The organism is Thermococcus aciditolerans (genome assembly GCF_008152015.1).
GTDB classification, from domain to species: Archaea; Methanobacteriota_B; Thermococci; order Thermococcales; family Thermococcaceae; genus Thermococcus; species Thermococcus celericrescens.
The window spans coordinates 986359-1097871 of the sequence record NZ_CP041932.1 but is presented as its reverse complement, the minus strand read 5'-3'; the positions used below and the strand labels follow the sequence as shown (position 1 = coordinate 1097871).

The 111513-nt window shown below is 54.9% G+C and carries 109 protein-coding genes, 5 tRNA genes, 1 rRNA gene and 1 pseudogene (2 of these 116 cut by a window edge); 58 read left to right on the top strand and 58 right to left on the bottom strand.

Annotated elements, in window-relative coordinates:
* The 4 genes from FPV09_RS06010 to FPV09_RS05995 all read left to right on the top strand — a co-directional run.
* On the top strand, nucleotides 1–1294 hold the 3' portion of the coding sequence (locus FPV09_RS06010) for a hypothetical protein (protein ID WP_148883727.1). The gene continues 8 nt to the left of window position 1, outside the view; the window shows 1294 of its 1302 coding nt (coding positions 9–1302); its start codon lies beyond the left edge, outside the window; it ends in the stop codon at nucleotides 1292–1294.
* Between the two features lie 40 nt (nucleotides 1295–1334).
* Nucleotides 1335–2138: an S-methyl-5'-thioadenosine phosphorylase gene (gene mtnP / locus FPV09_RS06005; protein ID WP_148882734.1), complete on the top strand. Its 804-nt coding sequence runs from the start codon at nucleotides 1335–1337 to the stop codon at nucleotides 2136–2138.
* A gap of 123 nt (nucleotides 2139–2261) precedes the next feature.
* Nucleotides 2262–3599: an NAD(P)/FAD-dependent oxidoreductase gene (locus tag FPV09_RS06000; protein WP_148882733.1), complete on the top strand. Its 1338-nt coding sequence runs from the start codon at nucleotides 2262–2264 to the stop codon at nucleotides 3597–3599.
* 172 nt (nucleotides 3600–3771) lie between these two features.
* Nucleotides 3772–4191, top strand: a complete 420-nt coding sequence (locus FPV09_RS05995) for a hypothetical protein (RefSeq protein WP_148882732.1) — start codon at nucleotides 3772–3774, stop codon at nucleotides 4189–4191.
* A gap of 159 nt (nucleotides 4192–4350) precedes the next feature.
* Here the strand turns inward: FPV09_RS05995 and FPV09_RS05990 are convergent.
* Nucleotides 4351–4428, bottom strand: a tRNA-Gly gene (locus FPV09_RS05990).
* A 106-nt stretch (nucleotides 4429–4534) separates the two neighbouring features.
* Here FPV09_RS05990 and FPV09_RS05985 point away from each other — a divergent pair.
* Nucleotides 4535–4612: transfer RNA gene (locus FPV09_RS05985), tRNA-Arg, on the top strand.
* Nucleotides 4613–4667: 55 nt separating this feature from the next.
* On the opposite strand, the gene FPV09_RS05980 is transcribed toward FPV09_RS05985, so the two are convergent.
* Nucleotides 4668–5750 carry a tetratricopeptide repeat protein gene (locus tag FPV09_RS05980; RefSeq protein ID WP_148882731.1) on the bottom strand — a complete coding sequence of 361 codons (1083 nt, stop codon included), beginning with the start codon at nucleotides 5748–5750 and terminating at the stop codon, nucleotides 4668–4670.
* Between the two features lies 1 nt (nucleotide 5751).
* Entirely contained in the window at nucleotides 5752–6585 is an 834-nt protein-coding gene (gene udp / locus FPV09_RS05975; RefSeq protein ID WP_148882730.1) for a uridine phosphorylase, read from the bottom strand.
* A 69-nt stretch (nucleotides 6586–6654) separates the two neighbouring features.
* Between udp and FPV09_RS05970 the strand changes: the two genes are divergently transcribed.
* From FPV09_RS05970 to FPV09_RS05920, 11 genes are all read left to right on the top strand, one after another.
* Nucleotides 6655–7719 (top strand): pyridoxal-phosphate dependent enzyme, encoded by a 1065-nt coding sequence (locus FPV09_RS05970; protein ID WP_148882729.1) that lies wholly within the window; start codon nucleotides 6655–6657, stop codon nucleotides 7717–7719.
* 34 nt (nucleotides 7720–7753) lie between these two features.
* The gene (locus FPV09_RS05965; protein ID WP_148882728.1) at nucleotides 7754–8635 is read left to right on the top strand and encodes an MEMO1 family protein; all 882 of its coding nucleotides are present in this window, start codon (nucleotides 7754–7756) and stop codon (nucleotides 8633–8635) included.
* A 51-nt stretch (nucleotides 8636–8686) separates the two neighbouring features.
* Nucleotides 8687–9691, top strand: a complete 1005-nt coding sequence (locus tag FPV09_RS05960) for a mevalonate kinase (RefSeq protein ID WP_148882727.1) — start codon at nucleotides 8687–8689, stop codon at nucleotides 9689–9691.
* Entirely contained in the window at nucleotides 9688–10479 is a 792-nt protein-coding gene (locus tag FPV09_RS05955; protein ID WP_148882726.1) for an isopentenyl phosphate kinase, read from the top strand. Before FPV09_RS05960 ends, FPV09_RS05955 begins: the two co-directional genes overlap by 4 nt.
* 57 nt (nucleotides 10480–10536) lie before the next feature.
* A complete protein-coding gene (locus FPV09_RS05950; protein WP_148882725.1) occupies nucleotides 10537–11274 on the top strand; it encodes a hypothetical protein in 738 nt (245 codons plus the stop codon).
* A gap of 231 nt (nucleotides 11275–11505) precedes the next feature.
* Nucleotides 11506–12624: a type 2 isopentenyl-diphosphate Delta-isomerase gene (gene fni / locus FPV09_RS05945; RefSeq protein ID WP_148883726.1), complete on the top strand. Its 1119-nt coding sequence runs from the start codon at nucleotides 11506–11508 to the stop codon at nucleotides 12622–12624.
* Between the two features lie 56 nt (nucleotides 12625–12680).
* Entirely contained in the window at nucleotides 12681–12983 is a 303-nt protein-coding gene (locus tag FPV09_RS05940; protein ID WP_148882724.1) for a hypothetical protein, read from the top strand.
* 91 nt (nucleotides 12984–13074) lie between these two features.
* Nucleotides 13075–14409 carry an RNase J family beta-CASP ribonuclease gene (locus tag FPV09_RS05935; RefSeq protein WP_148882723.1) on the top strand — a complete coding sequence of 445 codons (1335 nt, stop codon included), beginning with the start codon at nucleotides 13075–13077 and terminating at the stop codon, nucleotides 14407–14409.
* Between the two features lie 67 nt (nucleotides 14410–14476).
* The gene (locus tag FPV09_RS05930; RefSeq protein WP_148882722.1) at nucleotides 14477–15508 is read left to right on the top strand and encodes a polyprenyl synthetase family protein; all 1032 of its coding nucleotides are present in this window, start codon (nucleotides 14477–14479) and stop codon (nucleotides 15506–15508) included.
* Nucleotides 15508–16119: a DUF3267 domain-containing protein gene (locus tag FPV09_RS05925; protein ID WP_148882721.1), complete on the top strand. Its 612-nt coding sequence runs from the start codon at nucleotides 15508–15510 to the stop codon at nucleotides 16117–16119. Before FPV09_RS05930 ends, FPV09_RS05925 begins: the two co-directional genes overlap by 1 nt.
* 47 nt (nucleotides 16120–16166) lie before the next feature.
* Nucleotides 16167–17690, top strand: a complete 1524-nt coding sequence (locus FPV09_RS05920) for an MFS transporter (protein ID WP_148882720.1) — start codon at nucleotides 16167–16169, stop codon at nucleotides 17688–17690.
* A 6-nt stretch (nucleotides 17691–17696) separates the two neighbouring features.
* Here the strand turns inward: FPV09_RS05920 and FPV09_RS05915 are convergent, their stop codons facing one another.
* Nucleotides 17697–18497 carry a class I SAM-dependent methyltransferase gene (locus FPV09_RS05915; protein ID WP_148883725.1) on the bottom strand — a complete coding sequence of 267 codons (801 nt, stop codon included), beginning with the start codon at nucleotides 18495–18497 and terminating at the stop codon, nucleotides 17697–17699.
* A gap of 312 nt (nucleotides 18498–18809) precedes the next feature.
* On the opposite strand from FPV09_RS05915, the gene FPV09_RS05910 reads away from it, so the two are divergent.
* Entirely contained in the window at nucleotides 18810–19991 is a 1182-nt protein-coding gene (locus tag FPV09_RS05910; RefSeq protein ID WP_148882719.1) for a hypothetical protein, read from the top strand.
* Between the two features lie 100 nt (nucleotides 19992–20091).
* Here the strand turns inward: FPV09_RS05910 and leuS are convergent, their stop codons facing one another.
* Together leuS and FPV09_RS05900 are read right to left on the bottom strand one after the other, a co-directional pair.
* Nucleotides 20092–22992 carry a leucine--tRNA ligase gene (gene leuS / locus FPV09_RS05905; protein WP_148882718.1) on the bottom strand — a complete coding sequence of 967 codons (2901 nt, stop codon included), beginning with the start codon at nucleotides 22990–22992 and terminating at the stop codon, nucleotides 20092–20094.
* A 253-nt stretch (nucleotides 22993–23245) separates the two neighbouring features.
* Nucleotides 23246–24316: a M24 family metallopeptidase gene (locus FPV09_RS05900; protein ID WP_148882717.1), complete on the bottom strand. Its 1071-nt coding sequence runs from the start codon at nucleotides 24314–24316 to the stop codon at nucleotides 23246–23248.
* Between the two features lie 127 nt (nucleotides 24317–24443).
* On the opposite strand from FPV09_RS05900, the gene FPV09_RS05895 reads away from it, so the two are divergent.
* The 3 genes from FPV09_RS05895 (at nucleotide 24444) to FPV09_RS05885 (ending at nucleotide 26345) form a co-directional block, all read left to right on the top strand.
* Entirely contained in the window at nucleotides 24444–25028 is a 585-nt protein-coding gene (locus FPV09_RS05895; protein ID WP_148882716.1) for a 50S ribosomal protein L15e, read from the top strand.
* A gap of 178 nt (nucleotides 25029–25206) precedes the next feature.
* The gene (locus tag FPV09_RS05890) at nucleotides 25207–25662 is read left to right on the top strand and encodes an RNA-binding protein (RefSeq protein ID WP_148882715.1); all 456 of its coding nucleotides are present in this window, start codon (nucleotides 25207–25209) and stop codon (nucleotides 25660–25662) included.
* Nucleotides 25659–26345 carry a Ribonuclease P protein component 3 gene (locus FPV09_RS05885; protein ID WP_148882714.1) on the top strand — a complete coding sequence of 229 codons (687 nt, stop codon included), beginning with the start codon at nucleotides 25659–25661 and terminating at the stop codon, nucleotides 26343–26345. Before FPV09_RS05890 ends, FPV09_RS05885 begins: the two co-directional genes overlap by 4 nt.
* 5 nt (nucleotides 26346–26350) lie before the next feature.
* Here FPV09_RS05885 and FPV09_RS05880 read toward each other — a convergent pair whose 3' ends face one another.
* Nucleotides 26351–27676, bottom strand: a complete 1326-nt coding sequence (locus tag FPV09_RS05880) for a TrpB-like pyridoxal phosphate-dependent enzyme (protein ID WP_148882713.1) — start codon at nucleotides 27674–27676, stop codon at nucleotides 26351–26353.
* Between the two features lie 519 nt (nucleotides 27677–28195).
* Nucleotides 28196–28852 carry a hypothetical protein gene (locus tag FPV09_RS05875; protein ID WP_148882712.1) on the bottom strand — a complete coding sequence of 219 codons (657 nt, stop codon included), beginning with the start codon at nucleotides 28850–28852 and terminating at the stop codon, nucleotides 28196–28198.
* A 103-nt stretch (nucleotides 28853–28955) separates the two neighbouring features.
* Between FPV09_RS05875 and FPV09_RS05870 the strand changes: the two genes are divergently transcribed.
* Nucleotides 28956–29957, top strand: a complete 1002-nt coding sequence (locus FPV09_RS05870) for a TIGR00341 family protein (protein WP_148882711.1) — start codon at nucleotides 28956–28958, stop codon at nucleotides 29955–29957.
* On the opposite strand, the gene FPV09_RS05865 is transcribed toward FPV09_RS05870, so the two are convergent.
* Nucleotides 29954–30400 carry a hypothetical protein gene (locus tag FPV09_RS05865; RefSeq protein ID WP_058938166.1) on the bottom strand — a complete coding sequence of 149 codons (447 nt, stop codon included), beginning with the start codon at nucleotides 30398–30400 and terminating at the stop codon, nucleotides 29954–29956. The genes FPV09_RS05870 and FPV09_RS05865 overlap by 4 nt on opposite strands.
* A gap of 81 nt (nucleotides 30401–30481) precedes the next feature.
* Here FPV09_RS05865 and nikR point away from each other — a divergent pair, with 81 nt between their 5' ends.
* Together nikR and FPV09_RS05855 are read left to right on the top strand one after the other, a co-directional pair.
* Nucleotides 30482–30898 carry a nickel-responsive transcriptional regulator NikR gene (nikR, locus tag FPV09_RS05860; RefSeq protein WP_058938165.1) on the top strand — a complete coding sequence of 139 codons (417 nt, stop codon included), beginning with the start codon at nucleotides 30482–30484 and terminating at the stop codon, nucleotides 30896–30898.
* Between the two features lie 14 nt (nucleotides 30899–30912).
* Nucleotides 30913–31323, top strand: coding sequence for an amino acid permease (locus FPV09_RS05855; RefSeq protein ID WP_148882710.1), 411 nt, complete (start codon nucleotides 30913–30915; stop codon nucleotides 31321–31323).
* On the opposite strand, the gene rqcH is transcribed toward FPV09_RS05855, so the two are convergent.
* Nucleotides 31320–33272 carry a ribosome rescue protein RqcH gene (rqcH, locus tag FPV09_RS05850; RefSeq protein ID WP_148882709.1) on the bottom strand — a complete coding sequence of 651 codons (1953 nt, stop codon included), beginning with the start codon at nucleotides 33270–33272 and terminating at the stop codon, nucleotides 31320–31322. The genes FPV09_RS05855 and rqcH overlap by 4 nt on opposite strands.
* Before the next feature lie 129 nt (nucleotides 33273–33401).
* Between rqcH and FPV09_RS05845 the strand changes: the two genes are divergently transcribed.
* Nucleotides 33402–35393, top strand: coding sequence for a 1,4-alpha-glucan branching protein (locus tag FPV09_RS05845; protein WP_148882708.1), 1992 nt, complete (start codon nucleotides 33402–33404; stop codon nucleotides 35391–35393).
* 64 nt (nucleotides 35394–35457) lie between these two features.
* Nucleotides 35458–35775 (top strand): P-II family nitrogen regulator, encoded by a 318-nt coding sequence (locus FPV09_RS05840; protein ID WP_148883724.1) that lies wholly within the window; start codon nucleotides 35458–35460, stop codon nucleotides 35773–35775.
* A gap of 6 nt (nucleotides 35776–35781) precedes the next feature.
* Here the strand turns inward: FPV09_RS05840 and FPV09_RS05835 are convergent, their stop codons facing one another.
* Both FPV09_RS05835 and FPV09_RS05830 read right to left on the bottom strand, forming a co-directional pair.
* Nucleotides 35782–36516 (bottom strand): alpha-glucosidase, encoded by a 735-nt coding sequence (locus FPV09_RS05835; RefSeq protein WP_148882707.1) that lies wholly within the window; start codon nucleotides 36514–36516, stop codon nucleotides 35782–35784.
* Nucleotides 36517–36667: 151 nt separating this feature from the next.
* On the bottom strand, nucleotides 36668–38227 hold the full coding sequence (locus FPV09_RS05830; protein ID WP_148882706.1) for a sodium-dependent transporter: 1560 nt from the start codon (nucleotides 38225–38227) through the stop codon (nucleotides 36668–36670).
* 761 nt (nucleotides 38228–38988) lie between these two features.
* Between FPV09_RS05830 and gdhA the strand changes: the two genes are divergently transcribed.
* The gene (gdhA, locus tag FPV09_RS05825; protein ID WP_148882705.1) at nucleotides 38989–40248 is read left to right on the top strand and encodes a glutamate dehydrogenase; all 1260 of its coding nucleotides are present in this window, start codon (nucleotides 38989–38991) and stop codon (nucleotides 40246–40248) included.
* Between the two features lie 33 nt (nucleotides 40249–40281).
* Here the strand turns inward: gdhA and FPV09_RS05820 are convergent, their stop codons facing one another.
* A complete protein-coding gene (locus FPV09_RS05820) occupies nucleotides 40282–40647 on the bottom strand; it encodes a potassium channel family protein (RefSeq protein ID WP_148882704.1) in 366 nt (121 codons plus the stop codon).
* Nucleotides 40648–40651: 4 nt separating this feature from the next.
* The gene (locus tag FPV09_RS05815) at nucleotides 40652–41815 is read right to left on the bottom strand and encodes a hypothetical protein (RefSeq protein ID WP_148882703.1); all 1164 of its coding nucleotides are present in this window, start codon (nucleotides 41813–41815) and stop codon (nucleotides 40652–40654) included.
* Nucleotides 41816–41933: 118 nt separating this feature from the next.
* On the opposite strand from FPV09_RS05815, the gene psmB reads away from it, so the two are divergent.
* The 5 genes from psmB to rpiA are packed head-to-tail and all read left to right on the top strand — an operon-like array spanning nucleotide 41934 to nucleotide 46961.
* A complete protein-coding gene (gene psmB / locus FPV09_RS05810) occupies nucleotides 41934–42545 on the top strand; it encodes an archaeal proteasome endopeptidase complex subunit beta (RefSeq protein ID WP_148882702.1) in 612 nt (203 codons plus the stop codon).
* Nucleotides 42546–42555: 10 nt separating this feature from the next.
* A complete protein-coding gene (locus tag FPV09_RS05805) occupies nucleotides 42556–44502 on the top strand; it encodes a beta-CASP ribonuclease aCPSF1 (RefSeq protein WP_058938155.1) in 1947 nt (648 codons plus the stop codon).
* Between the two features lie 25 nt (nucleotides 44503–44527).
* Entirely contained in the window at nucleotides 44528–45859 is a 1332-nt protein-coding gene (locus tag FPV09_RS05800) for a pyridoxal-phosphate dependent enzyme (RefSeq protein WP_148883723.1), read from the top strand.
* Between the two features lie 36 nt (nucleotides 45860–45895).
* Entirely contained in the window at nucleotides 45896–46273 is a 378-nt protein-coding gene (locus FPV09_RS05795; RefSeq protein WP_342667057.1) for a hypothetical protein, read from the top strand.
* Between the two features lie 4 nt (nucleotides 46274–46277).
* Nucleotides 46278–46961, top strand: a complete 684-nt coding sequence (gene rpiA, locus FPV09_RS05790; RefSeq protein WP_148882701.1) for a ribose-5-phosphate isomerase RpiA — start codon at nucleotides 46278–46280, stop codon at nucleotides 46959–46961.
* 231 nt (nucleotides 46962–47192) lie between these two features.
* Here the strand turns inward: rpiA and FPV09_RS05785 are convergent.
* Nucleotides 47193–47270, bottom strand: a tRNA-Pro gene (locus FPV09_RS05785).
* 44 nt (nucleotides 47271–47314) lie between these two features.
* On the opposite strand from FPV09_RS05785, the gene FPV09_RS05780 reads away from it, so the two are divergent.
* The 4 genes from FPV09_RS05780 (at nucleotide 47315) to FPV09_RS05765 (ending at nucleotide 51339) form a co-directional block, all read left to right on the top strand.
* Nucleotides 47315–48403: a glycosyltransferase gene (locus FPV09_RS05780; protein ID WP_246112329.1), complete on the top strand. Its 1089-nt coding sequence runs from the start codon at nucleotides 47315–47317 to the stop codon at nucleotides 48401–48403.
* Between the two features lie 96 nt (nucleotides 48404–48499).
* Nucleotides 48500–49213, top strand: coding sequence for an RAD55 family ATPase (locus FPV09_RS05775; protein WP_148882700.1), 714 nt, complete (start codon nucleotides 48500–48502; stop codon nucleotides 49211–49213).
* 9 nt (nucleotides 49214–49222) lie between these two features.
* Nucleotides 49223–49654 (top strand): hypothetical protein, encoded by a 432-nt coding sequence (locus tag FPV09_RS05770; RefSeq protein ID WP_148882699.1) that lies wholly within the window; start codon nucleotides 49223–49225, stop codon nucleotides 49652–49654.
* Nucleotides 49651–51339, top strand: a complete 1689-nt coding sequence (locus tag FPV09_RS05765) for a DUF4910 domain-containing protein (RefSeq protein ID WP_148882698.1) — start codon at nucleotides 49651–49653, stop codon at nucleotides 51337–51339. The genes FPV09_RS05770 and FPV09_RS05765 overlap by 4 nt, the downstream gene beginning before the upstream one ends.
* Here FPV09_RS05765 and FPV09_RS05760 read toward each other — a convergent pair.
* Nucleotides 51336–51680 carry a transcriptional regulator gene (locus tag FPV09_RS05760; RefSeq protein ID WP_139681618.1) on the bottom strand — a complete coding sequence of 115 codons (345 nt, stop codon included), beginning with the start codon at nucleotides 51678–51680 and terminating at the stop codon, nucleotides 51336–51338. The two genes, FPV09_RS05765 and FPV09_RS05760, sit on opposite strands and share 4 nt — an antisense overlap.
* Nucleotides 51681–51767: 87 nt before the next feature.
* Complete coding sequence (locus FPV09_RS05755) at nucleotides 51768–52418, bottom strand: metallophosphoesterase (protein ID WP_148882697.1); 651 nt, start codon at nucleotides 52416–52418, stop codon at nucleotides 51768–51770.
* Nucleotides 52419–52922: 504 nt separating this feature from the next.
* Here FPV09_RS05755 and FPV09_RS05750 point away from each other — a divergent pair.
* A complete protein-coding gene (locus FPV09_RS05750; protein ID WP_148882696.1) occupies nucleotides 52923–53717 on the top strand; it encodes a nitrilase in 795 nt (264 codons plus the stop codon).
* Between the two features lie 228 nt (nucleotides 53718–53945).
* Nucleotides 53946–54335 carry a multidrug transporter gene (locus FPV09_RS05745; protein ID WP_246112328.1) on the top strand — a complete coding sequence of 130 codons (390 nt, stop codon included), beginning with the start codon at nucleotides 53946–53948 and terminating at the stop codon, nucleotides 54333–54335.
* On the opposite strand, the gene FPV09_RS05740 is transcribed toward FPV09_RS05745, so the two are convergent.
* The 7 genes from FPV09_RS05740 to FPV09_RS05710 form a co-directional block, all read right to left on the bottom strand.
* Entirely contained in the window at nucleotides 54319–55113 is a 795-nt protein-coding gene (locus FPV09_RS05740) for a methyltransferase domain-containing protein (protein ID WP_148882695.1), read from the bottom strand. The two genes, FPV09_RS05745 and FPV09_RS05740, sit on opposite strands and share 17 nt — an antisense overlap.
* 75 nt (nucleotides 55114–55188) lie before the next feature.
* A complete protein-coding gene (locus tag FPV09_RS05735; protein WP_148882694.1) occupies nucleotides 55189–55929 on the bottom strand; it encodes a hypothetical protein in 741 nt (246 codons plus the stop codon).
* Entirely contained in the window at nucleotides 55916–56353 is a 438-nt protein-coding gene (locus tag FPV09_RS05730; RefSeq protein WP_168194738.1) for a DUF1648 domain-containing protein, read from the bottom strand. The genes FPV09_RS05735 and FPV09_RS05730 overlap by 14 nt, the downstream gene beginning before the upstream one ends.
* A gap of 50 nt (nucleotides 56354–56403) precedes the next feature.
* Nucleotides 56404–56763 carry a PadR family transcriptional regulator gene (locus FPV09_RS05725; RefSeq protein WP_148883720.1) on the bottom strand — a complete coding sequence of 120 codons (360 nt, stop codon included), beginning with the start codon at nucleotides 56761–56763 and terminating at the stop codon, nucleotides 56404–56406.
* 5 nt (nucleotides 56764–56768) lie between these two features.
* Nucleotides 56769–57473 carry a YhfC family intramembrane metalloprotease gene (locus tag FPV09_RS05720; protein ID WP_148882692.1) on the bottom strand — a complete coding sequence of 235 codons (705 nt, stop codon included), beginning with the start codon at nucleotides 57471–57473 and terminating at the stop codon, nucleotides 56769–56771.
* Nucleotides 57474–57475: 2 nt separating this feature from the next.
* The gene (locus tag FPV09_RS05715) at nucleotides 57476–57814 is read right to left on the bottom strand and encodes a heavy metal-binding domain-containing protein (RefSeq protein WP_058939392.1); all 339 of its coding nucleotides are present in this window, start codon (nucleotides 57812–57814) and stop codon (nucleotides 57476–57478) included.
* Between the two features lie 52 nt (nucleotides 57815–57866).
* On the bottom strand, nucleotides 57867–58652 hold the full coding sequence (locus FPV09_RS05710; RefSeq protein WP_148882691.1) for a hypothetical protein: 786 nt from the start codon (nucleotides 58650–58652) through the stop codon (nucleotides 57867–57869).
* Nucleotides 58653–58749: 97 nt separating this feature from the next.
* Between FPV09_RS05710 and dph2 the strand changes: the two genes are divergently transcribed.
* Nucleotides 58750–59772: a diphthamide biosynthesis enzyme Dph2 gene (gene dph2, locus FPV09_RS05705; RefSeq protein WP_148883719.1), complete on the top strand. Its 1023-nt coding sequence runs from the start codon at nucleotides 58750–58752 to the stop codon at nucleotides 59770–59772.
* A gap of 4 nt (nucleotides 59773–59776) precedes the next feature.
* Here dph2 and FPV09_RS05700 read toward each other — a convergent pair whose 3' ends face one another.
* The 3 genes from FPV09_RS05700 to FPV09_RS05690 are packed head-to-tail and all read right to left on the bottom strand — an operon-like array spanning nucleotide 59777 to nucleotide 61675.
* Complete coding sequence (locus FPV09_RS05700; protein WP_058939395.1) at nucleotides 59777–60034, bottom strand: hypothetical protein; 258 nt, start codon at nucleotides 60032–60034, stop codon at nucleotides 59777–59779.
* Nucleotides 60019–60333, bottom strand: a complete 315-nt coding sequence (locus FPV09_RS05695; RefSeq protein WP_148882690.1) for a NitrOD5 domain-containing protein — start codon at nucleotides 60331–60333, stop codon at nucleotides 60019–60021. The genes FPV09_RS05700 and FPV09_RS05695 overlap by 16 nt, the downstream gene beginning before the upstream one ends.
* A complete protein-coding gene (locus FPV09_RS05690) occupies nucleotides 60326–61675 on the bottom strand; it encodes an ATPase domain-containing protein (RefSeq protein WP_148882689.1) in 1350 nt (449 codons plus the stop codon). Before FPV09_RS05690 ends, FPV09_RS05695 begins: the two co-directional genes overlap by 8 nt.
* 294 nt (nucleotides 61676–61969) lie before the next feature.
* Between FPV09_RS05690 and FPV09_RS05685 the strand changes: the two genes are divergently transcribed.
* From FPV09_RS05685 to FPV09_RS05670, 4 genes are all read left to right on the top strand, one after another.
* Nucleotides 61970–63754 (top strand): hypothetical protein, encoded by a 1785-nt coding sequence (locus FPV09_RS05685; RefSeq protein WP_148882688.1) that lies wholly within the window; start codon nucleotides 61970–61972, stop codon nucleotides 63752–63754.
* Nucleotides 63755–63831: 77 nt separating this feature from the next.
* Entirely contained in the window at nucleotides 63832–64443 is a 612-nt protein-coding gene (locus tag FPV09_RS05680) for an METTL5 family protein (RefSeq protein WP_148883718.1), read from the top strand.
* 61 nt (nucleotides 64444–64504) lie between these two features.
* Nucleotides 64505–65443: a hypothetical protein gene (locus FPV09_RS05675; RefSeq protein WP_148882687.1), complete on the top strand. Its 939-nt coding sequence runs from the start codon at nucleotides 64505–64507 to the stop codon at nucleotides 65441–65443.
* 24 nt (nucleotides 65444–65467) lie between these two features.
* Entirely contained in the window at nucleotides 65468–66796 is a 1329-nt protein-coding gene (locus FPV09_RS05670) for an RsmB/NOP family class I SAM-dependent RNA methyltransferase (RefSeq protein WP_148882686.1), read from the top strand.
* On the opposite strand, the gene FPV09_RS05665 is transcribed toward FPV09_RS05670, so the two are convergent.
* The 13 genes from FPV09_RS05665 to FPV09_RS05605 form a co-directional block, all read right to left on the bottom strand.
* Nucleotides 66793–67896, bottom strand: coding sequence for a mechanosensitive ion channel family protein (locus FPV09_RS05665; protein ID WP_148882685.1), 1104 nt, complete (start codon nucleotides 67894–67896; stop codon nucleotides 66793–66795). The two genes, FPV09_RS05670 and FPV09_RS05665, sit on opposite strands and share 4 nt — an antisense overlap.
* Nucleotides 67896–68537 carry a DUF432 domain-containing protein gene (locus FPV09_RS05660; RefSeq protein ID WP_148882684.1) on the bottom strand — a complete coding sequence of 214 codons (642 nt, stop codon included), beginning with the start codon at nucleotides 68535–68537 and terminating at the stop codon, nucleotides 67896–67898. The genes FPV09_RS05665 and FPV09_RS05660 overlap by 1 nt, the downstream gene beginning before the upstream one ends.
* Nucleotides 68538–68597: 60 nt before the next feature.
* The gene (locus tag FPV09_RS05655; protein WP_148882683.1) at nucleotides 68598–69728 is read right to left on the bottom strand and encodes a hypothetical protein; all 1131 of its coding nucleotides are present in this window, start codon (nucleotides 69726–69728) and stop codon (nucleotides 68598–68600) included.
* Nucleotides 69729–69905: 177 nt separating this feature from the next.
* Nucleotides 69906–70553, bottom strand: coding sequence for a DUF434 domain-containing protein (locus tag FPV09_RS05650; protein WP_148882682.1), 648 nt, complete (start codon nucleotides 70551–70553; stop codon nucleotides 69906–69908).
* Nucleotides 70554–70574: 21 nt separating this feature from the next.
* Entirely contained in the window at nucleotides 70575–71345 is a 771-nt protein-coding gene (locus FPV09_RS05645) for a metal-dependent phosphohydrolase (protein WP_148883717.1), read from the bottom strand.
* Between the two features lie 34 nt (nucleotides 71346–71379).
* Entirely contained in the window at nucleotides 71380–72090 is a 711-nt protein-coding gene (locus FPV09_RS05640) for a hypothetical protein (protein WP_148882681.1), read from the bottom strand.
* Nucleotides 72087–73736 (bottom strand): AAA family ATPase, encoded by a 1650-nt coding sequence (locus tag FPV09_RS05635; RefSeq protein ID WP_246112335.1) that lies wholly within the window; start codon nucleotides 73734–73736, stop codon nucleotides 72087–72089. The genes FPV09_RS05640 and FPV09_RS05635 overlap by 4 nt, the downstream gene beginning before the upstream one ends.
* Nucleotides 73737–73816: 80 nt before the next feature.
* Complete coding sequence (locus tag FPV09_RS05630) at nucleotides 73817–74233, bottom strand: PIN domain-containing protein (RefSeq protein ID WP_148882679.1); 417 nt, start codon at nucleotides 74231–74233, stop codon at nucleotides 73817–73819.
* Nucleotides 74234–74268: 35 nt separating this feature from the next.
* A complete protein-coding gene (eif2g, locus tag FPV09_RS05625; RefSeq protein ID WP_148882678.1) occupies nucleotides 74269–75501 on the bottom strand; it encodes a translation initiation factor IF-2 subunit gamma in 1233 nt (410 codons plus the stop codon).
* 380 nt (nucleotides 75502–75881) lie between these two features.
* Nucleotides 75882–76286, bottom strand: coding sequence for a hypothetical protein (locus tag FPV09_RS05620; protein ID WP_148882677.1), 405 nt, complete (start codon nucleotides 76284–76286; stop codon nucleotides 75882–75884).
* Entirely contained in the window at nucleotides 76273–77067 is a 795-nt protein-coding gene (locus FPV09_RS05615) for a hypothetical protein (protein WP_148882676.1), read from the bottom strand. Before FPV09_RS05615 ends, FPV09_RS05620 begins: the two co-directional genes overlap by 14 nt.
* 228 nt (nucleotides 77068–77295) lie before the next feature.
* The gene (locus FPV09_RS05610) at nucleotides 77296–77673 is read right to left on the bottom strand and encodes a 30S ribosomal protein S6e (protein ID WP_148882675.1); all 378 of its coding nucleotides are present in this window, start codon (nucleotides 77671–77673) and stop codon (nucleotides 77296–77298) included.
* 107 nt (nucleotides 77674–77780) lie between these two features.
* Nucleotides 77781–78095 (bottom strand): hypothetical protein, encoded by a 315-nt coding sequence (locus tag FPV09_RS05605; RefSeq protein ID WP_148882674.1) that lies wholly within the window; start codon nucleotides 78093–78095, stop codon nucleotides 77781–77783.
* A 275-nt stretch (nucleotides 78096–78370) separates the two neighbouring features.
* Between FPV09_RS05605 and FPV09_RS05600 the strand changes: the two genes are divergently transcribed.
* On the top strand, nucleotides 78371–78541 hold the full coding sequence (locus FPV09_RS05600; RefSeq protein WP_058939416.1) for a preprotein translocase subunit Sec61beta: 171 nt from the start codon (nucleotides 78371–78373) through the stop codon (nucleotides 78539–78541).
* Here the strand turns inward: FPV09_RS05600 and FPV09_RS05595 are convergent.
* The gene (locus tag FPV09_RS05595; RefSeq protein WP_148882673.1) at nucleotides 78538–79194 is read right to left on the bottom strand and encodes a hypothetical protein; all 657 of its coding nucleotides are present in this window, start codon (nucleotides 79192–79194) and stop codon (nucleotides 78538–78540) included. The two genes, FPV09_RS05600 and FPV09_RS05595, sit on opposite strands and share 4 nt — an antisense overlap.
* Before the next feature lie 92 nt (nucleotides 79195–79286).
* Between FPV09_RS05595 and engB the strand changes: the two genes are divergently transcribed.
* A complete protein-coding gene (engB, locus tag FPV09_RS05590; RefSeq protein WP_148883716.1) occupies nucleotides 79287–79916 on the top strand; it encodes a GTP-binding protein EngB in 630 nt (209 codons plus the stop codon).
* On the opposite strand, the gene FPV09_RS05585 is transcribed toward engB, so the two are convergent.
* The gene (locus FPV09_RS05585) at nucleotides 79863–80327 is read right to left on the bottom strand and encodes an Lrp/AsnC family transcriptional regulator (RefSeq protein WP_148882672.1); all 465 of its coding nucleotides are present in this window, start codon (nucleotides 80325–80327) and stop codon (nucleotides 79863–79865) included. The two genes, engB and FPV09_RS05585, sit on opposite strands and share 54 nt — an antisense overlap.
* A 256-nt stretch (nucleotides 80328–80583) precedes the next feature.
* Here FPV09_RS05585 and FPV09_RS05580 point away from each other — a divergent pair, with 256 nt between their 5' ends.
* From FPV09_RS05580 to FPV09_RS05570, 3 genes are read left to right on the top strand one after another with little or no spacing between them, the layout of a single operon-like run.
* Nucleotides 80584–81651 (top strand): Clp1/GlmU family protein, encoded by a 1068-nt coding sequence (locus tag FPV09_RS05580; protein WP_168194737.1) that lies wholly within the window; start codon nucleotides 80584–80586, stop codon nucleotides 81649–81651.
* A 44-nt stretch (nucleotides 81652–81695) separates the two neighbouring features.
* The gene (locus tag FPV09_RS05575) at nucleotides 81696–82526 is read left to right on the top strand and encodes a geranylgeranylglycerol-phosphate geranylgeranyltransferase (RefSeq protein WP_148883714.1); all 831 of its coding nucleotides are present in this window, start codon (nucleotides 81696–81698) and stop codon (nucleotides 82524–82526) included.
* 32 nt (nucleotides 82527–82558) lie between these two features.
* Nucleotides 82559–82939, top strand: a complete 381-nt coding sequence (locus FPV09_RS05570; protein WP_058939422.1) for a hypothetical protein — start codon at nucleotides 82559–82561, stop codon at nucleotides 82937–82939.
* Between the two features lie 48 nt (nucleotides 82940–82987).
* Here FPV09_RS05570 and FPV09_RS05565 read toward each other — a convergent pair whose 3' ends face one another.
* From FPV09_RS05565 to scpB, 4 genes are all read right to left on the bottom strand, one after another.
* On the bottom strand, nucleotides 82988–83797 hold the full coding sequence (locus tag FPV09_RS05565; protein WP_148882671.1) for an OB-fold nucleic acid binding domain-containing protein: 810 nt from the start codon (nucleotides 83795–83797) through the stop codon (nucleotides 82988–82990).
* Nucleotides 83794–84171 carry a replication protein RepA gene (locus tag FPV09_RS05560; protein WP_148883713.1) on the bottom strand — a complete coding sequence of 126 codons (378 nt, stop codon included), beginning with the start codon at nucleotides 84169–84171 and terminating at the stop codon, nucleotides 83794–83796. Before FPV09_RS05560 ends, FPV09_RS05565 begins: the two co-directional genes overlap by 4 nt.
* A gap of 1 nt (nucleotide 84172) precedes the next feature.
* A complete protein-coding gene (locus FPV09_RS05555) occupies nucleotides 84173–85246 on the bottom strand; it encodes an OB-fold nucleic acid binding domain-containing protein (protein WP_148883712.1) in 1074 nt (357 codons plus the stop codon).
* A 134-nt stretch (nucleotides 85247–85380) separates the two neighbouring features.
* Nucleotides 85381–86028 carry an SMC-Scp complex subunit ScpB gene (gene scpB / locus FPV09_RS05550; protein WP_148882670.1) on the bottom strand — a complete coding sequence of 216 codons (648 nt, stop codon included), beginning with the start codon at nucleotides 86026–86028 and terminating at the stop codon, nucleotides 85381–85383.
* A gap of 239 nt (nucleotides 86029–86267) precedes the next feature.
* On the opposite strand from scpB, the gene rrf reads away from it, so the two are divergent.
* The 3 genes from rrf to FPV09_RS05535 all read left to right on the top strand — a co-directional run bounded on the left by rrf (nucleotide 86268) and on the right by FPV09_RS05535 (nucleotide 86971).
* Nucleotides 86268–86389: ribosomal RNA gene (rrf, locus tag FPV09_RS05545) — 5S ribosomal RNA — on the top strand.
* 11 nt (nucleotides 86390–86400) lie between these two features.
* A tRNA-Asp gene (locus FPV09_RS05540) sits at nucleotides 86401–86478 on the top strand.
* A 415-nt stretch (nucleotides 86479–86893) separates the two neighbouring features.
* Nucleotides 86894–86971: transfer RNA gene (locus tag FPV09_RS05535), tRNA-Lys, on the top strand.
* 118 nt (nucleotides 86972–87089) lie between these two features.
* Here the strand turns inward: FPV09_RS05535 and upp are convergent.
* On the bottom strand, nucleotides 87090–87758 hold the full coding sequence (upp, locus tag FPV09_RS05530; protein WP_148882669.1) for a uracil phosphoribosyltransferase: 669 nt from the start codon (nucleotides 87756–87758) through the stop codon (nucleotides 87090–87092).
* A gap of 158 nt (nucleotides 87759–87916) precedes the next feature.
* Between upp and FPV09_RS05525 the strand changes: the two are divergent.
* A pseudogene (locus tag FPV09_RS05525) lies at nucleotides 87917–89167 on the top strand (RNA-guided endonuclease InsQ/TnpB family protein); the annotation flags it as partial.
* A gap of 40 nt (nucleotides 89168–89207) precedes the next feature.
* On the opposite strand, the gene FPV09_RS05520 reads toward FPV09_RS05525, so the two are convergent.
* The 8 genes from FPV09_RS05520 to FPV09_RS05485 all read right to left on the bottom strand — a co-directional run bounded on the left by FPV09_RS05520 (nucleotide 89208) and on the right by FPV09_RS05485 (nucleotide 99736).
* Nucleotides 89208–90671, bottom strand: coding sequence for an MATE family efflux transporter (locus tag FPV09_RS05520; protein ID WP_148883711.1), 1464 nt, complete (start codon nucleotides 90669–90671; stop codon nucleotides 89208–89210).
* 39 nt (nucleotides 90672–90710) lie between these two features.
* Entirely contained in the window at nucleotides 90711–91502 is a 792-nt protein-coding gene (locus FPV09_RS05515; RefSeq protein ID WP_246112327.1) for a DUF2334 domain-containing protein, read from the bottom strand.
* Nucleotides 91503–91535: 33 nt separating this feature from the next.
* On the bottom strand, nucleotides 91536–92939 hold the full coding sequence (locus FPV09_RS05510) for an MATE family efflux transporter (RefSeq protein WP_168194736.1): 1404 nt from the start codon (nucleotides 92937–92939) through the stop codon (nucleotides 91536–91538).
* 135 nt (nucleotides 92940–93074) lie between these two features.
* On the bottom strand, nucleotides 93075–95426 hold the full coding sequence (ppsA, locus tag FPV09_RS05505) for a phosphoenolpyruvate synthase (RefSeq protein WP_148882667.1): 2352 nt from the start codon (nucleotides 95424–95426) through the stop codon (nucleotides 93075–93077).
* Nucleotides 95427–95560: 134 nt separating this feature from the next.
* Nucleotides 95561–96970 carry an ArnT family glycosyltransferase gene (locus tag FPV09_RS05500; protein ID WP_148882666.1) on the bottom strand — a complete coding sequence of 470 codons (1410 nt, stop codon included), beginning with the start codon at nucleotides 96968–96970 and terminating at the stop codon, nucleotides 95561–95563.
* Nucleotides 96952–98073 (bottom strand): hypothetical protein, encoded by a 1122-nt coding sequence (locus FPV09_RS05495; RefSeq protein ID WP_148882665.1) that lies wholly within the window; start codon nucleotides 98071–98073, stop codon nucleotides 96952–96954. The genes FPV09_RS05500 and FPV09_RS05495 overlap by 19 nt, the downstream gene beginning before the upstream one ends.
* On the bottom strand, nucleotides 98070–99074 hold the full coding sequence (locus tag FPV09_RS05490) for a hypothetical protein (RefSeq protein WP_148882664.1): 1005 nt from the start codon (nucleotides 99072–99074) through the stop codon (nucleotides 98070–98072). Before FPV09_RS05490 ends, FPV09_RS05495 begins: the two co-directional genes overlap by 4 nt.
* Entirely contained in the window at nucleotides 99071–99736 is a 666-nt protein-coding gene (locus tag FPV09_RS05485) for a hypothetical protein (RefSeq protein ID WP_148882663.1), read from the bottom strand. Before FPV09_RS05485 ends, FPV09_RS05490 begins: the two co-directional genes overlap by 4 nt.
* Nucleotides 99737–100019: 283 nt before the next feature.
* Here FPV09_RS05485 and FPV09_RS05480 point away from each other — a divergent pair, with 283 nt between their 5' ends.
* The 4 genes from FPV09_RS05480 (at nucleotide 100020) to cdr (ending at nucleotide 107257) form a co-directional block, all read left to right on the top strand.
* On the top strand, nucleotides 100020–104273 hold the full coding sequence (locus tag FPV09_RS05480) for a S8 family serine peptidase (RefSeq protein ID WP_148882662.1): 4254 nt from the start codon (nucleotides 100020–100022) through the stop codon (nucleotides 104271–104273).
* An 86-nt stretch (nucleotides 104274–104359) separates the two neighbouring features.
* On the top strand, nucleotides 104360–104659 hold the full coding sequence (locus tag FPV09_RS05475; protein WP_058939134.1) for a DUF424 domain-containing protein: 300 nt from the start codon (nucleotides 104360–104362) through the stop codon (nucleotides 104657–104659).
* 45 nt (nucleotides 104660–104704) lie between these two features.
* Nucleotides 104705–105871, top strand: a complete 1167-nt coding sequence (locus tag FPV09_RS05470; protein ID WP_148883708.1) for a 60S ribosomal export protein NMD3 — start codon at nucleotides 104705–104707, stop codon at nucleotides 105869–105871.
* Between the two features lie 60 nt (nucleotides 105872–105931).
* Nucleotides 105932–107257, top strand: a complete 1326-nt coding sequence (cdr, locus tag FPV09_RS05465; protein ID WP_148883707.1) for a CoA-disulfide reductase — start codon at nucleotides 105932–105934, stop codon at nucleotides 107255–107257.
* A gap of 6 nt (nucleotides 107258–107263) precedes the next feature.
* Here the strand turns inward: cdr and FPV09_RS05460 are convergent, their stop codons facing one another.
* The 3 genes from FPV09_RS05460 to FPV09_RS05450 form a co-directional block, all read right to left on the bottom strand.
* On the bottom strand, nucleotides 107264–108508 hold the full coding sequence (locus FPV09_RS05460) for an MFS transporter (RefSeq protein WP_148883706.1): 1245 nt from the start codon (nucleotides 108506–108508) through the stop codon (nucleotides 107264–107266).
* Between the two features lie 123 nt (nucleotides 108509–108631).
* Entirely contained in the window at nucleotides 108632–109372 is a 741-nt protein-coding gene (locus FPV09_RS05455; protein WP_148882661.1) for a Rossmann-like domain-containing protein, read from the bottom strand.
* Between the two features lie 41 nt (nucleotides 109373–109413).
* The gene (locus tag FPV09_RS05450; protein WP_148882660.1) at nucleotides 109414–109701 is read right to left on the bottom strand and encodes a hypothetical protein; all 288 of its coding nucleotides are present in this window, start codon (nucleotides 109699–109701) and stop codon (nucleotides 109414–109416) included.
* A 193-nt stretch (nucleotides 109702–109894) separates the two neighbouring features.
* Between FPV09_RS05450 and FPV09_RS05445 the strand changes: the two genes are divergently transcribed.
* The 3 genes in view from FPV09_RS05445 to FPV09_RS05435 are tightly spaced (at most 45 nt apart) and all read left to right on the top strand, a layout consistent with a single transcriptional unit that may run on beyond the window.
* Entirely contained in the window at nucleotides 109895–110686 is a 792-nt protein-coding gene (locus FPV09_RS05445; protein ID WP_168194735.1) for a hypothetical protein, read from the top strand.
* On the top strand, nucleotides 110683–110931 hold the full coding sequence (locus FPV09_RS05440; RefSeq protein ID WP_246112326.1) for a DUF4405 domain-containing protein: 249 nt from the start codon (nucleotides 110683–110685) through the stop codon (nucleotides 110929–110931). The genes FPV09_RS05445 and FPV09_RS05440 overlap by 4 nt, the downstream gene beginning before the upstream one ends.
* A 45-nt stretch (nucleotides 110932–110976) precedes the next feature.
* Nucleotides 110977–111513: the 5' portion of a radical SAM protein gene (locus FPV09_RS05435; protein ID WP_148882659.1), read on the top strand. The gene runs 414 nt beyond the window's last position; the window shows 537 of its 951 coding nt (coding positions 1–537); the start codon lies at nucleotides 110977–110979; the stop codon falls past the right edge of the window.

Sequence of the window (111513 nt, the reverse complement as noted above, 5' to 3'; positions counted from 1 at the left end):
TGACGTTTATCGTGAGGCTCTGCGACTGGCCTCCGACATAAGGGATAAGTACCTGCGGGCGGTTACCTACGCTAAAATTGGGTACTACATGTATCGGGTTAAAGACCCCGAATACAAAAGCGCTTTTAAGTACGCCGTAAATGCCGCGTCCATAATAGAGAATCCCGTAGTGATGGCAAAGGCCCTCATAGAGATCGCATTCTATTTGAATTCGGTAAACCCCAAAACCGCGATGAAGGTGTTTCAGCAGGCACATGATGCGATTGTTGAGTTTCCCCAGCCTGTGAGGGATGACCTGCTTCTGGAACTTGTATCGAAACTTCTGAACCTCGAGCGGATTGACGATGCGTTCTTTTATGCCGTCGACATTAAGGATCAGGTAAAGCGGAACGACAGTTTGCTCAAAATACTCGGGGCGTACCTCCAACGTGGCAACATGCGCAGGGCCAGACTTGTCGTTGAGGGTATAGAGGGTGAACCATGGCACTCCATCGCCGCGGTTGAGACCATAAAAACCCACCTCAAAAGGGAGGAGTTTGGAAGCGCGATCAGGGTGCTCTCGGAGCTTAAGAGCGAGTACTGGCTTGGGGAAGCGATGAGGGAAGTTGCGGTTCATCTCAAACACTCCGACGTTCCGAAGGCCACCTATGAGAAGTTCGTTGATATAGCGCTGTCTCTCTCGGGCGAGACAGGTTTTGATGTGCTGAAATCCCTTCTTGTTGGGCTGGGCAACCAGGGGGAACTGGACTTTGTGATGAACATCGTGGAGAAGCTTCCCCCGGAACAGCGCTGGGCCGTCCTTGAGGGCATAGTGGAAACCTCGCTCGATAAGACAGACGTCCTCTCCGGACTCCTTGACCGTGTCGAGGGGGAAGAGTTTGAACAACTGGCCGGACGCATAATTGTGGGACTTCTCTCCGGGAACATCGATCGGAGGTATGTTGACCTGGTCAGGAGGATTGGAGACGCGACTAAAGACGACGCGGTCCGGGTCAAAGTTGCCACGTACCTCTCCAAGCTTGGGGACTTTGACGGTGCATGGGAATTCGCCTCCCGCGTTCGCGGCCACTACCTCCGCTCGTTGGCCTTTGGCAGCATAGCCGTGGCGAAGCTCAATGCAGGGGATATAGACGGCGCCATTGACGCCGCCCTTGAGGTGAAGGACGCCAAGTGGGGCTCCTGGCTCCTCAGCGAGATACTGACGAAGATACTGGAACTCCAGACTGAGGGGGAGGTCAGGGAGGACATCGAGGAGCGGGCGGAGTACCAGAGGGGGCTCTGGGAAAAGGGCTAACGTTTTAAGACCGCCGCCCTTTCATCTTCCAGGTGATGCCATGCCGAGGATAGCAATTATTGGAGGCTCCGGAGTATACGACCCCAAGCTGCTTCAGAACGTCAGGGAGGAGTTCGTGAGTACACCCTACGGAAAGGTTCGGGTGAAGGTTGGAGAGTACGACGGGGAGGAGATAGCCTTCCTCGCGAGGCACGGTGAGGGGCACAGCGTTCCACCGCACAAGATAAACTACCGCGCCAACATCTGGGCGCTCTACGAGCTCGGTGTGGAGAGGATTCTTTCCACGTCTGCCGTCGGTTCCCTCAACGAGGCCATGAAGCCCGGCGACTTCGTCGTTCTCGACCAGCTTCTGGACTTTACTAAGACAAGGCACTACACATTCTACGACGGTGACGAGAGCCCGCACGACAGGAAGTTCGTTGCCCACGTCGATTTCACGGACCCATACTGCCCCGAGCTCAGGAAGGCCCTGATAACTGCCGCCAAGGAGCTTGGCTTCGACTATCACCCAACGGGCACCTACGCCTGCATGGAGGGTCCGAGGTTCGAGACTAGGGCGGAGATACGGGCGCTCAAGATACTCGGCGCCGATCTGGTCGGCATGACCCAGTGCCCCGAGGCTGCCTTGGCTAGGGAGCTGGAGATGTGCTACGCCAGCGTCGCCATCGTCACCAACTTCGCCGCCGGCATAAGCACCCAGAAGCTCACCCACACCGAGGTCGTCGAACTTATGGCCAAGAAGAGCGAGGAGATAAAGTACCTCCTCATGAAGTCCATCAAGTACATCCCGAAGGAGAGGCACTGTGGGTGTAAGGACGCCCTGAAGGGTGCGACCGGGGAATGACTCCTCTGCTATTTTTTCTTCATCGCTGAAACCTTCAGTACCCGTGTTTTGAACCAGAGGTTAACGAAAGGTTAAAATCCTTTGGTGTGTAAATATAACCGAAAACCTTTAGGGGGGTCTAACATGAAGTACGATGTTGTTATCATAGGAGCGAGCGCCGGGGGCCTGACCACAGCGATCTCGGCCCGGAAGTTCTACCCCGACAAAAGCGTTTTGGTCATCAAGAGGGAAGATATCGCCATGATTCCCTGTGGCATCCCGTACATCTTTGGCACGCTGAATAGTGTTGACGATGACATTCTCCCGGTCGAGAAGTTCCTGGAGCCTCTTGGCGTGGACATATTGACGGATGAGGTTACTGAGATCGACCCGAGGGCAAAGCTCGTGAGGACTGCCTCCGGGAAGGAGATCGCCTGGGAGAAGCTCGTCCTTGCGACCGGTTCAAAACCCGTGAAGCCGGAGTTCCCGGGCTCGGAGCTGGAGGGAGTCTACACCGTCCCGAAAGATTACCGCTACCTGAAGGAGTTCCGCGAGAGGGTTAAAACCGCGGAGCGGGTCGTCATCGTCGGCGGCGGCTTCATAGCCCTCGAGGTCGGCGATGAGATAAGAAAGCTCGGAAAGGACGTGACGATTCTCGTGAGGAGCAGGCTCCTGAGAAGCTCCTTCGATAGGGAGTTCAGCGAGATGGTCGCGGAACGGCTTGAGGAGAGGGGCATAAAGGTCGTCTATGGGCAGGTTGAGCGAATCCTTGGTGGGGAAAGGGTCGAGCGGGTGAGGCTCATCGACGGAAGCGAGCTCCCTGCGGACCTCGTTATATTCTCCATCGGCTACCGCCCGAACGTTGAGCTGGCCGTTAAGGCGGGCCTCAAGATTACGCGCTACGGCATCTGGACGGACGAATACATGAGAACCTCTCACCCGGACATCTTTGCCGTCGGCGACTGCGTCGAGCACAGGGACTTCTTCACCGGCAGGCCCTACGGGCTGATGCTCGCCTCAACGGCCACCTTCGAAGCCAGAATAGCCGGTGCGAACCTCTTCAAGCTTCAGATAGTTCGCGAGAACATAAGGACGATAGGCGTCTATTCCACCAACGTTGCCGGTCTCACCCTTGCGGCCGCGGGCCTCACCGAGGAGGCCGCCAGGAGGGAAGGCTTCGAGGTCATAGTTGGCTATGGAAAAGGCCCCGACAGGCACCCGGCGAAGTTCCCGGACACCTCGATGGTGACGGTTAAGCTCATCTTCTCCCGCGACAGGGGAGCGATACTTGGGGCACAGATAGCTGGTGGAAAGAGTGTTGGCGAGATGATAAACATTCTCGCCCTCGCGATACAGAAGCGCCTCACCGCCAGCGAGCTCTACACTCTCCAGATAGCGACCCACCCGCTCCTAACGGCTTCTCCGGTCGGCTACCAGATACTCCAAGCGGCTGAGGATGCGTTGGCGAAGCTGAGGACTTAGGGGCTTTTCTTTTTATCTGATGTTTCAATGTAAGGATGAAGATAAGAATAATGTTTTTATAAAAATGTTAGAAACTTGATTAAATTACAAACTATGTAAGGGCTGATAAGAGCGTGATTTGAGAAGATACTTTTATAAAGTTGTTTTTTAGTACTATTATAAGGTGAATGCCATGGTCAAGATACTGGAATGTGGAATCTGGGCATGGAAGGGAAATCTTAAAACTCCTACTGTTTTTGAAGTGGCTATCGGAGAACACCAAAATATCCCTTATGTGATAATAGCAGACCTTCCTGATGAATGCAGGATTGGTGGGAAATCTAGCATTGGAGGAGGATTGGCAGAGAACATAATTAGTTCACTCTACGAAGACATGAAAGATAAACTAGGAAACAAGGCTCTAACGGACATTAAGTGGTTCAGTTGGACGCGTAGCTCTATTGATGAAGTGAAGATTAGATTAAAAAATGGTGAATTATACATAGATGACTTTTCCTCAGTCACTTCTCGGGACAAGGAGATTATAGAAGAAATCCTCGACAAGTGCAACTGTCCATTTGTAAAAGACATACGAAAATATCATAAATTTTAGAACAATCAATTTTATTACCCTTTCTATTTATGACTCTTGTATATCCAAATATACTCAAATTTCATAAGGCTAAATAGTGTACTCTGCTACTTGCTCAATAAACCCTTGAACTGGCAGTTATCCCCAAAAGACGTTGAAGGCGCTTCTAAGAATAATGATTGGTGCGGTGGCCGGGATTTGAACCCGGGCCAGCGGCGTGGCAGGCCGCTGTCCTAGACCAGGCTAGACTACCACCGCACTCCGCGGCCCGTTACATACTCACCTGCGGGTGATTTATAAATCTTTCGGTCCTGCGGGACGGTTAAATTTATAAAGCGTTTCCGGGAAGGTTTAGCTGGCAAGTGCCCCGGTGGCCTAGTCTGGATAGGGCGCAAGGCTGCGGACCTTGAGGTCCGGGGTTCGAATCCCCGCCGGGGCGCCACAATCCCCTGTTCTAACCGCTGGCATGTTCCTCTGAATGTCCATTCAAAAAAAGTTCACGACTTAATGAATGAACCATTCTCTATGCGTTTTCCCAGCTCGAAGAGGCTTTTTGAGGTTTTTCTCAGGCCATCATCGCCGGTACGTTTAGCTTCGTTCAGCATTTCAAACGCCAGGAACTTCAAAATCCTGCCGAGCTTCCATTCATCCGTGGCCCAGAGAAGGGTTCTTCTAAGGAAGTCCTCCCTCACACCCTTCCTCTTTGTGGCTTCGTAGATAACCAAAAGTCTGGTCGCGGGGTTGTACACCTTGGAGAGATAGTACGGTATCCTGTTTTCGTCCTCAGGGTGAAGCCCAATCAGTGCTGCCCCCAGCATGTCCGCTCGCACCAGTTCCTCGAATATCTTCTCAGCGGTCTCAACGTTGCCCCTTTCGAGATACCTCATTCCAATCTCTTCCAGCAGGGCGCTTCTCATGGGCTCGGCCAGCCCCTTGGCAAGTTTCCTTGCCTCCTCGAGGTCTCCCTCATCGATGAGCTTGAGTATGTACTCTGAGACGTACTCGGTTTTCTCGGTATTTTCCCCCGCGAAAACCGGCTTTGGAGGGGTTCTGCCCTCGAGCCTTTTTTCAAACCGCGGTATTATCCCCATTTTCATCTCGCCTTTGATCGGCAGAATTTTGGCGCCCGGCATTATCTTTCCGTCCTTGTACGCCAGTCCGTACGGGAGGGGCTTCAGATCCTCGATGTCGCGGTCAGTGAGATCGAGCTCACTCAGCCTTACCTCCGAAACGCCTTTCTGTATGATGCTCTTTGCGAGGTAGTTGCTCACAGTCCTAAATGCCTTTTTCCGTGTGAACTGATTTGTTATCATCCTCGCTGCCTCGAGGGCTGCTTTGAAGTTCCCCGCCTTTGAAAATAAATACGAGAGGGAGCGCAGGGCCTCGTCTCTTATGGTGGAGGCCACGATTCTTTGGGCTATCTCCAGGGCCCTCTCGGGGTTTTCGGCGTAGGCCTCGGCCACCCATTTGAGGGCGTAGTCGCGCCAGTATCTGTCGGTTATGTCCTCTGCAATGTTTAGGGCCTCTTCTCGTTTTCTCTCTGCTAGCAGGCTTTTGACGGTGAGGAGTTTTGTGTCCATATCAACCCCTCAGCCCCGGGAACCAGACTTTCTTTCCTGCCCTCTCTTTCTCCTCGTCCCACTCCGCGAGTATCTTCACGGCCTCGCTGGCAACGAGGGCGGCCTCCTTCTCCCCGGCCTTGCCGAACTCGTTGGTTACCCTGTTGGCGAAGACGGAGCAGACGCAGCCGGCCCTCAGCCCGTAGATGCTGGAAAGCGTGTAGAGCGTCGCGGCCTCCATCTCGAAGTTGGTGACGTTGGCCTGCCTCAGGTCGTCCATTATGTTCTTCGCAAAGCTCGGGAAGTAGCCCTTGAGTCCCGGCCTTCCCTGGCCGAGGTAGAAGCTGTCGGTCGAGGCGGTGATACCGATGTGGTAGCGCACGCCCAAAGTCTCCGCGGCCTCGATAAGGGCGAGGGTAACTTCGAGGTCCGCAACGGCAGGATACTCAATGCGGACGTACTGCTTTGAGGTGCCTTCAAGCCTCACGGCGGCCTTCGCTATAATCAGGTCTCCGATTTCCATTCCCGGCTGGATTGCACCGGTGGAGCCAACGCGGATGAATGTGTCCGCGCCTATCGCGGCCAGCTCCTCTACCGCTATCGCCGTCGAGGGGCCGCCTATTCCCGTCGAGATCACGCTTATCGGCACGCCTTTGTACTTTCCGGTGTGCGTTCTGTATTCCCTGTGGAATGCTATCTCCCTCGCCTCGTCCCAGAGGGAGCTTATCTTTGGCACCCTCTCGGGGTCTCCCGGCAGGAGGACGTACCTCGAAACGTCCCCCGGCTTGCAGGCTATGTGATACTGATAACCCTCTTCCGTCTGGGGTCTCTCGGCTGAAACGAACTTCTCAACCATGGCAACCACCTTTTTATTCTCTGTGCGTTATGTATTGCCGCCGGAACCTAAAAACCCTTGGGTGGTACCATGCTCGTCTGTTCACACTGCGGAAAGGTGTACCCTGAGACGTTTCGCCTGACCTGTGACTGCGGCGGCACTCTGCTTGTGGAGAGGGACTACGTCGATTTCTTTGGTAGCCTCAGGCCCCATATTGATATGCGGCGCTACCTCAATTTCCTTCCGGTGGACGAGGATTACCTCCCTCCAGCAACGCCGGCGATAACCCCTGTGAGCGCCCTTCGGATCGGCCAAGTCAGTGGGTTCTTCAAGCTCGAATACCTCCAGCCAACCGGCTCCTTTAAGGACAGGGGCACCTACGTGACGGTGGCGAAGCTGAGGGAGGAGGGCATCACCGAGGTCGTCCTCGACAGCTCCGGAAACGCCGCCCTGAGCTTTGCCCTCTACGGCCTCGCTTCTGGGATCAGGGTTCATGGGTTCGTTTCCTACGATACAAGTCCCGGAAAGCTCTCACTCCTCCAGCGCCTTGGAGCGGTGATGCACTTCGTCGACGGTGACAGGATGGCCGTTCACAAGAGGGCAGTGGAGTTCGCGGAGCGGAGCGGTCTGACCTACGTCTCCCACTGGCTCAATCCATACTTCATCGAGGGAACAAAGACGGTCGCCTTCGAGACCTACGAGCAACTCGGCGTTCCCGACTACGTCCTATCGCCGGTGGGCAGCGGGACGCTCTTCCTCGGCCTTTGGAAGGGGTTTAATGAACTTAAGGACATGGGTGAAATTGATAGGCTCCCAAGACTTGTGGCTGTTCAGGCTTCGGGCTACGAGAGCCTCTGTGAGCGCTCATCAATGAAGAACGACACTGCGGAGGGTATAACGATTCCTGAACCTCCTCGGTTTCATGAGATGAAGAGGGCACTTAAGGAAACCAACGGCCTGTGCGTAAGTGTGGATGAGCTTGAAACAATAGGCGCGCTCAACTGGCTCAAAAGACATGGCTTCCTCGTCGAGCCGACCTCCGCGGTGGTTCTCGCGGCGCTCTGGAAGCTAATGGAATCGGGGGAGATTGAGGGCGGGTCGAGAGTGCTCCTCCCGCTTACAGGCTCCGGGCTAAAGACGGTTGAAGGTATTTAAGGATTGAATCCCAAAAATTGCTGGGGGTGAGAGAATGGCGGAGGTAAGGTATCCTGCCGTTGCCGGTGGCTTCTATCCATCGGGCAAAGCGCTCATCGAGATGCTGGAGGAGTTCTTCAGCAACCTTGGCGAGGAGGGAAACGAGAGACGGATCACGGCCGGAGTTGCACCGCATGCGGGTTATGTCTTTTCGGGCTACACGGCTTCGAGAACCTACAGGGCGATATTCGAGGACGGTCTTCCTGAAACGTTCGTAATCCTCGGCCCGAATCACACCGGCCTGGGCTCTCCGATAGCGGTCTACCCGGCCGGAAAGTGGCGCACACCGCTCGGTGACGTCGAGGTTGATTCCGAGATGGCCAAAGCTATAGCGAAGCTCTCTGGCATAGCCGACCTCGATGAGCTGGCCCACAAATACGAGCACTCGATAGAGGTTCAGCTCCCGTTCATCCAGTACCTCAGCGAGCTCGCCGGGAAGGAAGTTAGAATAGTTCCAATAGCCCTTGGCATTCAGGACGAGGAGGTTTCCGAAGACCTCGGAAAGGCTGTCTTTGAGGCCTCCAGGGAGCTCGGCAGGGACGTTGTTGTGGTAGCGAGCACCGACTTCATGCACTACGGCCCAATGTACGGCTACGTGCCCTTCAGGGCGAGGGCGAGCGAGCTCCCCCACAGGATAACGGAGTGGGACTTCCGCGTAATAAGGAGAATCCTCGACTTCGACGTTAAGGGCATGTTTAGGGAACTGAGGGATATGAACCACACCATGTGCGGGCCTGGAGGAGTCGGAACGGCGATGGTTTATTCCCGCCTTGCCGGAGCGCTTGAGGCAGAACTGTTGCACTACACGACGAGCTTCGAGGTCAGCAGGAGCACCGATGCCATCGTCGGCTACGCGAGCATCGTGATGAGGAGGTAAGACCAAAAGCCACATAAACTTTCACTTCTTTCTCTTCTGGGAGGGTCAAAGATGAGGGTTTTGGCATCTGCCCCGGCTAAAATTATACTCTTCGGCGAGCACAGCGTCGTTTACGGTAAACCAGCGATAGCCGCAGCTATAGACCTCAGAACCTACGTGTGGGCAGGGTTTAACGATAGGGGTGCGATAAAGATAGAGGCCAAGGACATACGCGTTCCGGGCCTTACGGTATCCTTCTCCGAGGACGAGATTTACTTCGAGAGCGACTACGGAAAGGCCGCTGAAGTCCTCAGCTACGTCCGTCAGGCCATAGAGCTGGTGAGGGAAGAGGCAGATGCGAACGGTAAGGGTGTAACCGTCTCGATAACATCTCAAATTCCTGTCGGTGCTGGCCTCGGCTCATCCGCTGCGGTTGCCGTTGCGACCATCGGTGCGGTCTCAAAACTGTTTGGCCTTGAGCTGACCAACGAGGAGATAGGAAAGCTCGGCCATAAGGTCGAACTCCTCGTCCAGGGGGCATCGAGCGGTATAGACCCAACGGTTTCGGCCATAGGCGGCTTCATCCACTACGAGAAGGGGGACTTCGAGCACCTGCCCTTCATGGAGCTGCCCATAGTCGTCGGCTACACGGGTTCGAGCGGTTCAACAAAGGAGCTCGTGGCTATGGTGAGGAGAACCTACGAGGAGATGCCAGAGGTTATAGAACCGGTGCTCGTTGCGATGGGCAAGATAGTCGAGAAGGCCCGCGACGTTATAACCTCTGACCTCGACGAGGAGCTCCGCTTCACCCGGCTCGGAAGGCTCATGAACCTCAATCACGGCCTCCTAGACGCCCTCGGAGTTTCAACGAAAAAGCTCAGCGAGCTGGTCTACGCCGCGAGGGTTGCCGGGGCAATAGGAGCAAAGATAACCGGTGCAGGTGGCGGCGGCTGCATGTACGCCCTGGCCCCGGAGAACCAGAGCGAAGTTGCAACTGCCATAACGATAGCCGGCGGAACGCCGATGATAACGAGGATAAGCCGCGAGGGACTCAGGATAGAGGAGGTCCTGCCATGATAATCGTCAAAGTCGGCGGCAGCGTCTTCAGCGATAAGAAGGGTGAGCCCGAGAACTTTGACCATGAAACCGTCAGGAACATAGCGAAGGAGATAGCCAAGTTTTATCCCCGTGAGAACTTCATCGTCGTTCACGGAGGCGGGAGCTTCGGCCATCCTGAGGCGAAAAAGTACGGTATACGCGACGGCCTCCCTGAGGACTGGGAGACCGCCAACTTCCGGAGGATAGGCTTCACCGAGACCCATCAGGCCATGCTCCGGGCAAACTCGGAGTTCATCAAAGCGTTCGTCCGTGAGGGCCTGCCAGCCTTCTCAGTCTCCACATCTTCGGTCTTCATAACCGAGAACGGTGAGGTCGCCTACGGAGACCTTGAGGTCGTGGAAAGGCTGCTGGAGCTTGGGTTCATCCCCGTTCTCTTTGGGGACGTCTCGATAGACCTCGCGAAGGGCATCGACATACTCTCCGGTGACCAGATCATTACCTACCTCGCCAAGATGCTTGAGCCGGACAAGGTTATATTCCTCATGGACGTTGACGGAATCTACGATGGCAAGCCTGGTGAGGGAGGACTGATTCAGAGTCTCAGCAGGGCGGAAATAGGTTCTCTCCTCGAAAGGCTCCACTGCACCGCCGCGGGAACCGACGTCACCGGGGGAATCTGCAACAAGCTGGAGGAAGCAAAGAAGATAGCAGAGCACTCGGAGGTCTGGTTTGTCAACGGGAAGGTTCCGGGAAGGCTGAGCGGGGCGATAAGGGGCGACGGCTTCGGCACGAGAATTAAAGGGTAACGCCTGCAAAGCGTAAACTTTTTATTTCCATCTGTGTATTCACCACGGGGGTTCGTGATGGGTAGAAAGGCTCTCGCCGTTGTACTTATCCTTGTTATCTTTGGATGGGCATTCCTCGGCATTGAAACGGCCGCCAGAATGGGCGCTCTGAACGATTTCATGGCCGGCCCAGAGGGCCTCAGGGTCACTAGCTCCGTTGTAGAGACGTCGAACGGGTCTGTACTCATCATCGAGTGGCATCTCCAGAGGAAACCCCTAGAGCGGCTCCTGAACGGTCGTGACTCGGTGTTTCTGTTCTATCCTTTCGGCGTCTCCTTACCGCATGGAGTTTATACATTCCTGCGTGGCGTCCCCTGGGTGAACCTCACAGTTTACCCCGCAGAGAGGCAGGTAAACCGGAGTGAAATGAGCTATGATGTCTGGTATTACGATACCCCGGGCTTTGCCACGCCTCACGTGGAGATGGTGAGGGCTTCATACCTCGTCCCCTCAAACGTGACCGGCGGCAGGATCGAGCTCCCACTGCAGGCGATGAACTATTCCCGCTGTTCGGTTATCCCCGTTGTCCTGGTTTACTTCCATGAGACCGGTGGAAGTGAAGTCGAACCCAGTCACATCAGCACCCGCCTGACCATTCGCCCCGGGCCGGGATACCCAGTTTTCGGCAACGGCACCCTCGAGACCCTCTTCAGCTTTAACGTCTCCAAATGGGTTGAGTTCACCTACTGGGAAAAGCGTGGCGGCTGGGTGGAGGTTAGAGTCTTCAATGCGACACTCCCGTGTGAAAGCGACTGATTGCCTTAACCCACGCTTCCTTTATTCTGGTGTGCACCTCCTCCCTCGTTAGGTCGATGATCAGAGCACTGCCCGCATTCCGCCCGGACGATGTTGACATTTTTCATTTCTCCGTTAAATAGCTTGTAATATACAAAATCCTGCTATAAGTATTGCCTGGGCGGTTGAGAAATTCGGCTGTGCTCCAAAAACCTCTTAACCTTCGGCTCCGTTCTCTCTTCGGTGGTTGAAATGGAGGCTTTTGATAGGGAGGAACTCACCCTCATCAGGAAGTTTGAGCACATAGAGCACTGCCTCAAGAGGAACGTCCAGGCCCACGTTTCCAACGGTTTTGAGGACGTTCACTTCGTCCACATGAGCCTGCCCGAGATAGACAAGGACGAGGTTGATTTGAGCGTCGAGTTTCTCGGGCGGAAGTTCGATTACCCGATTTTCATAGCCGGAATGACCGGCGGAACGAGGGGCTCTCAGCTCGCGGGCAAGATAAACAAGACTTTAGCGAAGGCCGCCCAGGAGCTGAACATACCAATGGGCGTCGGCAGCCAGAGGGCGATGATACGGAAGCCCGAAACCTGGGAGAGCTACTACGTCCGCGACGTCGCCCCTGACGTCTTTCTCGTCGGCAACCTCGGGGCACCCCAGTTCGCCGAGACGATGCCCGACAGGTATGGAATTGATGAGGCCCTGAAAGCTGTCGAGACGATTCAGGCCGATGCTCTGGCGATACACCTCAACCCGCTCCAGGAGAGCGTCCAGCCTGAGGGTGATACGCAGTACAGGGGCGTTTTGAATGCCCTGGCGGAACTCAGGGCCGAGTTCCCCTATCCGATTATAGCGAAGGAAACCGGTGCGGGAGTCTCACTGGAGGTTGCGATAAGGCTCGAAGGCATCGGCATCGACGCCATCGACGTCGGCGGCCTCGGGGGGACGAGCTGGAGCGGCGTTGAGTACTACAGGGCAAAGGACGAGATGGGAAGAAACATGGCCCTCAGGTTCTGGGACTGGGGCATAAAGACCACCATAAGCGTGGCTGAGGTTCGCTACTCCACCGAGCTGCCGATTATAGCCACGGGCGGCATGCGCGACGGGATAACGATGGCGAAGGCCCTGGCGATGGGTGCTACGTTCGCCGGCGTTGCACTGCCTCTCCTCAAACCGGCTGTGAAAGGCGACGTCGAGGGTGTCATCAAAATCCTGCGGAGATACATCGAGGAGATAAGGAACGCCATGTTCCTCGTCGGTGCGAGAAACATCGAGGAGCTGAGGAGAGTTCCGCTCGTGATTACGGGCTTCACGAGGGAGTGGCTCGAGCAGAGGATCGACCTGGGGGAGTATCTGCGGGAAAGATGACCTCAACCCCATATAATCTTCTTTGAACTTTTAATCTGGTACTCTCTGTGGTCGCAATGGGGAAACGGACTGGGTTTATATTGAGCTTTCTGGAAGGCTTCTGTGTTACCTTGAACCCATTCACGATGTTCCTCGCCCTCTGGTTTGGTTCGCTCATCAGGATAATCCTCCGGCCTTCCGTGACGCCCGGGAGAAACGCCCTCTTTCTTTTGGGGGCGTTTGTCGGTTTCGTTTTATCTCTTCTGTCAGGGGAGGGGCCCTTCTACAAGTGGGGCCTCTGGTGGATCCCTACGTTTCTGCTCGTTGCCGCCCTGGCGGGCATTCCGCTGATGCGGTACCTTGACGGGAAAAGCGCCTGAGAATGCACACCTTTTTAAACCCCTGCCCACAACTAAGACCAACGCAGCCCCACGCCTCAGGAGAGGCCTGGGGGCGTAAGGAGGAATAGACATGATAAAAATCTACACCATTAGCGGTTACGAGGAAGTCGGCAAGAACATGACCGCCGTCGGCTACTCCAACGGCGGCCGGGAGGAGGTCGTCATAATAGATATGGGAATAAGGCTCGACCGCGTTCTCATCCACGAGGACGTCAACATCCAGCAGTTTCCGGCCAAGGAGCTTCAGAAGCTCGGTGCCATCCCCGACGATTCCATTCTCAGGAACAAGAAGGTCGTCGCCATAACCTTCACCCATGGGCACCTGGACCACATAGGCGCCATCGGCAAGCTCGCGCCCCACTATCCCGACGTGCCCATATACGGAACGCCGTACACAATAAAGCTCGCCAAGAGTGAGGTCAAGAGCGAGCAGTACTTCGAGGTCAAGAACCCCATGTACGAGACCGGGTTTGGCGAGATAGTCCAGGTCAGCGAGAATCTGGCGATAGAGTTCGTCCAGATAACCCATTCGATACCCCAGGCGGCCATGGTCGTCGTCCACACGCCCGAGGGCGCGGTTGTCCACACCGGCGACTTCAAGTTCGACAACAACAATCCCCTCGGCGAGAAGCCGGACTACAAACGCCTCAAGGAGCTTGGTAAGGAGGGCGTCAAGGTTCTCATTCCGGAATCCACGCGCGTCTCCGAGCCGACAAAAACCCCGAGCGAGGCCGTTGCCCAGATGCTTCTGGAGGACTTCTTCCTCTACGAGGGCGTGGAGGCGGACGGGCTGATAGCGACGACCTTCGCCAGTCACATCCCCAGGCTCCAGGAGCTCATATGGATAGCCAACAAGATGGGCAGGCAGGCGGTCTTCGTGGGCCGCTCCCTGGCCAAATACACCGGCATCGCCAAGCAGCTCGGGCTGATAAGAATGAAGGGCGCCCGCGCTGTCAGGAGCCCCAACGCCATAAGGAAGGTTCTCGCGGAGGTCTCGGGCGCGAGGGAGAACTACCTTCTCGTGGTCACCGGCCATCAGGGCGAGCCCGGGGCGGTCCTCACGAGGATGGCCAACGGCGAGCTCTACGACATCGGCAAGCGCGACACGGTTGTCTTCTCCGCTGGAACGATACCGAACCCGCTCAACAAGGCCCAGCGCTACGTCCTTGAGACCAAGCTCAAGATGAAGAACGTCAGGATGATAAAGGACCTCCACGTCAGCGGCCACGCCAGCAGGGAAGATCACAGGTACCTCATCAGGATGCTGAACCCGGAGAACATCGTCCCCGCCCACGGTGAATTCAGGATGCTCACGCACTACGCGGAGCTGGCCGAGGAGGAGGGCTACCTGATAGGCAGGGACGTCTTTGTGTCGCGGAACGGCTACCTGGTCGAGATAAGGTAGGGTAAAACTGATAAAGAGTTGCCCTATTTTTCCTTTAGATTGCTTTCATCACTCACGGGGTGATATAATGGGGAAGTACGATGAGCTGTTCGCAAGGGTTAAGACCATGGCAAAGGACGTTGACGATGCCATATTCGAACTCATCCCTGAGAAGGAGCCTAAGAACCTCTACGACGCATCCAGACACTATCCGCTCGCCGGTGGAAAGCGCGTTAGGCCCTTTGTGGTTCTTCGCGCGACCGAGGCCGTCGGGGGAGACCCTGAGAAGGCGCTCTACCCTGCCGCCGCGGTTGAGTTCATCCACAACTACTCCCTCGTTCACGACGATATAATGGACATGGACGAGCTGAGGCGCGGAAGACCGACCGTCCACAAGCTCTGGGGCGTCAACATGGCGATTCTGGCTGGGGACCTGCTCTTCAGCAAGGCCTTTGAGGCTATAGCCAGGGCCGATGTGAGCCCGGAGAAGAAGGCCCGCATCCTCGACGTCCTGGTCAGAACCTCCAACATGCTCTGCGAGGGACAGGCACTTGACATAGAGTTTGAGACCAGAGAGGAAGTCACCGTCGAGGAGTACCTCAGGATGATAAGCGGCAAGACCGGGGCGCTCTTTGAGGGCTCGGCAGAGATAGGCGCGATAGTCGGAACAGATAACGAGGAGTACATCAAAGCACTCGCCAAGTGGGGAATGAACGTCGGGGTAGCCTTCCAGATATGGGACGACGTGCTTGACCTCATAGCCGACGAGGAGAAGCTCGGAAAGCCCGTCGGCAGCGACATAAGGAAGGGCAAGAAGACGCTGATAGTCAGCCACTTCTTCGACCACGCGAGCGAGGAGGACAAGGCTGAGTTTATGGGGGTCTTCGGCAAGTACGCGGGCGATGCAAAGGGCGACGCCCTGATACACGACGAGAAGGTCAAGGAGGAAGTTGCTAAAGCTATCGAGCTTCTCAAAAAGTACGGCAGCATAGACTACGCCGCTCAGTACGCCAAGAACCTCGTGAGGGAGGCCAACGAGGCCCTCAAGGTTCTCCCGGAGAGCGAGGCGAGGAAGGATCTGGAGCTGCTCGCCGAGTTCCTCGTCGAGAGGGAGTTCTGATGGGGGAGCTGAGGCTCTCCGATCACTCCTCCGACGTCGTTATTCTCTCCTTTCTGCTACTCGTCGTTTCGGCCCTAGCGGTGCCGTGGCTGGAGGTCTCGATAGGTTCCCCCGGCGATTTTCTTTACCTCCTTGTTCTACCGTGGGTGGTCCTTGTTCCGCTCCACGAAGGGCTGCACGCCCTTGTTGCCAAAGTTTTTGGTGCTAAGGTTCGGTTTGGAATCACCACTTTTGGAAAGCTCATCGTTGCGCCTTACATAGCCATTGAAACTCCCCTCCGCGCGAGGGAATACGCTGTTGTTACGCTCGCCCCGCTCCTCATATCGGCCGCCTTCCTGTCCCTGGCCTGGCTCCTCCGTTCCAACTTCTGGGCTCTCGCCTATGTCTTCAACACAGCCGGCATGGCGGGTGATTTCCTCACGGCCCTTTCGCTCCTCAGAATGCCCCCTGATGCGAAAGTCTTCGACGACGGAACGACCCTCCGCTCCGATGCCGAGATTTCCCTCTCCTATCCAGGATGGGCTTCACCTGCCCTGAAGGTCGCGATTCTTCTGCTCTTTCTCGTGATCCTCATCCTGGGCCGGGTCGAAGTCGTCGTCGAGAATGGCTAGGCAAATCTTATAACATCGCTCCCCCTAATCGTTCTCTGGTGAACTAGATGGGACAGTCTAAGTGGGGAGTCCTTATCATAATGAGCGCGGCGCTCTTCATAATGTTCATCGACACGACGATGATGAACGTTTCTATAAGCGCCCTTGTAAGGGATCTTGACACAACCGTGGCCGGCGTTCAGGGCGCGATAACGCTCTACTCCCTCGTAATGGCTGCCTTCATGATAACCGGCGCGAAGCTCGCCGATATATGGTGGACCAAGAAGGTCTTCTTCAGGGGATTGGTCATATACACAGTAGGAACACTGATGGCTGCTTTCGCTCCAAACCTCGCCGTTCTTCTTCTCGGATGGTCTATCCTCGAAGGCATCGGTGCTTCGATGATGATGCCTGCCACCGTTACGTACATCACCAAGGCCTACACCGGCAAGGACAGGGCCTTCGCCTTCGGCGTCTGGGGAGGCGTCGGAGGGGCGGCAGCGGCTTTCGGTCCGATAATAGGCGGTTTCTTCACGACCTACATTACCTGGCGTCTCGGCTTCTTCATGGAGGCGATAATAGCGGTCGGGATATTCTACGGCATGAGGATGCTCCACGATTACAGGCCGGAGAAGGTCGTGAAGCTCGACACCATCGGGGCCGCCCTCGTTGGCGTTGGTTTATTCCTGCTCACACTCTCGGTCCTCATTATGGATCCGCTCTCGAACCCACCGGTTCTGCTCCTCATGGTTGCTGGCTTGGTCGTTTTAGCGGCATTCTGGAAGTATGAGAAGAGGAGGAAGGAGAGGGGTGAGGACGTTCTCATAGACATTGACATCTTCAAGTCCAGGGTCTTCACAGTGGCCAATCTGGTCAGCATCTTCTTCCAGCTCACGCTCGCGGGCATAATGTTCACTATTCCCGTATTCGTCCAGCAGTACCTCCACTACAACGCCATCCAGACGGGCTTCGTGGTAGTTCCACTCTCGATAATGATGTTCATATTCTCCATGAGCGGGCAGAGGTTTGCGAGGTACCTCACGCCCAAGCAGATAATCCAGCTCGGCATCGTTCTGACCTTCGTCGGCCTCTACCTCGTCCTGCGAGTCCTGAAACCTGGTGTGACAGGTTCGGACTTCGCCCCCGGCCTGGCCCTCTACGGCATGGGCTTTGGACTGATATTCTCCCAGATAACGAACCTCGCCATGATGGGTGCCAAACCCGAGCAGCAGGCGGACGCCTCGGGAATATTCAACGCCCAGAAGCAGTTCGGCCTGTCGCTTGGAACGGCCTTCATAGGTGCAGTGCTCATCCTCGGGATAATCCACAGCATAACGAGGCAGATTTACGAGTCAGGCGTCATTGAGGGCAGCAAAGAGCAGATAAAGGAGGCCGTGATTCAGTGGATAATCAAGATGCAGCAGGGTGAGCTGAACATCCCGCCAGAGTACCACGATGCAGTTATTAAAATTGTGAGGGCATCGTTCATAGACACTATGAAGGTTGCGGTTCTATTTATGATGGGCGTTCTCGTCATCAGCGCCCTTCTATCGTTCTTCCTCCCGAAGGGGGAGAAAGCGGGGGAAAGTTAGAGGTAATCACCTGGCCAAAACCCAGCCGACGGGTGGGTGCTCCGCGCCTCTCTTCCACTTTTCATAAGCCCTCTCCCACCTTTCCAGGAGTTCGGCGCGCTTTTCCTCCTCCCTTATTCTTTCCACGTACTCGCGCGGGATGTAGGCGAGATAGTGCGGCAGGTCCGGTTCAAGGGTTCCACTCTCGATAACCTCTCCGCCGGCTTTTTCAATCAGCTCGGTTAGTTTCTCAAGCGTCGGGTAGTGCAGGTCGTCTTTCTCACCGAACAGCGCCTCAAAAATCTCCTCGCGCAGGTTGTACAGCTCAAGGTGCGCCCTCTGCCTCTCGTTGTTTGCTATGGGCAGACTCTCCGCGATGAAGACCTTCTCGGAAACCCGGAGCATCTCCGAGATGACCTTTACCATAGTTTCCTCGCTCTTCAGGCTCCGGATTCCGTGGACGAGAACGGCTAAATCAAAGGCCTTAAACGGGAACGGGAGCTCCCTTGCATCAACCTTGAGCGGGATTATCCGGTGCTTTAAGCCTGCTGAGGATGTTATCTCCTCGAAGAAGCGCCAGCGGGAGCGGTCAACGGCAACGACGCGACCGGTTTCTCCGACGATGTATGCCAGCGGCACGGTGGTTAGTGCGTGAGCCCCGCACCCAACCTCTAGAACGTTCATGCTCTTCCCAATGGGTGCGAACCTGAGGACGCGGAAGCGTTCGAGCATTTCGGTGTGAAGCCAGTCGGGTGGTAAAGGCGGCTCGTTTCGAGGAGGAATTTTGGATAGGACTTTTCCTCTAAATGCTTTCTCGTCGAAAAGCATGGTCGGCACCGAAAAAGGCTAAAGATGTTCTCTTTAAGGAGTTTTCGGAGAAAAGGTTTTATAAGTTGGGGAAGAATTAATAGCAGGTTGGAATTTTTGGCTGGTTGGATAATACAGATATGGGTCTTTTTGTATACTATGTTTTGATGTGCCTTATGGGGACTCGGATGGTCATCTTGGTTCTCCTCTTGTTTGTTATGTCTGTGTCAATGGTAATTTTTTACAGTTGTTTTTTATTTACTCAAAAAAAGAAAAATTTATAAACATACAAGTTCATAATTATTTTGCAAAACATTATCGGAGGTGAACTCAATGAAGTGGAGGCCTCTGCTGGCGATCCTTCTTGGATTGCTGATGGTTGGTGGTATGGTTTTTGCAGGCGCATTGCAGAATAACAGAGGTGGAATTTTTGAACCACCGTCTAAAGGGCAACCTCCAATTTCACCAACCCCTGGAAAAGAAGTTATCATGAAAACGTTTGTTGGGAAATCCAGTATGCACATGGCAGAGCAGTTCCTTCAGAAGTACTGGGACAAACTAACTCTCAGAATAAATCTGGAGGAGTTTGGGGATTGTACTTTTATAGGAATAGCACTCAGACCCCTGCCGGGTGGTATGTACGCCCCGCTCTACTACTTTGCCAATGAGAGTTCCGGGTACGCCAGCTTGCGGATTCTGAACGAATCGTTCACTTCCGAGGCCACCAAGTTTGTAGGCCTTCCACTCAGGGTAAAAGGGGCACTTGGAGATGAACCCCGCAGAGAATGGGACTCAATAGGTCGTATCAGCACGATAACCACTTCTCGGGATATCACAACATGGAGGGGGGACAAAGTCACTGTGTACAACAAACTGGGAGTGGACTTTTGGGTAACTGAGGCGAAAATGGGGTACTACTACTATGTGTACCTGAGCCATGAGGCAAAAGTGCCTAGTGAGAGAAATTCCCCAAAAGATTTCAGGGTAGCAGTAAAAGAAGTCAGGGAAAGGGCTACTATTCTGAACCCCTCACGCGAACAGGCATATTTTGGAATTGGAAGCTTTAAACCCGAAGGCAGTGGCTCTTCATCTGAACCTACGGTTACGTGGGGCCTGAATGTTGGTATTGATACTACTGGGCTTCCAAACGCGGGGGCAGGATTCAGTGAAACCTACACTAAAGGGCTTACGTTCAAATGGTACACCGACGACATTGATGCTAATAGAGATATCGAGTTTGAGTTTTATGGTCTGAATAAGAAAGAATGGCTGGGAAGCTCTCCAGCGTGGGGCCAGATATTTATAACACATCCAGTAGTTGTTCCCTTTGTGAAAAAAGGAACACCCTTCCACATGATTGAGATAAAACTACGGGCTGAGGCAGACTTCGTGTATGAAGAAACTAGGCCATACTGCGGTCTGGGATGTGGAACCTATACCGTCAAAAAAAGCACGAGTGCACCGCCCATAGAGTTTACCGTCGAACTGTACCCCTGGTTCGTAAACAGGAAGTGATGGAGTTTTGATTTATATCTGTTTTTCTTTTTCTTGTTGGAGCTTCTGGTGTTAGGAGAATACAGGAATTTCCGGCACAATTTGAGAGAAAAATAAAAGGTTACTCCACAAACACCGCAGGCTTCAGCGGCATCGCGGCCTTCTTCTTTCCTCCCTTATCTTCTTCGGGGTTTATGATTATCTCGACCCCAAGCTCCTTCTCCATGAAGTCCTTGGCTTCCCTCAGTGCCTCCTCCTCGTTGATGCGCTTGACGTCGAAGGCCCTCTCCTTGATTAGCCTCTGTATCAGCCTGCTGATCTCCTTGCCGTGCTTCCTCATCTCTGGGTCTTTCATCAGTTCGGCCATGGCACCCTTGAAGTCCCTCTTCTCCGCGACTACTTCCACAACGCGCCACTTCCACTCCGGGGCGGTGTAGACGTAGGTCCTCTTGGCGTCCTCTATCTTGGCAACCCTGATGATCTCCTTGATGTCCTCGATGAGGGCCTTGACGAACTCCTCCTCGGCCTCGATGGTCTCGTTCCACCACTCCGGAACCGGCTCGGGCCACTTCGCCAGGCTGACGAAGCCCTCTCCACCGAGCTTCTCCCAGAGCTCCTCGCTGATGTGTGGCGTAAACGGCGCCATCAGCCTGACCCAGACCTCTGCGAGCTTTCTGAGGACGTAGCGCTTGGCCTTGTCGTCCCTTCCCTCGGTTCTCCTCATGTACCAGCGCAGGTCGTTGAGGACTGAGTAAAACGCCCACTGCACGGCAGTCCTCGTCCTGAACTCTTCGAGGGCCTGAGTTGCCCCCTCGATGGCCTTGTTCAACCTGTGAAGCATCCACTTATCGATGTCCTTCAGCTCGGTCTCCTCTGCCTCGTAGGTGGCGAACTCGCTCACCAGCTCGTAGAAGCGCTCGACCTGCCTGCGGAGCTTTCCAACCTCCTTCCTGCGCCAGTCGAAGTCGCTGTCGTGCTCGGCTAAGCCCATTATGTAGAGCCTGACGACATCGGCGCCGTTCTCCTCGATTGCATCTATGAAGTTCAGCACGTTGCCCTTGCTCTTGCTCATCTTGGTGCCCTCGAGCGTTCCGAAGCCGTTAACGGCGATGCCCTTCGGCCAGTGCTCCTTTCTGAATATGGCCGTGTGGTTGAAGATGAAGAACGTCAGGTGGTTCGGTATCAGGTCTTTCGCCGAGCAGCGCCAGTCGAGCGGGTACCAGTACTCGAACTCCTCCTTCATCTCGCGGATTGTCTCCGCCGGGATTCCGGTCTTCTCGGCCAGCTCTCTCTCCTTCTCCTCGCTGAACTCCTCCAGGAACAGGTAGTCGAAGAACTCCCTCGTGAGCTTATCGGGGTCGAGCCTGCCCTCTTCCCTCAGCCTGTTCATGTGCCTGCTTATCGTGTAGTACGCCATGTAGATGGTCGAATCGCTCAGGCTCTCGATGACCCAGTCGGGGTCCCACGGGAGCGGCGTTCCGAGGCCGACCTTCCTCGCGCAGGCCTTCTTGTCGAGCCAGTCAACTATGGCTTCGAACTGAGTGCGCCTGCTCTCCGGGTAGATGGTCATGTTCGCGAGGGCCTCACGGGCCTTCTCCTTCCACTCGGGATTGCCGTAGTCAATGAACCACTGGTCGTGGATTATCTTAATGACCGCCTGGTTGCCGAAGCGCGAGATGACCGGCTTCTCGGCGAACTCGTACATTATCTCCGCGGTTCCCTTCTCCTGGAGCTCCTTGGCTATGAGGTCCTTGGCCTCCTGAACGGACTTGCCGGCGTAGGGCTCTACCTTGAAGACTCCCTTGTGGTACTCGGCCTTGTAGATGTTCTTGGTGGCCTCTTCGAGCTTCTCAACGTCCTTCTGGCTCTTCACGCCGAGCCTCTCAGCCTCTTCCACAGCTGGAAAGTCGCCGTAGCCCTCCAGCTTGATCAGTGAGATGTAGCTTATCTCCTCAACCACGCGCGGGTCGACCTCGTACTTCAGCAGGATTTCGGTTTCCTTCTTGAGGTCTTCAAGGGCCACGTGGTCGAAGGGCGCATGAGCCGGGACGCTCATAACGACTCCAGTCGCGTTGTCCGGGTCAACGAACTCTGCAGGCAGGATGATGACCTCGTCGCCGGTGACCGGGTTCTTCACGTACTTTCCGATCAGCCTCTCGCCCTTGAACTCCTCTAATACTTCAATCTCCCTGTCCTGGAAGGAGAGCTTGTAGGCCGCCTCCTTGCTGATTATCCACGTCTCCACCTTCTCGCCGCGCTTGACCTTTGCTTTGACGTAGGTGGCGTTGGGGTTCAGCCACATGTTGGTTACTCCGTAGACCGTCTCGGGCCTCAGCGTCGCAGCAGGCATGTAGATTTCCTCGCCGTCCTCCGCCAGGATGAACTTGATGATGACGTAGTCCAGTATCTGGACGTCTTCGCCCTCCATTATGTCGTGGTCCCCGAGGGCAGTTCCAACGACCGGATCCCACCTGACCCTGTGAGCTCCTTTAACGACAAGGCCTTTATCCTTGAGCGTCCAGAACTGCCACTCTATGAACTTGCTGAAGGGCGGGAAGAGGCTCGTCGTGTGGAACTCGCGGGTCCAGTCAACTGAGAAGCCGGCTCTGATGAAGGTCTCCTTTGCGGCCTTCATGAAGTACTTGACGATTTCCTTCGGGTCCTCGAACTTCCAGAGTATCTCCTCGGGGACTTTATAGACGTCGCGGTAGATGTGTATGGTCTTGGGATCGCGGTGCTTTATCCTCTCGGCGATTCCGACTATCGGCGCTCCCGTGATGTGCCAGGCCATCGGGAACAGCACGTTGTAGCCCTGCATGCGCTTGAAGCGCGCTATGACGTCGGGAATCGTGTAGGTCCTCGCGTGGCCGACGTGGAGGTGTCCCGAGAGGTACGGGAAGGCGACCGTGATGTAGAACTTCTTCTCCTTTGGTTTCTCATTCGCCTTCGGTTCGAAGGCCTTCTCTTCCAGCCAGCGCTTCTGCCACTTCTCCTCAATGGCCTTGAAGTTAAGCTCAGCCATGGCTATACCTCCTCAGAATTTTTTCAAAAGAGCGTGAGCGATACTCCAGAATAAGGGGGTTATCCGGGAAATCAGGCACGGTTGCGATTCGAGCGATGGAGAAGACACTCCCCCCTCATTGGCATCGGAGCGAGTAGGATTCCTGATATTTAAATCTTTTGGAATCCACCCTGGACGATGATTTGCCAACCGCGGCATGGGTGTATCCACGGAAAGGAAAAATAAATGTGTTCGGGGCTCACGTGGCGTGTCCTCAGAGCCGGATGAGCTCCCTCTCCGCCCTTGTCAGCCTTTTTCCTCTTCCATCGTGAACGACGACGTCATCCTCTATGCGAACACCGCCCAGGCCCGGAACGTAGATTCCGGGTTCTATAGTGAAGGTCATGCCGTTCTCCAGGGCCACGTTTCCGTCCGGGCCGATGTAGGGCTCTTCGTGGACGTCCAGCCCGAGTCCGTGCCCGGTTCTGTGGGTGAAGTACTCGCCGTAGCCTGCTTTTGCTATCGTCTCCCTCGCGGCCCCGTCCACCTCCCTCGCGAGAACACCTTCACGGACGGCCCGGTATGCCCTCTCCTGTGCCTCTTTGACGACCTCGTAGATCTCCACCAGCCTCTCGTCCGGTCGTCCAAGGGCGATGGTTCTCGTGATGTCCGAGCAGTAGCCCTTCCACTTCGCCCCGTAGTCGAGTATCACCAGGTCGCCCTTCCTGAGCCTCCTGTCCCCGGGCGCGTGGTGGGGGTTGGCGGCGTTCTCACCACTGGCCACTATCGGCTCGAAGGAAATCCCATCGCTGAGCTCCCTTATTGCCAACTCTATCTTCAAAGCCAGCTCCCGCTCGCGCATACCAAGCAGGTCCCAGCTCAGAATCTCATCGAAGACCCTGTCCGCTGCCTTGGCGGCGTGTCCCATCATCTCTATCTCGTGCTTGTCCTTTCTCATGCGGAGCTCCCTCATGAGCGAGCTCAGGGGGTGGAACTCGAAGCTGCCGAGGTGGATGACTTTCATGAGCCAGTCGGCACGCATCGTGTCCTCTATGAGAAGTCTCCCGCCCGACAGGTGGAACTCCGCCAGGATCCAGGCGAGCTTGTCGTAGGGGTTCTCCCCGTCGCGCCAGAATGTAACAGGAAAGTTCCTGACAACGTTCTCGTAGAGGCTCGGGGCCAAGAGCCGGTAGTCGCCGTCGGCGCTCACAACCAGAACGGTGAGCCTCTCACCAGCCTCGTGGATGTGGAGGCCCGTGAGATAGTAGAGATTGGTCCCGGGACTGATCAGGGCACCGTCAAAGTTCCTTTCCTTCATGAGGGAAACCAGGTTGCTGAGCCGCATTTCATCACCGCTACCCATTATTCCGCAACCCTTAAAAACTCAACCTCGAACCTCGACCGACTAGGCGGGGCAAACCCGCGGGATGTTCCCGTAAGGGAGAACCACAAACAGGGAAGAGGTGAACGAGATGAGCATGTACAAGTACATTAGGGAAGCCTGGAAGAGCCCGAAGAAGAGCTACGTTGGGGACCTTCTCAAGGTCAGGATGATCAAGTGGAGGAGGGAGCCGGTCGTCGTCCGCGCCGAGAGGCCGACCAGGCTCGACCGCGCCCGCTCGCTCGGCTACCAGGCCAAGCAGGGCTACGTTATCGTCCGCGTCCGCGTCAGGAAGGGCGGAAGGAAGAGGCCCAGGTGGAAGGGCGGAAGGAAGCCGAGCAAGATGGGTATGGTGAAGTACAGCCCGAAGAAGAGCCTCCAGTGGATAGCCGAGGAGAAGGCGGCCAGAAAGTTCCCGAACCTCGAGGTTCTCAACAGCTACTGGGTTGGCGAGGACGGAATGTACAGGTGGTTTGAGGTCATAATGGTCGACCCGCACCACCCGGTCATCAAGGCCGACCCCAAGATCAACTGGATTACCGGCAAGGCCCACAAGGGTCGCGTCTTCCGCGGACTCACCAGCGCCGGCAGGAAGAGCCGCGGCCTGAGGAACAAGGGCAAGGGCGCTGAGAAGGTCAGGCCCAGCATAAGGGCCAACAAGGGCAAGGGCAAGTGATTTTTCAGTCCTTTTTCTCTTCGTTTCGGTCTCTCTCCAGTTTCTCCGAAATCTAATTGATCCGTCCCGTAACTTGTTCTGCGGTTCTATTGGAGTTGAGAGCCTTCCGCGACGTGGCTGTACAACCGGGGCGGTTACCTTTTAAAGCACGGCGTCGAATCAAACCCGGTGAGAACAAATGGCAAAGATAAGGGCGCATCACATCAGAATTACCACGTTCATCCACGCCACCGAGGACGAGGACAAGGTTCTTGAGGCGATAGCGACCTTCATCCCCGAGGAGATAGACGAGGAGGACATAATCTTCGATATCGACGAGACCACGGGGTTCTTCGGCAACCCCATTAAGGTCGTCAACGTCGAAATCAAGCGGAGCAAGGCCGTTAGGCTGTTCATAGACTACTTCAAAGAGTTGCTGAGCGAGGAGGACAGGCGCTACCTCCTGGACCACCTTGATGAGAAGGTAGATGAGGAGGGAACCTTCTACGTCCGCTTCAACAAGCAGAAAGCGTATCTCGGCGAGTCGGAAATAGATGAGGGGTCGGACGTGGTGCAGGTCAGGATAAAGGTCAAGGCCTTCCCCATGAGGAAGGAAGCGGTCGTCAGAGCCGTTCGGGAGTGGCTGGAGGAATGAGCGTCGGGACGCCCCTTGAGGATGGGGAGGGGGAGGTATCCTTCTCCCGCGACCACTTCGTTGAGATGGACGTGAGGAGCGAGGAAGCCTACGAGCTGGCCAGTGAGTGGTTTGATGAGGTCGTCTTCACGAGGAAGCTCGTTCTTGATGGTCCCCCCGACTGGGGCGAGCTCAAGGATGAGCTCAGGCTCCTCCGTGAGAGGTACGAAAAGGTCGCCCTCCTGCTCGTTACAAGCAGGCCGGGTCTGATAAAGGAGGTAAAGAAGAGGAACCTCCGTGCCCTCCTCTACGTCCAGGGCGGCGATATGAGGGTGAACCGTCTTGCCATTGAGAACGGTGTTGATGCCCTCATAAGCCCCTGGTTCGGGAGAAAGGATCCGGGATTTGACCACACCCTCGCGGGAATGGCTGCCAGGAGGGGAGTCGCCATAGGGTTCTCCCTCGCGCCCCTGCTCTCTGCTGGCCCCTACGAGAGGGTTCAGATACTCCGCTTCATGACGAAGACCTGGCAGCTGGTGGACAAATACGGTGTGCCGAGGTTCATCACGAGCTCCGCGGAGACGAAGTGGGAGGTTCGCGGACCCGGGGATCTGATGGGTCTCGGGAGAAACATAGGCATGGACGCCCCAAGGGCAAGGGCGAGCCTGAACTTCTATCCGAGGAGGCTTCTGAAAAAAGTTTGAGGGGCTCAGCCCCCAAGCGCCGGAAAGTGCTCCGGTTCGTAGTCCTCGAGCTTTCCGTCGAGGTAGTCCTCGTATCCCTTGAGATCGAGGAGCCCATGCCCGCTGAGATTGAAGAGGATGACCTCTTCCCTCCCCTCCACTTTTGCCCTTATGGCCCGGTCTATAGCTCCTTTTACCGCGTGGGCGCTTTCTGGGGCAGGGATTATTCCTTCTGTCTTCGCGAAGAGCTCCGCCGCCAGGAAAACGTCGTTCTGATGATAGGCCACCGGAGTGACTACTCCGTGGTTTATGAGGACGCTGAGCGTCGGGGCGAGGCCGTGGTAGCGCAGCCCGCCGGCGTGGATTGGGGGCACGTAGTAGGTGTGACCGAGGGTGTGCATCTTCATCTTCGGCGTGTAGCCGCCGGAATCGCCGAAGTCGTACCTGTAAACTCCCCTTGTCATGCTCGGCGCAGCTTTCGGCTCAACCGCTATGAACTCGTAGTCGGCTTTCCCTTCGAGGACCTCCTTAACGAAGGGATATGCCAAGCCGGCGAAGTTGCTTCCACCGCCGACGCAGCCGATTATAACGTCCGGCTCCTCGAACTCCCCCATCTGTTCCATGGCCTCAAGTCCTATGACGGTCTGGTGCATGAGGACGTGATTCAAGACACTCCCGAGGGCGTAGCGGGCATTCCCATCGCGGAGAACGTCCTCTATGGCCTCGCTGATGGCTATTCCAAGGCCCCCTGGATGGTTGGGATCCTCCCTCAGGAATCTCCGCCCGATTTCAGTCCTTTCGCTCGGGCTTGGATAGACCTCCGCCCCGTAGAGGCGCATTATTGTCTTCCTGTAGGGCTTCTGGACGTAGCTGGCGCGGGCCATGTAAACCCTGACCTTGAGTCCAAGCAGAGCCCCGGCCAGACTTAAAGCCGTTCCCCACTGTCCGGCCCCGGTTTCCGTTATAAGCTTCTCAATCCCCTGCTCCTTGGCATAGTAGGCCTGGGCCAAGGCGGTGTTTATCTTGTGGCTTCCCGTCACCGTTGCACCCTCGTACTTAAAGTAAATCCTTGCCGGAGTTCCCAGGGCTTTCTCGAGGTTTGTGGCCCTAAAGAGAGGTGTCGGCCGCCCTATCTTGGCGTAGAGCTCACGGACCTTCCTCGGAATCTCAATGTAGCGCTCGGTGCTCATCTCCTGCTTTACTAACTCCTCCGCGAAAATCCTCAACAGCTTTTCCGGTTCCATGGGCTCATCGGTTTCCGGGTCGAGTGGCGGTGCCAGGGGCTCCGGAAGGTCGGGCAGTATGTTGTACCATTTCTTGGGTATCCTTCCATCCGGCAGAACGGCTTTCATTCTATCTCCTCCTTTAATTCGGGTTCAAAAACACGTCCCAAAGGCGAGGGAATAGTCAGAGTGAGAGCTGGCCAATAACTCGGGGTCTCTTCAAGGCGGCCAAAAACGATACCCCCATCCTATTTTAGGGCCTCCAAAAGCAATCCCGCCCGAAAATCGGTGGGCTAACGTTGGGATTCAAGAAACCTTCAGGGTAGCCAAAAACAATCACTCCTGTACCGCATGGGGCATCGAAGTATGGAACATCGCATCACTTAAGAGCCTTTCGGTCATCGGGTTGGCCATCGGGCAGGAAATTGGAAAAAGCCTGGCGTCTTTTTGTCACGGTGACAAAGTGGGCCTCACGGTTCCCACTGCCACCAGCCGTACCTGAGAACCAGAAAAGCTATTCCCACCCCAGGATCATGAGAACCAGCAGAATAGTGACCAGCTTCTTCTTGTTTTGGGTCTCCATACCATCACCTTCTGCTAACTTGATCTTGAGCTATGAAAACCTTCCTAACGGTTCGAAGTGCCCCCTCAACTGCTCCGAATCCGGGCGAATTCCTCCACCGCTTCGCAGTTCCCCCTTGCGGAGACCACCGCGATGCCCTCTCCCAAAACGTCTCTCTCCGCTATATAGACGCACTGGCTTCCCTTCCGCAGGAGCGTTGCTCTTGCAGTTCGATTCTCTACTACCGGCTCGTACCCGGATTTTTCTGCCCTTTCGACGGCGGCCAGATAAGCCTCGTCTACCTTCTCCGTGGGAGCATCTAAAACAACAACGCGCCCGGTCACCGGAAGCCTCACCCACGTCTTCTCCCACGCCATTCCGGAGACGTGGAGAACCCCCGACTCGGTAAGGTAGGAGCAGGAATAGGCAACGTCCGCGCTCCCGTTAAGCGGCCAGAGGTTTTCCTCGGGCTTCCAGCAGCCTGTGGCAAAGTGAAGGCCGAAATAGATGTTGGGGCTGGAGACTGGAGGTGGTCGGAAGAGGAGCGTTAGCACCACCATAACGCCCACGAAGATGGCCGCCTTCCGGGGATTTTCGTGAAAATACCTCCCCATGAGGATGAGCGGGAACGTGAACGCTGTGATGAAGAGCAGAGCTCCAGCCGATGCATTCAGTTGGACGACCACCCACGCCGCGAGGAGCAGGGGAATCCCAAGGAGGAGCGATAGGGTAAGTCCCTTCATGGTGGTCACTACGGTGCCGGATTTTATAACGGCTCCCTTCCCTTCAAACCCGTTTGAAGCGGTAGCGTTATTAGGGTCACCGCCCAAATTGAAACGATGGGCCATGCTCCGGCTGGAAATCTACTGCGACGAGGGCGAGGGTGAGAAAGTTAGGGAGGTTCTGACCGAATGGAGCCTCCAGTTCTACGCCGAGGAAGTGCAGAGCAACGAGCACCGGGCGCTCAAATTCACCGTCCTCGTGCCGGATTTCGTGATTAACGACGTCGTCGACGAGCTGATGAAGGCAGTTGACCTGCGAAAGGGGCACTCCTCGATAACCTGGGCACCCGTCAGCGGGAAGTCCGTGAAATACGCCAACTCGGTAAAGTCTCTTAAAAAGTTCAAGCGCCACTGGACCCTGGCGGCCATAGAGGGGCTCATCGAGAACGCCAACAACCAGGCCCAAGTCGACCCGATTCAGCTCACCCTCGGTGCCGTTGCCTCGATTATAGCCCTCTTCGGCCTCATCAACGACAGCATAGTCATGATAATCTCGGCCATGCTCCTCTCGCCGATTCTCGGCCCGCTCTACGGATTCTCCCTCAACATCGTCATGGGCAAGGGCAGGGATGCCCTCGACGCGGTTTCCTCCATTCTCAAACTCCTCGGCGTTATATTCCTCTCGGCCCTTGTGGTGTCCTTGATCCTCAATCTTGCTGGCTCGATGCCGGCGGAGCCGACCCACGAGATACTGTTGAGGGGCCAGTCGGGACTGGTTTACATACTCCTCGCGATAATCCTCGGCTACGCCGGAATAGTTGCCATAGTGAGCAGAATTCCCGAGATTCTGGCGGGGGTTTCAATTGCGGCCGCACTGGTTCCTCCGACGACGGTTATCGGGATATCCCTCGCGATGGGCTGGTGGGATGTTTTTGCCGGCTCTCTTGCCCTCACCGTTGAGAACGTCCTCGGTCTTCTCAGCGGCTCTCTCCTCGGACTCTACGTCCTAAACGTCTCCCCCAGGAGCTACTACGAGAGGAGGGCTGCGAAGCTATACACGAAGAGGACGATGCTGGTGCTGGCCATCATGCTCGCCACTCTCGTCCTTGTGGAGCTCCTCAGCTAGGCCACTTCGGTCTGCTCATAGATTGGCTTTCCCTGCCGGTGCTTCACCAGGAGCCCGTAGAAGAACTCCTTGAGGTCGGGCCCCATCTCATCGTCCATGAGCAGGTCCGCCCTGCCGGGATACTCTTTCTCCGCCCTCGTTATCAGGAGGGCTATGGCTGGTGTCAGCTGCCCGAGGAGGATTTTAACGAGCTCGGGGTAGGCGTCTTCGTCTATCTCCTCGTCCGCCTCCATGCCGAGGTACACCACGAAGCCCTTCATCTGGACGGCGAGGACGAATTCGTTCTCGCTCAGCTCGAAGAAGGAGAAGTTGTATCCCTTCGAGTCGGTCCTCGCGAGAAGGACGCCCCTGATTGAAACCGTCACGGGCTCCTCCTCGATCTCGAACACCAGGTCCTTGGCCAGCTCCCTCTGGGCTATTGCGTAGAGTTCCTCTATCGTCATGTGGCTACTTTCTCGGGCCCGAATAAAAGGGTTTCGCGTCACGTTTTTAACGATGACGTCCAAAGGAATTACGGTGGTGTCATGAAGATCACTCGCTTTGGAGTCTCCGTTCCCGACGAGCTGCTCGAAAGGTTCGACCGTATAATCGAGGAGAAGGGCTACGTGAACAGGAGCGAGGCAATAAGGGACATGATGAGGGACTTCATAGTCCGGTACGAGTGGGAACAGGGTGAGGGTGAGGTCGCCGGCACGATAACCATGCTCTACAACCACGACGAGGCGGAGGTGGTCAAGGAGCTCCTTGACCTCCAGCACGACTACCTGAGCGAGATAATCTCCAGCATTCACGTCCACATGGACGAGCACAACTGCCTGGAGGTCATCATAGTTAAGGGTAAGGCCAACAGGATAAAGGAAATAGCGGACAGGCTGCTGAGCCTCAAGGGTGTAAAGCACGGCAAGCTGGTGATGACGGGGACAGGGAAGGAGCTGGTTTAAATGGGGGCTTCTGGATGAGGATATTGAGCTTTCTGACATCTCTGATCGTCATCCTTTCCTTTGTTCTCCCCTGGCTCAAGCCTCCCTCTGGGGAAATGACGTTCATCGCGATCTTCGATCAGGTCCTGACCACCCCCCACGGCTTTGAGGGCGTCTTCTGGTGGCTCAATCCCACCAGCACGGGCTCGATACTTACCTTCGTGGCCTTCTTCGCGGGACTGTTCCTTGTGCTCCTGGGCGTCTTTTTTGGAATACTCGGCGGGAGGCTCGGTCCGGGCATTGGGCTGGTCGGGATGTTCCTCTTCACCACCGTGGCGTGGTACATGTACGGCGGGGGATTCGTGGATATAATCGGGGAGGGTTACCTTCTGGGACTCGGCGGCTTCGTGGCAGGATTTGTTCTTGGCGGAGGCAAGTACCTCTAGCCCACAACCTCGACCACATCGCCGTTCCCAGGCGGCAGGGCGGACATGACGTCCTCCTCCCGGACCTTGTAGCCCCACTTTTCGAGGATGTGTTTTATCCTCTTCACCAGCTCGCTCTTCCTGAGTGGGCCGGGGCGGATCACGATGTATCTATTCGTGTGGGCTTTTATGGCATCAACCGGGGCGCAGACGATGAAGTCCTCGCCCTCGTAGTTGATTATACCGACGGCGAGCTTGAGCGGAAGCCCGTGGAGCCAGTTCCTCTTGCCGTAGACCATGAAGGCCCCCTTGCCCAGGTACTCGCCGCTGGGTGTCTGCTTGGTGACCTGGTTCGGATGCGCCCAGTAGGCGTCTTCACTGTAAACGCCCCTGCTCCATGCCTTGCTCATCGAAACCGCGAACTGGCAGGCCTCGAAGATGGTCTTTTCTCCGGCCTTCTGGCCATCCTTGATGACGACGTGAGGGGCGCCGTAAACGTCGGCGTGGCAGTAGAGGTCGTTCTCGTCCATGTGCCTCTTTATGAGAATCTCGTTGGTGCCAGCGTCCTTACCTGCCAGAACAAGGAAGCCCTCGCTCGAAACGAACCAGCGGAACTTCTCGAACCACTTCCTCTTTCTCCTCTCTATCCTCTTAACGCTGAGTTCCTTTTTGAGCTCCTCCTCGATGAGCCTCTCTGTCTCGTCCAACTTCCTCTTCGTGTCCTCGTAGGCCTTAAGCGCTCCCTCGTGCTTGTGCCTGAACTTCTTGGCCTTCTCGTAGTAGAGCTCGGCGTTCTCGCCTATGCTCCTGTTGAGGTACAGCCGGACCTTCTTTCCCTCAAGCTCTATCGTCACAGCCTTTTCCTTCGGGTCGGTTCCCTTCACCATGAGCGCGACCCTGTTGCCGGCCTTCTTGCCCTCCTCGATGCGCTTCTTGAACTCCTCCCAGCCGAGGGTCTCCGTGGCCTTCCTGAACTCCTCCAAAAGCCTCTCTATGAGGGCGTAGTTCGCGTAGATCAGGTCTCCTATCTCCTGGTTGGCCTTCGCCCCCTCCTCGAAGCCCTTGAGCATCTCCTCCTGCTTCTTGAGCGTCATGAGGAGCTGCCTCTTCTTGGCTTCGAGCCTCTTCGTCTGCTCGACCTTCGCCTTCTCCAGGGTTATCTTTCCAAAGTACTCGTCGAGGGCCTCGCTGAAGGTGTTAAAATAGCGCTTCTCGAACCCCTCGTAGATTCTCAGCTCTATCGGAACGACGTCGTGCATGTTTCCGTCCTTGAAGACTATGTTGGGCCTCGGTTCATCGTTGAATGTGTTCATCATCGCCTCGTAGACCCCCAGCAGGTCGTCGTCGCTCAGCTCCTTAACTGGGATCGTCTTGTCGAAGCCTGCCCTAATCGAAATCTCTTCCGCGTACATTCCGCCCATGTTGAGCTTCCTCGCGAGGGCGCGCACGAGCTCAAGCTCCCCGTTTTCACGCATGAGCTCAATGAACCTCTCCCGCGTTACCTCGAGCGGGTTCTCCCTAGCGGGGGGATACTGGTATTCTGCCTTCGGCATTATCCTTCTGTCTTTGTACTCCTCGTAGCGTAATGCCGCAACGATTTTGTTCTCCCCATCCACGAGTATCACGTTTCCCCTCCGGAAGAGCTCGCCGATGAGGGTGTAGTCCCCAACGCGAATCTTCACTATCCTGTCGAAGCCGTGCTGCTCTATCGCGTCTATGAACCCGCCGCTGAGGTGCTTCCTGAGGAGCATGGTGAAGCTCGACGGCTGCTTCGGCGCCTCCTTCACGTACGTCGTCACATGGAAGCGCTTCCCAGCCTGGAGGATTAAATCCTGCCTCCCCTCCTTTGTCCTGAGCTTTATCCTAATCTCGTCGCCGTCGTGGTAAATCTTGTCAACGCGAGAGCCAACGAGGGACTGCAGTTCCCTCACGATGTAACGGATATCAACGCTGCTCATCTCTTCCTTCATCCTCTCACCCCTTCCGGATTGGCCCTTTCCCCTTTAAACCTAACCGGTGTTCGCAATTGTCCACGGGCTCAGTTCTGTTCCGGATAAGGTTAAATACTCCGAGTGCAATAACACTCCAGGTGATACAGAGTGAAAGGCTATTTCACATTCGTCCTCCACACCCACCTCCCTTACGTTCGGAAGCACGGCAAATGGCCATTCGGTGAGGAATGGCTCTATGAGGCCATGAGCGAAACTTACCTGCCTCTTCTTATGGAGTTTGAGCGCCTCCTCTCCTCCGGGGTGAGGTTCCAGCTCGTGATCAACATAACCCCCGTTCTGGCCGAGCAGCTGGCCGACGACTACATCAAGGCCGAGTTCGAGAGGTACCTAACCCGGAAGATTGAGACCACGGAGGAAGACCTGAAATCGGGCAAGTACGACGAAAGGGCTGTTAAAGCCTCCCTCGATCACTTCAGGAAGGTCTATGACTACTGGGGGGCCATAAACGGTGACATCGTAGGAAAGTTCCGCGAGTTCCAGGATGCGGGATACATCGAGGTGATAACCTCCGCGGCAACGCACGGCTACCTCCCGCTCCTCGGGAGGGAGGAGGCGATAAGGGCCCAGCTTGCCAATGGCATAGCGACCTACGAGAAGCACTTCGGCAGGAGACCGATGGGGATATGGCTACCTGAATGCGCCTACCGGCCGGCGGGAGAGTGGGAGCTGCCGGACGGGAGGAAGGTTAAGAGACAGGGCATGGAGAAGTTCCTGGAGGAGTTCGGCATCGAGTACTTCTTCGTGGAGAGCAACCTGATCGATGAGGGCCCGGTGACGAAGGGCTACGGCGAGATTCCGCTCTACGAGGGAGAGAAGAGCACGCTGAGGCCCTACTGGATCAAGGGTTCTCGGGTGGCTGTTTTCGCCCGCAACAGGGAAACGGGCCACCAGGTTTGGAGCGCGCACTACGGCTATCCCGGTGACTTCTGGTACAGGGAGTTCCACAGGAAGGCCGAAAAGAGCGGCGGGCAGTACTGGCGCGTGACGGGCAAAAACGTTGACCTCGGCGAGAAGGAGTTCTACGACCCGGAGAAGGCCATGGAGCGGGTTGAGGAGCACGCCAGGCACTTCGTCTGGCTGGTGGACGAGCTTCTCCGGGGATACGAGGAGAAGTTCGGGGAGAGGGGCATAATCGTTTCGCCCTACGACACGGAGCTCTTCGGCCACTGGTGGTTCGAGGGAGTCAAATGGCTCGGCAGGGTTCTTGAATTGATGGCGGAAGGGGGAATAGTCACCACAACGCTCTCATCCTATCTTGACAACTACACTGGCGAGAGGTATGAGATTGAACTCCCAGAGGGTTCGTGGGGAGCCAATGCTGACCACTCGACCTGGTGGAACGAGGAGACCGAATGGACGTGGGGACACGTCTACCGCGCCGAGGAGAGAATGGTGTCCCTGGCGAGTGCGTACTACGGAAGGGATAGAACCGCCGATAGAATCCTTGAACAGCTTGCGAGGGAGTTGCTGATACTCGAAGCTAGCGACTGGGGGTTCCTCATAACGACCGGCCAGGCGAGGGAGTACGGAAAGAGGCGGATTCTGGTGCACAGCAGGGACTTCCACAGGCTGGCCAACGAGCTGGTGAGGTACGTCAAAACCGGAGACTTCGACGTTGAGCTCCTCGAGGAGCTTGAGCGGCGCGACAATCCATTCAAACCTGTGGTGGTTGCAAGCTACGTGAGCGAAAGTCCCCCGGAGGTTCCGGAATACGTCGAACCGCCCGAAGTTCCGCCCGAAAGGGGCGAAGAGCCGGTTGAACGGCCGAGGGAGGAGCTTCCGGAGAGGGCCTACGCCACAGAGGTCGTCAAGGAGATATCAGTTAAGCCCCCCAGAAAGGTAAAGAGGCCCAGCTCGGAGGAATCCAGAAAGCTCCGGACGCGGGAGAAGAGAAAACTCGACATGGGCCAGAACGACCTCCTGCGGATAAAGGGCATCGGGCCAAAAACGCTGGCAAAGCTTCAGCGGGCTGGTATTCATAGCGTCGAAGACCTCAAAGGAGCTGAGATTGAGGAGCTGGCCAGAAAAACGCGCATTTCGCCTAAAAAGCTGAGGAAGTTTTTGGCCCAGATTTCATGAATTTTCCTTTCTTTCGTTTCGAAAGCCTTTTCTGGAGTTTTAACAAACTATCTATGTGGTTGCTATGAAAAAAGTTGAGGCGATTATTAGGGGAAATGATTTCGACCGCGTGAAGAACGCCCTCAAGCAGGTCGGCATCGTGCCCCTGACCGCTTATCCCGTGCAGGGAAGGGGCGTTCAGGGAGGCGTTCCGCCGTACGACCTCCTTCCGAAGATGAAGATCGAGATCATCGTGAAGGACAGAGATCTGGAGAAGGTGGTTGACGTCATCATCAGGAACGCGAGGAGCGGAACACCCGGCGACGGGAAAATATTCATCCTCCCTGTGGAGGACGCGATCAGGATAAGGACAGGGGAGAGGGGAAACGAAGCCCTCTACTGAGGGCCTTCAAAGGAACGCATGCCTGTGTTTGTAGAGTTCGACGAGGGAGCTCCCTATAAGGTATACCTCCACCGCCGAGAGGAGGACGAGGAATATCAGGTATCCCTGCGCGAAGGAAACGCTCTTCCCCAGGTGCCCCGCTACCTCACTGATTTTGGCCGGGTCACGCAGGACACTCAGGGAATAGACTATTGCGTTGAAACCCACGACCAGGGGAATGGGGGCCGAAGCGTAGGCCAGCAGGAGTCCGGTGTAGCCCCTCCTCTGAAGGGACAGCATCGACAGGATTATCGGGATGGCCAGGATGAGCGCCGTTATGGCGAAGAACTGATTGAGATATGCCCCGGTCAGGATGAAGAACGACGTCATTCCAAAGATGTATTTCCGGTATGCCCTCTTCAGCTCGACGAGCTTCTTGGGGACGAAGTCGTACTCGGCCGACCTGGAATACAGGAGGGTCCTGTTCACCGCTTTCAGGTAGTTCTTTTTGCCCTCCTTCTCTATGGCCTTGTCAGTGCTCATCAATTTGAGCTCCTTGGCTTTTTTGAAGAAGAACTCGGCCAGCTCCTCGTTGTCCTTCTCGACCCTGGATGCGACCTCCCGGAAGTTCTCCACGGCCTCCTCCAGGGATTTCTTGACTTTCGTCTTCTCCTTTTCACTTAAGCTGCCGAGCCTCTCGATCTTTTCAAGAGTTGATTCGAGAACGTCGGCCGTTTCAAGAAGTATTTTTTCGCTTTTCACCTATACCCCCCCAAAATGAGAAAGAAAAAGGGTTTAAGACACTTCCCCTCTTTCCGCCTTGAGTAGCTTGTTGATGCTCCAGCCCATCATGGCGAATATTGCCAGCCACGCTATCAGCATGTAGATTATCCAGCTTTCCATTGCGATCACCTCAGACCCTTATGATGACCTCATTCTTCTCGAGCTCCTCGCCGTACTTGCGCTTGATGGAGTAGTAGCTCTCCACTGCACCGATGATCCACATGAAGATTATTGCCAGTCTGGCCGGCCACTCAAGGGTTGCTCCGACGAGGCTCCGGGCGGATCCTATCAGCGGTATCAGCAGAAGTATTGGGGCTATGTAGAGCAGTATCGGCTTGTACCATCCGGGAACTTTCATGTACGCTCCCTGGTGCAGCTCCTTCCAGAAGTTGTCGGGCTTGAAGAGGTACACCGCCACTATGATGTCGAAGAGCGCCAGCAGCGTCAGCTGGAAGCTGACCCATGCGTCAACCTGGTCCATGTAGCCGCTGATGTACACCACAGGAAGGCCCGCGATGAAGTAGAGCACGAGCACTACCCATGTTCCGACCTTTCTCTTGATGTTGAGGTCCTCCTCAAGGAGGGCGGTGAGGTAGTTGTACATGGCTATGGCAGAGGTGAAGCCCGCGAACCAGAGGAGGAGGAACCACATTGCTCCGAAGAGCTTTCCTATGTCACCCATGCTGACGAAGACGTTGGGCAGGCTGGTGTAGGAGAATCCAAGGCCGAACTTCTGGCCTATCCAAGCGAGGGCCTCGCTCTTGCCCTGGGCAAGAACATCGGGCGGCACGATCTTAGGAGCGTAGGCAGTCGCCAGCGGGACGGCGAGTGAACCGCCAAGGACGACCTCCGCGAACTCGTTCAGGGAAACCGTTGCGAGACCGCTGAGGGCGACGTCGTCATCAGGACCGAGGTAGCTGGCGTAGTTCTGGATGATACCCATACCCAGGGACAGCGTGAAGAATATCTGTCCCGTGGCTGCCAGCATGACCGTCGCGAAGTGGTCCTTGAGGTACGCCCAGTTGGGGCTCCAGATGAACCTGAATCCATCAATGGTGCTCCAGTTGGGGTCTATTGGTGAACCGAGGACGAACACGTAGCCGACCATTATGATGGCGAAGACGTAGAGGAGCGGCATCATGACCTTGACCCAGCGCTCGATACCCTTGCTGACTCCCTGTCCGACGGCTATGGCGAGCAGGATCACAGTTATACCCCAGAATAACATAACCTGGGCGTGGTTGCCGAGGTAGTTGCCGAAGAACTCTCCGGTGTTCTGGCCGAAGTAGGCTCCCGTGGCGCTGAAGTAGGAGTAAGCCGCGGACCAGCCGATGAGGTGGAGGTAGTAGCTGTTCAGGAGAACAGTCAGTGAAAAGGCCAGCATTCCGCTGATAACTCCCCACCACAGTGCGCTCTTTGGTTTGACGCGCTCCCTGGCCATGAGGTAGTACGTGGGACCGAGGGTACCGTGACCATACTTTCCACCGTAGCGACCGGCGACCCATTCAATCCACATCACTGGTATTCCTAGGAAGAACAGAGCTATAAAGTACGGCACCATAAAGGCTCCGCCACCGTTCTGGGCAACCTGCGTTGGAAACCTCACGAAGTTGCCCAAACCGACGGCGTTTCCAGCCATTGCTAAAATCAAACCAATCTTAGTTGCCCATTGATCCCTCTGTTGTTCCACAATATTCACCCCCGTTCTTAAATGTCCGGATCATGAAACCCCTGTGTATGGCTTTGGGGCATTATGTATAAGGCAAGGCATTCTATAAAAAGCTTTCTCCTACCTTTTTTCGACGAAAGACGATTTACTCGGCCGCAAAACTTTTCACATCGGCGTTTTGTCGTTTTTTTAATACGCAGGAATAACGTAACCGTTTTGTTGACATAATGACGACTATCGCCAGGACAACGTCTCATTATGACAATGAGATGCCGTGGGGTTTCCGCAAAGTTTAATTTGCGTTGGTTCAATGTCCGTTGGCGCCCGATGATTGGAAGGAGAGTGAGCTGATGGGTGATGACCGACTTCTCGCTGAGGGCGCCGCATCCGACTCGTTCTGGGATCTGGTGGGTTCTGTTTTGGGTTCATTGATGCAGTTTTATGTTCTACGATGTATAGAAAATCTTGGATGTACATCCCTCTTTTTGCCCTAAGATTTCGGCAGGTTTTTTCTTTTTGCCGAAAATTTCCGTACATAACTTTTTGTTTGAAATCAACCGTTCTCCTGCCTCCTTTATCGAAAGGTTTATATATGCAAAGGGCGTAGAGAACATCGCAATATCTAAGCTATAACCCCAATCCGGGTTTGCCGGTAGGGGTAATGGGCCTGAAGCCGGGCCTGCGGGCTGAGCCGAAACTCGCGAGGGGAGTAGGTGATGGGCCCGCAAACCGAACCGCCCCTCACAGCGGGGAGGAGGCCAGCGAAACCCGAGGTGGTAAAGATGGTCGAGATTGACCCGTTTGAGATGGCCGTTCAGCAGCTCGAGAGGGCTGCCCAGTTCATGGACATAAGCGAAGAGGCCCTCGAGTGGCTCAAGAAGCCCATGAGGATTGTTGAGGTCAGCGTCCCGCTCGAGATGGACGACGGTTCTGTTAAGGTTTTCACCGGTTTCCGCGTTCAGCACAACTGGGCCCGCGGTCCGACCAAGGGTGGTATAAGGTGGCACCCGGCCGAGACCCTCAGCACCGTTAAGGCCCTCGCCACTTGGATGACCTGGAAGGTTGCCGTTGTTGACCTTCCCTACGGTGGAGGTAAGGGTGGTATCATCGTTAACCCGAAGGAGCTCAGCGAGAGGGAGAAGGAGAGGCTCGCCAGGAACTACATAAGGGCCATCTACGACGTCATCAGCCCGTACACCGACATTCCGGCTCCTGACGTTTACACCAACCCGCAGATCATGGCCTGGATGATGGACGAGTACGAGGTCATCAGCAGGAGGAAGGTCCCGAGCTTCGGTATCATCACCGGTAAGCCGCCCGGAGTTGGCGGTATCGTCGCCAGGATGGACGCCACCGCCAGGGGCGCTGCCTTCACCGTCCGTGAGGCCGCCAAGGCCCTCGGCATGGACCTCAAGGACAAGACCATCGCCATCCAGGGTTACGGTAACGCCGGCTACTACATGGCCAAGATCATGAGCGAGGAGTACGGCATGAAGGTCGTCGCCGTCAGCGACAGCAAGGGCGGCATCTACAACCCGGACGGCCTCAACGCCGATGAGATCCTCGAGTGGAAGAAGAAGAACGGCAGCGTCAAGGACTTCCCGGGAGCCACCAACATCACCAACGAGGAGCTCCTCGAGCTCGAGGTCGACGTCCTCGCCCCGAGCGCCATCGAGGGTGTCATCACCAAGGACAACGCCGACAAGATCAAGGCCAAGATCGTCGCCGAGCTCGCCAACGGTCCGACCACCCCGGAGGCCGACGAGATCCTCCACGAGAAGGGCGTCCTCATCATACCGGACTTCCTCTGTAACGCCGGCGGTGTTACCGTCAGCTACTTCGAGTGGGTCCAGAACATAACCGGCGACTACTGGGACACCGAGACCACCAGGGCCAAGCTCGACAAGAAGATGACCAAGGCTTTCTGGGACGTCTACAACACCCACAAGGACAAGAACATCAACATGCGTGACGCCGCCTACGTCGTCGCCGTCCAGAGGGTCTACGACGCCATGAAGTGGCGCGGATGGGTGAAGAAGTGATTTCTTCTCCCCCTTTTCTATTCGTTTCTGCTCTTAACTTCGCCTCTGTTTCTGGGGTGCCATCTTGTATAGCCTTCCGATGGCCTGAACTGCCGCGGCGACCATGACACCGGTCAGCACCATTCCCAGTATCGGAAGAACGATGGCGCAGACGAGCTTTCCCCAGGGAGTATGGGGTGTTATGTCACCGTAGCCTATCGTGAAGGCCGTGATGAACGCGAGGTATACACCGCTTCTAAGGGGTATCCTCTCCCAGAACGATAGTAACAGGCCGAAGAGCGCAATGACCCCAAACAGGCCCAGTAGTATGCCCTTGACGTAATAGAGGACCCTCAAAAATTCATGGAAAAAAGTGCGAAAGCTCACGAGCTCGATCTCAATGTCGTTCAGCTCTCCCATACCCTCACACCTTAGCCCAGTACTCTTTTTCTTCCACCATTGCCCTTACCATTTCATCCTCGTCCCTGAACATCGTCCTCCTCGATGGGTTCTGCATGCCATAGAACTCCATAAAGGGGCTCGGTCTTCTCTTGAACGGGTAGTAGAGATATATCGCCGCCAGGGTTCTGTAGGCCTCGGCCATCTCGCTGATGACACCGGCAGATATTCCTTCGGCATAGTGGTACACAGCTATGGCCTTGCTGACATCGACGAGGTTGAAGTCCCTCTCGACGAGCTGGCGCCTCAGTATGTCCGTGGCCTGCTCTATGTCCCCCCTGTCAAGCTCCTCCACCTGTTCGCCGTCCAGGAGGTGTTTGATTCTGATGCGCGTTATTGAGGGGTCTCTGTTGACCTGGGCGTCGTACTCGGCGACCACCCACCAGTCGTCCAGTGCCCCGGGATCGAGAACCGTGAAGTGCCCGCTCAGTTTGTCGTAGAAGTCCCTAACGCGGTGGTAGTACTCCTCCTCGTGGCCCGTCATTGGGTAGCTGAGATAGACGAGGGGCTTCTCGTCCTCATGGAACAGCAGGTCAATGAAAACTTCAGGTGGATGCCTTATGCCGAACTGGAGGACGTAGTGAACTTCCATTCCTTCCTTCTTAAGCTCGTGCACGAGAGTCTTGACGTGGTTTATGGCATCCTCGCGCCACATGACGAGGGTCGTCAGCTTTATGTTCTCGGGATTCTCGCCGAAGCGCTCGAACCACTCCGGGTCGTTGATGATGCGCCTTCTGACCGATAGGACGTCGTCGAGGACTATTATCACGCGGTTCGGCCGCAGAAGCTTTAGATTGCTGGTCGTGAACCCGATGACGCTTCCGCTTCCCCAGCGGAAGAGGCTCGGCGTTGAAACGAGATGGAACTTTTCCCCGCTTTCATCTATCTCCTTTCTTATTCTATTGAAAGCCTCGTCCCGTATCTCGTTCATCAAATCCTGGTGGCTTATGGCGAAGTCGAGAACGTTCTTCCTCGTTATCTTGACGCCCAGCTCCTTTCCGACCTCCCTGATGTAGTCGAAGACGTGGTAGTAGGCGTAGCTCTCCCCGTCGGCGAGCTTCAGCGCCTCGGTTATGTACTCGTCACGCCCGTTGAGAGGCGGCCCGGTTAGGAGTATTATCTCTTTCATTTCACCACCCCGCTGCATCTAAAAGGCCATTTTGGACGAAACCTTTAAATACTATTCCCCTAAAGTGGCGTTGTAGGGGTTCTTCTGTTCTAAAAACATACCAGCAGGGGTGTTGTAATTGACTGAAAAGCTAAAGGGAACGACTACGGTCGGCATTGTATGTAAGGACGGCGTAGTCCTGGCAGCGGACAGAAGGGCATCGCTGGGCAACATGGTGCTCTCAGAGAACGTTACCAAGGTCTTCTGGATAGACGACCACCTGGTCCTGGCAGGTGCCGGCAGCGTCGGCGACATTCTCAGCCTCGTCAGGCTTCTGAGGGCCGAGGCCAAACTCTACCGGGCCAGGGTGGGTAAGGAGATGAGCGTTAAGGCCCTCACGACCCTGACTTCTAACGTGCTTCACGGGAGCAGGTTCATGCCGTACTTTGGGTGGTTTCTCATAGCGGGCCACACCGGAAAGCCCGGACTTTATTCGGTGGACATGGCCGGCGGGGTTACCGAGGACAGGTTCACGGCCGCCGGTTCGGGTATGGAGTTCGCCTTCTCGATACTTGAGGCGGAGTTTAAGGAGGAGATGACGCTGGAAGAGGGCGTTAAGCTCGCGCTCAAGGCAATAAAAGCCGCCACCAGAAGGGACGTTTTTACGGGCGGCGGCGTTACCCTCGTTACCGTCACGGATGAAGGATACAAAGAATGGAGCGAGGAGGAAATAAAGGGTCTTCTGGAATGAGGTGATACCGGTGATAAGAAGAGAGACCTTCGTCGAGGATATACTACGCGACATAAAAGCTGTAATAAGTCAGATGGTTCCGCCTGAGGCGAGGATAACCGACGTTGAGTTCGAGGGTCCCGAGCTGGTCATATACGTCAGGAACCCGGAGGCCATAATGCGGGACGGGGAGCTGATAAAGAACCTCGCCAAGGTTCTTAAAAAGCGCATAAGCGTCCGCCCCGACCCGGATGTTCTCCTCCCACCAGAAAAGGCGGAGGACATGATAAAGGCCCTGGTTCCTGCCGAGGCGGAGATAACCAACATAAGCTTCGACCCGTCCGTCGGTGAGGTCATTATAGAAGCCAAGAAGCCGGGTCTGGTTATCGGGAAGAACGGCGAAACCCTGAGGCTCATAACCCAGAAGGTTCACTGGGCGCCGAGGGTCGTCAGAACCCCTCCGCTCCAGAGCCAGACCATCTACTCGATAAGGCAGATACTCCAGGCAGAGGCGAAGGACAGGAGGAAGTTCCTCCGCCAGGCGGGCAGGAACATATACCGCAAGCCGGAGGTCAAGAGCGATTGGATACGCATAACCGGTCTGGGAGGCTTCCGTGAGGTCGGAAGAAGCGCCCTCCTTGTCCAGACCAACGAGAGCTACGTTCTGGTCGATTTCGGTGTCAACATAGCTGCCCTCCGCGATCCCAAGAAGGCCTTCCCGCACTTCGAGGCCCCGGAGTTCCGCTACGTCCTCGACGCGGGTCTCCTGGATGCCATCATCATAACCCACGCCCACCTTGACCACAGCGGAATGCTGCCCTACCTCTTCCGCTACAAGCTCTTCGACGGGCCGATATACACGACTCCCCCGACCCGGGATTTGATGGTTCTTCTCCAGCAGGACTTCATCGAGATTCAAAAGATGAACGGTGTCGAGCCCCTCTACAGACCGAGGGACATCAAAGAGGTCATAAAGCACACGATAACCCTCGACTACGGTGAGGTCCGCGACATAGCCCCGGACATGAGGCTTACCCTTCACAACGCTGGCCACATCCTCGGATCGTCCATAGTGCACCTCCACATAGGCAACGGGCTCCACAACATAGCCATAACCGGCGACTTCAAGTTCATCCCGACTAGGCTCTTCGAGCCGGCCGTCAGCAGGTTCCCGCGCCTTGAGACCCTCGTCATGGAGTCCACCTACGGTGGAAGCAACGACTACCAGATGCCCAGGGAGGAGGCGGAGAAGAGGCTCATAGAGGTCATCCACCAGACCATCAGGCGCGGCGGAAAGGTGCTCATTCCAGCCATGGCCGTCGGTAGGGCGCAGGAGATAATGATGGTACTCGAGGAGTACGCCAGGATAGGCGGCCTTGAGGTTCCGATTTACCTGGACGGCATGATATGGGAGGCGACTGCCATACACACTGCCTATCCGGAGTACCTCAGCAGGCACCTGCGCGAGCAGATATTCCACGAGGGCTACAACCCGTTCCTCAATCCGATATTCAAGAGCGTAGCCAACTCACGCGAGAGGCAGGACATCATAGACTCCGGCGAGCCGGCCATAATCATAGCCACCTCGGGCATGCTCGTCGGCGGACCGAGCGTCGAGTACTTCAAGCAGCTCGCCTCGGATCCAAAGAACAGCATGGTCTTCGTGAGCTACCAGGCGGAGGGAACCCTCGGAAGGCAGGTGCAGCGTGGCCTCCGCGAGATACCGCTCGTCGGAGAGGGCGGAAAGACGGAGGTAGTCAACGTCAACATGGAGGTTCACACCATAGACGGCTTCTCCGGTCACGCCGACAGGAGGGAGCTCATAAGCTACATCGCGAGGCTCAGGCCCAGGCCGGAGCGCGTCATAACCGTCCACGGCGAGGCCCACAAGTGCCTTGACCTCAGCACGAGCATACACAAGAAGTTCGGCCTCTCAACGAGGGCCCCCAACAACCTCGACGCCATAAGACTCAAGTGAGGGCCCGGATTGAGAAGTGGTGAAAATGAAGGTCCGCTGTCCTAGCTGCGGGCGCCTCTATTCTTCCCTTATTCCCCCCAGGTGCTCCTGCGGGGAGCGTCTGGAGATATCCTATGATTACGAGAAAGTTGACCCGTCCAGGTGGCGGAACCGTGAACCTGGTGTCTGGAGATACAGGGAGCTTCTGCCGGACGTCCCTGAGGTCGTGAGCCTTCGGGAGGGGGGCACGCCCCTCATAAGGGCCAAACTCGGCCGCGAGCTTGGGCTCAACGTCTTCATCAAGGACGAGACCAGGAACCCCACTGGCTCCTTCAGGGACCGGCTCGCAACTGTCGCCGTCTCCCACGGCATGCCCCACGCAGAAAACGGCTTTGTGGTGGCAAGCAATGGGAACGCGGCCGCATCTCTTGCCGCATATGCCGCAAGGGCTGGCAGACCTGCCTACACCGTCGTGCCGAGGCTCGTGGAGCAGGGCAAGCTCAATCAGATAGTAGCCCTCGGGGCGAAGATCATACGATACGGGGAGAGCGTGGACGAGGGCATAAGCTACGCGGAGGGGCTCGCGGAGGGCAAGGGACTCTACAACGTCACCCCCGAGAGCAACCTCGTCGGTCTGGAGGGGCAGAAGACGCTAGCCTTCGAGCTCTGGGAGGATTTGAATCCGACGCACGTGATAGTCCCGACTGGAAGCGGCAGCAACCTCTACAGCATCTACAAAGGCTTCGTGGAGCTCATCGAGGTGGGTGCGGTTGACGAGATGCCGAAGCTGATCACTGTTCAGGCCGAGAAGTGTTCCCCCATAGCGAGCGAGGTGCTGGGCGTTGAGCCGCGGGCCGAGCCGACCAAGGCGCTGGCCCTGTACGTGAAGAACCCCGTTATGAAAGAGCTCGCCCTGGAGGCTATACACGCCAGTGGGGGAACGGCGGTTCTCGTCGGCGAGGACGAGCTTGACCTGGGGCAGCGGCTCCTTGCAGGGGAGGGGATATTCGCGGAGTACGCCTCTTCGGTTATCGTCCCGGCGCTCCTCAAACTGGCGGAGGAGAATTATTTCGAGCGTGACGACAGGATAGCCCTCATAGTGACAAGTTCGGGCCTCAAGGGGCATTACTCTGAGAGCAGGGAGAAGTTCAGCGTCGGGGGAACCAAGCTCGAGATACTGAAGCTGCTGAGCGGGAGGAGCATGTACGGCTATGAGATATGGGATGCACTGGAGAAGCCGCTCAAGTACCAGGCCGTTTACCAGCACCTGCGCGAGCTCGAGAGCATGGGGCTTATCGAGGAGACCCACAGAAGGGGGAGACGGGTCTATTACGGGCTGACGGAGAGGGGCAGGAGGTTCCTTGAGACCCTCGGGTAGAAAGGTTTTAAAGCCCCTTTTAAAAGCTAGTCGTAGGTGAAGAATGTGAAACTGGCTATCGAGCATAAATTTTCACTCACAGTTTATCTATGGGGGATCATAACGGGGTTAATCAGCGGAGTGGCCGCGGCAAAGATACAGTACGGGTGGCTCATAGGCCTGGCCCTGTACTTCGTCATCGACAGGTTCGTGCTCGCGGTCATCAAGGGACTGCCGCCTGAGATACCCGATGAGCGGGCAGTGCTCAAGAAGGCATTCTGGGGCTGGGCGCTGTTCTGGCTCTACTTCACGATGCTCAGCTATTCACTCATGATCAGCTTTACCCCGCAGTGTTACTCCAATCAGAGCCTGCTGTACAAGATGGTGGTGAACGGGAACGCCACCGTGACCTGTAACCTGACTTCCGTGGGGTGATTGTATGGAGGAACTCAAAAGGTCCGTCGCGAGGGAGGCGCTGAAGTTCATCGAGGACGACATGATAGTCGGCCTCGGCACCGGCTCGACCACGGCCTACTTCATCGAGTACCTCGGCAAGCTCATCATGGAGGAGGAGCTTGAGGACGTCTACGGCGTCCCGACTTCGTATCAGGCGAGGCTCCTGGCCCTCGAGAACGGCGTACCCGTTGTCGGCCTGGACGAGGTCGATGCGATTGATATAGCCGTCGATGGCGCCGACGAGGTTGACCCTCACCTCAACCTCATAAAGGGCCGCGGCGCTGCCCTCACCATGGAGAAGATAATCGAGTACCGGGCAGGGACTTTCCTCGTCCTCGTTGACGAGAGCAAGCTCGTCGAGAGGCTCGGTCAGAAGGTTCCAGTTCCCATCGAGGTCATCCCGGCTGCATGGCGCGCCATAGCCGAGGAGATAGAGGTCTTCAACGCCACCGCCGAGCTGAGGATGGCGAGCAAGAAGGACGGGCCGGTTGTTACAGACAACGGCAACTTCATCCTCGACGCCAGGTTCCACCGCATAGACGACCCGCTTGACCTGGAGATAGAGCTCAACAACATCCCCGGTGTCGTGGAGAACGGCATCTTTGCGGACATAGCTGACATAGTCCTCGTCGGCACGAGGGAAGGCGTCAAGAGGCTCGAGCGCTGAAGTTTTCTTTTCTGCCCTCCCTGTTTTGGTTCTCCTGTTGTTAGTTCATAACTAAAGGTGTCATTACAGCCGGTTTTCCAGATTAGGGCCTTCCTTTGTGAGAACAAATTACGGGGCTCTTTTGCGTGTTCTAACATTGAGGCGCTTATTCAAAGAGAAACCACTCATGAACTTGCACTTCGGGAGGGAGCTACAAACCTTGATGAAACTTTTCGCCAGAAAAGTTTCCTATGGTGGGGCCGCCGAGATTCGAACTCGGGTCCCCGGCTCCCGAAGCCGGAAGGATAGGCCAAGCTACCCCACGGCCCCACTGCCCGCTCTTAAGGACTTCGCAGTGTTTATAAAGTTTACGGATGTATTCAGGTGCACCGGAGGGAAGGGCGGTGAAGGTTTCTGTAATCATCCCGACGTACAATGAGAGAGACAACCTTGCGGAGCTTTTTGAAAGGATAGACGGGGCCCTGAAGGGCCACGACTACGAAATCATCGTCGTTGACGACGACTCTCCCGATGGGACATGGGAGTTCGCCGAGAGCCTGGCGGAGAAATACCCAGTTAAGGTTATCCGCAGGACTGAGAAAAAGGGGCTCTCCTCCGCGGTTATCAGGGGCTTCAGAGAAGCCGCCGGCGACATCTTCGTCGTTATGGACGCTGACCTGCAGCACCCTCCAGAGGTTATTCCGGAACTCTTGAACGCCATTGAAAAAGGAGCCGACGTTGCCATAGCGAGCAGATACGTTCCTGGCGGCGGCGTTAAGAACTGGTACTGGTACAGAAGGCTCATATCGAAGGGCGCGATAATGATAGGCCGCCTGGCGCTTCCAAAGATACGGGACGTCAAGGACCCGGTGAGCGGCTTTTTCGCCCTCAGAAGGGAGGTTGTTGAGGGGACCGAGCTCAATCCAATAGGCTTCAAAATACTCATGGAGATTCTCATAAAGGGCAGATACAAGGAAGTCAAGGAGGTTCCCTTCACCTTCGGCCTGAGGCACGCCGGCGAGAGCAAACTGGGAACGAAGACCATGGTGAACTACCTCAAGCATGTTTATCGGCTCATGCGCTGGGATGGTGAGCTTGACAGGCTCATCAAGTTCACCCTCGTCGGCCTCTCAGGCGTCGTCGTGAACGAGGGCTTTCTGTGGGCCTTTGTGAACTTCCTCGGCTGGGACAAGATACTCGCCAACATCCCGGCGACCGAGCTGGCGATACTCAACAACTTCACCTGGAACGACCTCTGGACTTTCAGGGACCTCAAGAGAAAGCCCCTCTGGAGGAGGCTCGCCACCTTCCACGTCGCTGCCATCACGGGCGCGCTCGTCCAGTGGATTATCTACGCGGGTCTTGTCTATCTGGGCATGAACTACCTCGTCGCGAACCTCATCGGTATAGTGGTTTCCTTCATCGTCCGCTTCATCGTTAACCGGCACGTTACGTGGGGCTGAGCTTGTGGTGGTTGCAAGAGTTTGTTCTTTTTCCAATTTAGCTGCCCACATGCTTAAATATACCCTCCGTTTATTACCCAATGGGAGGTGAGTCCGATGTACGTTGGTGAGCTCCTCAAGAGCCTCGATAGGGCCTCATCCGGCGTCCCTGGACTGGATGATCTAATCGGTGGAGGGTTTCTTCCAGGAAGAGTTTACCTCGTGGTCGGTCCCCCTGGTAGCGGTAAGACAACCCTGGGTATCCAGTTTTTGATGAGTGGGGTGAAAAACGGTGAGAAGGGTCTCTTCGTGTCTCTGTTTGAGAATCCCCAGCTGATAACTCAGGACATGCTCCGCTACAACTTTGGGCTGCTCGGTCATGTTCAGGCCAAAAAAATTGTTTTCAATGACTTTGGGCAAATCCTGTTCGGGGCAGGTAGGAAGTTTGCCTGGGACGAACTCCTGAGGTCCCTGCTGGAGATAATCCGCAAAGAGGACGCGAAGCGGGTTGTCATAGATTCATTCAATTCCCTGGAGTACTCGGTGGTGGATCCGGAGAACAAGAGGATGGCGCTGGGCAAGCTCATGCGCAAGCTGCATGAACTCGACGTGACGACACTTATAACCTCCGAAATGATGAGTTCCGAGAGCTATACCGATGAGTACTACCTCGCCGATGGTGTTATCGTCCTCCACCACTTCATGCGCAATTTCCAGATGGTGCGGGCGCTGCAGGTTCTCAAAATGCGCGGAGTTCCCCACGACAGCAACCTGAAAAGAATACGCTTTACGGAGGAGGGCATCAGAGTTTATCCGGAGGCCCCGTTCTGAGGTGGTACCATGGGAAAGCAGGATGCAAAACGGCTCGTGAAAGAGGCCTATGAGTTCGGATACTTCGTGGGTTACAAGGGACACAGTGACTGGGCAGAATGGGTCAGAAGCACAAAGGAGGATCTGTACGCCCGTGCTGAGGAATTGGGTGTGTACCAGCTGGTCAAGGAGGCCTATGGCAGGGGCAGGATTGAGGGTGCCAAAAGACGCGAGGAGGAGATACACTTAAGTCTCATTGAGAAGGGTAGGATAGAGGGTGAGCGGGAAGAAAAACCCCTTAAGCCTGCCCCTCCGGAGGAAGAGCGCACCGAAGAGGAAACAATGCGCGTTGAGTTCGCCAGATTCATTGAAACGACACGGATTCTCATGCCCCCCGACCTGCTTGACAGCCTGAAGTTTGTCAGACCTCCCAAGATGCTCCATCTGGGTGATAAGGAATGAGACGTTTCCTGAAGGAAGCCGAGGTTTTTGATCCGAACAACGTGCTGCACTACATCGCTGAGATAAACCAGTTCCACCGCATACAGGGCTCGAAGGAGCTCCCTGAGGCGGTCCGCTTCATACTGGAGGAGCTCCGCATCTGGGGGATCGGCGCGAACCTCTACGAGGAGACCTACGACGGCGAGAGCAGGTACCTGACGCTCAAGTCGCCGATAGCCTGGGACGTCGTTAGGGGTGCCGTTGAGGTTCTCGGCAGGACCCTGACCACAGCGGGCACTCCCCTGGTGGTCATGGCCCATTCCCCTAGCGGGAGTGCAGAGGGTGAGGTCGTTCACGTTGCCCGGGAGGAGGACTGGAAAAAAGTACGGGGCAGGATAGTCCTAGTGGGACGCGAGTGGAGGGAAGCATACCGCAGGGCCAACGAGATGGGGGCGGTCGGCTTCATAGCCTACCGTGAGGGTACCGGGGAAGAGGTGCCCTACATAGGGCTCTTCCTCACAAAGGACGACCTTGAATGGGCCAGGATTCCCGCGGTGGCCGTCCCCGAGACCCTGGCCAGGAAAATCATCGGAAAGCTGAACTCGGGGGAGAGCGTGAGTGCGAGGATTGAGGTTGAGACGATGATAAACGAGCGCCAGGTCCTTCCGATCCTCTACGCTGAGGTTGGTAAACCCCCGTTCCTTCTGTTCACTGCCCACATCTGCCACCCGAAGCCGGGGGCGAACGACAACGCGAGCGGAAGCGCGATGCTGATGGAGCTGGCGCGTGTTCTGTCCCGCCTCTACGACGATTCATTCCGCTTTGGCTTCGCGTTTCTCTGGGTTCCGGAGTACTACGGAACGCAGGCATTCATCGAGCGCCACGCCGACGTGGGGAAGTACTACGCGGTCATAAACCTCGACATGGTGGCTGGCAGTCCGGACAGGGCCGGCTCGACGATAATGCTGGTGAGAACACCCGTCTCCCGTTTCTCGGTGGTCTCGGGGATCCTCGAGTACTACCTCGACCTGGCGAACGAGGCTGGAAAAAGCTTCTCTGGGAGCCCGCTGCCCAGGCTCAGAGTGAAGAGCTTTCCGTACGAAATGGGCAGCGACCACGATATATTCAACTTCTTCGGAATCCCAGGAACGATGCCCATAACCTGGCCGGACCGCTTCTATCACTCCAGCGGGGACACTATCGATAAGGTGGGCAGGGAGAGCGTTGAGGTCATTGGGAGGGCCGTCCTCGCGACTGCCCTGGCCCTTGCGAAGGGTGATGGGGAGGAGCTCCAGCGCTTTGCGCGTGGATACGCCATGAAATACCTGGGTGAGCTGTCGAGGGAGAGAAAAACGGACGAGGTTGAGCGCCTTGTGATGACGGGCCTCGCCAGGGACTCGCGGTTCCTGGGCATTGAGAGCGGCTACACGTTTGAGCCGGAGCCCTGGCTGACGTGGAAGGTTAGGGGCTTACTGTCGGAGCGCCTCATAAGGGAGGCCGACGAAAAGCTCGCCGAGGAGTTCGGTTCGCTGACCCGGGACCGGCGGGTTCTGGTGCATCTCCATGAACTGCTGATGCTCGCGGAACTCCTTCCCAGGGGGCGGGCCTTTGAGGCACTCAGGGAAGAGTACGGGGAAATCGACGAAGAAAAGCTGGAAAAGCTCGTGGGAATCCTGGAGGCTGTGGGAATCGTGGAGCGGGCTTAATTCCTGCTGGATTTGGAGCCGCTTTTCAGCTCCTGCTCCAGCTCGTTTATTCTCTTTACGAGGCTCTGCTTGATGTTTTCGAGGACCTCGCTCGGGGAAACGGCGCTGTACGTGTAGCCGAGCCAGCCCTGCTCGATGAGGGTTCTCCTCAGAATGCCCCTCCGGTAGAGGCTGAGCACGTGCTCTCTGACCGAGCGTTCGCTTATCCCGAGCTCCCTCTGTATCTCGGTTATCCTCATCGGCTCCTTCTTGTCAAGCAGAAGCCGATAAATCCTCAGCTCAGTCTTTTTGACCCCAAGGGAACGAAGCAGCGCCTCAAGCTTTTCGTAGACATCACTCATCCCGCTCACCTGATATGTCCATTTTCCCACCTATGAAGGATTATTTTCATATGGGTTATAAACTTTGCCCGCGATGTTTGGAACCCCTCATCGGAGGTTCACCCTGCCCAGGTAAATTCCCTCCGGGAGAAACAGCTCCACCGAGCCAACCCCTTTCAGAAACGGCACCATTCTTATTCCGTCCGCCACGTTAAAGCCCTCTATGAACGGGTTTATCGTGGGCAGTATGAGGAACCTTCCGGAGCGGACGAAGACCTTTATCTTCCTCGAAACACCGCCCCTTTTGAGGGTGTACGCGGGATGGATGTGGCCGAGGTACGCCTCCTCGAACTCTACCCCAGGCAGTCCGGTGTGGCCGTGGAGGAAGAGCCTGTCGTCCACCAGCAGGTGGTCGGTCACCTCGACGTGGGGGAACTTCCCGGCGACCTCCTCTATCCTCCCGTCATGATTTCCCTTCGTTACGGCCGTTGGGATTTCCCTGAGGCTCGAGAAAAAGCCCATAAGGAGGCGTTTCATCGTGAAGCTCAGGCCTATCGGCTCCTTCAGGTCGCCGAGGATGATGAGAAAGTCCGGATCCATTCCGGCGATGAACTCCGCCAGGTGTTCCTCGAAGCGCGTTCTTACCCTCAGCCCGCGTGACAGCTCGAAACCTATGTGGGGATCCGCTATAAGAAGCGTCCTCCCGCGGGAGGTCTCAATCTCCAGTGAGAGGCTCTCGAAGTCCTTAAAAGAGTGCATGGGACCACCGAAAACGGTGGAGAAAAGGAGGAGCATCAGATGAGTCCGCGCTCCTTCCTGCGCTGCCTCTTGAGTCTCCTGACCCTCTTCTTGATCCACTTCCACCTCATTCTTCCCTTCTTCTTCCACTTCCTCGGGCGCCTCTTCATGACCATCACCCCTGAGTTTCTCTCAGGGGTTAGCTCCGGAGGTTCCTTTTTAAGCTTTTCCGTGGGGAAGGGTCGGTACTTTTCGTACGGCTAAAAAGGTGCATGGACACCCGTAAGCGGGGAAAACGGCACGGGAGAGCGGGTTTCCGGTTCTTCAATTTCTCGCCGGCTTGTGTCCTTGTTATGGCAAGTAGGAAGTCTAAAATGGGCGTTGGCATGTATGCGTTGCTGTTGATATCGCAATCCTGTTTTGGTGCTGTTTGGGGTGATTTACATCCTGTTACTGTGGTATGCTTCCTGGAAATCCACCCGCTAACCTTATCAACTTCTCAGCCCAACACCGAACGGTGATGGCATGAAGGTGGCTTACGTTCAGATGGAACCCGTTTTTCTAGAACCGGAGGCGAACTACTCCAGGGCAGAGGAGCTGATACGTGCCGCCGCCGACGAAGGCGCGGAACTCATCGTCCTTCCGGAGCTCTTTGACACGGGCTACAACTTCAGAAGCAGAGAGGAGGTTCTGGAAGTCGCGGGTCAGATACCCGACGGACCCACAACCCAGTTCCTCATGGAGCTCTCCAGAGAGCTTGGTGTCTTCATCGTCGCGGGGACCGCGGAGAAGGACGAGAGGGGAAGGCTGTACAATTCCGCGGTCGTTACCGGCCCAATAGGCAGCGGCTACATAGGCAAATACCGCAAGGTTCACCTCTTCTACCGTGAGAAGCTCTTCTTCGAGCCAGGGGATCTGGGCTTTCATGTTTTCAACCTCGGGATTGCAAAGGTTGGCGTCATGATATGCTTCGACTGGTTCTTTCCGGAGTCCGCGAGAACACTCGCCCTCAAAGGGGCCGACATCATAGCCCACCCCAGCAACCTGGTGATGCCCTACGCTCCCAGGGCGATGCCTATACGGGCCCTGGAGAACCGTGTCTACACGATAACCGCCAACAGGATCGGCGAGGAGTTTGGATTGAGGTTCATAGGTAAGAGCACGATAGCATCGCCGAAGGCCGAAGTGCTGGCGATGGGGAGCGAGGATGAGGAGGAGGTAGCCGTTGTCGAGATAGACCTCGGGATGGCGAGGAACAAGAAGCTCAACGAGATGAATGACGTCTTCAGGGACAGGCGCCCCGAGCACTACGCCCTGTGATTGGGTCTCTCCCTTTTCTTTTGTGTGCTGTCATCGTCGTACTATTATGATCACGAAGCCCCAATTCCTTTGGAAAGTGACCAATACCCCCATCAGCAGGTTCCAGATTTTCCAGTGGTGGAGCGGTGTATGTTGGAGATTTTACATCAATGGGCTCCGTGGTGGCTCCGCTTTCTGTTTGGGGGCCGGTTTCGAAAGGGTTTTAAGAATAAAAGCCGTAGAATGTCGATGGTGACGAAAATCAGGGGCTACATCCTTGTGGGGGTTCTCCTGCTGGTGGCACTGGGCGTGGGGCTAGCCGCCAATGCCGCGGTGTTCCTGCCTGGCGCATCGTATCAGAGGGGCTACTTTGGAGCAGGCGCACTTCAGGCCGAGCGGCTTCCCGCGGGCTCCCACGTGACGGGACACGTGAGGGCGGAGCACCCGTTCTCCGTCTACATCGTCACCTCTGAATCGGGCTACTTCGAGAACGTCACCGGCGGCAGCGTCATCCTCCGCTGGGAGAACGTGACGGAGGTTAACCTGGACCTCATCACCCCTGAGGGGGCCCAGTATCTCGTCGTAAAGAATGGGAACACAGGACAGGAGATAGAGATAGCGTTCAGCGCGGACCGCTGAAGTCATCGAGGACGAGCGCGGCGATGTCCTTTCTTGGGCGTTTGAAGTAGAGGACGTCTCCCACGCGCGTGAATCCGTGCTCCCCTGGCCGTATCAGTCTGGCCTCCCCGAAGAATATCCGCCCGATCGCCAGCTGGGTCGCCAGGTCCCAGTGATGGAAATCGAACTCCCCCACTTTCTCAAATCCTGGCAGGAGGTAGTAGGCTCTTTTGAACGTCCCCCTTCTGACGTCGTATCCCTCGTGGACGGAGGCGAGGGTGTGGTTTTCTCCCTTGCTCTCGACGAAGAATTCCTTGTAGCCGATGCTGTATAATATCCTGTAAACCCTGTCGGTGTCCTCTACCATGAAGATCCCGTCCCCGCTCAGTGTTAGGGCGACGCCGGCGAATATCCTGACCGCGTCGAAGGGATCGAAGTGTATCATGGTGTTGCCAAAGAGCACCGCCACATCGTGTTCATTCACAAGACCGGGAATTTTCCTCACATCTCCCTGAACCTTGGTGGGTATTGTGCTCAGACCTGCCGACTCGAGCCACTCGTGAACCCTTTCGAGGTCCTCGGCCCGGGCATCTAGGACAGTTAACCTGCTCGCCCCCGTGGCCTTGGCGGCGGCCGCTCCGGCTATGCCAGTGCCGGCGCACAGGTCAAGGATCCTTCCCCCTCTGGGGAGCTCCAGCTTTTTAAAGAACTCCGCCAGTTCCCTGAACCTTTTTCTCGCCCCCTCATTGTCCGGCTCCATATATGCCCTAGCGTAACGGTAGAGCCCTTCAAGGGACATGGCATCACCACAGTAAAGAATGTGTGAAATTATTTAAATCCATCGGAATATGGATGTCGATAAAATCTTTGGGTGTTAGTAGTAGCCCTCCTCATATGCTCCTGTTAGGGCCGTGAATGCTGCATAGAAGATAACACCGAGCGAGATTATGAGAAGGAACACGATGCCAAGCGGGCCCAGTTCGTAACCGAGTGCCGCTAAGGCAACCTCCGCCGTTATTAGGCCTGAGACAAGGGTCAGCGCCCCCGCGAACTTCCTGGCCATGATTCCAGAGAAGCGTGGAGCAAGCTGGAAAACCAGCGGACGGGATGCAAGAACCGTCAGTGCGAGGAGCAAAAGGAGCGCCCCACCGAGGATCAGTGTGGTTTCCTTTGAAACGCTTCCCGTTGTGGAGAAAAGCGCAAAAATCCCGAGAAACACCGCCTGGAGACCAATGTATGCCTTTAGATCGGGAGGCTCTATCTTTCTCCCCGGCCCTTTGGGGGCTTCCTTCGAGAGCTCCTCAAGCTCGTACTCGCGCTTTGCAGTCCGATAGGCGAAGAGCATGGTTGTTCCAAGGCCCAGGAGCAGGACAACCGCCAGCCATGCGAACGTCAGAAACGGGGAGAGGATTATAAGAAACACCCCTGTGAGAATAGTTCCAATCCCTGAAACGCGGTTGGCTTTTCTCCTTGCCATCTCCGAGATATAGGTGTAGCCTATTCTGAACCCTATTCCAGGCTCACCCTTTGAGGTGAGGGTAATAACTCCCGCGGCAATTATACCGAGGCCAACGAAGACCGCCCAGAGGATTCTGAGGAGCTCATACCCGTCCATCCACACCACCCGTAATCAGGCGGTAAATCCCCATGAGAACGGCGGCTATAAGGAGAACCCCCGCGTAGCTGACGGCCTTTCCGGAAGTGAGTCTCGCATTGTAGAGCACCGCGGTGGACATCACAACGATGACTCCGGCGATCATCAGGGTCATGAGCTCCGCCCAGGCTTTTATTTTCCCGGGGTAGATGCGCATCCGCAGGGAGAATTCGGAGTTTTTCGCGAGTAGCGTCAGGACAAATGGCAGAAGCCACACGAGGGCGGGCAGTCCGAGCACGCCCCACAGCTTGTCCAAGAAAATATCCGGCGTTCCCGAGGACTTGAAGTGCACCGCGATGGTCGCGGGGAGTTTACCCCACAGGGCCGCGGCCAGAGAGAGGTATGCACCGAGAAAGACAAGTTGCAGCAGTAGGTAAAACCCCACCGCATCTTTCATCCTATAGGAACTGAGAGCAGACCCCTCCCCCGTGCCCATCACCCATCGCCCTCCATCCTCTCCAGAGTCTCCGTTATCGCCCCTATCTCTGTCCTCAGCTCGCTCAGGACTTCCCTGCCCAGCTTCGTCAGGGAGTAGTACTTCCTCGGCCTCCCCCCGACCTCCGCCCAGGTGTCCCCCACCAGGCCGCTCTTCTTCAGGCTCTTGAGGATGTCGTATAATGCCCCTTCACTCGGCACGATTCTGCCGTCGCTGAGCTCCTCCAGTCTTTTCCGTATTGCGTAGCCGTGGAGTTCTTCTTCCCTCTCCAGGAGTAGGAGCACCAGGTACGAGTAGAGCCCGGAGCGGAGGTCCTTTCTCAGCTTCTTGAGGGCCTTTTCCTTTCTGTCCACCAGCACGTCGCTCACCACAGGGCTTCCTCTTCCTTCGGTAGCTCGACCTTTGCCTTTGGAATCGTATAGTACAGCAGTCCCAGTGCGACGAGGGCGGTTATAAATTCTACCGCGTACATGACCGGCTCGCTTTTCGTGAGCTGGTAATAGGCCGCCATTGAGTCCATAACGGTGTGGATGCCTATCACCGCTAGAAGGCCGCTCTTTCCGAATCCTTCCCGGTAGGCATACGCGAGGTATATCCCGGTTCCGACGTGGAAGAGGACGACGAAGTAGCGCTCCACCATCGAGAGCAGCGCCGCGCTCGTGGGGACGTCGAGGGGTCCCCCCGTGGCCAGGGCCCCCGCCAGAGCGGCCCCGGCTATAACGAAGACCTCCGTTATTCCGAAGCCCAGACCCATGAACAGGCCGGTGTTCAGGCTCTTCCCCTTTACCAGAAGGTACTTTGCCCCCTCCTGGACTATTCCAGCGATGAGACCGAGCCATATCGAAACACCTATGGTGAACGCGGTTCCCCTCGCTATAACGTCGGCGTTGGACTTTATCCCAATTCCGAGGAGCGGGAGCTGCTGGACGGGGTTCTGGATAATCATCGCTATGAAAAACGCCGCTAAACCGAGGGCGAACTCCCCCCACCTCTGCTTTTCGAAGCCCAGGAAATAAATCGTTGCCCACGCCAGCAGCCCGCCGAGTATGGGGAACGGAAGGAGATACATGCTCACTCCTCCTCGATCCTCTCAACGACCACCGCCGTGCCGTATGCGTATATCTCCGCCATGCCCGATGCCACCGCTGAGGTCATGAAGCGAACACCCACGACCGCATTGGCGCCCATGTCCTCGGCGTGGAGCTTCATCCTCCTCAAAGCCTCCTCCCTGGCCTCCGCAAGCATCTGCGTGTACTCCTGAACCTCGCCGCCCTTAAGGTTCTTGAAGAAGGCCATTATGTCCCTGCCGACGTGGGTGGCCCTGACTATGCCGCCCCTCGCGAGGCCCTTCACCTCGACCACCCTGTACCCGGGCAGGCTTTCAGTGGTCGTTATGATGATGTCGTCCATACTTATCACCCCGATGCATCGAACTTCGAGGTATGTTTGACGTCCGGAGTATTTAAGGCTTTCTCTTCGTCTGAGAACTTTGGGGTAAGTCAATGAAAAATATGACCGTGGCCGTGCTCAGCGTTATGGCTATCGGGGCGGCCAGAAACAGACCGACCGCGAGGCCGAAGGCCCCGGTGTTCATTACGATGAACGTCATGGGTACAGAAATCAGCGCCCCGATGGCGAGGTACTTAAGGGCATAGTCCAGGTATTCGCCACCCCTCTTCGCCAGGTTCAGGCTCTCGATCAGTGCATCACGGAATTTGAGCCCGCGGATTGAGATTAGAAACGGTGTTCCGTAGATAGCGTAGAGAAAGATCATGAGTCCCAGAAAGGCGGGGAAGAACATGGATGGCAAGGCCATGAGGAAGAGGATTAGGAGCATCATAACGGCATACAGCACCAGGTTGAACTGGAGAAACTCGAGAAAGTCCCTCTCCGCGTTCTTGAGGAAGCTGCTATCCCGCATAAGAACCTCGTCCCTTATGCTTCCGATGTAGCCCGCTTGGAGATAGCTCCCGAAGAGAACGAGGAGCGCCGTGAACATGAGGCCCTCAGGTGAAAACGTTGTACCAGATGCTCCCGCGGGCAGGGATACAAAGCTCCAGAGGGTCGGTGAGGGTTCTGGAAGTGGAAACCGAATTCCAAAATGAAAACCTTTCAAGTGTAGGGTTCTGGTGACTTTGTCGTAGTCCATCAGGCTCATCACGAGCGGCACCGGCAGGAGCCATTTGGTCTCTTCGAACTTTCCCCATGCCTCACCGAGGAGTCCAAGAAACTCTACCACGTTGTTCACCATTTCGGGTCGGGATTTTTTATTTTTAACTTTTTCTGATAGTACTGATGCCGATGGGCATTTAAAGGTTTCTCTGCTATGGACTCCGGTGGACTCAATGCATGAAGTTTCGAGTGGCGAGATACTGAAAATCCTACGAGAGCTCTGCGCGGAGAGAGTGCTCATTCAGACTCCTGAGGGGCTAAAAGGGGAAGCTCAAGCTCTCGCGGATTTCCTTGAGGAGAACGGAGTCGAGGCGATAATAAGCGGGGATATAAACTACGGTGCCTGCGACCCAGCCGATAGGGAAGCAAAGCTACTCGGCTGTGACGCGCTGATACACCTTGGCCACAGCTACATGCGCCTCCACTTGGAGGTTCCAACGATATTCGTTCCGGCCTTTGCGGCCGTTGATGTGGTTCCTTCACTCGAGAGGAACCTGGGTGAGATAAGGCGGCTTGGGAGAAGGATAGCCCTCGTCACAACCGCCCAGCACATCCACCAGCTTGACCGGGCGAGGAAGTTTCTGGAGAAAAACGGCTTTGATGTCCTTGTGGGTCATGGGGACTCCCGCGTCAGCTGGCCGGGCCAGGTTCTCGGTTGCAACTTTGCCGCGGCGAAGGTGGATGCCGAGGGGGTTCTATTCATAGGTGCCGGCTACTTCCACCCCATCGGCGTTGCTCTGGCAACTCGGAAGCCAACCCTCGCGGTCAACCCCTACTCCGGCGATGCCATCTGGATGGATAACGAGGCTGAGAGACTCATCAGGAGGCGCTGGGCACAGATAGCAAAGGCCATGGATGCGGAGCGTTTCGGCGTGATAACAAGCACCAAGAAAGGCCAGCTTCGCCTGGCGGAGGCGAAGCGCGTGGTTAGGCTCCTCCGCGAGCACGGGAAATACGCGAGGCTCATAGCCATGAACCACATCAGTTATCCCGCCCTCGAGGGCTTCGACTTCGATGCGTACGTCATCGTCGCCTGCCCGCGCGTTCCGATAGACGACTACGAGAACTGGAGGAGGCCTGTGCTGACGCCGCCGGAGGTCGAGATACTCCTGGGCCTGCGCGAGGATTACGAATTCGACGAAATACTTGGGGCTGAAAGGAAAGCCGATGAACCGTTTGGATTGAGTGTGAAGTGATCCATCATCTCTCCCTGAGGCTTCTGAGAACGGTTAGTGCGTCTTCTTTGGTTCTTACCCTCACCTCAATGCCATTCTCGTCCGCTAGATCTTGAATCAGCTTTTTGGTTGGGAATTCGCCAAGAAAAACGGTCAGTGTACTGTAGATCTTTTCTGGTTTGCTCTCTTCTTCCAGCTCTTTCATGGCATATTCAACTCCCTCAATCATAGCACTTAGAAAGCTGTGTTTTCTCCGAAGGATTTTGATTATTTCCTCGGCCATGTTTGTTCACCGAGGTACCCCTCCAGAGCTTTTATCATATCTTCAATATCCTTTGATTCAATTGGGAGGTTGAGTTCCTTCACGAGGTCGTATATGAAAACCCTGGCTGCAAACTCCCCAAACAGCTCTTTGAGGGCATTGTAAAATGTGCGGGGGTTATCTTCGATTATTTCAATCCCCCGGCCGTATTTTGAATTTAGGTAAGCGGTTATCGTGGCCTCAAAAGGCTTTCCGAGTTTCTGCAGGATTTCCTTGGTCGTGGCGCTAACCAAAGCTGGCCCAACACGTAGCTTAGCCAATAGCTATCCCTCCGCGGGTTATTCTGAATTCCATGAGCACAGGCTTGTGGTCAGAGTGCCGGGATTTTAGAACGAATATATGGCGTTTCATGGACTCGCCAATCTTACGGGGCAGTTCGTATCCAAGAATTATTATGCTGTCCATTAGTGTGCTGAAGTCCGTTGAGGCCAGCCCCTGAGAGTTCTTGGGAACATGTGTTAGGATAAGGGTTATGTTGTTCTCTTTGGTCAGCAACTGCAGGTATCTAAGGGCCTTTATGAAGTCTCTCTCATCCATATGGCTTTTCATGGCTGAAAGAGAGTCTATAACAAGGATTTCTGAAGATGTTTCCTCCAGGAGTTTCTTTATAAGGGCGTAGTACTGCACGGGGGTTTTTGCCTCCGGGACAAGGGAGACTATACTGAAGTCATCGTCCAAACCGAGTTTGCGCATGGTTTCAAGTATTGCTCCGGGGGATTCCTCAAAAGTTATGTAGAGGACTCTTTGTCCCTGCTTGGACATGTTTGATGCAATTGTAAGGGCGAGTATAGTCTTACCGCTCCCAGTGGGCCCCGCTATCATGTTGATACTTCCTTGGTACAGCCCTCCACCCAGAAGGTCATCAAGGGCTGGGATTCCCGTTTTGAGCCGTTCACTGGTGTTTATGGTTTTTCCGGTGAACTTCAGTTCTGGAACGGCAATGACATCAATTCCCTCCCTGATTATCACGTATTCGTAGGCGCTTTTGGTTATCTTCCTTCCGCGCATTTTTGGTATCGTAAGGTATCGTTTTATCACCTCTCCCTTCCGTTCCATCTCCAGGATTATCACACCGTCCACCACAAACTCTTCGACCCCAAAGCCGACCTTTTTCTCCCCGTATGGTATCTCATCTATCAGTATTGCCAAGGTGTTGAGCGCATTTACTATTCGTCCTATAATGGAATGGAGAAACGATCTTAGCATAACCTGCCCAAAAATCTGTCCCATAACGGTCACAGAATCAAAAACAACAATATCTGGCCGCCACTCTAGGAGATCCTTGATGAGAAAGTCAATGAATTCCTTCATTTCATCCTTTGGCATTGTTAGCATGTCGTAGAATCTAAAGAGCCCCTGTTTTTCCATTTTTTCAAAATTGACCCCGCTCTCCATGGCGTTCTGATAGAACTGCTTCTTGGTTTCTGCGAAGGATACATACGCTCCCTTAAGTCCCTTCTTCATGTTGTTATGGAGGACGTGTATGGCTAGGTGAGTCTTTCCGGTTCCGGGATTTCCTGCTATTAATATGCTGGTACCCCGAGAGAATCCTCCAGATAGGGCTTTATCAAGACCCGGAATGCCTGTTGATATGAGCTCCATGTTCCCCCTCTTCTATTTGTGGATGCAAAAATATAAATACATTTCGTTAGAATTCTCGGGGACGAACTCATTGGAAGAATCTCCTACTAATCTCTTCTCGTGGAGGGCGTTGATTTGCAGATTTGTGCCACTCTAATGGCCGGTTTGGATTCGTCGGGGTGTCTTCAGCAGGTGTTTCGCTGTGCGGGCGCATGTGGAATCCGTCGAGAAGCTACCCTTGAAGTTCGATGCATCCATAAAGGTAAACCCATTGATCAAAAAACGTATAAGCTGGGGATTCAAATAACACATGTAATGTCGCGGAAGGATAATACTATCACAAGAACACTGGAGGAATGCTTAGCATCATGGAACATCAAAAAGGCAGTTGAAATGACGCTGTCTGATGACTCCGCACTCACGGCACTGTTTGAACTCCTTCGGACTGGAGACAACGAGATCAAACTCAGGGCCCTTATGGTGCTTGAAGAACTGCTGGACTCCATGCCCGACGTCAGAAAGCTGGCTCTAATCCGCAGGTTCCTGGATGAGATACTCCTGGTGATGGAGCGCGGCAACGATGAAGTCTCCATCCACTCGCTGAAGGTCCTAGCCAAGCTCGTACATGGAGTCCCCCTCTATCCAGACACGTTCATTAGACTTGCCAATGCTCTTAAGAATCTCGCTAAAAGCCGCAGAAACGAGGCTGTTCTGCTCGAGATACCCCCCGTCATTATGAATATGAAGGCTGTTTCGTACACTCCCCGCCTAATGGATGTGCTTTCGAGGCTTCTAAGCTCAAAAAATCTACGCTTAAAGGCAATGGGCCTTCGGCTTCTCCTGAACACCAGTGTATACACCGGGGCTACGCCCCTCTTAAAGACGGTGTTTTTTGAAGTTCAGGACATGCTGTCTGAAAAGGATGTTGCACTGGCAGATTTCGCCCTAGACATTCTTCTGGAGATCTCGAACTTTCCGCTGAGGGAGGAATTTATTGACGATGTTGTAAAAACGCTTACGATAGTTAAGAATCTTGCCCTTGGAAAGAGTCCTGAGCTGAGGGAAAAAGCGAAGCTTGTGGCCGAAAAACTTGGGGCGGCCATAAAGAAGTACTACGCAAGAAATCCTCAAAAAGCTATGGAAAAACTTCACGAGCTTCTGGTGCACGAGCGCTTCTACGAGGCAGTGGATTTAGCCCTTGCCGTCGGAGACACGTACATCCTGAAGTGGCTTGCGGGGGTTCTGGAAGAGATGGGAAAGGAGACACTGGAAATCAACGAAAGGGTTCTTCCGGGGCCGAAATATCCGGAGGTACCTCCCGAGAAAAAGGCCCAGAGGTATCTCCAACCTCCCACCCTCTCCAGGTTTAGGGGAAAGGGCAGAAAGGCCGCGTCATCCTCGCTCCATACCGGTGCATCTGGGCAGGGTAAATCTACGAAGAGACGGAGGGAAGAGTTCAGTCGCGCCCTTGCGTCAGGTGACGAAGAGATGCTCCTTGAACTGTCCAGAATAAATCCCGAGTTGGTTTTCGAGCTCGTCCGTATGCTGGATGAGGGTGATAAATTTGAGAAGATGGACGCCCTCTGGGCCCTTTCCAAGCTCGCGGAGGGGCTCGATTCCAGATGGATGTCAGTGCTCAAAATCGGCGTGAGACCGCTGATAAACTTGGCGCTGTCCAGGAACAGGTGGATGCGCATGAGGGCTGTAAAAACCCTCGCCCTGCTGGCGTCACGGGCCCCCTACGGTGGTGAGATAGTGGAGCAATTTCTGGAGTTTTATCTCTCCCAGGATGTGTCAAAGGCCATCCCTGCCCTTGAGTTCTTTGGCTACTATTTCGACAGAAAGTGGGACGATAAAAGTGCAATGGCGGTTCTCCCGGTTCTCGCGGAGTACCTCGATAAGGATGAGACGCGCTTTGATGCGTTGCTCGTTCTTGAGGCGCTTGTTAGATCTTCCCCTTCGAACAGGGTAGCGCTCTTCAGGCCCTTTGTTGAGGAGCTTAAGAGGATTAAGAAATCGGCGCCCTACGAGGATCAGAAGCTTGCGATTAGAATTCTCGAGGCCATAACGGATAAGGAGAAGGGACTCGTCCATGGGTAGCCCATTACTGGATTCCGTTTTGCACACCGTAAAATTATAAAGTACCGCTTGATACTGGCGGACCGATGGTGAGTTCGATGAGGAAGAAACACCTTGCAATGACCCTCTCGCGACTGGATGGCTTCAAAAACCCCAAACCGGAGCTTGAACAGTACAGAACCCCTGGAAATGTTGCGGCGGAGCTGCTCTGGCTGGCACACTCTATGGGTGACCTCGAGGGCAGGGTTGTCGCGGATCTGGGTGCTGGGACGGGGGTTCTCTCGGTCGGCGCATGTCTGCTCGGGGCCGGAAAAGTCTACGCCGTTGAGGTTGATGACGATGCCGTTGAGGTCCTCCATGAAAACTTGGACAGCCTAGGACTGGCGGACTGCGTTGATGTTGTTCACACGGATGTCTCGGATTTTTCGGAGAGGGTTGACACCGTTGTGATGAACCCCCCCTTCGGGAGCCAGAATCCCCATGCGGACAGGCCGTTTTTGATGAAGGCCTTTGAAGTGAGCGATGTTGTTTACTCCATCCACCTTGCCAAGCCTGAGGTAAGACGCTTCATCGAAGCCTTTGTGAGAGACTTCGGTTTTTCGATAACGCATAGAGTAACCCTTCCCTTTGAGATTCCAGCCCAATTTTTCTTCCACAGGAAGCGGCTGGAGAGAATTTCCGTTGACGTATACAGACTTCAGCGTTCGTGAAGCGAAAACAATATATTGGATGAAGTTCAATATCTCGTGGGTATAATGAGGGGTGGAGTCCATGGATCAAATTAAAGAACTCGTTCTCTCCTGGCAGATGAAAGAGGTCTCCCGTCTCGTGAAGAGCGATGAGAGTGTACTCGATGTGGTGATTGACCTGCTGGGGGAGGAGGACGATGTACTACGGCTCAGGGCACTGTCCGTGCTGGATGATCTGTTGGGGGACTCCTCGGGCTCTTTCCATAGAAAGGTTCTCGTCAGGGGCTTTGATCAGTTGACTGATCTGTTGCTGGCCAGGGATGACAGAATCGTCATGAGAACGCTCCTGGTGCTCAGGAAACTCATAGAGAACACCTCCCTTACGGAGTCACAGCTCACGCGTCTCCTCAATGCGGTGTACGATCTGGCACCGCGCGGAAAGACAACGTGGATAGGAATCCTTGATCTCATATCATCGCTCTCTCCGGGGTACTACTCATCCATCGACGGGCATGTGGCCAGGTTTTTAAGCTCGGATGACATCTGTGTATCCTCGATAGGACTGAAGCTCGCCGCTTCCACTGGATACGCCCTGGATGGAAACCTGAAGCACGTCGGCAGGGTTTTCTCGGAGATACTTGACCTCAACGATGTCCTCCTCCTGGAAGTTGCTTTTGATTCGATGGTTCAGATGCTTACAACCCCTTCCCAGGAAATCATTGAGGTCCTCCTCAGATCGTCTTACTTCAGACTTTCTGTTCTGGCCACTTCCCACGAGGACATACTCGTGCGCTCAAGGGTCAGGGAGATACTTAAGCTTATGAGGAGCGCCATCATGAACTACTACGGCAAAAGACCGGACGATGCAATCGAACTTGCTAAACGGCTGAGGGAGGAGGGGTTCACCGAGGAGGCCATCCTCCTTGAGCAGATACTGCCGGCGTACTACTGGAACGCATCCACGGTTTCATTACTTGAGGAAAGGACAGGCAGACTGCCCCGGTTCCTCAGGGAACTTTAAATAGGCCTCATCGTAGTGTGAACCATGCCGAAACTCAAGCTTAGCGACAGACAGCTGTATGCACTCATAGAGGCGGTTAAGCTCGGGGAGGAAATCAAGCCCAGCCAGAGCGCCAAGAGAACGGCCTTCGCAAAGTACAGGATCGATGGCTGGGAGAACTCGAAGCTGACGGGCATATTCTACTCCATCCAGCGCAGACTCGGTCTGATAGACGAGATAATCGAGGAACTCGTCGGCGTTTCGCCCCTTATCCTCGATCCCTGGCTGAGGGCAACCATGAGGGTGGCCGTTGAGGTGGCCGTTTTTAGGGACCCCAGCGAAAAGACGCGGCAGCATCTGAAGGGCCTCGCCCAGTTTCTGTCGAAGAGAACCCATCCCTACGCTGGCTATTACTACTACGACATCCTGCCGAGGATCCTCGAGTACATGCCCGTCATCGACAGTGAGGAGAAGCGTCTGAAGTGGGACTACCTGTTTCCGGAATGGTTCATACGGCGCATGAAGGGGCTCCTCGGTGACGAGGCGGAATGGCTCCTTAAGGCACTCAACGAGACCCTGCCGACGAGCATCCGCGTCAACCTGCTGAAGGCCACCATCGAGGACGTTGAGGGTTACCTGGGTAGAAAGAACGTTAGGTTCGAGAGAAGCGAGAGAGTATCTACCGTCATCCGTATCCTCGATCCATTCAACCCGGAATGGCTCTTCAACAAGGGCTGGGCGATTGCCCAGGAGGAGGCGGCAGCGGTTGCATCTCTACTGCTGGCCCCGGAGCCGGGAGAAACGGTCGTGGATCTTGCCGCCGCCCCCGGTGGAAAAACTGCCCATATGGCGGAACTGATGAAAAACGAGGGCAAAATCTACGCCTTCGATGTGGATGGGGCCAGAATAAAACGCATGCGCGAGGTTCTCAAGCGTACGGACGTTGAGATTGCCGAGACCATCCGGGCAGACGGCAGAAAGGCCCCGGATATGCTGGGGGAGGGAATCGCTGACAGGGTGATGCTCGATGCGCCCTGCACCAGCGACGGGACGATAGCGAAGAACCCCGAGCTCCGGTGGCGCTTTCGTGAGAAGAACATTCAGAAGGTGGTGGCCCTTCAGAGGGAGCTCATAGAAAGTGCCTGGAGGCTTCTGAGGCCCGGAGGAAGAATGCTGTACTCCACCTGCTCCATGCTTCCCGAGGAGAACGAGGGCGTGGTCAAGTGGTTCCTGGGAAGGCATGATGATGCGGAGCTGGTGCCCCTGAACGGTCCCTACGATGAAGGCTTTTTGCCCGGGACCATGCGGGCGTGGCCCCACAGGCACGGGACGATAGGCTTCTTCTACGCCCTGATGGAAAAGAAGGGGGATTAAGCTCCCTCCCCACTTTCCCCCGATTTCTTGCGTGGCTCCTCGATTCTGACCTTCAGCTCGTTGGCGAACCAGTTCACCCTCTGCGGGAACGGTATCTCTATTCCCGCCTCGTCGAGGGCCCTCTTGACGTCGTGGATTATCCTCGTCCTGACGTCGAACCATCTCTCGCTGGGCGCCCAGGCCTTTATGGCTATGTTCACCGAGCTCTCGCCGAGGTTGGTGACGTATACGAGCGGTTCTGGCTCAACGAGAACGAGGGGGATGTCGTCGAGAACTTTTTTTATTATCTCAACGGCCCTCTCCGCATCGGCGGCGTACGCGATGCCAATGTTCACGTCCACGCGCCTGACCGGATAGCGCATGAAGTTCACTATGTTGCTGTTGAAGAGCTTCTCGTTCGGTATCCTTATGAGCGTACCGTCCCACGCGCGTATCCTGGTGGAGAGTATCTTTATGTCCTCCACGACGCCCTCCAGCTCGCCTATCTTGACATGGTCACCTATCAGCAGAGGCTTGTCGAAGTACATGAAAACGCCTGAGATGAAGTTCGAAACGACAGTTTGGGCCGAAAAACCAAGGACGATACCCGTTATTCCAGCCGCGGCCAGCAGGGCGCTCAGCTCCGTGCTCACTCCCGCGAAGCTCAGGGCCATGAAGAAGGCGATGGTTATGAAGACGTAGTAGAAGACCTTCGCTTTGACTATCGTCTCGGGTCTGGCCTTCTTTCCCGAGCTCATTATCATGTAATCCTTGGACTTCTTTGCTATCAGGTACGAGAAGTAAAAGAAGCCCATCGCGAAGGCTATGTTGCCCACGGTGGTCGGTCCCAGCCCGTAGCTCATTATGCCGAGCAGGTACAGGGCCCATATGATGCCCCCGAGCACGAACATCCTGAAGACTATATCTGCGGTGTCCTCGTTGATTATCCATGTCAGGCTCGTTTCCTTTGATTTTCTGATGATTATCTTCCTGACTACCCTTCCGAGGACTATCATGCCGAATACTATCAGGGCCGCTTCCACGATGGTCAGCAGGCTGAGGTCTATCTGAATCGGTGCCGGCGAAGCCGATGGGGCCGTTGTGGTGTTGTTGGCCGCCATCACGACCACCTCATCCTGAAGTTGGGGAGCGGTTCCGCCTCATGGGTGGGCTTCAGCGTCCCGTCCGGCGGATTCCCCGTGTTGTTGACCTCGTATATTTCCTTTGTCAGCAGGATTATGAGCGGATAGTACGCTCTGTTCTCCTCGTAGAACATCACGCTGTTCCTTATCGGGAACACTATCCTCTCCACCAGCTTCCAGCTTTCTGTGGGGTTGTGGATGACGAGCTTCACTATCCCCGGGGAATCGGGGGGCTTTTCGTGGAAGTCGCTCTCGTGGTACCTCGCTATGACCCCCACCGTCTTCTCGCCGTAGAGGGTGTATTTTTCCCGTCCCACGGTGAAGCGGTCTATCTCGAGGTCACCGCTCCTCACCGAGATATCAATCGGGGCGGAGAGGTATCCCACCAGCCGTTCCTTGGGGGGGATGGCGATCCTCTCGGAGAGCCTTATGAACAGGAACTTCACACCGTAGCCCTCGGCCGGGGCCGGAAGGATGAGAAACTTCCCCCTTCCCCTCTTTATCAGAATCCTCGTCCCATCCCGACGGTAGAGGATCTTGTCTCCTGACCCCTCAACGAGATGAATTTTTTTGTCCATGATTTTGATGAACTGGGTCTTGAGCTCGTGCTCACCGAACATGGTAGAAAGATACCCCTTGAAAGATTTAAAGTTTGCCTGAAAATTGAAAGGTTGGAGGGCTCAGACCTTCTCGAATACGATGTCCTCGATCTTGACGTGGGTAAAGACGTTGGCCCCTCCCTGCTCGATGAAGACTCCCTTGGCCTCTATCGGCACCGGAAGGTTGGCCGCAAGGACCGCTTCACCCTGGCCGGTAATGCCTCCGAAGGTGTACGTCCACGAGACCTTCGATACCTTGAAGTCTTTGCCTCCAATGGTCATTGTCCCGTCCGGCTTCACCTCGTAGTTGTACTGGTAGCCCATTACCCCCCAGCTGCCGGTGGTTTCCTGGTAGATGTTCTCATCCTCAAGGGCGGTCCAGAAGCCGAAGTTGTAGAACCCGTACCAGCTCATGTATATGGACTCTATGTCGGCGATGTTCGAGAGCATGTTTATGTCCCCTTCCTGGTAGGGGGCCACACTCATCTCGCCGACCGCCGCAGGGTTGTAGAACTCAAAAACCTGGTCCCCGTACTTCATCCATACCCCGACGGTGTTGCCCGCGCCGGAGTAAAGGGAAGCGTAGAGGGTCAGGAAGTCCAGTGACGGGAACAGGAAGAAGGTGTCCGTGTCGGAAGTTCTTTCGGTTACCCAGAGGCGGTACTCAAAGGTGCTGTTCATATCCTCGGCGTTTATCGGGGTGATCTTTCCGTAATACTCGTAAACCTCGAACTCCCCCAGGTCTGCCTTCTCCTGCTCCCCGGTCTCCATGTCTATCTTGTTGCCGTAAACGTGTATCTTCGTCGGTTTCCTGCTCTTCTCGATCTCGTACTCGTAAATCGGGCCGCCTTCCTCGGTCCGTATCCTGAGCTTGTACTTTATGGAGGTTATGAGATACTGCTCACCGTCTATCTGGATCGGGTTGTATGCGTCCCACGGGTTCGCCCATGATGCGTACTCCGATGTGCCAGTTTCCGTTTCGGTTTCAGTTGTGGTTTCCGGGGTGGTGGTTCCGCCCGGGCTCTCCGTCGTGCTGTATCCTCCTCCGCCCGTGGTTCCGCCGGTTCCCGCGCTGGTGGTGTGGCTTCCCGCGTCGGTGGGGGACTCGGATGTTGTGGGGCTCTCCTCCTCCCCGCCTCCGAGGCATCCACTAACGCTGACAAAAACCAAAAATACTAGAAAAACTACAAGAACAGTTCTAAATTTCTTCATATTTGTTCAACCCCTTTCTTTCTTATTATTAAATATAAGCTTGGACTATTTAAATTTTGGGTGTTAACTTTTGGCATAGAGCCAAAAACCTCCCGTCCGGGCTCATGTCCATGAACGGTATTCCCGCGGTGTAGACACTTCGGACGATTGCATCCCTGAATGTCAATAGCTCTCTGATTACGTTTTTCCCAGGATTTCAAAGAAACCGCCCGCCTCCTGCCCGGCGAGCCTTCCCACGTACGCGGCCAGGTCGAAGACGTGGGAAACCTTTGAGATGATCCCGATGTCGGCCGTTGCGACGGTTTCGAAGGCCTTGAGCTCAAAATCGGGACTTTTGACAAGTCTCACCTCGGAGTTGACCCCCTTACGGATGAGGGCTTCCTCGGTCAGCCTCTTCACCTCCCCGCTCCTTGGAACCGCCGAGCCGTAGAAGAACACCGCCTTTTCAACGCCCAGCTCTCCGAGGGCGCGGGCAAGGTCGCCGAGGAGCCGCTCCGTGCCTTCGTTGAGCCTGTATCTTCCCTGGTACTTCAAATCCCTCACGAGCCCGTCCTCGCAGAGTATGGCCCGCCCTTCGAGAAGCGACTCGAGGGTTATCAGGACGTTGAAGCCGTCTATCCCGAGAACCCTGCCCCTGAGCTCTTCCGGTCTTAGGAGCTTTCTCCTTACTTCGTCTACCCATTCGTCCGAGAACACGCACCTGGCCAGGAGGTAGCGCTCTCCCTTGGTCAGCCGGTAATGGTTGGCCACGAATTCAAGGGCATACTTTTTCCGGTAGCCCCTGTTGAGGAGGTACTTCAGGTCGCGGTACGCATCGAGGAGCATGGATAAAGAAACGGTGGAAGGTTAAATAACCTTCTCCATTACCTCGGTGCCGGTGTGTATCCTGAGCCTGACCTTCCCATCCAGAAGGGAGCTTTTGACCTTCTTCGTCAGTATCTCGTCCACCTGGAAGATTCCCGCCGGGTGCTTCATCCATATCTCGATGAGTATCGGCTGCTCCTCGTTTCCTTCCCTTATCTCCACCCTCTCGATGGCCAGGGCCGAGACGGCGTGGATGTCGACCTTGTCCCTCTTGTGGACGAGCCTGCTCCTTCCGGCCTCCATGTCGCAACCGTCCGCTATTGTAACGAGCGAGCCCTCGATGGTGGTGCATGGAACCGCCTCGTCGTGGGTGTGGATGGCGTTCAGGGTGAGCGCCTTGAGGAGAAGCGGGTCATCCGTCCCGAACTCCCTCACGAGCTTCTCTATTATCGGTTCCGCCAGGAGAACGCTGAACTGGTAGTGGTTTACCCTGTGTATCATGTTCCCGGTGTCGTGGAACAGCGCTCCAAAGGCCACTATGAACTTGCTCCAGCGGAAGGGCTTGCCGAGTTTCTCAGCCGTCGTCTGGATTCCGAACTTCCTGATGATGTTCAGAAGCTCCAGCGCGCGCCTGGTCGTGAGCAGAACGTGAATCGGTCCATGGTCGTTGAAGCCGTAGACGTTCAGAACGATGTAGTTGGTCGTCTCGAAGTAGTAGTGGTACTCCCTGAATGCCCTCTCGTAGAGCCCGTAGAGCTCCTCGTCGCCGAGGAGTTCCCTAATCTCGCCCAGCAGTTCTTCCTCCGTGTACATCTTTTCCACCCAATGACGTGGAGAAGAGGGTGTTTTAAGGGTTTTTATCTTTGCTTATACTAGAAAAGATTCCTTTTGTATCTAAATAGAGGGGTGTTTCATCGTATCTGAAAAGTTTTACCAACATAGTTTCATTACTTTCTGGTGATTTTATAGGGAATTCGATACCTTTATGTACTTTTCTAGCATTTTTAAAAATTTCACAAACCCTTTTTAGAAACTGATCTAGCAATACATCATGGGGGTTAATGTAAGGATCATACTCTACAGGATCTGTGTCAGTAATTTTAATAGTCTTGTATAGTATAATTCCGTAATAATATTCAATTAAATCTATCCTTAAGAATCTGAGAATTAACAGTGTCCCAAGCATTGTGTTTTGAATTTGTCTTAATGCTTTCTTAAACGTACGTACTCCCAATGTCGTTTTTAGCTCGAAAATCCCCACATAAGCTTTGTCATGACCATTCCAGATTAGTATGGCGTCTCCCTTTTCGTGACTGTTATTATTCTTATTGTCCTTTCGTAGATTTAAAATCTCAAATATCTTATTGAAGAATTTGTTCTCTGGATCCAGAAAAATTATATTAGAATCATAATATATATCAACACATGTTGAATTTTGGGGTTCGCATATAGTAATTAGTTGAAGACTTGGATTTATGTTTAATTTCTCAGTAGTAGATATCTCAAATAAATCCTCTTTGAAAAACCTTTTAGCATTATCCATTATCCGTTCGATCATTTATCTACTCCCTCCAACAGTGCTCTAAGCTCTTGTGTTTCTTGCCGAAGTCTGTAGAGGGGTTCGTAAAATGCCTCATATGAAATCCCTTCCTCAGGAGTTATTGTCAATGTGCGAACTATTGTTTTGTTGTGATCGTCTTTATCAAAAAGATATGCTGATATCTTTTGTGGATCTAATGCTTCATCGTTATCCCATCCATATTTTTTCGAAAATTCTTTGTATTTTTGTTTGTTTATTTGTTTGAGATAAAACAAACGGATATTATTGTTGATTTGTTGAATAATGTAGGGGCTATGGGTTACTAATATTACGTATACTCCTCTGTTCACTAATTTCACAAGACCTCTCGCTAATAATTTTTGGGCTTCGGGATGTAGATGGGATTCTGGTTCTTCCAAAATCACTACACTATTTTTATCAATGATACCATACTTCAGGAACGTTATTAATGGCATTGTTTCTACGACCAATGATGAAGCTACATACATTGGTATTTTCAATTTGGTCCCTTTTGGCCGGTATAATATATCCTCTCGCTGTTCGTCATAATATATAATACCTTGACTTAAATCGTTTTCAAGAAATTCAACAAGTTTTTTGAACGTAGTATTTCCCTCTTTGTTAGTGCTTATTATGGCTAGGTTCTGAAGATAGTGGATTAAAGGATATGGTAACTTTGGAGTTCTTCCTTTCTTTGTTTCAAAAGATAGCAATGCTTCAACTCCTTTTGCATAAAGATCTTTTCTTATAAGTCCCAATCCGGACTTTGATGCTGGAATAAAAATTCCCTCTTTTCCTTGAATTAGATAAGATAATCCTACATTCATCAGATACCAATAGAGATATTTTGAAATCTTTTTTTGTAATGTCTCTAGAAGTTTTTTGTCTCTTTTTTTGAGTTTGTTAAAGATTTCTTGATCGATATAAAAACGAAGTTGGTAATTCAGTTTCTTGCCTTTTTTGTCTAATATACTTTTTGAACTAACAATAATACCTCCTACTAACCACATGTCAACGTTTTCACTTATAAGTGAGTACTGTTTTTCCTCCTCTCGGGATAACGGTATGATGGTAAATCCCACTATATCTCTCAAAAGTGTATTGAGGATAATATCCGTTAAATCTCGGCCATCGTCTAGTCGTCCATGTTTAGAAGCTTGGACTGATATTAGCAGTTCAATATTTTCGAGTATGGGGGGATCTATGGTTATGCTTACTTTTGATTTAGTCAGGCTACTTGTTTTATGATTGAATATTTTTTGAATAAACTTGTAGTTAATGGTTATCTTAGACATGCCTCCGTCTAGTGGAAATATTTTTTTAGTGGCTTTTTGCGAAAGTTCTTCATTTGTTATGTAATCAATGACGAACTTGGTTATCTCTTTGGAAATGGATGCTATTTTGTGATTATAGAAACTCTCGGTAAACAGCTTTTGAGACTGTAATTCAGACGAGTTTAGAATCCCCCAGATTGCATATGACAAGTATGTTTTCCCAGTATTATTCTTACCAAAGAATATTGTGAGTGGAGAGAGTTTGATATTCGCTTTTTTAACAGGACCCAAATTTTCAACAGTTATCTGCAATTGGTTATTCTCATTAATATGCCCAATATTAATGTTCAGCGAGTTAGCACCCGACATAAAAATCACCAAATGTTTTTAAATGGCATGATTTTTAAATTTTTTGAATATTATATTGGTTCTGTTATTTAGCGCTGTGGTTAATACAGCATGCCCTCGAGCTCGAGTATCTTCTTCGAGCGGAGGTAGACGACCGGGATTCCCCTCTCACGGAGGCGTCTCTTCAGCCCCTTGTCGTTGGTGCAGACTATTACTCGCTCGTTCTTTACGGCGAAGTCGAAAATCTGGTCGTCTATGGGCCGCTCCCCAAAGCGGCCTATCTCAACGACCTCGAACCTCTCCGCGAGCTTTTTGGCCATCCTGATGGCCATCAGGTCCTTTCCGCGGGACTTCCTCTCTATAACCTCCAGCTCCTGGAGGACGACGTTCGGAACGGCTATTCTGAACCTCACGTCGAGAACCCTGTTCAGCTCGCCGATTATGTCGACGCCGAACTGTCCCGGAACCAGGAGAAAGTTCGTGTCCGGAATCACCAGCCATTCCCGTCTTTCAGGCATCTGCCTCACCGAAAGTTAATGGAAAAGAAGAGGGTTCACTCCCTTATGAAGCCGTAGCCTATGAGGCGCCACCTTGAGCCGACCTGCCTGCTGATGGCGACCCTGTCGCCGACCTCGGCGCAGATGGGTATCTGGAGCTTGAGCTCGACCTCGTCCTTCCCCAGGCCGGTGACGAGGCCCATCGTTCTGGCCGTTCCGACGTTGAGGAGGAGAACCTCGCGCCTCTTTATGGGCTCGACTTTGAGCTCCTCCTCGGTTCCGACGACGCGCTCAAGGAGGTGAACCTCAAGCCTGAGGTCGTCCCAGACCGGTGGCAGCTGGCCGGGCTTTCCGACAACGTTTCCTGCCATCAGATCGCCCTTGGTGAGGTACGGGTCGAGCTTGGTTCCAACGCCGACCAGACCGCCCGGATAGGCCTCGTCCACGAACTTTCCGCCCGCCTGGAGGGAGGTTATCTCGGTGGTTATCGGCTCGTACTTTATCCTGCCGTGGTCCTCGTAGGGGACGCCGGGGCGAATCTCTATCTCGTCGCCGACCTTGAGCTTGCCCTGGATTATCGAACCTCCGATGACGCCGCCGACGAGCTTCTCGGGCTTGGTTCCCGGCTTGTTGACGTCGAAGCTCCTGAGGACCAGCATCTTGGGCGGCTTCTTGAGGTCGTGCTTCGGGGTTGGTATGAACTCCTCTATCGCCGCGAGGAGAACGTCAACGTTCGCCCCGTGAAGGGCAGAAATCGGGATTATCGGGGCGTTCTCGGCAACCGTGCCCTTGACGAACTCCTTTATTTCGTTGTAGCGCTGGATGACCTTTTCCCTGTCAACCAGCTCAATCTTGTTGAGGGCTATCACTATGTTCTGGTTCCCGACTATCTGGAGGGCCATGAGGTGCTCCCTGGTCTGGGGCATTATTCCCTCGTTGGCGGCTATGACGAGAACCGCGCCGTCCATGAGAGATGCTCCCGCGAGCATGGTGGTCATCAGAGCCTCGTGGCCCGGGGCGTCTATGAAGGAAACGCGCCTCTCGAACTCGGTCTCGTGGCCGCAGTACGGGCACACCGGTGAACTTGAATACCTTCCGCAGTTCGGACACTTCCTCATCTCCGCGTCCGCAAAGCCTATCTTGATTGTGATACCCCTTCTCATCTCTTCGCTGTGGGTGTCGGTCCAGATACCGGTCAGGGCCCTGGTGAGGGTCGTTTTACCGTGATCAACGTGACCAACCATTCCGATGTTAACTTCAGCCTGTCTAAACTCCTTCTTCTTTGCCATCTTCTCTCACCCCTAAGAAGTAGAAATGGTGGGCGCTTATTAAGGTTTCTTCATTCCTTATGACACCGGGATTATTGTACCTTGTTTTGGACTCTGGGGTAGGTGGAGCCACAAAGGAATCATAGTAAACTTTTGGAAACTGTCCTCTGGAAGGGAATTTCTCAGGGATTTCCCGAGGAAGTGCCCAAAGTACAGGAACGCTGCGGCTTCTAGCCCCTCATTCTGGCCACCTCCCGCTTCAACATTCGACCGAGTAGTCGCAATGTTCCTCATGCTGGTCTCATGCTTTGGGGCGGCAGTTGGCGATGAGAAAAGATGGCAAAAAACGAGGCAACCGCTCAGGAGTTACAACCTTCGTCGTGCCCCCGACCCAAATAAAGTTATTTTGTCCCCTTCGGAGCGGCTTCCCATGAGAAGGTCCAGATAACCAGATAGTACCACAGTACAAAGAACAGTGTCACCACGAGATAGCTCTTTGTAAGGGAAACAAAGGGGAAGAGGAGCATACCCAGTACGGTCAAAGCCCACCCATAGCGGTACGGGGAAGTCCTACCACCGGTGCCCTTCCTCATCAAAGTCGCAACAATCACCGCCAGAAGTCCCATCAAAATTGCCTTGGGAGATAGCATTATACTGAAAAATTCCCCCGGGTCCACAACCATTCCCTTTGAGATGGCCCACATTGTTGTCATATACAGCCAAAAAAGGAGAACAAAGCAGGAGATGGCCTCCTTCCCTATCCTCTCAATGCCCTCCTCGTGGGGCAAGAGTTTAATCCAGTCCACCAGCTGACCCTCCCGCACTTGTGGGGCATATTCCGTTCCAGCACGGTGGAAGGTTCCCGTTTGGATATAAAGTTAGGGTTTCAGTTTTTGTCTTTTTCCATGACCCAGCAAACTTCTGGAATAGGAATATATCTGCAGCCGCCCACGTAACTGATGCTGCCAAATTCAATCCTGCTGGCGCAGAATATAACGCGAATGGTAGAATTATCGAACCCGCAGTAGATACAGCACTTCCAGTGTCCCATGAGTGGAGATAAACAAGGTTGGTCTTCACTTGCATTCCACGATATTCTTTCTTGAGAGTCATGCTAACCCATATTCCCTCAAGTTTAACGTCATCATTCACTGTAGCGACGATCCTTGCAACTTGTATGTCCTCACCATCGACAGTAATTGGTACAAAGCTAATATCCTGTATTTTGGCTTTTCCAAATGCTGTGGTTACTATAGGCTTCTGTTCTCCGTAGAAACCATCCCAGTCCCTAATTTGGGAGTTCCAACGTGCCCACGGGATCAGGATAACAATTTGATCATCGGGTCCGTTGAATATTTCAGTATTCACCCAAGACCAGTCGTAATATATCGTGACATAGAGATCGCCACTGCTTAGTTCTTCCACGTGGTAATCAATGTTCAAGGATAATTCCCACTCGTCCCCGAAGTTCTGGGGAGTTACTGGGACCAAACTGTCATTTGAAATTGACGCTGCAATCGCACTACCAGCGGTTACTCCAACCATCAGCAGTCCTAGGAGGACTGCCAACAGACCCTTCCACTTCACATGGTTCGCCTCCACAAGATGCCGGCAATACCAGATATGCAACTTTTCTTTATAAGCTTTTTCTTTTACTTGTAGTTATTATTCTTCCCTTTTTTTTCGAGTACGAATTTTTTCAGAGTTGAGTTTTCCTCTTAGAATAAACGAAAAGAAAGCTGAGTAAAAGAGTTGCATGGTGATGCAACCGGAGAATTTAAACGACTGCAGAAAGGGGAGTAAAGGGAAGAAAGCTCAGAAGACGAGCTTCATGTTGATCTGGACGATCTCGGGGCTGATGGTGTTGCCCCTGACGGTCTTCTTCCTCCTCTCACCCCTCTCCTTGGGCCTGAAGCCGGGGCCCCTGGAGATGAGGATCTTGACCCTCCTCGGGCCGTGGACGTCGGGCCTCATGGCGAAGCCGTCCTTGTCGGTTCCGCCGGTTATCCTGAGCTTGACATCGCCCGGAATCTCCTCGCCGAATATCTCGGTGAGGTTGAGTCCGAGCTCGCTCGCCGGTATCTCCTCTCCGATCCTCTTTCCTATGAGCCTCTCGGCCTCTTCGCCGCTTATCTCAACCTGCTTGGCTATGCCGTTCTTCGGGTTGGATATAACGAGCTTAAAGGTCGCCATTTCCTCCCACCTCCTATGTCATTAGCGGGATTCATTGGGTAAACCCCTTATCCAGTGAGCGGTGTGGCTTGGCCTTTAAAAAGTTTCCTCTAAAATAAAATGGATGATCAGCCACCGCTGAGGTGGTATAACATCTCCCAGAGCCTGATGGTGTACTCAACCGTTGGAGGGTAACTCTGGACTATTTCGGTGATCTCCATGTTCTTATGGAAGGTTGGGGCGTTTATTGTTTTCATGTATTCTTCGAGGGCTCCTCTGTTCTGGGCCCGCCATATCGTGTAGCTCCCGCCGTTGAAGTTGTACGAGGCTATGAACTCGATATCGCCCGTGAGGGGCAACCGCCTAAAGAAATCGGCCGCTTCCTTAGTTGCTTTGATGCTCTCTTCCCTTGAATAGTGGTGGGTGACGAGGTACATCGGCATACGGACACCTCCCAGGTATCAATCAAATTTCATACGTTCTTGCCAGAGGGAGCGCCGCTGGGTGAGAAGGATCGCTGGCTTCCGGGCGCTCCGGTTGGGATTCACCCAGACAGAACCTGCTGTTTGGATGCTCGTCCTTATATTATATAAACATTGTCATTAAAAATCTTGATATTTGTAAATTATGCTTCGGCACGGGGCGGGGCTCTGGAGGGTGTCAATCACAACTTTTTTATATATTGGAGAACCCTACCTCCTTTAAGAGGTGAGAGAAAATGGCAAAGGAGAAGACCACACTTCCCCCGACCGGTGCCGGTCTCATGAGGTTCTTCGACGAGGACACCAGGGCGATAAAGATAAGCCCGAGGGGCGTCATTGCGGTGACGCTCATACTCGTGGCCCTGGAGATACTCCTGCACGCCTTTGGCCCGCAGCTCTTCAGCTAAATGAAGCTCGTCTTCTTTAATCCCCTTGCGTTAAGCTCTTCGTTGATTATTCCCCTAACAACTTCCTCCAGCTGGGTCTGCAGAAGCCTGTCAACGTCCTCTTTTATTTTGTCTATGTCGTGCCTGAGGCCCTCCAGGAGCCGTATGTATTCCTTGGCCATCTCGAGCTGGCCCTCCTGCCTTACCAGCTGCTCCTTGAGGTGCTCGAAGTCCTCCTTCATGATCTGCAGCTTCCTGAGTTCGCGCTGGAGCTCATCCAGCTGCTTGGTCTGGCCGTAGTTCTCCTCCTTGAGCTTTTCAATGGTTTTTTCCTTGGTTTCGAGCTCCCTCACCAGGGCGTTGTACTCCTCGGCTATCTGGTTGAGCCTCTCGATCTCCCGAAGGGGTGGGACTTTACCGTTTCCGAGGATTATGACGTCAGGACCAACGTTGACTATATCGCTCGGTCTTATCTTGAGCTTCCTCTCGCTGGAGAACATACTCTGACCCTTACCTAGGTTCTCAACTTCCTTCATCTTGAGGATGAAGTAGAACTGATCGCCTTCAACCTCGACGTTTATGTCCGTCACAAAGCCCAGTATTTTCCCGTCGATCAGAGATATGACAAATTTGTTGATGAGCTGGTTGGCTTTAGCTTCACTACCCTCTACCATAAAACACCACCGGTGGGACTTATCCCTTCGCCTACTTAACTTTTCCGCCAAGCCTTATAAAGCAAAAAGTCCCATCGCTTATGGTGAGAGGGATGATAATATTCGTGGGGCGTTCTAACGTTGGCAAGAGCACGCTCATCTTCCGCCTGACCGGCAAGTGGGTCAAGAGGGGCAAGAGGCCAGGGGTTACCAGGAAGCCGGTGGAGATAAACTGGCGCGGGAAGCTGGTAGTGGACATGCCCGGCTTCGGCTTCATGAGCGGCGTTCCAAAGGCGAAGCAGGAGAGGATCAAGGACGAGATAGTTCACTTCATCGAGGACAACGCCGAGGAGATAGAGCTGGCGGTTCTGGTGGTTGACGGCAAAGCCGCCCCGGAGATAATAGAGCGCTGGGAGAAGCGCGGGGAGATACCTATCGACGTGGAGTTCTATGCCTTCCTCAGGGAACTGGGGATTCCGGTGATAGTCGCGGTCAACAAGATGGACAAGATAAGGAACCTCCAGAGGACCATAAACTTCCTGGCGGAGAAGTTCGGCGTTCCCTACAGCGAGGTACCCGAGACCTTCATACCGATATCCGCCAAGTTCGGGAAGAACCTTCTTGAGCTGAGGAAGCTCATGGAGAAGAAGCTTGAGGAGGGCAGGAAGCAGCCCTCCGCGGAAACGGAGTCAGAGAACCTCGAGAACGATGTGGGTGATGGTCTCCTTGACGCCGTCGAGTGAGGATATCTCCTCGAGTATCTCGTCGAGGCGGGTCTTGTCTGCCTCAACGATGAGGTCTATGTCACCGGTGACGCGGTATATCTTCTTTATTTTGAGCCTCTTTATCGCCTCGTAAACCTGCCTCCTCTTCGTGGGCTCTATTCTCACGAACACAAACACATCGCCCTTCTTCTCGCCGAGAAGGTCAAGGGCCCTGTCGGTTAGGTCTATGAAGCCCCTTCCGGTCCTTATGTAGCCCAGCTCCTTGAGAACCTTGAGGTGGTTGCTGAGAGCCTGTCTGGTTATCCCGAGCTCGTCCGCAAGCTCATCCTGGGTCTTCTCAACGGTGTGAACCTCTATGGTCTTGCCCTCCTCGTGGAACTTCCTGAGCAGTTTGATCTGCCTCGGGGTAAGGGTTGCCTTTTCCTCCATTTTTAAACCTCCTTTTGCATGATTCCTATTTACACGTTTATTAAACCAACGATTTTCCGGGCCAATGTCAAATTTTTGTTGGCCTATATTCTGTGGCATATAGCACGTCTTATAAGTCTTTTCATTGTATATGTTCTGACCTTTCCTTCTCGGGCTTCGTATCCCGGCCGAAGGATATAGGTTCCCTTCGAGATGCTGGGTTGTTCCCGGATGTGCCCGCAGTTATCTTTTTAATTTCTCTTTCCAATGTGCCCCCATGAACAAGGCGGGATACACCACGGATGTCCCGGAGGACCGTTTCGTCCTTCTCGATGAACTGTCCTCCAGAGACCGGCCCCTTCGGGTTATGCTCGTTGGGGGAACCGACAGCGGCAAGACGACGCTCCTCACGTTCCTGGCCAACGGCCTCATTGAGAGGGGTCTTAGGGTCGCGATTGTGGACAGCGACGTTGGTCAGAAGGGAATCCTACCGCCCGCAACGGTCAGCCTTGCCTTTGTGGACGGGCCGTTCTCCAGTCCAAGCGAACTCAGGGGACACGCCCACTACTTCATAGGAACAACCACCCCGGGCCAGTACGTCGGTGAGATGGCAGTGGGGGTTAAGAGGCTCACGGACATCGCCGCCGAAAAGGCGGACGTCGTCCTGATAGACACCACCGGCTTCGTCACGGGGGCGGGAGTTGAGCTGAAGCGCCTCAAAGCCGAACTCGTTAGGCCGGACCTCATCGTTCTGCTTGAGCGGGCAGGGGAGATGGAATGCCTGCGTAAGGTCCTCGCCCCGTACGGTGAGGTCGTCACGCTCTCGGTCAGCCCCGCCGCGAGGGAACACTCGCGCCGGGAACGCAGGGAAGTCCGGCGGGAAAAGTGGAGGGCATACTTTTCGAACTCCAGGACTGTTGAGGTGGATCTGACGAAGGTGATTCCTGGGGGTACGGAGCTCTTCCGCGGCAGGCCCCTGACAGAGGAGGAGCGCGAACTGCTCTCCACGCTCTTCAAGTGGCTCGTGGTGGCTGGGTGGAAGGGGGAGCACTACACCGTCGTCAAGGTCGATGCTGAGGGCTTTTCGAGGCAGTATGTCCGCCCGGCCCTCCACACCGTTGATTTTGAGAGGCTGAGCAACCTCCTCGTGGGTTTCATAGACGGGGAGGGGTTCTGCATGGGTGTTGGCATACTGAAGTGGATAAACTTCAGCGGAATGAAGGCTCAGGTCCTCACCCCCCTCTCTGAGGAAGAGGTTGAGAATGCGGCAGAACTGCGCTTTGGCCGTATACAGGTGCTTGAAAATGGCGAGGAACTTGGTCTCCTCAGGCGGGAGGAGCTGTAGCAAAGATTTTTAAGTCAATAACCTAATCGAATTAGGTGAGCCTAATGGAATTCAAGGCCTTCATCGAGATAACCAGGCCCCACAACTGCGCCCTGGCCGGAGTGGTGGGTGTCCTCGGGTCGATCGTGGCGGTGGGCCACCTCCCCGACGCCCTAACGACGGCTCTCGTCTTCCTAGTGGTCACCCTAGGGTGCGCCGGAGGCAACACCATAAACGACTACTTTGACTACGAGATAGATAAAATAAACCGTCCTGATAGACCGCTCCCCAGGGGCGCCATGGGCAGGAGAACGGCGATCTACTACTCCCTGCTGCTCTTCGCGGTGGGGCTGGTATTCGCTTACATGATAAACGTCTACGCCTTCCTGCTGGCCCTTGTGGCGTACGCCGCCATGTTCCTCTACGCCTGGAAGCTCAAGCCTCTGCCCTTCGTCGGCAACCTTGTCGTTGCGGCCCTGACCGGTGCGACGCCGCTCTACGGTGCGGTCTCCGTTGAGCACCTCGGCCTGGCCGGCTACCTGGCGGTATGTGCCTTCCTGGTCAACGTGGCGCGCGAGGTTATAAAGGACATAGAGGACGTTGAAGGTGACCTTGCGAAGGGCGCCAGAACCCTGCCCATAGTGTGGGGGAAGGGGAACGCGGCCTACCTCGGTGCGGCCTTTGCGGTGCTGACGGTGGTGGCGTCTTTCCTCCCGATAACGGCGGGGGTCGGTCTCGGCTACTACGCGATGGTGCCGGTTGACCTTATAATCCTCTACGCGGCATACCTCATACTCCGCTCCCAGGAGAGGGAAGCGGCCCACAGCTCCCAGAAGCTGCTGAAGGTGAGCATATTCCTCGCCGTGATGGCTTTCCTGGTTGCGGCGCTGGTCTGAACCATGAGAAACGAGAACTGGAGGTGAAGTTCATGGAGTTTAAGGATGAACTTGCACGTGCGCTTGATGGGGACGGTCTCTGGACTGTCGTTACGTTCAAAACGCCCTATGGGCCCGGCATGACCATTGAGAAACTCGTTGAGGCCGTGGAGAATGCGGGCTGGAGCGTTACGTTCAGGGCCAACTGGTGGACCGCCGACATACCCTACGGCCTCGCCAGGCTGGACCTCAGAAAGGGGGGCAGGGAGAAGATACTCCTTGGCAAGTGGATTCTCGGAAGCGGCTGCGAGCTGATAAGGCTGGAGAACATGCCCCTCGAGAAGGGCCGCGACGAGTTCTTCCGGATGGTGGACAGCATAACCTCAACGCTCATCCACGACCCGGTCATAAGGACGATGAGGGAGCAGTACTGACCTCCCTCGCCTCTCCTATTTCCAGTACCTCTAGTTAAAAAGAGAAGGTCAGAGGGGTTCGTAGTAGCCTATTTCCGGCTCGTATATCTCCCCATCCGCGAGGAGCTGGGTGATTGCGTCCTCGATGAGCTCCTCATCGAAGTCAGAGGAGAGCTTCTTGACGATGAACTTGTGGGAGAGCGCCTTGCCCTTCTCATGGAGCAGATTGAGGACTGCTTTCTTAGCTTTCTCGAGCTCAGGGTTCTCCTCTTTGGCCTCTTCGGCTTCAATGATTTCCTCCTCTTCAAACAGAGCTTCCTCCGTGCTCCTCTGCTCAAGCATCATGGTGTAGAGTTCGTCTATCGTTATCAGCATCTCCTCGCTCACGCCCTTGTTCTTGGCGATGACCTTTGCCTTCGCGGTGATGCCGTACTTGTCGTATATCTCAAAGGCGATCCGGGCCTTCTTTGCGTGCTCAACCTTCTCTTTGAGTGTCTCGAAGCGGTGGAGTATCCACATGTTGGGCTCGACCTTGGTTATTCCTTCAACGAGTATCTGCTTGTCCTCACGCCACTCCCCGACCTTTCCGATTATCTGCACGAGGTCACCCTTCTTCACGAGCCTCACAAAGCGCGTGTCGTCGCGGAAGCCGAGAACCCATATCGTTCCGGTCCCGTCGTCGATCTGAAGCTTGCCGTAGGTCTCGTCTTCGCTTATCACCGGCTCGCGGACAACCGTGGCGACGACCTTGACACGGTACACCTTTCTGGCGTCCTTGGTTATCAGGTAGTTCGGCTCGAAGTCGCCCTCACTCCTGACATAGTAGCCGTCGATGATGTCCCTGATGTAAACCCTGCTCGCTGGCAGGCGCTTCTTCATATCTCCTCACCCCCGAAGAACTCCACGATGCCCTCCACCTTGGGCAGGACCTTCCTTTCGAGCTCTCTTATCTCCTCCAGGGCGTCCAGGTCAGCACCGCTGAAGTCCTGCACAACCTCACCGTAGATGTGGGTTTCCTCCTCGTTCCTTATCACGCGCCCTATGATCCTGACCACCTGGCCCTCCGCAGGGAGGACGTTCTCCTCGCTTTCTATGAGTATTACGCCGGTTCCGTCGTCGAGCCAGAAGGTGTAGTCCATCTTATCGACCTTAAATGCCTTGCCGATGAGTGAAATCCTCGTATCGTCGTCGCGTATCTCGCTTATCCTCCTTTCGACGGCGGGCTTTCTGCGCCTGAACCTGACCTCCTCCATTTCACTCACCACCCTCAAGCTCCGTTAGGGCCTTTTTCAGCTCGGCCCTCACCCTGGCTATCTCGCGCCTCGGATCGACCTCGTCCCAGCCGAAGGCCTTCAGTATGAGTCCCAGGAACTTGTCGTCCACGACGTTGCCCCTGACGACTATCTCCCTGCCCAGCAGGTAGTAATACTCGTCCTCCGCGAGCTTTCTTCCGGCTTCCCTGAGGGTCAAACCGCTCTCAACAAGCTCCCTGAGCTTCTCGGCTATCTCTTCAGGGTCCCTGCCGATCAGCTCCGCGGCATCGTCTCCGAATAGGGTTGTCCTTATGTAGCCAGTCGAGTCGTCGAGGCCGAAGTCCACTATGGTTATCTTCGTGGGCTTCACCTCGCCGTGCTCCGGGCATATCCATGACTCCGTGGTCGGGTCGTAGTCCACCTTCCTCCTGCACTGCGGGCAGGCGTCGTAGACCGTCACGCGGTAGAGCCTCGCCACGGTTCCGCGAACCTCGACGAACTTCTCCCCTCCCATGAGGTCCCCTATCTTCCTCCTCTGATAGTTGTAGCTCCTGACCTCCTCGAGCGGGGGTATCTCCTCGGCCCTTGGATCCTCCGGGTTCGGGATTATCCTCGTCCTGAAGTTGGCGTGGAGCTCTATACCGTTCCTGCCTTCCCTCACGCTGGGGTCGATTATTTTGATGACATCCCCTGGGTTGAGCTCGTTGTAGTACTTGGCGACGAGGCTGTCCCAGAGAACGAGCCGCGTCTTGCCTGTTGAGTCGTAGATTATGAGGTTGGCTACGTGGCCGGTTGAGCCGTCCCTCTTCTTGTACTCCCTCGGCGGGTACTTCCTCATTATTCTCGCAACGACGTTAACACCGGTCATTCCGGGCACGAGGTCGGCTATGTGGAGGAGCTCCTCCCTCCCCTCAAGGTTGACCCCGAGCTCCTCGGCCAGCATAACGGCCGCGGCGTGCTCAGAGATGCCCTCACGGACTGCTATCTGGGCTATCTTTTCCTCGATTTCATCCCTCGAAAGGCCCTTCTGCCCCTCGATCATCTCGATAATCTGCTCTTTGGTCAGTACTCCCATAACACTCACCTTGATGGTAATTGTGGGTTCGGGTATTTAAACCTTTCTCCAAACCCCTCCTGAAAGGATTTTTCAAGAAACAGGCCCTGTTTTTCTCCCGTGGGCAGAAATAGGGGGACTTGGGGGCCAAGGAATCACTCCCCGGCCTCAGGAACCTTTTCGACACTGCCGGATTCTCCGACCTCGGCGGCTTCACCGGGGTTTTCTTCGGATTCCCCGGACTCTTCATTGCCCCTTCCGTCGAGCTTCGCTATGAGGTCGCTGTACTCGGCGTGAACCACCTTCCTGAAGGCTTCCTTGATTATGTTGGGGTCGTTCTCAGGGAACCCGTAGAGCTCGGCGAACTTTGGCGTCGTTCCGAGGAGCTTCGTCCGCTCATACGGCTCGGCATAGATGAGACCCATCTCGAGGAGCTTCCTTATGTGCTCGTACGCCTGGCTCCCGCGGAGCTTTACCACCTTGCTCTGCTCTATAGGCTGGAGGTAGGCTATGAGCGCGAGGGTTTTCAGCTCGCCCGTCCTGAGGTCCGGCCTGGGCATTAGATGGACGACACGCTGGCTGTACTCCTGCTTCACCTGCATGACGTACTTGTCCCCCAGAACCTTGACAACCTCTATGGCGCTCTTTCTCTCGGCGTACTCCGCGGCTATAAGTTCGATGAGCTTTTCTAGGTAGTCGAGTGACCTTATACCGAGCGCCCTTGAGAGCTCCTTGACGCTCAGGGGCCTTCCAGAAACGAAGAGGGCCGCTTCCACGAGTGCCTTGTCTTCGAGCAGTCCCATTATTATCACCCCTGTTCCGTCATCTTAGGTGTGGAGGTATATAGGGTTTACCTTCTGAACTCTTCCTTTAACGATGGGTGTCGGCTGAATCTGTCCCTCCGTTGTGAAGGGGATTTGTTCGGGGGAATCTGCAGGGCCTTCACTGAACATCACTGGTACGTGGTGTTGAAAAACATCCTGCGGTGGCCCCGTGACTAAACCGTAAAATTTATAAACCCAAGTCTGGAGGTCAATAGCGGTACGGCGGTCATAGCGGCGGGGTCACACCCGGTCTCGTTTCGACCCCGGAAGTTAAGCCCGCCAGCGATCCCGGGTGTACTGCCCTCCGAGAGGGGGCGGGAAACCGGGGACGCCGCCGGCCACTATTCACATGCCCGGGTGGTGTAGCCAGGCCCATCATACGGGACTGTCACTCCCGTGACTCGGGTTCAAATCCCGACCCGGGCGCCATTCTAACAAACTTTTGCAGGTTTGCGCAGGCAAAGATTTTTGGTTAAAGCTTTTCCAAAAGCTTCCTTCGCATGTTGAGGCAAAGCCTCAACACCTCGGGAAGCTTCGCTTCCCAAGGAGCGCTGGCGGAAAGATGGTGTGCTTTTCTAAAAGTGTTCTTTTTAGGTGGGGTTTCTCATTCACTTGCTCTTTGGTGATGGTTTCAGTCCAAAAAGGCGCCCGAAGGGCGCCAATAAAAGTGAAACTGCATGAAGGGGGTTTGTTTTGAAAGTTAAACCCTAGTTTAGGGATGCAATTTGCGAGTGCACGATTGATTCTTGCCCTCTTGATGAGGAAGGCATTCTTTTCGCCAGCCTTTCTTAAAGGCTGTAGGGCAAAGCTTATAAAACCTCTCTGCAGTTATCCCATCGGATGTGGGCCGGTAGCTCAGCCTGGTTAGAGCGCGGGGCTTTTAACCCCGTGGCCGCGGGTTCGAATCCCGTCCGGCCCGCCAGCACAAATTCATTAAATACATTTCTGCCATCACTTCATTTACGGGGTTCTTCTGTGTTCATTTGATTTATACCTAAAAGAGTGCTGCTATCCAAATCAAGAAAAGGATTAAGAGCGATTCAAATCTTGATCGGCGCACCAAAGGCCCTGTCTCCGGCATCGCCAAGGCCTGGGAGTATGTAGCCCTTCTCGTTCAGCTCCCTGTCTATCGCCGCCACGAATATCTCAACGTCCGGGTGGGCTTCCTTTATTCTGCTTATCCCATCCGGTGCTGCCAGAACGCCAACTATGACGTAGCGCTTGGCATTCCCGTACTTCTTGACCTCGTCGAGAACCTTGATGAGGGTTGAGCCCGTCGCTATCATGGGGTCGGCTAGGATAACCGTGTCGTCCGGCTTTACCTGGGGCACCTTAACGTACTTCATCTCTATCTCAAACTTGGGGGCCTTGCTGCGGGAGGCGGATACGATGCCGACCCTGGAGTGGTCGAGAACCTTGATGAGGCCCTCCATGAGGGGTATCGCCGCGCGGAGGACCGTGATTATGATGACGTTGCGCCTGTCCTTTATCAGCGTTCCCTCGGTTTCTTCGAGCGGGGTCTTTATGGGGACCTTCTCGATTTCCATGGTCTTCGTCAGCTCGTAGGCCATGTAGCGGCCGAGCTTAACGAGGCCCTTTCTGAAGGCTATCGGTCCGGTTCTCTCGTCCCTGAGCTCCGTCAGTATTTCCATGATGAATGGGCTGTCCTCAAAGGAGTAAACACCTTCCCAGCGTTCGTCCCTCTTCATGTTCCCACCATTCGCCACTTGGGGCGGAGGGTTTATCTGTTTTTGGGTGGAAGGCCCCTTCTGAAAGGGAGGGGATGAAAGCCCGAAAGCCTTAAATATGAAACCTATTAAAAAATAATAGGTGAGCTTCCACGTACCTCACCCAAAAGAACCACCTCAGAGTTGATAAGAAAACATACAAAATCCTCCGAACACTAACCTACCTCTCCAAAAGCCTCTACAACCTCACGCTCTACACGGTCAAACAACACTACGAGCTGAACGGCACTTTTCTCCCCTACGCGAAAGCCTACCACCTCGTAAAGGACAGCGAACCCTACAAACTCCTGCCAAGCCAACCAGCTCAACAAACAATGAAAATCGTGGAGAGGAACTTCCGCTCCTTCTTCCACGTCCTCAACGAGCGGAAAAAAGGAAACTACAACCGCCCGGTAAGGCCACCGAAATACCTTCCCAAGGACGGCCACTTCGTCCTCATCTTCCCCTACCAATCCTTCAGAGTCAAGGGCGACAGGATAATCCTGTCCCTCGGCAGGAACTTCGCCAGAAAATACGGGGTTCAGCACCTCGAATTCACCCTCCCGAAGAACGTCAGGAGCCACAGGATAAAGGAAGTCCGTATCCTGCCGAGATACAATGCGTTATGGTTCGAGATAGAGTATGTTTACGAGGTCGAACCCGAGAAGAGGGAGCTGGACTACTCAAAATACCTCGCCATCGATTTGGGTGTTAATAATTTTGCCACTTGTGTGGACACCACCGGGACGGCCTTCATCATTGAGGGTCGGGGGTTGAAGAGCTTCAACCGGTGGTGGAACAAGGAGAAAGCCCGCCTCCAGAGTCAATATGACAAGCAGGGGATAAAGTTTGGAAAGAAGATGGCTTGGCTTTTGAAAAAGAGAAGGAACGTGATTAACGACTTTATGAACAAGGCTGTAAGCCACATCGTGAACTACTGCCTCGAAAACGGAATTGGCAACATTGTCATTGGAGAACTGAAGGGGATAAAGCAGAACGCCAACCTTGGGAAGAAGAACAACCAGAATTTCCAGTACATTCCGTTCGGCCTTTTTAAGCGGAAGTTGAGGGTCAAGTGCGAGTGTTACGGGATTACCTACGTTGAGGTTGATGAGGCCTACACGAGTAAGGCTGACGCCCTCGCTTTGGAGCCGATTGAGAAAAAGGAGGAATACCTCGGGAGGCGGGTTAGGAGGGGTTTGTTTCAGTCCTCGACTGGGACTTTAATTAACGCCGACGTGAATGGGGCGTTGAATATTTTGAGGAAGGTAGCCGGCGATTCGCCCGTTCGGGCGATAGCCGGTAGTGGCCGTGTGAACCGGCCTGTGAGGGTGAGGCTACCTTGGGGTGGTCTCACTCCTCACGAAACCCCGTCCGTAAGGGCGGGGTAGTTCACTGGCCTTCCGCATGCCAATTCAACCCCATAATGTATCAGTTTTTTGACTCTTCCTCGATTATCCGCCTCATCCAGCTCCCCCTCAGGAACCACGCGAGAGCGACCACCGCCGCTATGAAGTTGCTCATACCCATGCCGAAGAACACACCCTTGCTCGTGAAGTCGAAGAGCTCCGCGAGGGGAATTCTAACGGAGATGATCCGGTGGACAATCGGTACCATCACGGAGAAAGCCAGGGCTGGAACGTAGCCGAAGGCGTAGCTGAGGGGAATCCTCAGTCCCCAGAGACGGAATATTCCAAGGGCCATGCTCTTCTTGGTATGGCCTGCGGAGCTGAAGGTTCTGTTCACGACTATGAAGATGCCGTTGAAGAAGGGCACGGAAATCAGGAAGTACTTGAGAACCACCTCGCTCTCCCTGATGACCGCCGGATCGTTCAGGAAGAAGCGGAACACCTCGACGCGGAAGAGTCCGATGACGGCTATGGCAAGGCTGGCTATCGCGAAGTTTATGACCATCGTCCTCTCCGCTATCTTCTTTGCCCTCTTGTAGTTCTCCGCCCCGACGTTCTGGGCTATCATGGTTCCCATCGCCATGCTTATACCCCTAGATATGCCCGTCAGGAAGTTCACGAGGCGGGTGGTTATGGTGTAGGCCGCGTAGGTAACGTCGCCGAAGCCGAAGATGATTCTCGTGAGTATCACGAATCCAAAGCTGTTTGCGGACTGGCCTATACTCGATGGGAGGCCGACCCGGAAGAGCTTTCCGTAAAATTCAAAGTCTGGCTTGAGGCTCTCAACCCTCAGGCTTATCCCAACGCGGTCTGTGAAGAGGAGGTAGAGTCCAATGGCCGCTCCCACGACGTTGGCTATAACGGTCGCCAGCGCCGCCCCCGCCACGCCGAGCTCCGGAAAGCCCAGCCAGCCGAAGATGAATAGGGGGTCCAGGATTATGTTTATCAGCACGGTGAGGAGCGTTATCTTGACGGGCGTCTTTGTGTCGCCCGCGGCCCTCATGAGGGCACCAAAGGCCATGAACGCGAAGGAGAACGGCAGTCCAAGGAAAACTATGGTGGCGTAGGTCAGGGAGTAGGGGTACACGTTCTCGCTCACGCGCATAAAGTGGAGGGCGTAGGGGAGGATCAGGAGGGCTGTCACGGCCGTCGCGACCGAGAAGAACGTCATGAGTGAGTAGAGCGCCCCCGCGGAGCGGTTTGCCTTTTCGTACTCCTCAGCGCCTATGTACTGCCCCACGAAGGCGAAGCCGGCGGTCGTGAAACCCAGCCCGAGGGCCATCAGCGTTCCTATTATCGGCCAGACCGTTCCCGGGGCTGAGAGTGCCTCCCTCCCGAGTTTACCTAGCCAGAAGGTGTCCGTTATGTTGTACACCACCTGAACCAGGTTGTTTACTATGAGCGGTCCCGCGAGGATGAGGAGGGTTTTCTCTATCGGGCCGTTCAGTATCTGGTCCCTCATTCTCTGGATTTTCTCACCCTTCATCTTCACTCAGACCGCAATCGAAACGCTGCTATAAAAGGTTTATGATTTTTTCTGGCCGCAGATTGTCCTCAAAAACGCCCTCAGGAAGTCAAGCCCGCCCCCCTGGTTGACCACTCCCGGATGAACCGAGAGGTAGAAGGGAATCCCATCCTCAGATGCTTTCCTGTAGTCATGGAGGGCGACGGACAGTCTGTCATCCACCTGGTTCTCGCCTATATACCACGTGTACTCACGGTTCCATATCCTCTGCCGGGTTCCGTTGGGAAGTATGAGCCAGTTGGGCATGACAACGGTGAGGTTGTGCTCCAGAATGGCCCGGAGGGATTCGTTGTTGAGCGCCCACGCGGGCGGGAGGAAAAGGGTGAGGTTGCCGAACCCGAGGGAGTTCATTAGGGCGGTGGCATTGTCAAGCTTCCCGTTTGCCGTCTCGTAGGAGCAGTTGAACTCGTGGTAGGTGTGCCCGTAGCCGTGGAGCTCCACCCGGTAGCCCCTCCGCTGGAGTTCATGGAGATAGTTCACAAAATCGGGGTGGTTCCGGAGGCTCCACTCGTCCCAGTAGTGGGTGGTGTCAAAGACCGGAATCACGAAAAGAACGGTCCTGTTGGAGTAGTTGTACTCATCGAGAACCGCTATAATCTGCCTGAGGTCATCGAAGTAATACGGAGTGACGTCGTGGACGAGGATTAATGGCCGCTCGTTGAGGGTTTTCTGTCCCTCTTCGTCCGGTGGGGGAGTGTACGGGGCGTGATGAGTGACGCTCCCGGCTACGACCGTCAGAACGGCCAGGATGATGAGCATGAGGGCGAGGCGCCTGGTCCCCAAGGGGTTCACCTGATGATGCTCTGCATCTGAATGATAAAAGGTTTACTGTCTCTGGGAGTGCCCCTCCTCTATGATGCGGCTCATCCAGCTCCCGGTCAGGAACCAGGCGAGAGCAACAACCGCGCCGAGAACGTTGCTCAGGCCCATTCCCAGCCACATTCCGGCGGTGTCCTTCACGAGGATTCCAAGGCCGTAGCTGAGGGGAAGCCTCAGCCCCCAGAGGCGGAGCATGCTCAGCACCATGCTCTTCTTGGTGTGTCCTGAACTCTGGAAGACGTTGTTTACCGCCGAGAATATGCCGAAGAAGGGCAGCGATGCGGAGAAGTACTTGACGACCTTTGCGCTCTCCGCTATTATCGCCGGGTCCTTGATGAAGAAGCTGAATATCTCGACGCGGAAGATGGCGAAGAGGAGCGTCCCAACGCTCAGGATGGCAAAGTTTATCGCCATTGTCTTCTCAGCTATGGTTTTGGCCCTCTCGTAGAGCTTTGCCCCAACGGTCTGGCCGACCATCGTACCCATGGCCATGCTTATTCCGTCCGAGAAGGCGAACATGAAGTTGGTGAGCCTGTTGGTTATGGAGTAGGTCGCAAAGGCCACGTCGGCGTCTCCGAACTGGCCGCCCAGGGTGAAGATTATCCTGGTGAGGATGACGAAGCCGAGGGCGGTGGTGGACGAGCCTATGCTCGAGGGTATGCCTACGCGGAAGATGCGCTTGTAGAACTCCCAATCCGGCTTCAGGCCCTCTATTGTTAGGTGTATTCCCACCTTTCCTTTGAAGAGGAGGTATCCGCCAACGAGCGAGCCGAGGCTGTTGGAGAACATCGTGGCTACGGCAGCACCGACGACTCCAAGCTCCGGAAACGGCCCCCAGCCGAATATTAGGAAGGGATCCAAGACCAAATTAAGAAGCACGGTGGCTATGTTTATCTTGACCGGTGTTTTGGTGTCGCCTATAGCCCTCAGGAGGAAGTTGAAGGCAAAGAGCGTGAAGGCGAAGGGTATTCCAGCGAAGATGACGCGGGTGTAGTTGAGTGCGTAGGGATAGACGGTATCGCTCACGTTCATGAACTCGAGGAGATACGGGGCGGAGATGACGCCGAATATCCCAACTCCAATCGCGAAGAGCATCATGAGGGAGTAGAGTGCTCCCGCCGCGCGGTTGGCCTTGTCGTACTCTCTGGCCCCGACGTACTGGCTGACGAAGGCGAAGCCGGCGGTTGCAAACCCCATTCCTATGGCCATGAAAAACCATACCAGCGGCCACGCCGTTCCCGGGGCGGCAAGCTCCTCCCTTCCAAGCTTGCCCAGCCAGTATGTGTCGGTGAGGTTGTACAGAACCTGAACGAGCTGGTTTACGATTAGAGGATAGGCTAGCACGATGAGGGTCTTGGCTATGGGTCCGCTGATGATCTGCTCTCGCATTGCCTCTACTTCACGCCTCATTGAGATGGCTATCGAAACGTGTGTATAAAAGGCTTATGGTGGATAAAAGAGCCAGCTCGGGGAAGAACGGCGATATCAAGGTTCAGAAAATGTCTATCAAAAACGAATAGATAGAAAAGAGGAAGCCAAAAGGCTTCACTCGCGGAGGGCCTTCCTGGCGGCCTCGAGCCTGAGCCTGGCCTCTTCCCTGGCGACGGTCTTCCTGACGAGCTCGACGGCGTCCGGGTTGGCGCTGACGCTGTCGATGCCGAGCCTGACGAGGAGCTTGACCATCCTCGGGTCGCTGCCGGCCTGGCCGCAGATGCTGGTCTCGACGCCGTACTTCTTGCAGGTCTTGATGACGTTCTCGATGAGCTTGAGAACGGCCGGGTGCTTCTCGTCGTAGAGCTTGAAGACGCGCTCGTTGTCCCTGTCGATGGCGAGGGTGTACTGGGTGAGGTCGTTGGTACCGAAGCTGACGAAGTCAAGGCCCTCCTTGATGAGGTCCTCGATGATGAGGGCGCTGGCCGGGGTCTCGATCATGACGCCCCACTCGACGTCCTTGTGCGGAACGAGGCCGACCTCAAGGGCGATCTCCTTGGCCTTCCTGACCTGCTCAGGGTGGCTGACGAGCGGGAGCATGACGCCGATGTTGTCGTAGCCCTCGTCGACGAGCCTCTTGATGGCCTTGAACTCGGCCCTGAGGAGCTCCGGCTGGTCGAGACCGCGCCTGATTCCTCTCCAGCCGAGCATCGGGTTCCTCTCGTCCGGCTCCTCCTCTCCGCCCGGAAGCTCGCGGAACTCGTTGGTCGGGGCGTCGAGGGTCCTGTACCAGACGCGCCTCGGGTAGAAGGCCTCGACGACGGTCCTGATGCCCTCGACGAGCTTCTCGACGAGCTCCTCCTCCTTGCCCTCCCTGATGAACTTGATCGGGTGGGCGCCTATGCCGAGGATCATGTGCTCAGCCCTGAGGAGACCGACACCGTCGGCGCCGGTGGCTGCAGCGCGCTCAGCGACCTCCGGCATGGAGACGTTGACCTTGACCTCGGTGGCGGTGACGAGCGGGGCACCGGCAACGACGACCTGGCCTCCAGCCTTCTCTTCCTCCTCCTTCTTGACGAGGCTCTTGACTATGCCCTCGTAGACGACACCCCTGGTACCGTCGACGGTGACGAGCATGCCGTCCTTGAGGAGCTTGGTGGCCTCCTTGGTACCGACGACGGCCGGGATGCCGAGCTCCCTACTAACGATAGCGGCGTGGCAGGTCCTTCCGCCCTCGTCGGTAACGATGGCGCTGGCCCTCTTCATGGCCGGGACCATGTCCGGGTTGGTCATGGTGGTGACGAGGACGTCGCCCTCCTTGACCTTGTCGATCTCGCTCGCCTCGAATATGACGACAACCTTACCGGCACCAACGCCGGGTGAAGCTCCAAGACCCTTGAGAATGACGTTCATCTCCTCGGTCATCTCAGCCTCCTCCGTCTTAACCTCATCCTTAAGGGTGGTGATCGGCCTGGACTGGACGATGTAAAGCTTGCCGTCGTCCTTGTCGTAGGCCCACTCGATGTCCTGCGGCCAGCCGTAGTGCTCCTCGATCTTGGCACCGATCTTGGCGACCTCGATGATCTGCTCCTCGGTGAGAACCTGCTTCTCAACCCACTCGGGGCCGAGGTGGTCGGCGACCTTGACGTAAACGGTGCCCTTGCCGGTCTCCGGGTTGCGGACGACCATGACCTCCTTCTTGGCGATGTACTTCTCCTTTATCTTCCAGGTGCCCTTCTCGACGATGTACTCGTCCGGGGAAACGCTGCCGCTGACGACGGCCTCACCGAGGCCCCAGGCGGCGTTGATCATTATCTCGCTCCTGTCGTTGGTGACAGGGTTGGCGGTGAACATGACACCGCTGGTCTCGCTGTTGACCATCTTCTGGACGACGGCGCTGAGGTAAACCTTGCTGTGATCGAAGCCCTGCTTGGCCCTGTAGAAGGTAGCCCTGGCAGTCCAGAGGCTGGCCCAGCACTTCTTGACCTTGTCTATAACGTCATCAACGCCGTAGACGTCGAGGTAGGTCTCCTGCTGGCCGGCGAAGGAAGCCTCCGGGAGGTCCTCGGCGGTAGCGGAGCTCCTAACGGCGACGTAAACGGCGTCCTTGTTGTACCTGGCGCTGAGCTTCTTGTAAGCGTCCTCAATCTCCTGGGCGATCTCGGGGAGCATCGGGAGCTCGATTATCTTCTGCCTGATCTTGGCGGTGTTCTCCTGGAGCTGCTTGCTGTCATCGACGTTGGTCTCGGCGATGACGCCCATAATCCAGTCCTGGAGAACGGTACCGTCCTCAAGCTTAACGTTCTCGACGAAGTACTTGTAGGCCTCGGCGGTAACACAGAATCCGGGCGGGACGGGTATTCCCGCGTTGGTCATTTCTCCGAGGTTGGCACCCTTTCCACCGACGAGGGGAACGTCGGTCTTCCTGAGGTCCTCAAACCATCTTATAAACTTGTATTCGCTCATGCGAATCCCTCCACAATCGTTTACTGCGGGTGATATATCGAAGGTTCATATTTAAAATTAACTATCCAGAGGTGTTCTCCAGCGTACAGGAATGAAAGGGAAAGCTAATGTGTCCATCGGCGCTTTAAGGTACCCTAATCCTTCTTTTTGATGTATATCTTGAACTTTCCGTCGTAGAACTCCATAGCCAGATCATAGTTTCCGCTCTCCTCGATGTTGAGATGGTCCGTCGGCTCCTTCAGTATAATGGTGTCGTAGTACCCCCTGGAGATTTTGTCGCGGACGCTCTTCCTGTCGAGCAGCATCTCCACGGCGGCGTGGGGGTAGTAGAAGCCCGCCACCGTGTACATGTCGGGTGAGACGAGGATTCTTTCCCCATCGTAGTTTATTACGGCGTAGCCTATGACCTCCGACTGGTATCTCCCGAATTCGTTCCACGTCTCCTTTAATCCCCCCGCCCGGGTGGCTATTGGCACCGTTAGTATCAGCGACAGGATGAGAACGACAAGGGCCGTGCGGCCTACCCCGATTCTCCTTCCTGTTCTCTCGGAGACTGCCGTGATGATGTCCCCGGCCAGCCACACTCCCTCCGCCGCCAGTATCCCAATCGCCGGTGAGAGGAATGTTATGAAGCGCGTCTCCTTGTGGGTGACCGTCAGTATTCCCATGAGGCCCACGAAGAGCCAGCTTATGAGCAGCCAGCCTTTGTCATCCTTTTTGAGCCTGATGAAGCCCAGGACTGCGAGTGCCGGGAGCAGAAGGCCAACGTCCTCACGGAGCAGGTGCAGGTAGTCCGAAACCGAAACGGGCCTGTCGAGCGTCACCACCCTCGATGCCACGCTGAACGGTCTGAAGGGACCGCCGTAGTGCAGATTACCCATGTAAAGCCATGGGGCGAGGGTGAGGCCGAGGAGGATGAAGCCAACCCAGTACTCCCTCTTTTTGACCCATTCCCAGTGATCTGTGAGCCACAGATATGCGAGGAATACTCCGAGTATGGAAAGCCCGGTGTAGCGGGTCAGGATGGCGAGGCCCGCGGATACGAAGGATAGGTATATCCTGTATGGGACGCCTCTCTTTCTGCCCGTGTAGAGCAGATAGACCGCCAGGGTGTAGAAGAATGTAAATTCGCTGTGCACGAGCTCCCTGGTTGCCATGGTGAACGCCAGGGGGTTGAAGATGTAGAACAGACTCGCGGCGATGCCTTTGAAGGGGTCCCCGAACATCTCCACCGTGAGCAGGTAGGTCAGCGCTGCGGTTAATGCGAAGAACAGCATCGAGACTGTCCGGGCAACGGTGAGCTGTGCGTATGGCTCATGGATGGAGTGGTATGGAAGCGAGAGAGTGTACGGGTAGAGCGGCGGCCGGTACATCATGTAGATCCCCTGGTAGGTGAAGTCCGTGATGTCCTCCGCGAGGTTCCTTGCTATGTCTATGTAAAGCGCGCCGTCGTATGTTATGGTGTTTGATGGGGGCATCGTCAGCAGGCTGACGCACAGGGCCAGGAGGAATGGAACCAGGAATATCAGTGACTTCTTTTCCATACATCCACCTCCACTGACAGATACGCCAGGAAAGCCATGGCTGAGAGGAAGAACGCGTCCACCCCTATAGGAACCATCAGGGTCATGAGGGTCACCGACAGGACCGCGGTTGGTCTTCTTCTCTCCGCGTCCGCGAGTGCCATCCCCAGGAAGGCCCCCTCAATCAGTCCAAGGAGCCCGAAATCGTAGGCGGGCTGGCCGAAAAGCGTGTATGTGTACCCGACGTCCCGCCCAAAGAGGGAGCCGACGTAGCCCTTGGGATCGGTTGAGAACAGTATTCCCCTCTCCCCCCAGGGCATCCCGAGGTAAAAGAGCCTTTCGTAAACTGTGTACGTCACACCGGGTCTGTAGAGAAGGGTCTCAAAGAATCCCAGGCTCCATCCGGGATACGTCCGAACGGTGGTGTAGTACCTTATCACAAACACCGCGAGGAGGGTTAGGAGCACGGCTCCAATTATGAAGTAGCGCCTCCTCCCCCGGATGCCCGTCTTTGCATTTCCCCGCTGCACCATCCGCAGGAAGTAGGCCAATGCCACAGCCAGTCCCACCGTCCGGAAGGTCGAGACCGCCGCTATTGTCTCCCCCAGGAGGAACATCCTGAAGTCCGGCTTCAGGGACAGCACCACAACCGTGAAGTAACCCGCTGCAAGGTAGAACAGCCTGAAAACGGAGTACCTTGCCTCCGGTCTGAGGAGGGGCACGGCCCCCGCGGCTACGGGTATTATGAAGAGCACGAGTACGACGAAGGTCAGGATGATCCGGAGCTCTCTGCGGGCGTTCTCGGGGTTACTCTCAACGCCGCGCGCTTCGTAGTATATAATCACCTCCGTGGCTCCGATTATGGCCAGTGCCAGGATGAGGCCCCACCACCCAAGGAGGGACAGAACAACAACCAGCACCGCCAGGTAAAGCTTGGTCTTGTAACCATCCCCCAGCTTTCCGCTCAGATGATACGAAACCGCGATAACCCCGATAAACGTCAGTGCGTATGCCAGGGGTGCCGTCCCAGGCCCGGGCAGGAGGTCTGAGTACACGGTTTTTGAAATCAGGGCCGTGATGAGGTAAAGAATGGCCGACGCCCAGAAGACGGTGCTGAGCCTCATGACCCGATCCCACCGGGTTCCCTCTTGGCGCTCCTCCACCCTGTGATGATTATGTACGCCCCGAGGCCGAAGAGAAGGTACACCGGGAGGTCGAGTATCCCGGTCTCGACGCCGACGATACCGTAGGCCAGGGTTGAATAGTAGAGGGTCATCGTAACCGGATGAACTGCCCTTCCAATCATCCCGTAGTAAACGCCGAGCAGAAATCCCTCGATGACAGCAAACACTCCAAAGTCCAGATACATGCCTCCTAGGAGGGTGGGAGTTATGGTGACGCCCGTGTGCACGTAGAGGAACTTAGCCACAAGTCCTCTGGGCGAATATCCCCCTGCTAGGTACGATTTTATTCCAGACCACTGGAGGTAGCCGTGGTAGAGGCCGTTCCACCCTGCCCTCCACACTATTATATCCAGGACTGAAGTCGAACTCTGAACACGGATCCACAGGCTTCCCAGTGTTTCGCCCCTGAGGAATGTTACCCCAAGCCCAAGGATGATGAGGGCCACTATGGCAGCGGCAGCGTGTTGGAGTCTGATCCTTCCCCCTCCCCTCATCCCTTCGTAGTATGCGGCGCCGAGGGCTATAACGCTGACGAGGACGGGGGTTCTGTAGGCGTAGAGCGCAACCGCAATGGGATACATCAGGGCGTATCTCCTTCCCCTCAGGAACAGGTATACGCTGGAGGGCACGCCGAGGAAATAAGTCAATGCAGTGAGTCTGGGGTTGAGGCTGGTCCTCACGGAGGGGTGGAGTAGTGGAACGCTCCGAAGCATCAGAATCTGCAGCCCTATTATCGCTATCGAGATCCAGAACGCCCATACTATGTACCTCTCATCGATATCCAGCCCCAGGTCGTCCCATCCTATCTCGGCTCCCCTGTAAATTCCTAGGATTATTGAAACTGCAAACGCCACGCCCATCGCCATCGTCTTCGGCTCTGCCAGACCGAGGGATATGAATCCAATGAACAGCAGGGGGATGAGGAGGGGCAGTCTCTTCATCCAGTCCTCACCTCAATGATCTTCAGGGGCAGGTTTCTCTCCTCCGAGTTCACGCAGAGTGTCCCGTAGAGGTACACCCTGTAGTCGCCAAGGGACTCCTTGAGAAACTCTATCGGCACCATGTTGGTACTTATAACCGCCCCGTTGCCGCTCACCTGGTTTATCGTGACGGAGCCGTATGAGAGGTAGTCGGCCCGGTACTTGAGCATCCCGAGCTGTATTGGGCTTATCTCTCCCTCTATGTAGATTATGCCGCTGAACCTCTCGGAGTAGGCGTCAACGGTTATGTTATCGATTATGCCATTCAGCTCCCCCAGCCGCGGGGGAAGCTCGTAGACGTAGACCTTTCCGCGGTAGTCCACCTTTATGAGCCTGGCCCTGAGGTCTTCCTTCGTGGCACTTGGACCGCCCACGCTCAGCACCTTTCCATCGGATATGATGTTTATCGTTGATCCCTGGACGCTCAGAAGTGTTCCGGTAACGGTCTCGCCTTCAACGGTCTCCACGATTATCGTTACGTTGAATCCCTTGGTCAGGAGTCCAAAGGCATGGTTGGCGGCTTCGTATATTTCGCCGCCCTGATAGTGCTGTGTGTAGTAGTTGAGGGCCAATCCGAGGATCGCCACGATCACAACAGCGGCCAAAACCTTCTCTCTGTCCATACGTTCTCACCACGCTATCCGCTAGATTCATGTGCTGCTCTGCTCAGTTTTATATGTTTTGGTGAATTTCACATCCCTCATTGGTGCGGTATTCTTCAAATCACATGGTATAGTGTTATTTCATGGCGATTGGCGCGATACGATACGATCTTTGATGTCTATAACTAGCCACCACAGGTATTACATGTGTGACTAAGCCTGTTAGGTCACTCCAAAGAACGAAATCTTTATATCTATGCGACCTTTACAGTATGGATGACCATTACAATATGGAGGTGTCAGGATGAATCGGAAGGCCTTGAGTCTTTTGATTGTTGTAGTGATGGTGCTGGCGGTGGTTCCGGCAGCGTTGCCAGTAATATCCGCAAGTACGGTAGCTCCAACTGATGAATCGGTTTCTCCAAGCAGTGGGAATCCTCAACCCATGTACCATCAGGTGGTTTCTAAGGAAGTGGCAAGGGCTGCTCTAAACGCTGTGATGGCGGGACAGCCTAACATGGTTCTCATAGTCAAGGTCCAGGACGGAAAGCTTGAGCAGGCAAAGGAGGAGCTCTCAAAGCTTGGTGCAAAGGTACTAGATGAGAACAGGGTTCTCAACATGCTTCTTATCAAAATAAAGCCTGAGAAGGTTACGGGACTGAACTACGTTTCAGTGCTTGAGAGGGCGTGGTTGAACAAGGAACGGAAGATTGTACCCCCTGACCTCAAAGAGCTTTCCTCAGTTAAAACCGCTACACCTTCAGAGAAAGTTGAACCTAAGATGTACAACAGCACATGGGCTATAAACGCCCTCCAGTTTATACAGGACATTGGTTATGATGGAAACGGAACCGTTGTTGCGGTTCTTGACACAGGAGTTGACCCGAATCACCCTTTCCTGAACATAACTCCGGAGGGGAAGAAAAAGATCATAGACTGGCGGGACTTTACGGACGAGGGATATGTGGATACCCAGTACCAGTTTGACAATGTTACCAATGGTGTCCTTATAATAAACAAGACGTTTGTCGTCTTCGCTGGCCTCAAAGTAAACAGCTCGACCGGCTACATGGAGTACGTTACCGAGACTCTGCACATAGACAACGTCACAATCAGCGGCATAACCTCCGCCAACGGAGTTTATCACTTTGGTCTCCTCCCGGAGAGGTACTTCGACCTGAACTTTGACGGCGACACCGACGACTTTTACCCGGTGCTTCTCGTTAACTCAAGCGGGAATGGCTATGATGTGGCATACGTTGATACTGACCTTGACTTCGACTTCACAGATGAGGTGCCACTTGGGCAGTACAACATGACTTACGATGTGGCGGTCTTCAGTTACTCAGGCTATGGCCCACTCAACTACGTTCTGGCAGAGATAGACCTCAGTGGAAGCTATGCTGTCTTCGGATGGGACGGTGGTGAGCACGGAACTCACGTTGCCGGAACTATAGCGGGCTACGACAGCAACAACGATGCATGGGACTGGCTTAGTGTGTATTCGGGGGAATGGGATGTATTTTCAAGACTTTATGGCTGGGATTATACCAACGTTACTACGAACACCACCCAAGGAGTTGCTCCCGGGGCGCAGATAATGGCAGTTAGAGTACTTACAAGTGCTGGAAGCGGTCAAGATTGGATGATTATCAATGGCATGACTTATGCTGCAACCCATGGTGCTGATGTCATAAGCATGAGCCTTGGCGGAAACGCTCCGCTCCTTGATGGCACTGACCCAGAGAGTCTTGCTGTTGATGAGCTGACCAAAAAGTACGGCGTTGTGTTCGTCATAGCGGCCGGCAACGAGGGGCCGGGTATAAACATCGTTGGAAGTCCAGGCGTTGCATCTGGGGCTATTACTGTTGGAGCGGCGGCCGTTCCGATAAATGTCGGAGTTTATATTTCACAGGTCTTGGAGTATTCAGATACATATGGGTTTTATTTCTTCCCTGCGTACACTAACGTCAGGATGGCATTCTTCTCAAGTAGAGGTCCAAGAGTCGATGGAACAATGAAGCCTGACATCGTTGCTCCGGGATATGGCATCTATTCCTCACTTCCAATGTGGGGAGATGGCGCAGGGTTTATGTCTGGAACCTCAATGGCAACTCCCCACGTCAGCGGTGTCGTTGCCCTGCTCATCAGCGGCGCAAAGGCCGAGGGGGTAGACTACTGCCCGGAGAAGATAAAGAAAGCCCTAGAAAGCGGCGCCACCTGGCTTGAGGGCGACCCATACCTTGGGCAGGAGTACACCGAGCTTGACCAGGGACATGGGCTCGTAAACGTCACCAAATCTTGGGACCTTCTGAAGGCCATGGCTGGAATGAGGCTCCCGATGGTTGACCACTGGGCGAACAAATCATACAGTGACTTCGCTGACTACCTTGGTGTTGACGTCATAAAGGGCCTCTACGCCAGGAACTCGGTGCCGAAGACAGTTGACTGGCACATCAAATACGTCGGGGACACCAAGTACAGAACGTTCAACGTCTATGCAACCGAGCCGTGGATAGAGGTTCCGGTAAGCAGCATTACCCTTGTGAACAACACGGACTTCGTCCTTACAGTTGACTACGACACTACCGGTTTAGCTCCGGGCCTTTACGTCGGCAGGATAATAATCGATGACCCAACTACTCCAGTTATTGACGATGAGATCTTGAACACCATTGTCATCCCGGAGAACTTCACCGAAGAAAACAACTACACGCTCAAATGGGAAGACATGAATGGTCCGGAGATGGTCACCCACCATTTCTTCAGGATTCCTGAAAACGTCGATGCACTTTACACCACAACCAGCTACTGGGACTATGGGCTATACATGCCTGTTGGGATGTATATATTCCCGTTCCAAATATCTACTGAGCCATATGTCGTTAAGGCCCCTATGCCTGGCAACTGGGAGCTTGTCTGGAATGGATGGAACTTTGGGCCATTGTATGAATCTAACTACACCGCCACTATCTATGGTGTCAACGTAACGCCCGACGTCTGGCAGGTCAGCAGGGTGTACGGAGACAACAACACCAACTTTACCTTTAGCATAAACCTCAAGAACATCTACGCCCCAATTAACGCGAGCATCGTCGCCATTGGTCTTGGAACCTACAACGCAAGCATTGAGAGTGTTGCCGACGGTGAGTACTTCATAAAGGGCATCGAGGTTCCGGAGGGAGCCAGGCAGCTTAAGATAAAGATAGGTAATCCAAGCGTAAAGGATGCAGACCTTGACCTGTACCTCTACGACAGTGGGGGGAATATAGTTGCACTTGATGGAAACCCAACAGCAGACGAGGAAATAGTTGTTGACTATCCAGCCTCCGGAAACTACTCCGTAGTTGTTCACGGCTTTGATGTTAAGGATGAGAACGGTAATCCAACGACGACGACCTTTGACCTTGTTGTTCAGATGGTTGTCGACAACGGCAACATCAAGCTTAACAAGGACAGCATTACCCTCGGAGTCGGAGAGAACGCCGATGTAACCGCCAACGTAACTGTTCAGAAGGACATGCCGGCGGGAGTTTATTCAGGAATCATTGAGCTTGTTGAGAACAACGTTTATCAGGATGTATACAACTACTGGGGAGATGAGAAAATTGCCAGAGTTGAGACCACCATTGTCACGATTCCAATAACCGTCATAGTGGACAAGGCCACCCTCGCGGTCGGTATAGACTCCAAGAGTGCTGTCATTGGACAGGCTAAAGAATTCACACTTACAGTCAAGAATGCTATAAATGGCGAACCAGTTCCCAATGCGACCGTTGACATCGAGGGCGTTAAGTACACCACCAACGAAAACGGTACCGTCAAGTTCAACTATACTGCGACGAGCTTTGAGGACGATATTGACGTAACGGTAACCGCCGACAACTTTGTTACCTACGAGGGCTCCTTCAAGCTTACAGTTAGTGAACCCGAAACTAAACCTGTGACCAAGCCATCTGCGGCTGTTGCCTCAGAAGAGCCAGGAGCCAATGTCCAGTTCGACCCAGAGGAGGACATGACAGTTAAGGGCAGTGAGGTTACATTAACAGTCAATGGAAGCACTGGAAAAACTGCCACAATCATGGTCAAACTGCCAAAAGGTGCACAGATTAGGGAGGTATCTGCTGAACCAGAGGGACACCTTGTCGACTGGTGGACTGAGGACGGCGAGAAGGCGACTTACCTCTTCGTGAAGGTTAGATTTGCATCCCCCGTCACTGTATCAGTAAAGTACAGTGTGCCGACTAGGTCATCCATTCCGACCCTCAACTTCCTCGGCTACCGCTACTACCACATGTACCTCCAGCAGTTCAATGAGCTCTACCAGAAGGCCCTCGAGCTCGGTGTCGATAACGAGACTCTCCAGCAGGCCCTCAGCCACAATGAAACCGCCGCAGAGTACTACAAGACTGCAGAGGAAATCGCGGGCGGCAATCTGCTGATCAACCTCGGGGACATCAGGCTGCTCCTGCCGCTGAGACAGGCATATCTCCACGAGATGAAGGCAGTGAAGATACTCCAGAAGGCCGTTGAGGAGATTGAAAACTCCGAGGGCTGATGCCCTCAACCTTCTTCCTTTCTCGATTTTTATCCGCTGCACCAACTCTTTTAAACCTGTCCGCGTTTCTCACTCCGGTGGCGCTCATGATATACGTTAAAATATACCGAGTCCAAGGGGAGGTTCTCCTCGCGGCCTGCGATGAGGAGCTCCTCGGGAAGACCTTCAGGGAGGGCGACCTCAAGCTTGAAGTTAAGGAGCGGTTTTATAGGGGGGAACTGGTCGAGGAAGACGCCCTTGGGCCCCTGCTGCACGAAGCCACGATAGCCAATCTTACCGGTGAACGTTGTGTCTCCAAGGCAATAGAGCTTGGCTACGTTGATGAAGACAGGGTCCTCAGAATTCAGGGTGTTCCACACGCACAGATGGCCCGGCTCTTCCTCTGAGCTACCTTTTTAAACCTCTCCCCGCACCAACCACCGGTGAGAGAGATGAGCGAGAGGTTCTGCTACAGGTGCGGGATAAGCGAGAGCGAGGGGGGCCCGCTGATAGACGGACTCTGCCAGGTCTGCTTCAGAAAGGAGAACCCGGTTTTGCTGATTGAGAGGGAAATCAACACGGAACTCTGCCAGAACTGCGGGAGCTACAGGAAGAGGGGCGTCTGGGTTGATCCGGCGAGCTATGACCTTGAGGAGCTTATATTCGAGGTGGCCGAAAACGCCCTCCTGGAGGCCCTCGAGGATTCTTTCAGCGAGAAAATCGTGGAGTACGAGGTGGTCTCCCCGGAGGAGCTTGACGAAATTGACGAGCTTCCAGTTGGACGGGCCGCGGTGGCCTTTGAACCCGCTGACTTTCACCTTGAACACTTTCCGGCGATAGTGACCTACGGGGTCCGTGTAAAGGCTAGGATTCACGAGCTCCAGCGCGAGCTCCACGACGAGACCAGATACGTCACGGTCTATGTCCGCCAGACCGTCTGTCCGCGCTGTTCCAAGTTCCTCGGCGGCTACTTCGAGGCCATACTCCAGGTCCGTGCCGAGGGCAGGCCGCTGACTGAGGAGGAACGGAAGGCCATAGGAAAACTCGTCGAGGAGAAGGTGGACGAGATAATGCGCAGGGACAGGATGGGCTTCATCCAGGACACCATAGAGAAGGAGGAGGGCATGGACTTCTACATGGGCTCGACTTCAAGTGCCAGGAAACTCGCTCAGGCGATAAAGGAGCGCTTTGGCGGAACGATAAGTGAGGCCTACGAGCTGGTCGGCGTTGACAGACAGACCAGCAGAGAGGTTCACCGCGCGAGCGTGAGCATCAGGATTCCGAAGTTTCAGAGGGGTGACCTGGTGATGGACAGGCGCGGCAACGTTTACACCGTGGAGAACGTGGACGGGAAGGGTATGACACTCACCAACCTGGTCACCCGTGAGACGGAGCGCCGCGACTGGAAGACCGTGAAGCGAGAGGGCATAGAAGCGGTGGAGGGCGAAAGAAAGGAAGCCATGGTAACCAGTATAACTCCGACCGAGGTCCAGCTAATGGACATGGAGACGTATGAAACCTATGAACTGGAGAAGCCGCGCATGGAGCTCAGAGAAGGCGAGGTCTATCGCATGGTGGAGGTCGGGGGCAGGAAGTACTTCCTTGGCAGAAAGGAATGACCCGGTTCTGTCCCGCCAATCTTTTTAACCTTAGGTTTTGAACCTCTTCTGGTGATGCTCATGGGGAAGACGGTGGTTATCATAGGCGGTGGAGCGGCTGGAATGAGCGCCGCGTCTCGCGTTAAGAGGCTCCAACCTGAGTGGGACGTCAAGGTTTTCGAGGCAACGGAGTGGGTCAGCCACGCCCCCTGCGGCGTGCCCTACGTTGTCGAGGGCATCTCGCCGAAGGAGAAGCTTATGCACTACCCGCCGGAGGTCTTCATCAAGAAGAGGGGTATAGACCTCCACATGAGGGCGGAGGTCCTTGAGGTTGACCAGGGGGCGGTCAGGGTCAGGGAACCCGATGGGGAGCACACCTACGAGTGGGACTATCTCGTCTTCGCCAACGGTGCCTCCCCCCAGGTTCCAGCCATAGAGGGCTGCGGCCTTGAGGGGGTTTTCACCGCGGACCTTCCACCCGACGCAGTCGCGATAAGGGAATACATGGAAAAGCACGATGTCAGGAACGTTGTTGTCATTGGAACGGGTTACATAGCCCTTGAGATGGCCGAGGCCTTCGTCGCCCAGGGTAAGAACGTCACCCTCATCGGCAGAAGCGAGCGCATCCTCAGGAAGACATTTGACAAGGAGATCACCGACATCGTTGAGGAGAAGCTCAAGGGCGCCCTCAACCTCCGCCTTCAGGAACTAACGATGCGCTTTGAGGGCGATGGAAAAGTCGAGAGGGTTATCACGGACGCCGGTGAGTACCCTGCGGATATGGTGATCGTGGCGACGGGCATAAAGCCCAACACCGAGCTCGCTAGGGAGCTGGGGGTCAGGATTGGAGAGACCGGGGCCATCTGGACCAACGAGAGGATGGAAACTAGCGTCGAGAACGTCTACGCCGCCGGTGACGTCGCTGAGACGAGGCACCTGATAACCGGCAGGCGCGTCTGGATACCGCTTGCCCCGCCCGGAAACAAGATGGGATACGTTGCCGGAAGCAATATCGCCGGAAGGGACGTGATCTTCCCGGGCGTTCTTGGAACGAGCATAACCAAGTTCCTCGACCTGGAAATAGGAAAAACCGGTCTAACCGAAGCGGAGGCTATCAGGGAGGGCTACGACGTCAGGACGGCCTTCATAAAAGCCGGCACGAAGCCGCATTATTATCCCGGTTCGAAGCCGATATGGCTCAAGGGGGTCGTTGACAACGAGACCAATAAACTCCTCGGCGTTCAGGTCGTCGGCGCCGAGATACTGCCCCGGATAGACACGGCTGCAACGATGCTCACCGCGGGTTTCACCACGAAGGATGCCTTCTTCACGGATCTAGCCTACGCACCGCCCTTCGCCCCGGTCTGGGACCCGCTCATAGTTCTTGCCAGGGTTCTCAAGTTCTGACTCCTCTCACTTTTTCAGCAGGGCGATACTCCCCCCAATCAGGGCAAGCGCGAGACCAAACGCCGCACCAAATCCCGCCGATGATATGAGTGTGCCGCTTATGGCGCTGCCCGTGATGTATCCCGCCGAGCTGACGACGTTGTAAGTCCCCATTGCACTGCCCTTCTCCTTTTCTCCCGCCCTCTCGCTCACTATGGCAGTCGAGGAGATTCCGATGAAGGCCCAGGAGTAGCCCGCCAGGATGTAAGAGGCGAAAGCCAGCGGGAGCAGCGCTGGGGAGACCAGCATTCCGAGCACCATCGTAGCGAAGGCCCCGGCGCGGAGGAGCAGTCCCTTTCTCAGGACTCCCTCCTTTCCGCCTCTCATCGCGGCCCCGACGCGGGTGTAGTTCATCGCCGAGACCGCGGAGTTGGCTATGAGCGCTAGATACACAACCTCCCTCGTGTAGCCCTCACTCGTGAGGAGCACCGGCATCTGGGGGAAGTAGAGGCCCGCCGCTATCCAGAAGAGCAGGAAGGCTATGTAGAACCTCCCCAGGCCCTCTGGAAGGCTGAAGTTGGTGTGGAGTATGAAGCTGGGGAAGTAGCGGGCCTTTTCGACGACGTAGTTGCCGAACGCTTTGATCGCCCGCCTGTTGATGTATATCGGAGCCTCCCGTATCATCCGCTCCCCCATAAAGACCGAGGGCAGGCCCAGGATGGCGAAGGCGAGGAACAGCTGGGGCATGGTCAGGAACCTCGACAGGCCGAAACCGAGGACTAGACCGAGGACCCACCCCCAGCCGCTTATCTCGTTGAACTTGCCGATGGCGTGGTCCCAGCTGTGCTTCCTGACGCTCCTCAGCACGAGGGCTATGGGGACCGATAGGGTGGAGGCGAGGAAAAATGCGTATACCGTGTTTACCGCGATGAGCTGGGCTGGGGTCTTCACAAAGGCCATCGCCGTGAGGAAGAGCGGAACGCTGGCAAAGCCGAGGAGTATGAACGGCTTTCTCCGCAGTGTCCTGTCGCTCACCCTGCCCCAGAACAGCGCGCCGAGCATCGAGGCTAGGCTTGCAAGAGCGAAGGTCAATCCAACGGTTGAGGCGTTCCCCCCGAGTTCCAGGAGGTAGAGGCTCACCAGGGCGGAGCTTCCGCCGGTGGCCACCTTGAACGGCACGAAGGAGTAGAACCACCTGGGCATCTTGGGGATGTAGCGGTAGCGGTTTGCGACCGATGCGTTCCTCACCGCGATGGCAACTCTCTGACTCATTTTTCTCACCTTGAGGCCTCCGGGAGGCCGGTTTGGTTTAAAAAGATTCGTGACGCGGAGGATACTGTAATGTTCAGAATGGTTCATTCAGTGGGCCCGGAATAAAGAAGGAAGAAGAAACCCTCATATTTCGAGGACGTATTTCCTGCTCTCGTCGGAGAAGCCCTTGAAGCAGCCGAGCTTCAGCTGGAGTATCGCCCTTTCAATGTTCACGACCTTCATCGAGGCCACGTGGGTCACCCCTGTGCCCTGGAGGAACTCCGGGAGAACCTGTCCTGTGGGGCCTGTCAGGAGGAAAATTCTGGCATTCTTTGCCCTGTCGAGGAGCATGTCGAGGGTTCCGTTGATCATGCAGGAGGCGCTCGCCATCACGGCGTCCACCTCTGGCAGGAGCCAGTACTCCAGGGAATCGCTCAGCGTTTCCCTGTCCCAGAGCTTTGGGTTTCTCTCGAAGACGTAGAGCTTGAAGCCCCTCTCCCGCAGGGCCCTGACTATCGGCGGCATGTTTCCGATGACCGCTACCTTTTCGATGTCACCGTCGAGCAGTTCCACGGCGTCAATCCACTTTGCACTGCCGAGGTCGATGTAGTACTGCGAAACCGCGTTTATCGCCGCCAGACCGAGGGACCTCTCGATGACGTTGAGGCTGTCGGCCTTTTCAATGAACGCCTCCAGAGCAGGCTCCTCGATGGAGTTGTCGAATCTCTGTATCTCCTCGGGGAGGGTCATGGCAACGCCGAGGGCTTTTCCCCTCTTTCCTTCAATCAGCACGTAGGTGTAGGGCAGGCCAAAGGAGAAGTCCAGAACCTTGAGCTCCTCGTCGATGAGCCTCAGGGCCTTTTTCTTAAATTCGGCCAGTAGCATACGAACACCTCATCTTTCAACTTTAATCCTCTTCAGGTTATCTATTCCATCTCCGGTATTTTGAACCTTCCGTCTTCGTAGACCACCAGAGGGTTCTTTTCAAGGACGCTTTCAGGGGGACCCCCTTGTAGGTACCTAATGTCCTTTATAGAGCCGAACTTCGTTTTGTAACCGCCGGTACCCTCAGCTTGGGGGAGCTTTCTTAGTTCATCGAGGGTTAGGTTCTTCTCTCCAGAGGGTCCAACCAGCGTTAGAACTACCGTCCATTTTCCGTTGGAGTAACGGGGGATGTTGAGCTCGTCTGAGAAGACAGGTTGCCGTTTATGCATCCGCTTGATGCGATTCCAAGCAAGAGAACCAGATCAAAAGCAGCCCCACGTATCTCCTCATAGTCTTCACCAGGGGATACACACCGTTATGGATTTAAACATTTTGAGTAAATAATTTCGTTAAAGAAAACAAATCCGTTTACAAAAGCGACCCAAAAGTTTAAATTTTGTTTCATATGTAATTGCTACCTGTATGGAGCGGAAACTTGCCGTCGCCTTCGTCCTGTTCATCGTGTTCACATCCCTTCCGTTTCTGGTTAGGTTAGCCGAGGACAGGGTGTCCTCATCGCCGGTATCCCCTGGCTTGCCTTCGGCTCCAGTAAATGGGACTTACTACGTCGGTTTTGCAACGTCCCACGAGGGGGATGATGTCCTCTGCGTCGTCCCGGCCGAGGCGTACGTCCCCAGGCCGGGAACGGATGTCACCCTCAATGTGACCGTGAAGTTCAAGCACGCACAGCCGTGTCCCTACTCCGACTGGGAAATCCTGGTTGAAAATCCCGACAACGTCAGGGTCGTGGACGAAACGGAGACAGAACTCACGGATCCGTACACGGCGTTTAAACAGTACACCGTTGAAGTCCTTGGCAACGGCAGTCTCGACGTGGTTTTCAAGTATGGTTCCGGCTGTCCCTATGGAACTGAGGAGAGGGTTACGATACGATTCTACGTTGGGGTTCCAGAGGGCAACGTTACCTCCAACCAGAGCGCCCCAACCCCTGAGGAAGTCCTCAACATGACTGAGGTAAACGTTACCGGCACCGTGACTGCCGTGGATGAGGTTTCCAGGGTGGTGGTCGTTGACAACTACACCATTGAAATCCGAGGAAAATGGACGGGGCCGGATGGGCTCACCTACAACTGGCGCGAGATGCTGGCCCTTTTGAAGCCGGGCGAGAGTGTTGAGATACTAGCCAGCGAGGAGGAGGGCTCGCTCAAGGCTGACGTGATAATCATCGATGGGAAGAGGTTCACGAGGGGATGAACATGGGTTACGGCCTGAGAATGTGGGTCTCACTGGTTCTCTTCGTCCTCTGGCTGGTAACGGGGATAACGGGTGTTATACTTCTTGTGGCGCCCCTGGCGGCCGAGCTGGGAGTCACCTTTCCCGTATCGCTAGCGGACACGCTCCACATATACCTTGGCTTCGCTTTCTTTGGCCTATCCTTCGTCCATATCGCCCTCAACTGGAGTGCCATGAAGGCGTACTTCCGGAGGCTCAGGGGTTAGGCAAAACCTTATACGCTTTTAGGTTAACCTAATTCCGGTGGTGACATGATAGCCTTCGGTCCAGTTCCATCGAGGAGACTCGGTAAGAGTCTTGGGGTAGACAACATACCCGACAAGGTCTGCTCCTACGCCTGCGTCTACTGCCAGATAGGCAGAACCCTGAGGATGGAGGTTGAAAGGAGGGCGTTCTACGAGCCGGAACTGATCTTTGAGGAGGCTTCGAGGAAGGTTGAGGAGGCTGAGGCGGCCGGGGAAAGGATAGACTACATCACCTTCGTTCCCGACGGGGAGCCGACGCTCGACGTAAACCTCTCCAGAGAGGTGGAGATGCTGAAAACCCTCGGAATACCCCTGGCGATACTCACGAACTCCTCGCTGATATGGCGCGAAGACGTCAGGGAGGAGCTTTTTGAGTTCGACTTCGTCTCCATGAAGCTCGACGCGGTGAGCGAACTTCTCTGGCGGAGGGTGGACAGACCCCACAAGAGCCTGAGGCTTGAGAAAATCCTCGACGGCATGCTGACCTTCGCGGACGGCTTCGGAGGAAAGCTCGTCACCGAGACCATGCTGATAAACGTTGAT

What these genes read in the sequence shown, in the direction of transcription:
- mtnP (WP_148882734.1), top strand. Translation starts at nt 1,335, where the DNA reads ATGCCGAGGATAGCAATTATTGGAGGCTCCGGAGTATACGACCCCAAG.
- FPV09_RS06000 (WP_148882733.1), top strand. Translation starts at nt 2,262, where the DNA reads ATGAAGTACGATGTTGTTATCATAGGAGCGAGCGCCGGGGGCCTGACC.
- FPV09_RS05995 (WP_148882732.1), top strand. Translation starts at nt 3,772, where the DNA reads ATGGTCAAGATACTGGAATGTGGAATCTGGGCATGGAAGGGAAATCTT.
- FPV09_RS05980 (WP_148882731.1), bottom strand. Translation starts at nt 5,750, where the DNA reads ATGGACACAAAACTCCTCACCGTCAAAAGCCTGCTAGCAGAGAGAAAA.
- udp (WP_148882730.1), bottom strand. Translation starts at nt 6,585, where the DNA reads ATGGTTGAGAAGTTCGTTTCAGCCGAGAGACCCCAGACGGAAGAGGGT.
- FPV09_RS05970 (WP_148882729.1), top strand. Translation starts at nt 6,655, where the DNA reads ATGCTCGTCTGTTCACACTGCGGAAAGGTGTACCCTGAGACGTTTCGC.
- FPV09_RS05965 (WP_148882728.1), top strand. Translation starts at nt 7,754, where the DNA reads ATGGCGGAGGTAAGGTATCCTGCCGTTGCCGGTGGCTTCTATCCATCG.
- FPV09_RS05960 (WP_148882727.1), top strand. Translation starts at nt 8,687, where the DNA reads ATGAGGGTTTTGGCATCTGCCCCGGCTAAAATTATACTCTTCGGCGAG.
- FPV09_RS05955 (WP_148882726.1), top strand. Translation starts at nt 9,688, where the DNA reads ATGATAATCGTCAAAGTCGGCGGCAGCGTCTTCAGCGATAAGAAGGGT.
- FPV09_RS05950 (WP_148882725.1), top strand. Translation starts at nt 10,537, where the DNA reads ATGGGTAGAAAGGCTCTCGCCGTTGTACTTATCCTTGTTATCTTTGGA.
- fni (WP_148883726.1), top strand. Translation starts at nt 11,506, where the DNA reads ATGGAGGCTTTTGATAGGGAGGAACTCACCCTCATCAGGAAGTTTGAG.
- FPV09_RS05940 (WP_148882724.1), top strand. Translation starts at nt 12,681, where the DNA reads ATGGGGAAACGGACTGGGTTTATATTGAGCTTTCTGGAAGGCTTCTGT.
- FPV09_RS05935 (WP_148882723.1), top strand. Translation starts at nt 13,075, where the DNA reads ATGATAAAAATCTACACCATTAGCGGTTACGAGGAAGTCGGCAAGAAC.
- FPV09_RS05930 (WP_148882722.1), top strand. Translation starts at nt 14,477, where the DNA reads ATGGGGAAGTACGATGAGCTGTTCGCAAGGGTTAAGACCATGGCAAAG.
- FPV09_RS05925 (WP_148882721.1), top strand. Translation starts at nt 15,508, where the DNA reads ATGGGGGAGCTGAGGCTCTCCGATCACTCCTCCGACGTCGTTATTCTC.
- FPV09_RS05920 (WP_148882720.1), top strand. Translation starts at nt 16,167, where the DNA reads ATGGGACAGTCTAAGTGGGGAGTCCTTATCATAATGAGCGCGGCGCTC.
- FPV09_RS05915 (WP_148883725.1), bottom strand. Translation starts at nt 18,497, where the DNA reads ATGCTTTTCGACGAGAAAGCATTTAGAGGAAAAGTCCTATCCAAAATT.
- FPV09_RS05910 (WP_148882719.1), top strand. Translation starts at nt 18,810, where the DNA reads ATGAAGTGGAGGCCTCTGCTGGCGATCCTTCTTGGATTGCTGATGGTT.
- leuS (WP_148882718.1), bottom strand. Translation starts at nt 22,992, where the DNA reads ATGGCTGAGCTTAACTTCAAGGCCATTGAGGAGAAGTGGCAGAAGCGC.
- FPV09_RS05900 (WP_148882717.1), bottom strand. Translation starts at nt 24,316, where the DNA reads ATGCGGCTCAGCAACCTGGTTTCCCTCATGAAGGAAAGGAACTTTGAC.
- FPV09_RS05895 (WP_148882716.1), top strand. Translation starts at nt 24,444, where the DNA reads ATGAGCATGTACAAGTACATTAGGGAAGCCTGGAAGAGCCCGAAGAAG.
- FPV09_RS05890 (WP_148882715.1), top strand. Translation starts at nt 25,207, where the DNA reads ATGGCAAAGATAAGGGCGCATCACATCAGAATTACCACGTTCATCCAC.
- FPV09_RS05885 (WP_148882714.1), top strand. Translation starts at nt 25,659, where the DNA reads ATGAGCGTCGGGACGCCCCTTGAGGATGGGGAGGGGGAGGTATCCTTC.
- FPV09_RS05880 (WP_148882713.1), bottom strand. Translation starts at nt 27,676, where the DNA reads ATGAAAGCCGTTCTGCCGGATGGAAGGATACCCAAGAAATGGTACAAC.
- FPV09_RS05875 (WP_148882712.1), bottom strand. Translation starts at nt 28,852, where the DNA reads ATGAAGGGACTTACCCTATCGCTCCTCCTTGGGATTCCCCTGCTCCTC.
- FPV09_RS05870 (WP_148882711.1), top strand. Translation starts at nt 28,956, where the DNA reads ATGCTCCGGCTGGAAATCTACTGCGACGAGGGCGAGGGTGAGAAAGTT.
- FPV09_RS05865 (WP_058938166.1), bottom strand. Translation starts at nt 30,400, where the DNA reads ATGACGATAGAGGAACTCTACGCAATAGCCCAGAGGGAGCTGGCCAAG.
- nikR (WP_058938165.1), top strand. Translation starts at nt 30,482, where the DNA reads ATGAAGATCACTCGCTTTGGAGTCTCCGTTCCCGACGAGCTGCTCGAA.
- FPV09_RS05855 (WP_148882710.1), top strand. Translation starts at nt 30,913, where the DNA reads ATGAGGATATTGAGCTTTCTGACATCTCTGATCGTCATCCTTTCCTTT.
- rqcH (WP_148882709.1), bottom strand. Translation starts at nt 33,272, where the DNA reads ATGAAGGAAGAGATGAGCAGCGTTGATATCCGTTACATCGTGAGGGAA.
- FPV09_RS05840 (WP_148883724.1), top strand. Translation starts at nt 35,458, where the DNA reads ATGAAAAAAGTTGAGGCGATTATTAGGGGAAATGATTTCGACCGCGTG.
- gdhA (WP_148882705.1), top strand. Translation starts at nt 38,989, where the DNA reads ATGGTCGAGATTGACCCGTTTGAGATGGCCGTTCAGCAGCTCGAGAGG.
- FPV09_RS05820 (WP_148882704.1), bottom strand. Translation starts at nt 40,647, where the DNA reads ATGGGAGAGCTGAACGACATTGAGATCGAGCTCGTGAGCTTTCGCACT.
- FPV09_RS05815 (WP_148882703.1), bottom strand. Translation starts at nt 41,815, where the DNA reads ATGAAAGAGATAATACTCCTAACCGGGCCGCCTCTCAACGGGCGTGAC.
- FPV09_RS05800 (WP_148883723.1), top strand. Translation starts at nt 44,528, where the DNA reads ATGAAGGTCCGCTGTCCTAGCTGCGGGCGCCTCTATTCTTCCCTTATT.
- rpiA (WP_148882701.1), top strand. Translation starts at nt 46,278, where the DNA reads ATGGAGGAACTCAAAAGGTCCGTCGCGAGGGAGGCGCTGAAGTTCATC.
- FPV09_RS05780 (WP_246112329.1), top strand. Translation starts at nt 47,315, where the DNA reads ATGTATTCAGGTGCACCGGAGGGAAGGGCGGTGAAGGTTTCTGTAATC.
- FPV09_RS05775 (WP_148882700.1), top strand. Translation starts at nt 48,500, where the DNA reads ATGTACGTTGGTGAGCTCCTCAAGAGCCTCGATAGGGCCTCATCCGGC.
- FPV09_RS05770 (WP_148882699.1), top strand. Translation starts at nt 49,223, where the DNA reads ATGGGAAAGCAGGATGCAAAACGGCTCGTGAAAGAGGCCTATGAGTTC.
- FPV09_RS05765 (WP_148882698.1), top strand. Translation starts at nt 49,651, where the DNA reads ATGAGACGTTTCCTGAAGGAAGCCGAGGTTTTTGATCCGAACAACGTG.
- FPV09_RS05760 (WP_139681618.1), bottom strand. Translation starts at nt 51,680, where the DNA reads ATGAGTGATGTCTACGAAAAGCTTGAGGCGCTGCTTCGTTCCCTTGGG.
- FPV09_RS05755 (WP_148882697.1), bottom strand. Translation starts at nt 52,418, where the DNA reads ATGCACTCTTTTAAGGACTTCGAGAGCCTCTCACTGGAGATTGAGACC.
- FPV09_RS05750 (WP_148882696.1), top strand. Translation starts at nt 52,923, where the DNA reads ATGAAGGTGGCTTACGTTCAGATGGAACCCGTTTTTCTAGAACCGGAG.
- FPV09_RS05745 (WP_246112328.1), top strand. Translation starts at nt 53,946, where the DNA reads ATGGTGACGAAAATCAGGGGCTACATCCTTGTGGGGGTTCTCCTGCTG.
- FPV09_RS05740 (WP_148882695.1), bottom strand. Translation starts at nt 55,113, where the DNA reads ATGTCCCTTGAAGGGCTCTACCGTTACGCTAGGGCATATATGGAGCCG.
- FPV09_RS05735 (WP_148882694.1), bottom strand. Translation starts at nt 55,929, where the DNA reads ATGGACGGGTATGAGCTCCTCAGAATCCTCTGGGCGGTCTTCGTTGGC.
- FPV09_RS05720 (WP_148882692.1), bottom strand. Translation starts at nt 57,473, where the DNA reads ATGTATCTCCTTCCGTTCCCCATACTCGGCGGGCTGCTGGCGTGGGCA.
- FPV09_RS05715 (WP_058939392.1), bottom strand. Translation starts at nt 57,814, where the DNA reads ATGGACGACATCATCATAACGACCACTGAAAGCCTGCCCGGGTACAGG.
- dph2 (WP_148883719.1), top strand. Translation starts at nt 58,750, where the DNA reads ATGCATGAAGTTTCGAGTGGCGAGATACTGAAAATCCTACGAGAGCTC.
- FPV09_RS05700 (WP_058939395.1), bottom strand. Translation starts at nt 60,034, where the DNA reads ATGGCCGAGGAAATAATCAAAATCCTTCGGAGAAAACACAGCTTTCTA.
- FPV09_RS05690 (WP_148882689.1), bottom strand. Translation starts at nt 61,675, where the DNA reads ATGGAGCTCATATCAACAGGCATTCCGGGTCTTGATAAAGCCCTATCT.
- FPV09_RS05685 (WP_148882688.1), top strand. Translation starts at nt 61,970, where the DNA reads ATGTCGCGGAAGGATAATACTATCACAAGAACACTGGAGGAATGCTTA.
- FPV09_RS05680 (WP_148883718.1), top strand. Translation starts at nt 63,832, where the DNA reads ATGAGGAAGAAACACCTTGCAATGACCCTCTCGCGACTGGATGGCTTC.
- FPV09_RS05675 (WP_148882687.1), top strand. Translation starts at nt 64,505, where the DNA reads ATGGATCAAATTAAAGAACTCGTTCTCTCCTGGCAGATGAAAGAGGTC.
- FPV09_RS05670 (WP_148882686.1), top strand. Translation starts at nt 65,468, where the DNA reads ATGCCGAAACTCAAGCTTAGCGACAGACAGCTGTATGCACTCATAGAG.
- FPV09_RS05665 (WP_148882685.1), bottom strand. Translation starts at nt 67,896, where the DNA reads ATGGCGGCCAACAACACCACAACGGCCCCATCGGCTTCGCCGGCACCG.
- FPV09_RS05660 (WP_148882684.1), bottom strand. Translation starts at nt 68,537, where the DNA reads ATGTTCGGTGAGCACGAGCTCAAGACCCAGTTCATCAAAATCATGGAC.
- FPV09_RS05655 (WP_148882683.1), bottom strand. Translation starts at nt 69,728, where the DNA reads ATGAAGAAATTTAGAACTGTTCTTGTAGTTTTTCTAGTATTTTTGGTT.
- FPV09_RS05650 (WP_148882682.1), bottom strand. Translation starts at nt 70,553, where the DNA reads ATGCTCCTCGATGCGTACCGCGACCTGAAGTACCTCCTCAACAGGGGC.
- FPV09_RS05645 (WP_148883717.1), bottom strand. Translation starts at nt 71,345, where the DNA reads ATGTACACGGAGGAAGAACTGCTGGGCGAGATTAGGGAACTCCTCGGC.
- FPV09_RS05640 (WP_148882681.1), bottom strand. Translation starts at nt 72,090, where the DNA reads ATGATCGAACGGATAATGGATAATGCTAAAAGGTTTTTCAAAGAGGAT.
- FPV09_RS05635 (WP_246112335.1), bottom strand. Translation starts at nt 73,736, where the DNA reads ATGTCGGGTGCTAACTCGCTGAACATTAATATTGGGCATATTAATGAG.
- FPV09_RS05630 (WP_148882679.1), bottom strand. Translation starts at nt 74,233, where the DNA reads ATGCCTGAAAGACGGGAATGGCTGGTGATTCCGGACACGAACTTTCTC.
- eif2g (WP_148882678.1), bottom strand. Translation starts at nt 75,501, where the DNA reads ATGGCAAAGAAGAAGGAGTTTAGACAGGCTGAAGTTAACATCGGAATG.
- FPV09_RS05610 (WP_148882675.1), bottom strand. Translation starts at nt 77,673, where the DNA reads ATGGCGACCTTTAAGCTCGTTATATCCAACCCGAAGAACGGCATAGCC.
- FPV09_RS05605 (WP_148882674.1), bottom strand. Translation starts at nt 78,095, where the DNA reads ATGCCGATGTACCTCGTCACCCACCACTATTCAAGGGAAGAGAGCATC.
- FPV09_RS05600 (WP_058939416.1), top strand. Translation starts at nt 78,371, where the DNA reads ATGGCAAAGGAGAAGACCACACTTCCCCCGACCGGTGCCGGTCTCATG.
- FPV09_RS05595 (WP_148882673.1), bottom strand. Translation starts at nt 79,194, where the DNA reads ATGGTAGAGGGTAGTGAAGCTAAAGCCAACCAGCTCATCAACAAATTT.
- engB (WP_148883716.1), top strand. Translation starts at nt 79,287, where the DNA reads ATGATAATATTCGTGGGGCGTTCTAACGTTGGCAAGAGCACGCTCATC.
- FPV09_RS05585 (WP_148882672.1), bottom strand. Translation starts at nt 80,327, where the DNA reads ATGGAGGAAAAGGCAACCCTTACCCCGAGGCAGATCAAACTGCTCAGG.
- FPV09_RS05580 (WP_168194737.1), top strand. Translation starts at nt 80,584, where the DNA reads ATGAACAAGGCGGGATACACCACGGATGTCCCGGAGGACCGTTTCGTC.
- FPV09_RS05575 (WP_148883714.1), top strand. Translation starts at nt 81,696, where the DNA reads ATGGAATTCAAGGCCTTCATCGAGATAACCAGGCCCCACAACTGCGCC.
- FPV09_RS05570 (WP_058939422.1), top strand. Translation starts at nt 82,559, where the DNA reads ATGGAGTTTAAGGATGAACTTGCACGTGCGCTTGATGGGGACGGTCTC.
- FPV09_RS05565 (WP_148882671.1), bottom strand. Translation starts at nt 83,797, where the DNA reads ATGAAGAAGCGCCTGCCAGCGAGCAGGGTTTACATCAGGGACATCATC.
- FPV09_RS05560 (WP_148883713.1), bottom strand. Translation starts at nt 84,171, where the DNA reads ATGGAGGAGGTCAGGTTCAGGCGCAGAAAGCCCGCCGTCGAAAGGAGG.
- FPV09_RS05555 (WP_148883712.1), bottom strand. Translation starts at nt 85,246, where the DNA reads ATGGGAGTACTGACCAAAGAGCAGATTATCGAGATGATCGAGGGGCAG.
- scpB (WP_148882670.1), bottom strand. Translation starts at nt 86,028, where the DNA reads ATGGGACTGCTCGAAGACAAGGCACTCGTGGAAGCGGCCCTCTTCGTT.
- upp (WP_148882669.1), bottom strand. Translation starts at nt 87,758, where the DNA reads ATGAAGAGGGACGAACGCTGGGAAGGTGTTTACTCCTTTGAGGACAGC.
- FPV09_RS05520 (WP_148883711.1), bottom strand. Translation starts at nt 90,671, where the DNA reads ATGAAGGGTGAGAAAATCCAGAGAATGAGGGACCAGATACTGAACGGC.
- FPV09_RS05510 (WP_168194736.1), bottom strand. Translation starts at nt 92,939, where the DNA reads ATGAGGCGTGAAGTAGAGGCAATGCGAGAGCAGATCATCAGCGGACCC.
- ppsA (WP_148882667.1), bottom strand. Translation starts at nt 95,426, where the DNA reads ATGAGCGAATACAAGTTTATAAGATGGTTTGAGGACCTCAGGAAGACC.
- FPV09_RS05500 (WP_148882666.1), bottom strand. Translation starts at nt 96,970, where the DNA reads ATGGAAAAGAAGTCACTGATATTCCTGGTTCCATTCCTCCTGGCCCTG.
- FPV09_RS05495 (WP_148882665.1), bottom strand. Translation starts at nt 98,073, where the DNA reads ATGAGGCTCAGCACCGTCTTCTGGGCGTCGGCCATTCTTTACCTCATC.
- FPV09_RS05490 (WP_148882664.1), bottom strand. Translation starts at nt 99,074, where the DNA reads ATGAAGAGACTGCCCCTCCTCATCCCCCTGCTGTTCATTGGATTCATA.
- FPV09_RS05485 (WP_148882663.1), bottom strand. Translation starts at nt 99,736, where the DNA reads ATGGACAGAGAGAAGGTTTTGGCCGCTGTTGTGATCGTGGCGATCCTC.
- FPV09_RS05480 (WP_148882662.1), top strand. Translation starts at nt 100,020, where the DNA reads ATGAATCGGAAGGCCTTGAGTCTTTTGATTGTTGTAGTGATGGTGCTG.
- FPV09_RS05475 (WP_058939134.1), top strand. Translation starts at nt 104,360, where the DNA reads ATGATATACGTTAAAATATACCGAGTCCAAGGGGAGGTTCTCCTCGCG.
- FPV09_RS05470 (WP_148883708.1), top strand. Translation starts at nt 104,705, where the DNA reads ATGAGCGAGAGGTTCTGCTACAGGTGCGGGATAAGCGAGAGCGAGGGG.
- cdr (WP_148883707.1), top strand. Translation starts at nt 105,932, where the DNA reads ATGGGGAAGACGGTGGTTATCATAGGCGGTGGAGCGGCTGGAATGAGC.
- FPV09_RS05460 (WP_148883706.1), bottom strand. Translation starts at nt 108,508, where the DNA reads ATGAGTCAGAGAGTTGCCATCGCGGTGAGGAACGCATCGGTCGCAAAC.
- FPV09_RS05455 (WP_148882661.1), bottom strand. Translation starts at nt 109,372, where the DNA reads ATGCTACTGGCCGAATTTAAGAAAAAGGCCCTGAGGCTCATCGACGAG.
- FPV09_RS05450 (WP_148882660.1), bottom strand. Translation starts at nt 109,701, where the DNA reads ATGCATAAACGGCAACCTGTCTTCTCAGACGAGCTCAACATCCCCCGT.
- FPV09_RS05445 (WP_168194735.1), top strand. Translation starts at nt 109,895, where the DNA reads ATGGAGCGGAAACTTGCCGTCGCCTTCGTCCTGTTCATCGTGTTCACA.
- FPV09_RS05440 (WP_246112326.1), top strand. Translation starts at nt 110,683, where the DNA reads ATGAACATGGGTTACGGCCTGAGAATGTGGGTCTCACTGGTTCTCTTC.